Source organism: Nocardia sp. MDA0666 (genome assembly GCF_003023875.1).
GTDB classification, from domain to species: domain Bacteria; phylum Actinomycetota; class Actinomycetes; order Mycobacteriales; family Mycobacteriaceae; genus Nocardia; species Nocardia aobensis.
Genome location: NZ_PYHT01000007.1, coordinates 1 through 115,343 on the forward strand (window position 1 = coordinate 1; position 115,343 = coordinate 115,343).

General features: G+C 68.3%; 108 protein-coding genes and 1 tRNA gene (1 of these 109 running past the window's edge). 44 read left to right on the forward strand and 65 right to left on the reverse strand.

What is annotated here, in order from left to right; genetic code table 11:
- The first annotated feature begins 78 nt into the window (after positions 1–78).
- The 5 genes from C8258_RS12815 (at position 79) to C8258_RS12835 (ending at position 3,166) form a co-directional block, all read left to right on the forward strand.
- A tRNA-Ala gene (locus C8258_RS12815) sits at positions 79–151 on the forward strand.
- 198 nt (positions 152–349) lie between these two features.
- Complete coding sequence (locus C8258_RS32265) at positions 350–907, forward strand: hypothetical protein (protein ID WP_158271253.1); 558 nt, start codon at positions 350–352, stop codon at positions 905–907.
- Between the two features lie 56 nt (positions 908–963).
- On the forward strand, positions 964–1,485 hold the full coding sequence (locus C8258_RS12825) for a hypothetical protein (protein WP_369974750.1): 522 nt from the start codon (positions 964–966) through the stop codon (positions 1,483–1,485).
- The gene (locus C8258_RS12830; protein WP_106955393.1) at positions 1,482–1,934 is read left to right on the forward strand and encodes an RDD family protein; all 453 of its coding nucleotides are present in this window, start codon (positions 1,482–1,484) and stop codon (positions 1,932–1,934) included. Before C8258_RS12825 ends, C8258_RS12830 begins: the two co-directional genes overlap by 4 nt.
- Positions 1,935–2,074: 140 nt before the next feature.
- Positions 2,075–3,166: a hypothetical protein gene (locus tag C8258_RS12835; protein ID WP_146161220.1), complete on the forward strand. Its 1,092-nt coding sequence runs from the start codon at positions 2,075–2,077 to the stop codon at positions 3,164–3,166.
- A gap of 217 nt (positions 3,167–3,383) precedes the next feature.
- On the opposite strand, the gene C8258_RS12840 is transcribed toward C8258_RS12835, so the two are convergent.
- Together C8258_RS12840 and C8258_RS33175 are read right to left on the reverse strand one after the other, a co-directional pair.
- Complete coding sequence (locus C8258_RS12840; protein ID WP_106955395.1) at positions 3,384–3,881, reverse strand: MarR family winged helix-turn-helix transcriptional regulator; 498 nt, start codon at positions 3,879–3,881, stop codon at positions 3,384–3,386.
- A 460-nt stretch (positions 3,882–4,341) separates the two neighbouring features.
- The gene (locus tag C8258_RS33175) at positions 4,342–4,959 is read right to left on the reverse strand and encodes a hypothetical protein (RefSeq protein WP_233225056.1); all 618 of its coding nucleotides are present in this window, start codon (positions 4,957–4,959) and stop codon (positions 4,342–4,344) included.
- 397 nt (positions 4,960–5,356) lie between these two features.
- Between C8258_RS33175 and C8258_RS12850 the strand changes: the two genes are divergently transcribed.
- From C8258_RS12850 to C8258_RS12875, 7 genes are all read left to right on the forward strand, one after another.
- Entirely contained in the window at positions 5,357–6,292 is a 936-nt protein-coding gene (locus C8258_RS12850; protein WP_106955396.1) for an SDR family NAD(P)-dependent oxidoreductase, read from the forward strand.
- Positions 6,293–6,648: 356 nt separating this feature from the next.
- Complete coding sequence (locus tag C8258_RS32270; protein ID WP_146161221.1) at positions 6,649–6,966, forward strand: hypothetical protein; 318 nt, start codon at positions 6,649–6,651, stop codon at positions 6,964–6,966.
- 26 nt (positions 6,967–6,992) lie between these two features.
- The gene (locus C8258_RS12855) at positions 6,993–7,757 is read left to right on the forward strand and encodes an amino acid hydroxylase (protein WP_106955397.1); all 765 of its coding nucleotides are present in this window, start codon (positions 6,993–6,995) and stop codon (positions 7,755–7,757) included.
- Between the two features lie 61 nt (positions 7,758–7,818).
- Positions 7,819–11,766, forward strand: coding sequence for a non-ribosomal peptide synthetase (locus tag C8258_RS12860; protein ID WP_106955398.1), 3,948 nt, complete (start codon positions 7,819–7,821; stop codon positions 11,764–11,766).
- 170 nt (positions 11,767–11,936) lie between these two features.
- Entirely contained in the window at positions 11,937–12,671 is a 735-nt protein-coding gene (locus tag C8258_RS12865; protein ID WP_106955500.1) for an O-methyltransferase, read from the forward strand.
- A gap of 97 nt (positions 12,672–12,768) precedes the next feature.
- Positions 12,769–13,731 carry a hypothetical protein gene (locus C8258_RS12870; RefSeq protein ID WP_106955399.1) on the forward strand — a complete coding sequence of 321 codons (963 nt, stop codon included), beginning with the start codon at positions 12,769–12,771 and terminating at the stop codon, positions 13,729–13,731.
- 237 nt (positions 13,732–13,968) lie between these two features.
- A complete protein-coding gene (locus C8258_RS12875; protein WP_233225057.1) occupies positions 13,969–14,838 on the forward strand; it encodes a hypothetical protein in 870 nt (289 codons plus the stop codon).
- A gap of 190 nt (positions 14,839–15,028) precedes the next feature.
- Here C8258_RS12875 and C8258_RS12880 read toward each other — a convergent pair whose 3' ends face one another.
- From C8258_RS12880 to C8258_RS12890, 3 genes are all read right to left on the reverse strand, one after another.
- Complete coding sequence (locus C8258_RS12880; RefSeq protein ID WP_146161222.1) at positions 15,029–15,568, reverse strand: DUF5994 family protein; 540 nt, start codon at positions 15,566–15,568, stop codon at positions 15,029–15,031.
- A gap of 431 nt (positions 15,569–15,999) precedes the next feature.
- Positions 16,000–16,203 (reverse strand): cold-shock protein, encoded by a 204-nt coding sequence (locus C8258_RS12885; RefSeq protein WP_039780742.1) that lies wholly within the window; start codon positions 16,201–16,203, stop codon positions 16,000–16,002.
- 112 nt (positions 16,204–16,315) lie between these two features.
- Positions 16,316–16,999: a hypothetical protein gene (locus C8258_RS12890; RefSeq protein WP_233225058.1), complete on the reverse strand. Its 684-nt coding sequence runs from the start codon at positions 16,997–16,999 to the stop codon at positions 16,316–16,318.
- Positions 17,000–17,149: 150 nt separating this feature from the next.
- Between C8258_RS12890 and C8258_RS12895 the strand changes: the two genes are divergently transcribed.
- On the forward strand, positions 17,150–18,079 hold the full coding sequence (locus C8258_RS12895; protein WP_199195688.1) for a hypothetical protein: 930 nt from the start codon (positions 17,150–17,152) through the stop codon (positions 18,077–18,079).
- Positions 18,080–18,098: 19 nt separating this feature from the next.
- Here the strand turns inward: C8258_RS12895 and C8258_RS12900 are convergent, their stop codons facing one another.
- From C8258_RS12900 to C8258_RS12920, 5 genes are all read right to left on the reverse strand, one after another.
- Positions 18,099–18,764, reverse strand: a complete 666-nt coding sequence (locus C8258_RS12900; protein ID WP_106955501.1) for a PhoU domain-containing protein — start codon at positions 18,762–18,764, stop codon at positions 18,099–18,101.
- Positions 18,765–18,876: 112 nt separating this feature from the next.
- Positions 18,877–19,560, reverse strand: a complete 684-nt coding sequence (locus tag C8258_RS12905) for a hypothetical protein (RefSeq protein WP_106955403.1) — start codon at positions 19,558–19,560, stop codon at positions 18,877–18,879.
- A 79-nt stretch (positions 19,561–19,639) separates the two neighbouring features.
- Positions 19,640–20,818, reverse strand: coding sequence for an NAD(P)/FAD-dependent oxidoreductase (locus tag C8258_RS12910; protein WP_106955404.1), 1,179 nt, complete (start codon positions 20,816–20,818; stop codon positions 19,640–19,642).
- A 134-nt stretch (positions 20,819–20,952) separates the two neighbouring features.
- Positions 20,953–22,044 (reverse strand): trans-acting enoyl reductase family protein, encoded by a 1,092-nt coding sequence (locus tag C8258_RS12915; RefSeq protein WP_106955502.1) that lies wholly within the window; start codon positions 22,042–22,044, stop codon positions 20,953–20,955.
- A gap of 112 nt (positions 22,045–22,156) precedes the next feature.
- The gene (locus C8258_RS12920) at positions 22,157–22,777 is read right to left on the reverse strand and encodes a PadR family transcriptional regulator (protein WP_199195689.1); all 621 of its coding nucleotides are present in this window, start codon (positions 22,775–22,777) and stop codon (positions 22,157–22,159) included.
- A gap of 124 nt (positions 22,778–22,901) precedes the next feature.
- On the opposite strand from C8258_RS12920, the gene C8258_RS12925 reads away from it, so the two are divergent.
- Positions 22,902–23,366 (forward strand): hypothetical protein, encoded by a 465-nt coding sequence (locus C8258_RS12925; RefSeq protein WP_106955406.1) that lies wholly within the window; start codon positions 22,902–22,904, stop codon positions 23,364–23,366.
- A gap of 43 nt (positions 23,367–23,409) precedes the next feature.
- Here C8258_RS12925 and C8258_RS12930 read toward each other — a convergent pair whose 3' ends face one another.
- The 4 genes from C8258_RS12930 to C8258_RS12945 form a co-directional block, all read right to left on the reverse strand.
- On the reverse strand, positions 23,410–24,189 hold the full coding sequence (locus C8258_RS12930) for an acyl-[acyl-carrier-protein] thioesterase (protein ID WP_106955407.1): 780 nt from the start codon (positions 24,187–24,189) through the stop codon (positions 23,410–23,412).
- 230 nt (positions 24,190–24,419) lie between these two features.
- Positions 24,420–24,776 (reverse strand): carboxymuconolactone decarboxylase family protein, encoded by a 357-nt coding sequence (locus C8258_RS12935; protein WP_063006791.1) that lies wholly within the window; start codon positions 24,774–24,776, stop codon positions 24,420–24,422.
- An 83-nt stretch (positions 24,777–24,859) separates the two neighbouring features.
- Positions 24,860–25,591: a hypothetical protein gene (locus C8258_RS12940; RefSeq protein WP_146161223.1), complete on the reverse strand. Its 732-nt coding sequence runs from the start codon at positions 25,589–25,591 to the stop codon at positions 24,860–24,862.
- 11 nt (positions 25,592–25,602) lie between these two features.
- Positions 25,603–26,919, reverse strand: coding sequence for an MFS transporter (locus tag C8258_RS12945; RefSeq protein WP_106955410.1), 1,317 nt, complete (start codon positions 26,917–26,919; stop codon positions 25,603–25,605).
- A 201-nt stretch (positions 26,920–27,120) separates the two neighbouring features.
- On the opposite strand from C8258_RS12945, the gene C8258_RS12950 reads away from it, so the two are divergent.
- The gene (locus C8258_RS12950) at positions 27,121–28,152 is read left to right on the forward strand and encodes an AraC family transcriptional regulator (RefSeq protein WP_106955411.1); all 1,032 of its coding nucleotides are present in this window, start codon (positions 27,121–27,123) and stop codon (positions 28,150–28,152) included.
- Here the strand turns inward: C8258_RS12950 and C8258_RS12955 are convergent.
- The 7 genes from C8258_RS12955 to C8258_RS12985 are packed head-to-tail and all read right to left on the reverse strand — an operon-like array spanning position 28,146 to position 34,773.
- Positions 28,146–29,744, reverse strand: a complete 1,599-nt coding sequence (locus C8258_RS12955; RefSeq protein ID WP_106955412.1) for a long-chain fatty acid--CoA ligase — start codon at positions 29,742–29,744, stop codon at positions 28,146–28,148. The genes C8258_RS12950 and C8258_RS12955 overlap by 7 nt on opposite strands.
- A 2-nt stretch (positions 29,745–29,746) precedes the next feature.
- A complete protein-coding gene (locus C8258_RS12960; protein ID WP_106955413.1) occupies positions 29,747–30,412 on the reverse strand; it encodes a 3-oxoacid CoA-transferase subunit B in 666 nt (221 codons plus the stop codon).
- Positions 30,409–31,179, reverse strand: coding sequence for a CoA transferase subunit A (locus C8258_RS12965; RefSeq protein WP_106955503.1), 771 nt, complete (start codon positions 31,177–31,179; stop codon positions 30,409–30,411). The genes C8258_RS12960 and C8258_RS12965 overlap by 4 nt, the downstream gene beginning before the upstream one ends.
- Positions 31,179–31,775 (reverse strand): alpha/beta hydrolase, encoded by a 597-nt coding sequence (locus C8258_RS12970; RefSeq protein ID WP_106955414.1) that lies wholly within the window; start codon positions 31,773–31,775, stop codon positions 31,179–31,181. Before C8258_RS12970 ends, C8258_RS12965 begins: the two co-directional genes overlap by 1 nt.
- A gap of 22 nt (positions 31,776–31,797) precedes the next feature.
- Complete coding sequence (locus tag C8258_RS12975; protein WP_036505324.1) at positions 31,798–32,850, reverse strand: 3-keto-5-aminohexanoate cleavage protein; 1,053 nt, start codon at positions 32,848–32,850, stop codon at positions 31,798–31,800.
- Positions 32,851–32,890: 40 nt separating this feature from the next.
- Positions 32,891–33,784, reverse strand: coding sequence for a TauD/TfdA family dioxygenase (locus tag C8258_RS12980; RefSeq protein ID WP_106955415.1), 894 nt, complete (start codon positions 33,782–33,784; stop codon positions 32,891–32,893).
- Positions 33,781–34,773, reverse strand: coding sequence for a quinone oxidoreductase (locus tag C8258_RS12985; RefSeq protein ID WP_106955416.1), 993 nt, complete (start codon positions 34,771–34,773; stop codon positions 33,781–33,783). The genes C8258_RS12980 and C8258_RS12985 overlap by 4 nt, the downstream gene beginning before the upstream one ends.
- 288 nt (positions 34,774–35,061) lie before the next feature.
- Between C8258_RS12985 and C8258_RS12990 the strand changes: the two genes are divergently transcribed.
- The 8 genes from C8258_RS12990 to C8258_RS13025 all read left to right on the forward strand — a co-directional run bounded on the left by C8258_RS12990 (position 35,062) and on the right by C8258_RS13025 (position 40,570).
- The gene (locus tag C8258_RS12990; RefSeq protein WP_106955417.1) at positions 35,062–35,481 is read left to right on the forward strand and encodes a hypothetical protein; all 420 of its coding nucleotides are present in this window, start codon (positions 35,062–35,064) and stop codon (positions 35,479–35,481) included.
- A 54-nt stretch (positions 35,482–35,535) separates the two neighbouring features.
- Entirely contained in the window at positions 35,536–35,883 is a 348-nt protein-coding gene (locus C8258_RS12995) for a DoxX family protein (protein ID WP_106955418.1), read from the forward strand.
- 49 nt (positions 35,884–35,932) lie between these two features.
- The gene (locus C8258_RS13000) at positions 35,933–36,706 is read left to right on the forward strand and encodes an alpha/beta fold hydrolase (protein WP_255420419.1); all 774 of its coding nucleotides are present in this window, start codon (positions 35,933–35,935) and stop codon (positions 36,704–36,706) included.
- Between the two features lie 134 nt (positions 36,707–36,840).
- Positions 36,841–37,542 carry a hypothetical protein gene (locus tag C8258_RS13005; RefSeq protein ID WP_106955420.1) on the forward strand — a complete coding sequence of 234 codons (702 nt, stop codon included), beginning with the start codon at positions 36,841–36,843 and terminating at the stop codon, positions 37,540–37,542.
- Between the two features lie 15 nt (positions 37,543–37,557).
- Positions 37,558–38,292 (forward strand): hypothetical protein, encoded by a 735-nt coding sequence (locus tag C8258_RS13010; RefSeq protein ID WP_106955421.1) that lies wholly within the window; start codon positions 37,558–37,560, stop codon positions 38,290–38,292.
- 61 nt (positions 38,293–38,353) lie between these two features.
- The gene (locus tag C8258_RS13015; RefSeq protein WP_106955422.1) at positions 38,354–39,118 is read left to right on the forward strand and encodes an IclR family transcriptional regulator; all 765 of its coding nucleotides are present in this window, start codon (positions 38,354–38,356) and stop codon (positions 39,116–39,118) included.
- A 103-nt stretch (positions 39,119–39,221) separates the two neighbouring features.
- On the forward strand, positions 39,222–39,836 hold the full coding sequence (locus C8258_RS13020) for a hypothetical protein (protein ID WP_106955423.1): 615 nt from the start codon (positions 39,222–39,224) through the stop codon (positions 39,834–39,836).
- 41 nt (positions 39,837–39,877) lie between these two features.
- The gene (locus C8258_RS13025) at positions 39,878–40,570 is read left to right on the forward strand and encodes a response regulator transcription factor (protein WP_106955424.1); all 693 of its coding nucleotides are present in this window, start codon (positions 39,878–39,880) and stop codon (positions 40,568–40,570) included.
- 1 nt (position 40,571) lies between these two features.
- Here the strand turns inward: C8258_RS13025 and C8258_RS13030 are convergent, their stop codons facing one another.
- Positions 40,572–41,900, reverse strand: coding sequence for a cell wall metabolism sensor histidine kinase WalK (locus C8258_RS13030; RefSeq protein WP_233225060.1), 1,329 nt, complete (start codon positions 41,898–41,900; stop codon positions 40,572–40,574).
- 213 nt (positions 41,901–42,113) lie between these two features.
- Here C8258_RS13030 and C8258_RS13035 point away from each other — a divergent pair, with 213 nt between their 5' ends.
- Complete coding sequence (locus tag C8258_RS13035) at positions 42,114–42,935, forward strand: hypothetical protein (protein WP_233225061.1); 822 nt, start codon at positions 42,114–42,116, stop codon at positions 42,933–42,935.
- Between the two features lie 41 nt (positions 42,936–42,976).
- Positions 42,977–43,843, forward strand: coding sequence for an NAD-dependent protein deacetylase (locus tag C8258_RS13040; RefSeq protein ID WP_106955426.1), 867 nt, complete (start codon positions 42,977–42,979; stop codon positions 43,841–43,843).
- A 48-nt stretch (positions 43,844–43,891) separates the two neighbouring features.
- On the opposite strand, the gene C8258_RS13045 is transcribed toward C8258_RS13040, so the two are convergent.
- From C8258_RS13045 to C8258_RS13065, 5 genes are read right to left on the reverse strand one after another with little or no spacing between them, the layout of a single operon-like run.
- On the reverse strand, positions 43,892–44,467 hold the full coding sequence (locus C8258_RS13045; RefSeq protein WP_051025046.1) for an ATP synthase F0F1 subunit delta: 576 nt from the start codon (positions 44,465–44,467) through the stop codon (positions 43,892–43,894).
- Positions 44,467–44,967, reverse strand: coding sequence for a F0F1 ATP synthase subunit B (locus C8258_RS13050; RefSeq protein WP_106955427.1), 501 nt, complete (start codon positions 44,965–44,967; stop codon positions 44,467–44,469). The genes C8258_RS13045 and C8258_RS13050 overlap by 1 nt, the downstream gene beginning before the upstream one ends.
- 8 nt (positions 44,968–44,975) lie before the next feature.
- On the reverse strand, positions 44,976–45,227 hold the full coding sequence (locus tag C8258_RS13055) for a F0F1 ATP synthase subunit C (RefSeq protein ID WP_025352811.1): 252 nt from the start codon (positions 45,225–45,227) through the stop codon (positions 44,976–44,978).
- A gap of 56 nt (positions 45,228–45,283) precedes the next feature.
- On the reverse strand, positions 45,284–46,045 hold the full coding sequence (atpB, locus tag C8258_RS13060) for a F0F1 ATP synthase subunit A (RefSeq protein WP_174372335.1): 762 nt from the start codon (positions 46,043–46,045) through the stop codon (positions 45,284–45,286).
- Positions 46,042–46,422, reverse strand: a complete 381-nt coding sequence (locus C8258_RS13065; RefSeq protein ID WP_030515130.1) for an ATP synthase subunit I — start codon at positions 46,420–46,422, stop codon at positions 46,042–46,044. The genes atpB and C8258_RS13065 overlap by 4 nt, the downstream gene beginning before the upstream one ends.
- Positions 46,423–47,301: 879 nt before the next feature.
- Here C8258_RS13065 and C8258_RS13070 point away from each other — a divergent pair.
- Entirely contained in the window at positions 47,302–48,405 is a 1,104-nt protein-coding gene (locus C8258_RS13070) for a glycosyltransferase family 4 protein (protein ID WP_233225071.1), read from the forward strand.
- Between the two features lie 81 nt (positions 48,406–48,486).
- On the opposite strand, the gene C8258_RS32875 is transcribed toward C8258_RS13070, so the two are convergent.
- The 3 genes from C8258_RS32875 to C8258_RS13080 all read right to left on the reverse strand — a co-directional run bounded on the left by C8258_RS32875 (position 48,487) and on the right by C8258_RS13080 (position 52,130).
- Positions 48,487–49,038: a MarR family winged helix-turn-helix transcriptional regulator gene (locus tag C8258_RS32875; RefSeq protein WP_199195690.1), complete on the reverse strand. Its 552-nt coding sequence runs from the start codon at positions 49,036–49,038 to the stop codon at positions 48,487–48,489.
- The gene (locus C8258_RS32880) at positions 49,038–50,798 is read right to left on the reverse strand and encodes an FUSC family protein (RefSeq protein ID WP_199195691.1); all 1,761 of its coding nucleotides are present in this window, start codon (positions 50,796–50,798) and stop codon (positions 49,038–49,040) included. The genes C8258_RS32875 and C8258_RS32880 overlap by 1 nt, the downstream gene beginning before the upstream one ends.
- A 294-nt stretch (positions 50,799–51,092) precedes the next feature.
- Entirely contained in the window at positions 51,093–52,130 is a 1,038-nt protein-coding gene (locus C8258_RS13080; protein ID WP_146161224.1) for an AraC family transcriptional regulator, read from the reverse strand.
- A gap of 89 nt (positions 52,131–52,219) precedes the next feature.
- Here C8258_RS13080 and C8258_RS13085 point away from each other — a divergent pair, with 89 nt between their 5' ends.
- Positions 52,220–52,438 carry a hypothetical protein gene (locus tag C8258_RS13085; RefSeq protein ID WP_036505435.1) on the forward strand — a complete coding sequence of 73 codons (219 nt, stop codon included), beginning with the start codon at positions 52,220–52,222 and terminating at the stop codon, positions 52,436–52,438.
- A 20-nt stretch (positions 52,439–52,458) separates the two neighbouring features.
- Here C8258_RS13085 and C8258_RS32595 read toward each other — a convergent pair whose 3' ends face one another.
- The 18 genes from C8258_RS32595 to C8258_RS13170 all read right to left on the reverse strand — a co-directional run bounded on the left by C8258_RS32595 (position 52,459) and on the right by C8258_RS13170 (position 84,888).
- A complete protein-coding gene (locus tag C8258_RS32595) occupies positions 52,459–53,058 on the reverse strand; it encodes a TetR/AcrR family transcriptional regulator (RefSeq protein WP_158271254.1) in 600 nt (199 codons plus the stop codon).
- Positions 53,048–53,479, reverse strand: a complete 432-nt coding sequence (locus C8258_RS32600) for a hypothetical protein (RefSeq protein ID WP_158271255.1) — start codon at positions 53,477–53,479, stop codon at positions 53,048–53,050. The genes C8258_RS32595 and C8258_RS32600 overlap by 11 nt, the downstream gene beginning before the upstream one ends.
- A complete protein-coding gene (locus C8258_RS13095) occupies positions 53,476–53,784 on the reverse strand; it encodes a hypothetical protein (protein WP_106955431.1) in 309 nt (102 codons plus the stop codon). Before C8258_RS13095 ends, C8258_RS32600 begins: the two co-directional genes overlap by 4 nt.
- Before the next feature lie 84 nt (positions 53,785–53,868).
- Positions 53,869–55,200, reverse strand: a complete 1,332-nt coding sequence (gene fabD / locus C8258_RS13100; RefSeq protein WP_106955432.1) for an ACP S-malonyltransferase — start codon at positions 55,198–55,200, stop codon at positions 53,869–53,871.
- 1 nt (position 55,201) lies between these two features.
- Positions 55,202–56,107, reverse strand: coding sequence for a 3-oxoacyl-[acyl-carrier-protein] synthase III C-terminal domain-containing protein (locus tag C8258_RS13105; RefSeq protein ID WP_106955433.1), 906 nt, complete (start codon positions 56,105–56,107; stop codon positions 55,202–55,204).
- Positions 56,104–62,385, reverse strand: a complete 6,282-nt coding sequence (locus tag C8258_RS13110) for a type I polyketide synthase (protein WP_106955434.1) — start codon at positions 62,383–62,385, stop codon at positions 56,104–56,106. Before C8258_RS13110 ends, C8258_RS13105 begins: the two co-directional genes overlap by 4 nt.
- Positions 62,382–65,786, reverse strand: coding sequence for a type I polyketide synthase (locus tag C8258_RS13115; RefSeq protein WP_106955435.1), 3,405 nt, complete (start codon positions 65,784–65,786; stop codon positions 62,382–62,384). The genes C8258_RS13110 and C8258_RS13115 overlap by 4 nt, the downstream gene beginning before the upstream one ends.
- Before the next feature lie 5 nt (positions 65,787–65,791).
- Entirely contained in the window at positions 65,792–73,309 is a 7,518-nt protein-coding gene (locus tag C8258_RS13120; protein WP_106955436.1) for an amino acid adenylation domain-containing protein, read from the reverse strand.
- A 16-nt stretch (positions 73,310–73,325) separates the two neighbouring features.
- The gene (locus tag C8258_RS13125) at positions 73,326–75,122 is read right to left on the reverse strand and encodes a carbamoyltransferase C-terminal domain-containing protein (RefSeq protein WP_106955437.1); all 1,797 of its coding nucleotides are present in this window, start codon (positions 75,120–75,122) and stop codon (positions 73,326–73,328) included.
- A 9-nt stretch (positions 75,123–75,131) separates the two neighbouring features.
- Positions 75,132–75,956: a class I SAM-dependent methyltransferase gene (locus tag C8258_RS13130; protein ID WP_106955438.1), complete on the reverse strand. Its 825-nt coding sequence runs from the start codon at positions 75,954–75,956 to the stop codon at positions 75,132–75,134.
- Between the two features lie 15 nt (positions 75,957–75,971).
- Entirely contained in the window at positions 75,972–77,117 is a 1,146-nt protein-coding gene (locus tag C8258_RS13135) for an acyltransferase (RefSeq protein WP_106955439.1), read from the reverse strand.
- A gap of 2 nt (positions 77,118–77,119) precedes the next feature.
- Positions 77,120–78,778 (reverse strand): AMP-binding protein, encoded by a 1,659-nt coding sequence (locus C8258_RS13140; protein ID WP_106955440.1) that lies wholly within the window; start codon positions 78,776–78,778, stop codon positions 77,120–77,122.
- A complete protein-coding gene (locus C8258_RS13145; RefSeq protein ID WP_030515113.1) occupies positions 78,748–79,005 on the reverse strand; it encodes an acyl carrier protein in 258 nt (85 codons plus the stop codon). Before C8258_RS13145 ends, C8258_RS13140 begins: the two co-directional genes overlap by 31 nt.
- Before the next feature lie 24 nt (positions 79,006–79,029).
- Positions 79,030–79,995, reverse strand: a complete 966-nt coding sequence (locus tag C8258_RS13150; protein WP_106955441.1) for a hypothetical protein — start codon at positions 79,993–79,995, stop codon at positions 79,030–79,032.
- A 498-nt stretch (positions 79,996–80,493) separates the two neighbouring features.
- The gene (gene glpR, locus C8258_RS13155) at positions 80,494–81,723 is read right to left on the reverse strand and encodes a gephyrin-like molybdotransferase receptor GlpR (protein WP_106955442.1); all 1,230 of its coding nucleotides are present in this window, start codon (positions 81,721–81,723) and stop codon (positions 80,494–80,496) included.
- A gap of 229 nt (positions 81,724–81,952) precedes the next feature.
- On the reverse strand, positions 81,953–82,603 hold the full coding sequence (locus C8258_RS13160) for a GNAT family N-acetyltransferase (protein ID WP_036505451.1): 651 nt from the start codon (positions 82,601–82,603) through the stop codon (positions 81,953–81,955).
- Positions 82,604–82,612: 9 nt separating this feature from the next.
- A complete protein-coding gene (gene glp / locus C8258_RS13165; RefSeq protein ID WP_036505452.1) occupies positions 82,613–83,866 on the reverse strand; it encodes a gephyrin-like molybdotransferase Glp in 1,254 nt (417 codons plus the stop codon).
- A gap of 68 nt (positions 83,867–83,934) precedes the next feature.
- Positions 83,935–84,888 (reverse strand): UTP--glucose-1-phosphate uridylyltransferase, encoded by a 954-nt coding sequence (locus tag C8258_RS13170; RefSeq protein ID WP_063006652.1) that lies wholly within the window; start codon positions 84,886–84,888, stop codon positions 83,935–83,937.
- A gap of 224 nt (positions 84,889–85,112) precedes the next feature.
- On the opposite strand from C8258_RS13170, the gene C8258_RS13175 reads away from it, so the two are divergent.
- The 4 genes from C8258_RS13175 to mscL all read left to right on the forward strand — a co-directional run bounded on the left by C8258_RS13175 (position 85,113) and on the right by mscL (position 87,755).
- Positions 85,113–85,808: a 5-formyltetrahydrofolate cyclo-ligase gene (locus C8258_RS13175; protein WP_106955443.1), complete on the forward strand. Its 696-nt coding sequence runs from the start codon at positions 85,113–85,115 to the stop codon at positions 85,806–85,808.
- A gap of 133 nt (positions 85,809–85,941) precedes the next feature.
- Complete coding sequence (locus C8258_RS13180; RefSeq protein ID WP_106955444.1) at positions 85,942–86,262, forward strand: FmdB family zinc ribbon protein; 321 nt, start codon at positions 85,942–85,944, stop codon at positions 86,260–86,262.
- Positions 86,263–86,420: 158 nt separating this feature from the next.
- The gene (gene cpaB / locus C8258_RS13185) at positions 86,421–87,155 is read left to right on the forward strand and encodes a Flp pilus assembly protein CpaB (protein WP_106955445.1); all 735 of its coding nucleotides are present in this window, start codon (positions 86,421–86,423) and stop codon (positions 87,153–87,155) included.
- A 144-nt stretch (positions 87,156–87,299) separates the two neighbouring features.
- Positions 87,300–87,755, forward strand: coding sequence for a large conductance mechanosensitive channel protein MscL (gene mscL, locus C8258_RS13190; RefSeq protein WP_106955446.1), 456 nt, complete (start codon positions 87,300–87,302; stop codon positions 87,753–87,755).
- Positions 87,756–87,787: 32 nt separating this feature from the next.
- Here the strand turns inward: mscL and C8258_RS13195 are convergent, their stop codons facing one another.
- The 6 genes from C8258_RS13195 to C8258_RS13220 form a co-directional block, all read right to left on the reverse strand.
- On the reverse strand, positions 87,788–88,483 hold the full coding sequence (locus C8258_RS13195) for an MspA family porin (RefSeq protein ID WP_106955506.1): 696 nt from the start codon (positions 88,481–88,483) through the stop codon (positions 87,788–87,790).
- A 210-nt stretch (positions 88,484–88,693) separates the two neighbouring features.
- Entirely contained in the window at positions 88,694–88,915 is a 222-nt protein-coding gene (locus C8258_RS13200) for a hypothetical protein (protein ID WP_106955447.1), read from the reverse strand.
- A gap of 7 nt (positions 88,916–88,922) precedes the next feature.
- Complete coding sequence (locus C8258_RS13205; RefSeq protein WP_081879443.1) at positions 88,923–89,417, reverse strand: molybdenum cofactor biosynthesis protein B; 495 nt, start codon at positions 89,415–89,417, stop codon at positions 88,923–88,925.
- Between the two features lie 98 nt (positions 89,418–89,515).
- Entirely contained in the window at positions 89,516–90,796 is a 1,281-nt protein-coding gene (locus C8258_RS13210) for a S1C family serine protease (RefSeq protein ID WP_106955448.1), read from the reverse strand.
- A 650-nt stretch (positions 90,797–91,446) separates the two neighbouring features.
- Positions 91,447–92,844, reverse strand: a complete 1,398-nt coding sequence (locus C8258_RS13215) for a HAMP domain-containing sensor histidine kinase (RefSeq protein ID WP_106955507.1) — start codon at positions 92,842–92,844, stop codon at positions 91,447–91,449.
- Positions 92,845–92,933: 89 nt separating this feature from the next.
- A complete protein-coding gene (locus C8258_RS13220) occupies positions 92,934–93,623 on the reverse strand; it encodes a response regulator transcription factor (RefSeq protein WP_039780838.1) in 690 nt (229 codons plus the stop codon).
- Between the two features lie 368 nt (positions 93,624–93,991).
- On the opposite strand from C8258_RS13220, the gene C8258_RS13225 reads away from it, so the two are divergent.
- The 5 genes from C8258_RS13225 to C8258_RS13245 all read left to right on the forward strand — a co-directional run bounded on the left by C8258_RS13225 (position 93,992) and on the right by C8258_RS13245 (position 99,287).
- On the forward strand, positions 93,992–96,871 hold the full coding sequence (locus C8258_RS13225; RefSeq protein WP_233225062.1) for an ATP-binding protein: 2,880 nt from the start codon (positions 93,992–93,994) through the stop codon (positions 96,869–96,871).
- A complete protein-coding gene (locus C8258_RS13230) occupies positions 96,868–97,278 on the forward strand; it encodes a roadblock/LC7 domain-containing protein (RefSeq protein ID WP_030515097.1) in 411 nt (136 codons plus the stop codon). The genes C8258_RS13225 and C8258_RS13230 overlap by 4 nt, the downstream gene beginning before the upstream one ends.
- An 8-nt stretch (positions 97,279–97,286) precedes the next feature.
- Positions 97,287–97,661, forward strand: coding sequence for a DUF742 domain-containing protein (locus C8258_RS13235; RefSeq protein WP_106955450.1), 375 nt, complete (start codon positions 97,287–97,289; stop codon positions 97,659–97,661).
- A gap of 151 nt (positions 97,662–97,812) precedes the next feature.
- Positions 97,813–98,436: an ATP/GTP-binding protein gene (locus tag C8258_RS13240; RefSeq protein WP_228533681.1), complete on the forward strand. Its 624-nt coding sequence runs from the start codon at positions 97,813–97,815 to the stop codon at positions 98,434–98,436.
- A gap of 23 nt (positions 98,437–98,459) precedes the next feature.
- A complete protein-coding gene (locus tag C8258_RS13245) occupies positions 98,460–99,287 on the forward strand; it encodes an MHYT domain-containing protein (RefSeq protein ID WP_106955451.1) in 828 nt (275 codons plus the stop codon).
- A gap of 85 nt (positions 99,288–99,372) precedes the next feature.
- Here the strand turns inward: C8258_RS13245 and C8258_RS13250 are convergent, their stop codons facing one another.
- Complete coding sequence (locus C8258_RS13250) at positions 99,373–99,882, reverse strand: hypothetical protein (protein WP_233225063.1); 510 nt, start codon at positions 99,880–99,882, stop codon at positions 99,373–99,375.
- A gap of 514 nt (positions 99,883–100,396) precedes the next feature.
- On the opposite strand from C8258_RS13250, the gene C8258_RS13255 reads away from it, so the two are divergent.
- Positions 100,397–100,840 carry a hypothetical protein gene (locus C8258_RS13255; protein WP_146161225.1) on the forward strand — a complete coding sequence of 148 codons (444 nt, stop codon included), beginning with the start codon at positions 100,397–100,399 and terminating at the stop codon, positions 100,838–100,840.
- A 262-nt stretch (positions 100,841–101,102) separates the two neighbouring features.
- Here C8258_RS13255 and rpmF read toward each other — a convergent pair whose 3' ends face one another.
- Genes rpmF through mrf form a run of 3 tightly spaced genes read right to left on the reverse strand, consistent with a single transcriptional unit; the run spans position 101,103 to position 102,793 of the window.
- The gene (gene rpmF, locus C8258_RS13260; protein ID WP_106955453.1) at positions 101,103–101,276 is read right to left on the reverse strand and encodes a 50S ribosomal protein L32; all 174 of its coding nucleotides are present in this window, start codon (positions 101,274–101,276) and stop codon (positions 101,103–101,105) included.
- Position 101,277: 1 nt separating this feature from the next.
- A complete protein-coding gene (locus C8258_RS13265; protein ID WP_036505467.1) occupies positions 101,278–101,556 on the reverse strand; it encodes a type B 50S ribosomal protein L31 in 279 nt (92 codons plus the stop codon).
- Between the two features lie 4 nt (positions 101,557–101,560).
- The gene (gene mrf, locus C8258_RS13270; RefSeq protein ID WP_106955508.1) at positions 101,561–102,793 is read right to left on the reverse strand and encodes a ribosome hibernation factor-recruiting GTPase MRF; all 1,233 of its coding nucleotides are present in this window, start codon (positions 102,791–102,793) and stop codon (positions 101,561–101,563) included.
- Positions 102,794–102,959: 166 nt separating this feature from the next.
- Between mrf and rpmB the strand changes: the two genes are divergently transcribed.
- The 4 genes from rpmB (at position 102,960) to rpsR (ending at position 104,020) form a co-directional block, all read left to right on the forward strand.
- Positions 102,960–103,196 (forward strand): 50S ribosomal protein L28, encoded by a 237-nt coding sequence (gene rpmB / locus C8258_RS13275; protein WP_063006643.1) that lies wholly within the window; start codon positions 102,960–102,962, stop codon positions 103,194–103,196.
- Positions 103,196–103,363 (forward strand): 50S ribosomal protein L33, encoded by a 168-nt coding sequence (rpmG, locus tag C8258_RS13280; RefSeq protein ID WP_036505471.1) that lies wholly within the window; start codon positions 103,196–103,198, stop codon positions 103,361–103,363. The genes rpmB and rpmG overlap by 1 nt, the downstream gene beginning before the upstream one ends.
- Complete coding sequence (rpsN, locus tag C8258_RS13285; protein ID WP_036505472.1) at positions 103,363–103,668, forward strand: 30S ribosomal protein S14; 306 nt, start codon at positions 103,363–103,365, stop codon at positions 103,666–103,668. The genes rpmG and rpsN overlap by 1 nt, the downstream gene beginning before the upstream one ends.
- Before the next feature lie 97 nt (positions 103,669–103,765).
- A complete protein-coding gene (rpsR, locus tag C8258_RS13290) occupies positions 103,766–104,020 on the forward strand; it encodes a 30S ribosomal protein S18 (protein WP_040722001.1) in 255 nt (84 codons plus the stop codon).
- A gap of 57 nt (positions 104,021–104,077) precedes the next feature.
- Here the strand turns inward: rpsR and C8258_RS13295 are convergent, their stop codons facing one another.
- A complete protein-coding gene (locus C8258_RS13295; protein ID WP_106955454.1) occupies positions 104,078–104,659 on the reverse strand; it encodes a LysM peptidoglycan-binding domain-containing protein in 582 nt (193 codons plus the stop codon).
- Between the two features lie 188 nt (positions 104,660–104,847).
- On the opposite strand from C8258_RS13295, the gene C8258_RS13300 reads away from it, so the two are divergent.
- The gene (locus tag C8258_RS13300) at positions 104,848–105,309 is read left to right on the forward strand and encodes a hypothetical protein (protein ID WP_106955455.1); all 462 of its coding nucleotides are present in this window, start codon (positions 104,848–104,850) and stop codon (positions 105,307–105,309) included.
- Between the two features lie 84 nt (positions 105,310–105,393).
- Here the strand turns inward: C8258_RS13300 and purH are convergent, their stop codons facing one another.
- From purH to sucC, 6 genes are all read right to left on the reverse strand, one after another.
- Positions 105,394–107,013, reverse strand: coding sequence for a bifunctional phosphoribosylaminoimidazolecarboxamide formyltransferase/IMP cyclohydrolase (gene purH / locus C8258_RS13305; protein ID WP_106955456.1), 1,620 nt, complete (start codon positions 107,011–107,013; stop codon positions 105,394–105,396).
- Positions 107,006–107,650 (reverse strand): phosphoribosylglycinamide formyltransferase, encoded by a 645-nt coding sequence (gene purN / locus C8258_RS13310; RefSeq protein WP_199195696.1) that lies wholly within the window; start codon positions 107,648–107,650, stop codon positions 107,006–107,008. Before purN ends, purH begins: the two co-directional genes overlap by 8 nt.
- Before the next feature lie 65 nt (positions 107,651–107,715).
- The gene (locus C8258_RS13315; RefSeq protein WP_106955458.1) at positions 107,716–109,422 is read right to left on the reverse strand and encodes a DUF6350 family protein; all 1,707 of its coding nucleotides are present in this window, start codon (positions 109,420–109,422) and stop codon (positions 107,716–107,718) included.
- 154 nt (positions 109,423–109,576) lie between these two features.
- Positions 109,577–110,689 carry a DUF5336 domain-containing protein gene (locus tag C8258_RS13320; RefSeq protein ID WP_106955459.1) on the reverse strand — a complete coding sequence of 371 codons (1,113 nt, stop codon included), beginning with the start codon at positions 110,687–110,689 and terminating at the stop codon, positions 109,577–109,579.
- Positions 110,690–111,106: 417 nt separating this feature from the next.
- Positions 111,107–112,021 carry a succinate--CoA ligase subunit alpha gene (sucD, locus tag C8258_RS13325; protein WP_039780846.1) on the reverse strand — a complete coding sequence of 305 codons (915 nt, stop codon included), beginning with the start codon at positions 112,019–112,021 and terminating at the stop codon, positions 111,107–111,109.
- Positions 112,022–112,034: 13 nt separating this feature from the next.
- A complete protein-coding gene (gene sucC, locus C8258_RS13330; RefSeq protein ID WP_036505484.1) occupies positions 112,035–113,201 on the reverse strand; it encodes an ADP-forming succinate--CoA ligase subunit beta in 1,167 nt (388 codons plus the stop codon).
- Positions 113,202–113,987: 786 nt separating this feature from the next.
- Between sucC and C8258_RS13340 the strand changes: the two genes are divergently transcribed.
- Both C8258_RS13340 and C8258_RS13345 read left to right on the forward strand, forming a co-directional pair.
- Positions 113,988–115,142, forward strand: a complete 1,155-nt coding sequence (locus C8258_RS13340; protein WP_233225065.1) for a M23 family metallopeptidase — start codon at positions 113,988–113,990, stop codon at positions 115,140–115,142.
- A 91-nt stretch (positions 115,143–115,233) separates the two neighbouring features.
- Positions 115,234–115,343, forward strand: partial view of a GNAT family N-acetyltransferase gene (locus C8258_RS13345; protein ID WP_106955460.1) — the 5' portion only. Its footprint extends 406 nt past the window's final position; the window shows 110 of its 516 coding nt (coding positions 1–110); its start codon is at positions 115,234–115,236; its stop codon lies off the right edge, out of view.

A 115,343-nucleotide genomic window follows, 5' to 3' on the forward strand; every position in this document is an offset into this window, starting at 1 on the left:
TGTGTATAAGAGACAGGATTCGGAATCTCCCGCCCCCACCTGCTAAAGTTCTCCTCCGTTGGCCCGGAAACGAGCCACGGGGCTATAGCGCAGTTGGTAGCGCGTCTCGTTCGCATCGAGAAGGTCAGGGGTTCGATTCCCCTTAGCTCCACTTTGATCGCAGGTCAGGGCGGGTTTCCTCCGCCCGAATACCTACCTCGTTGGTCGGATCTTCCAACGAAGTCCCAACTAATTCGCCGTGCGTGGCGCGGCAGAACTGTCCGCTGACGGCTCGGTCCAGCGCATCCGCAGCTGCTCGGTGGGCTCGGCATCGGCCCATGTAGTGGCGTTGGGTCATGGCAGGGTCGACGTGCATCAGAACGTCGGCAGTGGCGTGGGCCGACAGACCGGCGTCGTCGAGGATCGTGCGACCGCGCCGCGGAAACTGTGGGTGGTGAGGCCCTCCGGGATGCCTTTCGACCACGGGGCCGATATTCAGCCACGCCCACATCCTGATCACCGCGGCCATCACGACAGCGATCACCCTCGGCTGGGCGATCTGGCGGCTGGGCCGCACCGTGGCCGGTGGGGTCGGTGGTGTGGTCGCGCTGCACGCGACGGCGCACTTCGGGCCTGCCACGGCCTCGACGTTCCCTTCACCTTCGATACGCCCCACGGCCCGCTCGCCGCGCAGCTCATCGGGCCGGAGATCCCGCCGGACTTCGGCGACCTCTCGGCGGCGATGCGCAACGCATTCATCGCCTTCGCCACGACCGGCGACCCCGGATGGCCGCGTTTCGACACCACCGAACGGATTCGCCGAATCTGGGCGGCCCCGCCGGAGCTGGGCAGCGACACGCTGCCGACGTCCCGCCGGATCTGGGAGCGCGACCGCGTCCCCGGCCGGCCGAGCTCGGACCACGTCTGAAAGCCGAATAACTCGAAAGGCATACCCATCCGGCATTGAGCGAGTTTGATGGTGATGTGGACGGCACCACGATGTCGAGGCCGGTGAACCTGGTGGTCGGCGCCGCCGCGAAGGTCGGCGGAGCTGCCGGGCGCGTGCTGGGGTTCGGATTCGATGTCGCCCAGCACGTGCCGGGCGTCGAGCCGGTGCTCGCGGAGCTCGGACAGCGAGGCGCCGAGACGCTGGAAGCCGTCGATGATCTCACCGAGCGGGTGCTGCAGGCGGTGATCGGCCGGATCGTGCGGACCGCGGTCGGCGCCGTCGACCTCACGGCGATCGTCGTCGACAACGTGGATCTCGACGCGGTGGCCGAACGAATCGATGTCGACAAGATCATCGGGCGGGTCGACCTGGTCGGGCTGGCCGATACCGTGATCGACGGCGTCGATCTCCCCCGGATCATCCGGGAATCCACCGATTCGATGTCCGCGGAGGCGGTTCTCGGCATCCGAAGCCAAGGGATGCATGCGGACGACGCGGTCGCGGGGTTCGTCGGAAAACTGCTCCGGCGAACACCGTCCGAATCGGGCGCGGAGTGAGCGCGCCTGCCCATCGCCCCGCCGGAATCGTGACCCGGTCGATCGCCTCGGGGGTCGATATCGCCGTCGTCCTGGCGATCATGGCCGGGATCTACCTGTGTCTGGCGTTCGCTCGACTGCTGTTCTCGCCGCAGGACTTCGCGTGGCCGGACACCGGCGCGGTCATGTCGACGGGCATATTCATCGTGGTGTCGGTGCTGTACCTCACCGGATGCTGGGCCGTGAGCGGCCGGACCGTCGGCGCCGTAATGATGGGACTGCGGGTGGTGAGCCGCGACGGCGAACTCGTGGGATGGCCGCGGGCCTTGCTGCGGGCGGTGTTCTGCGTGATGTTCGCCGTCGGATTGTTCTGGGCGGCGGTCGATTCGCGCCGGCATTCACTTCAGGACATCGTTCTGCGCACCACAGTCGTCTACGACTGGCAGCCGGAGTCCCATCCGGCGACGTAGATGCGGGCAGTGGACCATTCGTCGACAACCACGGATGCTCGAGTGCGCCAAGCCCCCGCGTGACCGCTTATCCCCCAGCGACTTTCGGTGATGTGGCGGGAGGATGCGCGAGCGACGGAGCCGTCGGGAGCGCCGACTTCGTGTGCGGCGGAGGCGCGGTCGTCTTCGGCGCCATCGTCGTCGTAGATCGCGTCGCCGGGGTTGTCGGTGACCCGGATGTCGTGACCACCTCCGGTGACGGGGATGGCGTGGTATTCGCCGCAACGGTGGTCGTCGTGGTGCGTGGGGATACCGTCGTGGTCTTGGCCGGAGTGCCGGTAGGTGCCGCGGTCGCTGCGTCGGTAGGTGTCGCCGGCGTGATGGTCGGCCGTGCCGTGGTCGGCACTGCGGTGGCGAGCACCGTCGTAGTCGGTGCCGTCGTAGTCGGTGCTGGCGGCGGGGTGGTCGGCCGTGCCGTCGTCGGCGCTGCGGTGGCGGGCACGGTGGTAGTCGGCACCGTCGTCATCGGTGTCGTCGGCGTGGTCGGCGGCAGTGTCGTGGTCGCCATAGTCGGGTCGGCCGTCACCGTGACCGTCGACGTCTCCGCCGGGGTCGTCGGCGCCGTGGATATCGGAGGCGGGACGACCAGGCCCGAGTCCGGCACGCCGGGCATGAGCTGGATCGAAAGGCTCGCCGTGGCAGAGAAACTCGCGCCGAGCGAACCGGCCGTCGAACTCGGAGGCGAGGGATCCGTCGTGGTGGGCGGCGTGGATTCCGTCGCAGTGGCGGGGCCGGAACTCGGGTCGGCGGGATCGGCGGCCGGTGGGGCGGTTCCGGGATCGGCAGCAGCGTCGGTATCGCCCGAAACGTCGACCGGTACGGGGAGCTCGCTCGAGGCGTCGAAAGCCGTACCCCCGTTCGCCGCGGCGGTTTCGCTTCGCGAGGCACCGCCGTCGAGGGTCTGCACGGTGGGGTCACCCGAGTACGCCCGAGAATCGTTCACACGCACCGGCGGACCGGAATCCGCTCGTACCACGAGCGTTATCCCGATTGCCGTGGTTACCAACGCGGCGACCACACCCGCGCGCGAGAGCCGCCGCCGGAACCGATCGGCCGGAGGCTCCGCGGACTGCCGCCCGAACCACCGCGGAATCAGAGTCCGCGGCTCACCTGCTGGGTTTTCGCTGTTGTCGACGGTTCGCATCCCACTATCGCTTTCTTCGTCCGGATGCGCCACCGCCGGAAAACGGTGATCACACCGTCTGCACCACCGCAGAACGCTCCCGAGAAGCGGACATCGAATTGCGGCAGTTCGGCGAACAACTCGAACGGGCATCCATACGTCAATGTCTTGCCGAGAAGAGCAGCGCCCGGACGGCGCGCGACCGGACTTCACTGCAAGGTCTGGGCGCCGAATATCCCAGCGCCTCGAATTTCTGTCGATGTGGACGAGGCTTCGTGGTCGAGGTTTCAGGCCCTGGAGAAGGGATCCACGTCGCGCAGCCGTTGCCGGTGGATTCGTTGCAATTCACCGGCGCGGGTGAGAAAGTCGGCGATTATCTCGAGTTCGGCAGAGTCGTACCAGCTCAACAACATCTTGTAACTCTCGACGATCATGGGTACGACGAGTTGCTGTATGCGATAGGCCGCGAGGTCGGTCGCCATCACGATCACGCGACGACGATCGGTCGGATGCAGGGAACGGGTGATATAGCCCTGCTTCTCCAGCCGGTTCAGCATGATCGTGACGCCGGCCGCGGTGATGCCGAGCCGTTCGGCCAGCATCCCCGGCGTCGTGGATTTCTCGTCGTCGGCCAGGACGATCTCCAGTGCCCGCCGGTCGGTCTCGTTCACGCCCAGCACCCGGATCAATTCGCGGGTCAGATCCTCGACGGTTCCGTGGTAGAACCCCAGGGCCCTTTTGAGTTCGGCCGAGATCCGGGCGGGTTCGATTGGTCTCGGGCACACGAGCTTTCCCCTCGATCACTGTGAAACATGAAACCGCTCAAGAGAAGTCGCCGATCAGGGTGTGTGCACCATCATTTCCCCTGCGTACGGTAGGGATCGCCGCCGGTCGCGTGAAGCGGGCATATGTGCTCCTGTCAATCGATTTGGCCGGCAACCCGAACCGCGGCTGCCGAACATCACGAAAGCTGGCACAGCTCCGGCCGCCGAAGCGACCGCGGCTGTGTCGGACATGCACTGTACGACACACCGACTCATGCGATACGGTGCATCACAAAATTCGGTGCGAGTGGCTGCCCCCGCGCCAAACGTGAAGCGGGGCAATCACTATGAGGAACCGTGGCCACCTGGCCGCCCCGGGTGAGACCTGGACCGGGCTGCTGACACAACCCGGCCCAGGCATGTTCACCACCGGCCGCCGGTGCGGACACCGGCCGTCACGCCGTGGCGTCTGCCCGCGGAATCAGCTGACGGCAGTGGTGGTGAGGGTCGGCGACGGGTTCGGATAACACGAGGTCGCGACATTGCCGACCAGTGCGACATTGGTCGTCATGGTCATACCGGGACTGGTGTAACTGGTTCCCGCGTACTTGCTGGTGATCGGCGTTCCGGGGGTTCCGGCGGTGACATTGATGGTCACCGCCGGCGGCGTGAAACTGGTGCCGCCGGCGATCGGACCCGGCACGGTCAGAACGACATTCCCACCCGACGTGGCGACGGTGCCGGCCACGGTACCCCCGGAGGCGGTAGCGGAGACCAATGTCGAATTCGCGGGAGTCGGAAACGTCATCTTCAGGTTGCTGATGTTGTTCACGGTGAAGCCGGACGCCGAGCTGGGCACCGACGACGAACCCGGCGTGAGGGTGATGGCCACCGCGGAACCCGACGCCGCCGAACCCGGCGCGGTGCCGGTGACCGATGTGGTCATGCTCGAGGTCTGGCCGATCCCGAAAATGGTGCCCTTACAGCTCCAGTTCACGCTGACCGGGGCGGCATTCGCCGGTGCCGCCATACAAAAGACGGTGGCGACCGCCACCGGAGCGAGAACGCCGGCACGAACCAGGGAAGAGATGGATCTCATGACTGACTCCAGAAAATGTAGAGCAACGTTACGACCGAATACCGGACCGCAACACCGAGTTTCTAAAATATAGCCTCTTCTCATCTTTTCATGGCCGAAATCACACAAACGAATCGAGAAGAAAATATCATTATCAGCAATTAATTATTCAGCCTGGAAAGTTAATTACGGCAAGATTCTTTTAATTAGTCACTCATTTCCATGGCACCTTCCGGCCGGGCCATCGATGCGACCGATCCCGCAATTCCCCCGAATACAAGGCTCGACCTGAGAATATATCCACGCGTACCGATGGTCAGCGTTCGGGTGGTTACCGTCCGTGGCATTCACCCCCGCCGGGCCCGCATGCCAGTGGGACGTCAGGGCGGTGCAAGAGCGCCGCGGCAGAGTTGCCGGTATGACATGGCACAGCGGCTGTCGAGCCGAAGGGAAGACGATTCTGGTCACCGGCGCCAGTGCGGGCATCGGATACTTCGTCGCGGAGCAACTCGCGGCCGCGGGCGCGACCGTTGCGCTGGGGTGCCGGGACACCGCCAAGGCCGACCTCGCGATGCGGGCGATCCGAGCACGAGTTCCGGCCGCGCGAACGATGTCGGTGCACGTGGACCTCGCGGATCCGTCCTCGCTGCCGGCGACGGTCGACGCCCTCGGCGTCGAGCGCCTGGACGCGGTCGTGCTCAACGCTGGAATACTTCTCTCAGGCCCCGAGCGTCAGGTGAACGCGCGAGGACACGAATCGATGTTCGCGACGAACCATCTCGGGCATTTCGCGTTGGTCGCACATCTGGCGCCGATGCTGACGGCCGCCTCGCACGGCCGGGTGATCACGGTGGGCAGTTTCGCCGCCCGGTCGGAACGGCTGGATCTCACCGATCTGCAGTCGGAGCGCGATTACCGGCCCAAGCGCACCTACGGACGATCGAAACTGGCGCAGATTCTGTTCGGCTTCGAACTGGATCGCCGACTGCGGGCATCCGGCGCCGACACCGCGAGCATCGTCGCCCACCCCGGTGGCGCCCTGGACTCGCTCACCCCGTCGCGGCCACCGTTGTTGGTCCGCACCCCGGCCCAGCGCCTGCGCGGGCTGCCCGCGGGCGTTGTGCTGCACAGCAAAAACGCGGGGGCCGACAGCATCGTCCGAGCCGCCCTCGACGCCGAGATCGTCGGCGGTGAGCTGTGGGGGCCGAGGGTGCTCGGCCTCCGCGGCCGGCCACACCGCGAAACACCCCACGCGCATATGACCGATCCGGACGTCGCGGCCGAGTTGTGGGCGGCCAGTGCCGAGCTCACGGGCGTGGATCCTCTGAAGTGTCCGGCTACGCCGATCCGGTGACCGCGTGCGGTATTCGCCGACCTCAGCGAGCAGAAACGCGATCGGAAATGTGACGGTAAACCGCGAATTGCTTCACGCCTGTAGTAGCTTGACGATTACCGTTGCTCGTCTGAGAAGAGCGGAGGGGCCGATGCCGAACCTGCCCGCGGGAGGTTTGCGATGGCTCACTACGGCGCGAACCCGCTCGACATGCGGTGCCCGCCGTCGGGCCGGAGTGAGCCGCCAACGATCCGACACCGTACGCGGACAGCCTGCGCGGCACGCAGCTGTATGTGTCGGCAGGGACCGGCGCGGATTGCTTTCGGGCCCAGAGCAACTCACGCACGGCGATATCGGCAAGTCGCCGTGCACGATTCGTGGCCGATGTTCGCGGCCGCGATCGACGCCTGATGATCAGTGAAGGCGCTATGAACAATTCGGCCGAAAGGCGACAGATCGGACAGCGAAAACCATCGTTTTCCGGACAACCCGTTTCACTTTCGCGAGCGCCCTCGGGAAGCACCGAATTGTCACCTGAAATTCCGCCGAATGTATTGCGGGAAGCCGTCTTCTACTTTATCCTCGCCGGCCTTGCCGATTTGTTTGCTGAAAATCGCCGGGGGTACTCGCGCACACAGAACGCACCTATTGTCAGCGCCGATCGATTCCGAGTGGTGATGACCTGCGCAACTTAGGCAACTCGAGGAGAGGATTGATTGCGATGACGGTTGGTCTGGACGTCCGGTCCGAGCGGGAGCGGGTCGCCCGCGCGTGCCGCCCGGGGCAGCCTCTGCCCGAATTCCTGTACAGCAGTGACGAAGACATCTTGTGGTCCCGCGTTTTCGCGACGCTTCGCGCCATGCACGAACAGCTCGCCTGCGCGGACTATCGGTGCGCGGCTCGCCTCGTTCAGCTGCCCGCCGAGCGGGTACCGCAGATGAGCGAGGTGTCGCGTATGCTTCGTTCGCTGACCGGTTTCGCGTTGGCGCCGGCCATCGGAAGCCAACCCGGCCGCCTGTTCTACGGGCCGATGGCCGACGGGATCCTGCACGCCACGCCGGACGTGCGGCCGGTGACCGAGCAATCGTTCTCGCCCGATCCGGACGTCATCCACGAACTGGTCGGACATGCGGTGATACTGGCCGACCCCGAATTTGCGGAGCTGTATCGCTGTTTCGGCCGTGCCGCCAACCGCGCCACCTCCGACGAGGAGCGGGCCGCGATAGCGCGGTTGTTCTGGTTCACCCTGGAGGTCGGCGTGGTCGCCGAGAAAGGTCACCCGCGAGCGTACGGAGCCGCGATCCTGTCCTCGGTGACGGAGATGGAGTCCTTCGTGAACGCGGATCTGCGGGAGTTCCGGGTGGACGACATACTCGCCGCCGATATCGACGACAGCATTTGTCAACCGCTCCTCTTCGTCGCCGATTCGGTCAGCCGGATGATGGCGGAGGTAACGAGCTTCCTCCGGACGAGGATCGGTTCGTGACGACGCCGTATCGCCCACTCCCCCGGACGACATCCTCGCCGGCGATGATGAAGGAATTGCGGTGGTAGACCTTTCGAGTACCACGCGTCGTCACGACGACGCGACTCCGGACGCGGACTTCTTCGACTTGTCGGTGGCGCAGTACGAACTGTGGCTGGCTCAGCAATTACATCCCACGGTTCCGTTCTCCATCTCGCAATACACCGATGTGCAAGGCGATCTCGACCTGGAACTGCTCCAGCGGTGTGCCCGCCGCGCCGCACGCGAATTACAGTCACCGCATGTACGATTCACTATCGTCGATGGCCGGCCCCGCCAATATCTCGACCACGATGTGGACACCGGATTCGACTGCATAGATCTCAGTGATCACCCCGATCCCGAACGCGCCGCACAGGAGTGGATGAGCCGGGATCATCACGCGGGCATCGATCTGACCCGAGACGACGTCACGAAGACGGTGCTGTTCACCCTCGGCCCCGGCCGATATCGCTGCTACGCGCGCAGCCACCACATCGCCGTCGACGGCTTCGGCGCCGCCCAGGTGTTGCAGCGCACAGCCGAATTGCATTCCGCCGCAACCGAAGGACGGCCACCGGCGGCGTGCCGGGCGGTATCGCTGGCCGAGATCGTGGCGGCCGAGCAGCGGTATCGGTCCTCGTCTCGGTTCGCGGCCGACCGCGAGTACTGGGGTCGGCAGCTCGCCGGCCTCGACCATACGACCCGCCTCAGTGAGCGGTACGCCGCACCTTCGGCCCGGCCGCATATCGCGCACGCGACCGTCGACGCGGAGGTCATGGCACGGCTCGGCGACGCAGCCCGCCGGTACGGCACCGGAATGGCCGAGGTGCTGGTCGCGGCGGTGACCGCGTTTCTGGCGCAGATGACGGGCGATACCGATGTGACGGTGTCGCTGCCCGTCGCCGGGCGTACCACCGGAGCGCTGCGGCAGTCGGCGGGAATGGTCTCGAACGTGGTGCCCCTGCGGGTGCGCGGTGTGGCCGAAAGCACGGTCGGTGAGCTGGTTCGCGAGGTGCGCCTGAGCATGATCGGCGCGTTGCGTCATCAGTTGTACCGGCACGAAGACCTGCTCCGCGACCACGGCGTGGGGCAGGCCGGCCGGCACGGCTACGGGCCCCTGGTCAACGTCCTCAGCCTGCCCGAGAGCATCGACTTCGGCGCCGTTCGCGGTCGGACGCAATTGCTTTCGGCCGGACCGGTGGAGGATTTGGCGATCAGTTGCTACCGGTTCGGCACCGAGCCGTTCGTCATCGACTTTCATGCAAACCCGGAGCTGTACCGAGCAGAGGAAGTGGAGGCGTATCGGCAGCAGTTCGTCGACTGCCTGATCCGGTTCCTGCGGGCCGACGGCGCGGACACGGTGTTCACGGCCGTCGCCGGCACGCACACGATCGCCGCCCCGCAGCGGCGACACCACCAGCGATTGCTGCCGGACCTGCTCGCGGGTGGAATCGATGCCGGTGACCGGATCGCGCTGAGCGGGCCTGATCGTTCGGTGACCTATCGCGAACTGGACGAGACGACCGCCCGGTGGGCGCGCGAGCTGATCGCGCACGGCGCCGGGCCGGAAGTCGTTGTCGCGGTGGCATTGTCACGGTCGGTGGAATCGGTCATGGCGTTGTGGGCGGTCGCCCGGGCGGGCGCGGTGTTCTTCCCGGTCAATCCCACCGACCCGCCGGCCCGCGTCTCGAAGCTGATCGCCGATTCCGGTGCGACGGTGGGCATCACCCTCACCAGGTGGCGCACACCGCAGGAGACCACGACGGTCGACTGGTTGATGCTCGACAGCGACGAGTTCACCCGCGCCGCCGCCTCCCGGTCCGCCGAAGCGGTGACCGACGCGGATCGGATACGACCGTTGCGGGCCGCGCACCCGGCCTATCTGATCTACACCTCCGGATCCACCGGCGAGCCCAAGGGGGTGCTGAGTACCCACGAGGGGCTGGCGACCCTGGCCGACGATCTGCGCACCCGCAACGGAATCGGCAGCGATGCCGTTGTGCTGCAAGCACATTCGCCATTCTGCGATGCGTCGATGCTCGAATATCTCTCCGCGTTCGCCCCCGGCGCGAAGCTGGTCGCCCTGGCGCCGGACATTGTTGCGGGACAACGGCTTTCGCAAGTGATGGAGGAGGAGGCCGTCACGCAGCTGATCGTGACGCCGGCCATCCTGGCCACGCTCGACCCGGATCGACTGCCCTCGCTGCGGACCGTCACCGTCGGCGGAGACAAATGTCCGCCCGCACTGGCGCAACGCTGGGCGGGCCGGTTACCGATGTTCAACTCCTACGGGCCCACCGAAGCCACCGTCGTGGTGACCCAGACCGAACCGCTCGCCCCCGGCTCGCCGATCACGATCGGGCGCGGACTGCCGGGCGTGCAGACTCTCGTCCTGGACGCCCGGCTACGGCCGGCTCCCCGTGGCGCCCGCGGCGAACTGTATCTCGCCGGTGACGCGTTGGCGCGGGGATATCTGGGGCGGCCCGGGATCACCGCGCAGAGTTTCGTGGCGAATCCCTACGGGCAGCCGGGAATCCGGATGTATCGCACCGGTGACATGGTCCGCGAGCAACCCGACGGCACGCTGGAGTACCTCGGCCGAGGCGATGTTCAGATCTCGTTGCGCGGACAGCGCATCGAGCCGTCCGAGGTGGAGCGCGCCCTGGCCTCCGACGCGACGGTCGATCAGGCCGTGGTGCGGGTGTGGACGTCCGAGACACTCGGCGATCGGCTGATCGGCTATGTCGTGCCCGCGGCTGCCGGGAAAGATTTCGACCGGGCCGCCGTCTTGGCGCGATTGCGGACCGTGCTGCCGCCCGGCATGGTTCCGGCGATGCTGATTCCGCTGCCCGAGATACCGATCAATCCGAGCAGCGGCAAGACCGATCGATCCGCGTTGCCGGATCCACAGACGCTGCCGCGCCCGGCGTTCCGCGCGCCGGCCTCGGAGATCGAGCGTACGGTGGCGGAGACGATCGCCGAGGTGACCGGGCAGACTCGAATCGGTCTGGACGACAACTTCTTCGAACTCGGCGGCAACTCGTTGCTGGGCGTCGAACTGTGCCGGCAATTGTCGGAGCGGACCGGGACCACGGTGACGATCTCGTCGCTGTTCACCCCGACGGTGCAGACCTTGGCCGCCGCCATCGAAGCCACCGCGGCCGGTGGGAACAGCGAGGCGGCAGTCGGCGGTTCGGCGTTGCAGCCGGTTCTTCCGTTGCGCGGCAGTGGTTCCGGGACGCCGCTGATCTGCCTGCATTCGGCGGTCCCGCTGTCGTGGTGCTATTCGGGCCTGTTGCGCTACATCACCGACCGGCCCGTCTACGGCCTGCAGTCGCCGGCCGTCTCCGGGCAATCGCGGCGGTACCACAGCGTCGACGAGCTCGCGGAGGTGTACCTGCGGGAACTCACGCGCGTGCAGCCGGAAGGGCCGTACCACCTGCTGGGCTGGTCCCTGGGCGGCCAGCTCGCGCACGCGCTCGCCGCCCGGCTGCGCGCCCGGGGGCACGACGTGGGATTGCTCGTCATGCTCGACAGCGTGGCCTTCGGGGAGGGTGCGCCGCAGCCGGAGCCGCCCACCGTCCGTGATCTGGTCACCCATCTGCAGGGCAACGAGTCGGCCACTCCCGATACGCGGCCGCTCACGCTGGACGAAGCGGTGGACGTGCTCGCCGACAGCCCCGGCCCCGGGCGCGGGCTGACCCGCGAGCAGCTCGAACGCCTACACCAGGGCTACGTCGACAGCGTCGCCATGTCCACGAGCTACCGGCCGGCATCCTATGACGGCGATCTGCTGTATTTCACGGCGACCGAGGGCATCACCGGCGAACTGACCGGCGAGATGTGGCGGCCCTGGGTTTCCGGACGGATCGCCGAGCACCGCGTCGACGTCACCCACGCCCAGATGACCAACCCCGAGGCGCTCGCGGTCATCGGGCCGATCCTGGAGGCCGAACTGAATCGGCACGGCGAAGGGAAGAGCATGTGAGCAAGCATTCCGCTGCGATCGTGGCATCCGCGGTATCGGCCGCGTCGTCGATCATGCTGACCGCACGACGGCCGGCGGTATTCGGTCTCCGTCTCCCGCGCGCGGTGTTGGCCGCCGTCGCCGCGATCGCCCTGGCGATCGCCGCCAACGAGAGCGTGGGCAAACCAGTGATGTTCCTGCGCTGGTCGTATGTGCGGTTTCTGTTCGGCCTCCGGCATATGGGCGCCACCTGGCAGGTCGGTGACGGCCGCGAACAGGCGCTGGCCGACTACGTGTGCGCGCATGCGCGACGCAACGACATCGACGACGTGATCCGGGCGATCGACGAGTTCTGCTACACCAAGAGCTACCTGATCAACATCGGTGACGAGAAGGGCCGGATCCTCGACCGGGCCGTCGCCGCCGCGCGGCCGCGCCGCCTGCTGGAACTCGGAACCTATTGCGGCTACAGCGCATTGCGCATGGCGCGGGTCATGCCAGCCGACGCCGTGCTGTACTCGATCGAGTTCAATGCTGCCAATGCCGCCGTGGCCCGGCGGATCTGGGATCACGCGGGCGTCGGTGACCGCATCGTCGTCATCGTCGGCACGTTGGGCGACGACGGAAAGACACTCCGCGCGCTGAGCGAAGACCACGAATTCTCCCCCGGCGCATTGGATTTCGCCTTCCTCGACCACGAGAAGGACGAATATCTTCCCGATCTCCACCGGATCCTGGACCAGGCGTGGCTGCGCCCCGGCGCGGTCGTCGTGGCGGACAACGTGAAATATCCGGGCGCCCCGGAATATCTAGCGTTCATGCGTCGCCACGAGGGCACCCGGTGGACGACCCGCGAGCATCGGACGCACGCCGAATACCAGAAGGTTCTCAAGGACCTCGTACTCGAATCGACCTATCTCGGCTGAGCGGATGTTAATCATCGGTAATGGCGGGTAGCCGAAGATATGGTGCAACGTTGCGCCCCGACCGGATGCTGTCTATACGCCGAAGGACGAGATTCGCATGAGCACTCTTGATACGTCCACCCTGCTGGCCCAGCTGCGAGCACTGCTGACGTTGACCAATACCGAGATACAAGTGGCCGAGACCCGGATCGCGCAGGCGCGGACCGAGGCTGTCCGCAAGGAGCTCTCGGAGAACGCCGACAAGGGCCGCGCCCGCGCCGAGGCCATCGAGGCCGCCATCCGCGATCTGGGCAGTGTGCCCGAGGTGGTCGGCCCGTTCCTCGGCCGTGCGGTCGCCGCCATCAAGGCGATGGCCGAACAGGCCCAGCCGTTCGACGAGGCCCTGCTCGGCGATCTGGCGCTGGAGCACCAGCTGCTCGACCGCTCCCGCTACATCAAGGCCCTCGCGACCGCCGCGGGTCAGCGAGAGATCGTGACGTTGGCCGACCGCTTGATCACCGCGCATTCGGCCACGGTGGAATGGCTGACCACCGTCCTGGCCGAGGATGCCCTCGGGGGGCCGGCCGCGTTGCGCCGCACCGTGCTGCAGGCGGCGACCGGCACCGCGGTGAAACTGTTCAACCTGCCCGTCACCTGGTCGGCTCGCGGCCTGGACCGCGCGTTGGACACCGTCCGCACCACCCCGCCCGCGCTCGGGGAGCTGCTCGCCCGAGGCGCGCACGCGGGTGATGTCGCGGTCAAGACTCTCTCGGCCTCCCGGGACGCCGCACTCGAGACCGCCGAACAGGTCACGCGCCACGAAGGCGCCGGCGCGGCCGCCGACGCCCTGCATTCGATCCGCGCGACCACCGGCGTCCTCGAACCCGGTGAGTTGCCGGTCGGCGACTACGACGAGCTGAACGTGTCCCAGGCCGTCGCCGCGGTGAAGGAGCTCACCGAGCCGGCCGACATCCGCGCGATCGTCGCCTACGAGGAAGCCCACAAGAAGCGCCACGGCGTCGTGTCGGCCGCCCAGACCCGGCTCGCCGCGATCGCCCAGGAAGTGGCCGGCCTCAGCTGACCGGTGATTATTCGACCGGCCGGTCCCCATCCGGGGGCCGGCCGGTCGTCGTCTGAATCAGCCTGACGATCTCGACGGCCTGATCGTCGGCGATGCCTTCGTTCTCGCCTCTACGAGGCGTTCCACCAGCCCTCGAGGGCAGCTTCGCACTTCTCGCCACAGCAGGGTTGCCATATACCCATAGGGGGTATATGTTTTTCGATGTCGGACGAGAACAAGATCGGAAAGGCCGGAGCGATGACCGCGCACACTGACATCAATCACCATGGGGCACAAGGCAATCACGGAACCCACGACCCGCATGCGCATCACGGCGGTCACGAGGGCCACGGTGGACACGAGGGGCACAGCGCGCACGAAAACCATGGCGGGCACGCCGCGCACGGTGGCGGACTGCCGGGCGGGCTCCAGATCACCCAGGACGGGTACACCTTGGCGCTCGCCGAGCCGATCCTCACACCGGGCGAGGTCGATTTCCGGTTCCGGATCCTGGGTCCGGACGGCGCACCGGTAACCGAGTACACCGCGATCCATGATCGGCAGCTGCACCTCATCGTGGTGCAGCGGGAACTGACCGGGTTCTGGCATGTGCATCCGGAACTCACCGCCGACGGCATCTGGACGGTGCGGCTGAACCTGCCGGAAGCGGGCGCGTATCGCGTGTTCACCGACATCGCCCCGCGGGCCCTCGGCAAGACCATCACCCTCGGCGCGGACCTGGCCGTCGCCGGCACGTACGCACCGCGCCCGACACCCGCGGCCGCCCGGACCGCCGACATCGACGGCTACGAGGTGACTCTCGACGGCGATCTGGTGTCCGGCGACGGCCGCCTGCTCACCCTGACCGTGCGGAAGCACGGCGAGCCGGTCACCGACCTACAGCCGTACCTGGCGGCCTACGGACATCTGGTGATCCTGCGGGCGGGCGACCTGGCCTACGTGCATGTCCACCCCAACGGCGAACCCGGCGACGGCGTCATCGCCCCGGGCCCGGACGTCACCTTCCACACCGCCGTCCCCGGCCCTGGAATCTACCGGCTGTTCCTGGATTTCAAGCACGGCGACGTCGTCCGCACCGCCGCGTTCACCCTGCCGACGACACGGTGAGTGCTCTCGCAGGTATCGCGGTGTTATTTCGCGTCTGCGCGGCGGGCGGTTCGGTTTCGTGACTCGGCCGAGGCGTCCGGCGCGGCGGAGAAGGTCGGTCGCAGGTCCCCTCGCGCCACGACGTCGGACGGGCTGTCGGTGACAGCGTCTCGGTGGCTGAAGAGTTGGGGGCCCAAGGGTTGTTTTTCACTCACAGGCAGTGTCTTTCGATAGTTGGATGGATGCGGCCGGCCACTGCCGACTCACAGCCGGTCGCGCCGTTGCGCCACCGGCGAAGGGCGGCGGCCCGCCCGGTGCGGCCGGGCAATTGGGCCAGGAGTTCGTCTACCGTCGATTCGTCGTTCGCACGACACGCGAGAGCCATGACAGCGCAGGCGCGATGGGTATCGGTGCGCGGCGGGATGAGCAGCAGTACTCGACGCCGGTCGCGCGCCCCGAGCACCTCGACGGTGTGGGCTGTGCCGTGCCGGGTCCCGTCGAGACGCACCGCTTCGCCGCCGACGACCGGGTTCCATTCGGCGGCGTTGTACACGACCCGGTGGATCGAGCCGAGCGCGGGCGATACGGCCGCGAGCAGGCCGGGAAGTTCGGTGGCGAGATCCGGGCTACGGGGCCACCAGGCGCCGTCGACATATCCGGTTTTCGTCTCGTAATCCTTGAACTGCACACGTGCGGCGGGCTCGACGACGGGCCGCGCGGGGCCGTGCACAAGGTGGTTCGGTCGGTTCATGCCGACGCTCCTGACTCGGCCGAAGATCGGCCGTGTAAATGACAGTGTCCGGGACCTGCGGAAACAGGTGCCGGGGCCGACATCACCGGTGGACGACACATCCAGATCAGTGTCTGCATCGACTGCGATACGTTCGTATCGACATGATCGAGAACACCGGCGACACAGCCTGTGCAGCTCGCGAAATTTCGTCGCAGCGCACTCGTATCCGGTTGCCTGCGCGGTGTTCGAGGGACTGTCCCGAAACGAAAGAACGTTTGTTCGCGCTGCCATTCCGATGGCAGCCATACGCCAGTGGGACCGGATATCTATTTCGACTGTACGCGACCAGGCCATCCCTGTCCACGTGGCCTCGCGGGGCTGGGGGGAAAAGCCGCAGAAAAAGCACGAAACCCGTGCCGCAGGCACGGGTTTCGCTGGTTTGTCAGCTCCTAGATGGCGCGGACGTTCTGAGCTTGGGGACCCTTCTGGCCCTGGCCTACCTCGAACTCGACACGCTGGCCCTCATCGAGGGACTTGAAGCCGGAACCGGAAATTTCGGAATAGTGGACGAAAACGTCAGGACCGCCCTCATCCTGGGCGATGAATCCGAAGCCCTTTTCGCCGTTGAACCACTTCACACTGCCTTGCGACATTCTTTTGATTTACTTCCTGTTGCGAGCCGGGCGATCACTGCAACAACCCGTGCTCACCATCCAGTCTGGCACACCGTCGCGGTTCGGCACGAACTGCCGGCCGGAAACGCCACTATCTCCCGGTGAACGCCGCGAGGTCGGCGTTCTCGTCGTTCGCATCGCCGTGGGTGAAGGCGGCGATCGCGAAGCCCGGGCCGAAGGACGCCGAGGCGACGTAGGAGCCGTCGTCCGACCACCCCCATTTGGTGCCGACGGTCGCCGGGACGTGCGCGGTCCCCCAGTTCTGCGCGGTACCGTCGGCGGCGATCGGGCTCGCGGTGGCCATCCACCACAGCAGCAGCGAGCCGGGATCGGTGCGCTGCTCGGCGACGAGGAATTCGGCGACGTCCCGGGCGCTGGTGTAGGAGTCGCCCCAGAACGAACCGCGACCGGTGTCGGCCGAACCGAATTCCGCGGCGGCGGCATCGATGGCGTGCGGATACTTGGTATCCAGCTCAGTCGCGGCATCACTGTCGGAGAGCTGGATCGCCCGCTGAGCCGCCTGCCGATCCGAGCGGGATCCGTCGCCGTGGCGCAGTACGTAATCGACCAGATACAGCTTGATGATCGACAGGGCGGGCCGCCTTTCGCCCGAATTCCCTGTGCCGGTATCTGTTCCGGGAATCAGCGAGACCATAGCGAACGATGTGCGCGGGTTCATCGGAATCGGCTCGGACTCCCCGCGGGCCGGACGTGGCGTCGCGGCACCGCCCGCTATCAGTAGAGCGAGCAGGGGCGCCACGAGAGTTGTTCGCACGAGTGAGTCCTCCCTCTTCGGTCCGAGCCACAGTGCTGCGCATCGATTCCACTACAGCCGGCGGTGCGCGGGCGCCACGCCACGCCGGAGGCGAATCGCTCCGGCGCGCCTCCGGTGAATCGTCGCGCGTGAACCGCACAATCGCTGGTCATGGCGATGGGACGCAGATCCGCACTCGCACTGCTGGCCGGTCTGCCCCTGCTGGTCCCGGGAACGGCACGCGCGCAGTCGGCGCTACCGGGAATCGGCGCCGATCCCCAGCGCGCGCCCACCCGCTACACGATGGCGGCCTTTCGAGCCGACAGCGACTCCACCGTGGCCGTGTACGAATCAGTGGACGGGACGCGGTTCACGCCGGTCGCCGAACACGCCTTCACGCCGCGGACCGGGCTGGCTCGCGATCCCAGCGTGATGCTGCACACCGACGGCTGGTACTACCTCACCTACACCGGAGCCCCCGACGCGACCTCGATCGGCCTGGCGCGTAGCCGGGACCGAATCGCCTGGACGGAGATGGCCCCGGCGCCGATGCTGGTACCGGGCCGCCTGGAAGGGACATGGGCCCCGGAGTGGTACGTCGACGCGGCGGGCCGAGTCGCGATCATCGTTTCGCTGACCTGGGGGCACGGTTTCACCCCGCATCTGCTGCTACCGGTCGGCGCGGGGTTGTCCACCTGGGCGCCGCCGATTCCGCTGTTCGGTGTGGGCCCGAGCGGTCCGGGTTCGCTGGGATTCATCGACACACAGCTGGTGCGGTGGAACGGGCGGGTGTACGCCTTCGTGAAGAACGAGGACACCAAACTGGTCGAACTGGCGGTCACGGACAACCCCTTGGGCCCGTATACCTTTGTCGCCAAGGGTGATTGGGCCGGATGGGGCGGTCCGAGGGAGGGTCCGTCGGTGGTGCCGCTCCCCGACGGCGGACATCGCATCTATCTCGACGCCTACACCGAGGGCCGCTATCTCTACAGCGACAGCTACGACGGCTTCCGCACGTGGTCGGCACCCACCGAGCTGCCCAGACTCTCCGGAGTCATCCGGCACGGCACGGTGCTGGCCGAATTCGGTTCCGCCGCATAGGTTTCGGAGGCCGGACGGATCACTCGTCGCCGGGCGCCCAGTTGTCGGCGGTTTCACCGGTGGTGAGGAAGATGGTGCGACGTCCCACTTCCACCGCATTGTCGGCGAAGCGCTCGTAGTACCGTCCCAGCAGCGTGAGGTCGACCGCGGCCGTGATGCCGTGCGCCCATTCGTGGTCCAGCACGGCGGCCAGCAACTGCTCGTGCAGATTGTCCAGTGCGTCGTCCTGGGCGTCGAGACCGGCCGCGTCGTACGGATCGCCGGTCTCGAGCACCGCCGCGGCGCTGGTGGCGATCGCGCAGGCGGTGGAGCCGAGACGTTCGACCAACGGTCGCACCGGTTCGGGAACGACGTGTTCGGGATGGCGCCGGCGTGCGCTCGTGGCGATATGCCCGGCGAGGGCGCCCATGCGCTGCAGATGACCGGTGAGCTGGATGGCGGTCACCACGCGCCGCAACTCGCTGGCGACCGGAGCTTGCAGTGCCAGCAGGCGCAGCGCTTCCTGTTCGGCCTGCTGCGCCATCTCCTCGACCTGGCCGACGATGTCCAGTGCGGCCTCGGCCTGTTCGATATCGGCGTTCACCACCGCGTAGGTGGCCGCCGAAATGACGGTCCGGTCCTGTTCACACATGGCATGCAGCAACTCGGCGAGCTGCCGCAGGTTCGCGTGATAGTCCGACCGCATATCCCGATTCAACCCCAGCGGGACGCACATTGCGAATCCCGCCCCGACCGGATCGATCGCCGCGAAATAGCCGGTAGCCGCCTCCGCACGTTCGATCGGGGCGATCCGTCGCTCACCCGAGCCGATAGTTGTAACTCGCGTAGCGGTGCGAATCGGCGCCCGCTTCCTCCCAGCTGTAGCTGTAGGTGCCCACATGCCCCAGCCGGAACGAGCTGTCGGCCATGATTCGGTAGCCGCTGCGCCGCGCTCGCTCACAGAATGCGTAGTCCTCGCCCAGGTACCAGGTGTGTTCACCGTCGGGCACCAGCATGGGCAGGAAATACGGGACGGTCGGGCGGTCGAACCGCAGGTTGCACACCGGAAGTTGTTCGTGTTCGGCGACGGTCTCGTAGACGTCGCGGTGGGTGAAGAGGAATCCGGTAGCGGCATACTTGATCTCCAGCAGTCCCCCGCCCTCGCCGAAGAGGATGTTCCCGGTGCCGGGCAGCACGTGGCAGGCCAGGCCGCGCACCCCCTTCTTCGCATAGATCCCGCAGACGACCGGCAGATCGTGTTCGCGTAACCGATCCACCGAATCCACCTCGAACGCGATATCGGAATCGATCCACATCAGGCCCTCGAACCCGTCGCGCAACGCGTCGGTGGCCATCTGACTGCGTCCTTGATCGATCGCGGCGAATCCCGTGACGGTCCGGACCTCGTAACCCCGATGCTCCAGCCGGGCCAGATTGCGGGCGAAATCCGGTGCGATCGATCCGTGGGTCGGGACCAGCACAACACAGCGCGAGGGCTCCATGACCGCAGCCTGCCATGCCCGCGAAGGGTCCGCGCGGCGTGGGACGGACCTGATCGCCGGGCCCACGCCGCCGGTATCCCTACGCGGGCAGCGGGTTCTGTCCCAGGAAGCGGTGGCCGTTCGCGGCCCCGGCGCGGACGGCGGTGAATCCGTACTCGATCAGGCGTTGTTCGTAGTCGTGCAGCGCGCTGCGCAGATCACGGCCTGCCACAACGGAATCGATGGTTTCGGACAGGTCGGCCGCGTCCCGTAACGCGGTGCAGGCGCCGGATCCCGCCGCGGGACTCATGGCGTGCACGGCATCACCCAACAGGGTCGTCGGTGTGGTCGGCCATGCCGGGATCGGCACACTCGTGCGCAGCGGGAGTGCGAACATGGTGTCGGGATCGCAGGCGGCGACGATCTCGCGAATCCGTGGATGCCAGGTCCGGACCGCGGCGGCGACGATATCTTTCAGGCGGTCGCCGTCCAGGTCGCCCAGTGCCTGTTCCCTCGTGCCGAACCACTCGGCGCGAGCACCGAACGAGCAGGTCATGTAGTCCGGGACGGACGGCAGTTCCGCAGCCGGAACGAGGCGTGCCGCCGCGGTCGCCGGGTCCTGCGGAAATTCGACCGGTGCGACACCGACGAAACTCCCGTCCGGGCCCGTGAGCATGGTGAAGATGCCGAACATGCTGTCGTCGAACAAGTTCCGAGTCCGCGAGTTCAGCGGTATCGCGCCGTAGAGCTGGCGCACTCCGGTGTCGACGATGCGCGCATGCGGCAGATACTGCTGACGCACAACGGAATTGATCCCGTCGGCGCCGATCAGAACGTCGGCGCCGGCACTGTCACCGTCGGCGAAGTGAACGACGATGCGATCGCCCTCGGTACGGAAACCGCTGACCGCCCTGCCGAATACGACGTGGTCGTCGAGACCGGTGAGCAGGATGCGGCGCAGCGTCAGGCGGTCGACCGCGAAGGCCGGTTCCGCCGAATCCTGGGTGAACCGTTCGTTCAGCGCACTGTCCAGCACGGTGAATCGGGGTTTCGGGGTGCCCGTCGTCGCGTCGAGCAGTGCGCGCAGCGGCGCGGGCAGCACCCGATGGAGCGCACGTCGCGCCGCGGCGTCCAGATGCAGCCGGTAGCCCTGGCGGCGGGCATCCACCGTGGAATCGCGTTCGTACACAACGACATCGATGCCTCGGCGGCGCAAACCCTGCGCCAACGCCAGCCCGCCCAGCCCGGCGCCGGCAATGATGACCTTGAATCTCGACATGACCGAGTCCCTTCGCATGCAACATCATCGGAAGGGACGTACAGGTCACACCTGCGGAAGGTGCGGTGTTCAACGGTTCGCGTCACCGGGACTAACCCATACCCGGCCGGGTCTTCGCACGTCCGGAAGTCAGTTTACGCGGGTTCGGCCGGGCGCAGTCCGGCATCCGCCGCGGCGGCGGTGAGCGAGTCCAGGCCGAAGGCTTCGACCGGGCCGAGGGCTCCGGTGCCGAGGAGCCCACCGGCGAGCGCGGTCTGCGCACCCCAGGCGAGGATCTCGGCGGTGAAGTCGTAGGGGTCGACGCCCGTCAGCGTGGCCGAGGACAGGACGCGGCCGGTGGCGTCGCGGGTTTCGGCGACCGCCCAGGTGCGGGTGCGGGCCCTGGTTGCCGCATCGGGTCCCCCGGTCGAGCCCTTGACCAGGGCGCTCAACGCGTTCTCGGCCAGCCGCTTCACGGGCGCCACCCGGGCGACGGTGTCCGCGACGAGCGAGGTCGCCTGCAGCGCGCGAGCGGCATTGCCGGGCATGCCGAGATAGACGTCGACCTCGCGCAGGTTCGGGTGGGCGCGGTGCAGGACGAGATGTTCCGACCCCGGAATCGAGGCGCCGGTGAGCGCGCGGCCCGCCACATCGAAGGTGTGGGTCCGCGCACCGGTCCGCTCCGGCACGATATCGCCGTCGCGGAGGGCGAAGCCCCGTTCGAACAACATGCCGACCATGGACGCGCGGGTACCGCCGCTGGTGCCGGGGGAGGCGATGAAGTAGCCGATGTCGACGCGGGCGGCGTCCGGCGCGTCGCGCAACGCGAGAGCCGCGGCCACATTGCCTGGGACGTAATCGAATCCGAAGGCCGTCAGCAGACCGGCGCCCGCCCGGCGCGCCTCGGCGTCGCGATCGAACACCTCGCGGATGAACGGACCCTCGCCGGTCGAGTCGAAGTAGTGCGCGCCCGCCTCGAGCGCCGCGCCCAGCGCCGGGCCGCCGTACCGCAGGAAGGGGCCCACGGTCGTCACCAGCACATCGCCCCGCCCCAGCAGGGCGCGCACCGATGCGGGATCGGCCACGTCGGCCACGGCGGTCTCGGCACCGCCGAGGTCGGCCGCGAGTTGCCGCAGCGCGGTGGCGTTACGGGCGGCCAGTACCGGCTCGGCACCACGAGCCAGCAGGGCCCGAGCCGTCAGGCGGCCCGTGTAGCCGGTCGCTCCGAACAGCACGATCTTTGCCATTGCCATCACCTGTGTTTCGTTGGTTGCCGGCGGTGCGCGCCGGTTCTGGTCGACGTCGGCACCGTATCCGACGATAGGGCCGTCGAGCCGCACCTCGCCACGGTGCGCGTACCTAGCCGGCCGCGGGGCCCTGGTCCTGGAACTGTGCCAGCGACTCCCACGACCAGGTGAGCGTGCCGTCGGCGAGGTCGGCGACAACGCCTTCCAGCCACCGTATTTCGGCCTCGGTGACGGCACGCTGATATTCGTCCTCGAGCATGGTGACCCGCGGCAGGCCGAACCGCACGGCTTGGGCGATGCCGGTCTCCAGCTCGGAATTCCCGGCGCGCAACGCTTTCAGCCGGCGATCCAGTTCCACCCGGGCGCCATCCGGACCGAGAAGCATCAGAAATGACAGGGCCGCAGGGAATTCGGGAAATTCGTTGCGGGGCACGGCGAGCATGTCGGTGATCCAGGCTGCGCAGGCATCGCGGCCGGTGTCGGTGATCTCGTAGACCGTACGTTCCGGATACTGCTGGTCGCGACCCGTCGCGCGGACCGCCACCAAACCGGCGTCCTGCAGTCGCGCGATCGTCTTGTACAGCTGGGCGCGCTGCCCCACGTTGACGACCTTGTCCTTCCCCCACTCCTTGATGCGGCGCTGAATGGCGTACGGGTGCATCGGCTCCAGGTGCAGGATGCCGAGCACCGCCATGGCGAGCGGGGATCGCTTGAACCGGTCGGGGGTGGGCATGCGGCTCATCCTACTAGGTGCCGCACAACTAGTCCTTAAATAACTAGTTGCTTCGACACTAGTTTGTGTGCCACTATCGAAGAGCAGGCGAACCCGTCCACTGCGATCCGGAAGGACCAGAACAATGACCGTCACGACCGATACCGTCCGCATTCACGCCGACCACGAGACGACCAAGCGTCTCGGCGATTGGACCCGCGCCACCGACTTCGCGGTGAAGGCCCGCTATGCGAGCGTCGTCATCGACCTGCGCTCGCCGTGGATCGAGGGCGACGACCCGATCGTGGTCCACGCCGACCTCGACCACGCCATGGTCAAAGTCCTCGTTCCCGACGACGCGATCATCGAGCACAGCGACCTGGAGTGGACCGGGCGTGGCCGGGTGAAGGATTTCGCGCGGCCGCAGGACGCCGCCGGCCGGATCGTCCGGCTGACCGGGACCAGCGTCAAGAGCGAGTTCCGCGTTCACCGCGGGGGCATCGCGATCCTCTCGGCACTGTGCAGCCGTGAGTTCTTCGACGACGCCAGGCAGGCCCACCGGCAGGGACGCATCCCGACCCTCGCCGATCCGGCCAACGCGCCGCGGTGATCACAGGTTGCGCCGGGCGGCGGCAAACGCCCGGCGCAGCCTCTCAGCGAGCAGGCAGCGGTTCGATCCGCGCCAATGTACGGGCGCTACCGTCGACTTCGAGCTGCACATGCAGCCCGACCTCGTCCCGCCGGGCGCGGATCAGCACCTCGTCGGCGCCCAGCACCGGCCCTGCGTGTTCGAGAATCACCCGATAGGGCGGCGCAGATGCGTCGCGGAACCGCGCGAGTGCCTCCTCCACGGCCCCCCAGTGCACCGCGTTGTTCACATGTCCGTAGCGGTCCACATCGGTGACCCGCAGCGGGAACGGCCGCACTTCGCCGCCGTCTCCGGACTGTTCGCGCAGGGCGGCGCGCCACCGCAAGCGGTGCTCGTCGGTGGCCGCGCGCATCGGCGCCATGAACCGTTCGGTCATCCGCGCCGGCCGCCCGGCTTCGATATCGACGTGGATGAGGAACATCTCGGTCTCGATCAGACCGCCGTTCTCGCTGCGCACCTGAATGCGCATGTTGCACCACCGATTCGACAGGGCCGACGGCCAGCGCCGCAGATGGACCTGATCCCCGAACTCGATGGGCCGCAGCACGTCGATCACGGTCCGGCGCACGATCCACCCCGGATGCAGATCCCCGTCCTCGACCACCTTCAGATGGTCGTAGCCGATGTCCTGCAGATACCGCGCCACCGCATCGAGCCGCAGCCGCTGATCCCCATCGGTGTCCCCGAGCCGCACCGGCCACTGCTCGTGAAACGCCCGGCTCTCGTCCGGGCACGCCGGCAACGGAAACGCGATCTCGGCCAACCGATCGACAGCGGCACTCATGAACGCTCCTTCTCCCGGGGTCCGCGCCAGCGTAGCGACCCCACACCGGACCACCGGCGTCAACACGGCGAGCGGGACGGACGGGCACACTGGTTCCATGGGTGCCTACGCCGGAGTCGATGCGTGATCGAACTTCCGGAATCACTCATAACCGGCGAGACAGCCGGGCTGGGGCCGTGCACAAGCCGGGTGGGACCGCCTGCACGGCGGCCCCACCTGGTTGATCGACGTTACCGATCGGCTTGCCGTGGCGTCGGCGTGAGCGGAGTGCCGAGTTCCTCGGCGAGGATGGGGATGCCGAGGTTGCAGGCGTGGATGCCGAGGACGCTGACCATCTGGAGGACGGTCACGATCTGTTCGGGTGGTACACCCAGATCCAGTGCGGCGCGGATGTGGCGGCGTACACCGGGGGCGTACATGTGGGTGCAGGCCGCGTCGATGGCGATGCTCAGCAGTTCGACGAATTCCGGCGGGAAGATGTGGCGCGCGATCGGTGTGGCGTTCATGGCCATGAACCGTTCGGTCCATTCGGGGTCCCACTCGTAGAGCTGATCCCAGAGCGGATTCCAGCTTCCGCCGGCCCGCATGGCGTCGACGACCGGCGTGGAAATCGGTGTGGGCGAATCGAACACGATGTCTCCTCAGAGGTGGTCGAAGACCTGGCGGACGACTACTTGGCGGGTGCGGGCTGTGCGGGGTCCTTGCAGTAGGGCAGCTCGGGCGGGCACGGTGCCAGCACGGTCGAGAAGTACTGGATGGCGGAGAAGAGAGTGATCGGGCCACCGGCCAGGATGAGGCCGGCCATCGATCCCACGGCGCCGAGCGTGGCGGCGCCGAGGACACAGCCGGCGACGGTCGCTCCGACGAACGGCGCCAAAAGCATGATCACCGGGCTGGAGATCGCCGCGCCGACGGCGCCGCCGACCAGGCAGCCGATTCCGCCGCCGATGACCGCACCGAGGACCGCGCTGACTCCGGCCGCGATGGCGATGCGCTGACCGAATGCGCCCAGCGCTTGCGAATCGCGCGGCGTGAACGACTCCGCCGCCTGCCGGACGGAGACGACATCGCGTCGTGCCTGGGTGGGCCGCCCGTTACCGCGGTCCGGGGTGAGTGTGGCGGTGGAGCCGTCGACGTGAGCGGTGATCGGATACGCGGTGTCGTCGACGGCGAAGGTCAGCGGTACAGCGGCGACCGGCCGATCGTCACGGGTGGTGAGAATCAGTTGGTCCGCAATCACTTTCAGCTTGCCGTCGGGGGTCGTCACCAGGGCCGAATCCGCCCGGCGCCCGATCTCGTAGTGCACCGCGGTGCGATCGGGCTCCGCGTGCGCGGTACCGGTGGTGACGGCGGCGGCCGTGACCCCGAGAACCGTGATCAGTGCGGGTGTCATGAATTTCATCGGATTCCTCATCATCGGTTGTGAACAGCGGCGAGTGCGCGCAGCCCGGCCGGGTACAGGCAGCGACCGGCCACCAGGGCGGCGATCGCGACCAGATAGGCGAGCGGGGCCAGTCGTAGTGCGGCGGTCAGGCCGTAGCGGTCGGCGAGCACGCCGACGACGAAGGGGCCCAGCGCCATTCCGAGCAGACTGTTGGACAGCGTCAGGGTCCCCATCGCGGAGGCGCGGACCGACGAATGGGTGAGGTTGGCCACCATCGCGGCGGTGGGGCCCGAGGAACCACCCGAGAACCAGGCCCCGACGCCAATCAGAATCAGTTGCGCCGCACCGTGTTCGACGCTGAATCCGAGCGTCAGGCAGATCAGCGAGATCGAGCAGAACGCGATGGCGGCGAGCCATTTGCGTGACAGGTCGCGGCGGCCGATCCGGTCGGTGACGATGCCGCAGCACACCATTCCGGCGCCGACCAGCAGGACGACACCGGCGGCGGCGACGGCCGCGGTATCGGGCGCCAGACCGTAGACCCGATTGAAGAAGCTCGGCGTCCACGCCAGCAGCACCGCGGCGGCGAACAGTTGTACGCCACCACCGATATAAGCGCACAGCACCGCCGGATTGGTGAACAGCGACGACACCGGTGCGCGAAACCCGTTGCGCGTCGCGGGTTCGGCCGATTCCGGGTCGGCGTGCCGAGCCAGTTTCCGCTCGTCGACCAGCGCCGCGAAGAGCGCGGCGAGCAGCAGGCCCACCACCGCCATGGTGACGAACGACCACCGCCACCCGAGGTGTACCGCGATCGCACCGCCGGCCGCGACGCCGAGAACCGAACCGAACGACCCGCCGGCCATGAACGCGCCGCTCAGCGCGGCATGGACTCGCGGCGCGAAGACACCGAGGACCACCGCGATCCCGACGCTGCCGTAGGCCGCTTCACCGACCCCCACCAGGAACCGCGCGCCGAGCATCTGGTGATAGTTCGACGCGAGCGCGCACAGCAGCGTGGCGATACTCCACAGCGTCGCCATCAGCACCAGGCTCTTCACCCGCCCCCACCGATCGGCCAGCAGCGACAGCGGGAACGTCAGCAGCCCCACCATCAGCGCCACCACGCTGTTCAGCGATCCGAGTTGCGAATCGGTCAGACCCCATTCGGTTTTCAGCAGGGGAAAGACCGCGCTGAGGACCTGCCGGGACATGTAGTCGGCGAGCAACAGTCCGAAGGCGAGGGCGAAGACCAGCCAGGAGTATCGCCGCGCCCGGCCGGGCAGACCGGTCGATGCGACCGAATCCCGCGCCGCTGGACGCTCAGGGGTGGTGTTCAACTGCATGGGTGCTCCTACGAACGCGGCGGGCGATGGACCACCCGCCGGAGCTGGGAAGGTGGGCGCCGGACCGCTCGGGCCCGGTGGCCGCTCGGCGAAATCGGGGCGCCCGCCTCGATGTGATGGAGACAACAGTAGGGACGCCGACTCTATCGTGCTTTACTCTCGGGGACACGGATGTGAACAATCTGGGACAGCGAGGCGCTGATGAAACCCTTGGCGCGGTACGCGGCACTGAACGATTACGTGGATTTGGGCAGATCTCTCGGGCTCGATCCGGCCCGTCTGATTCGCGAGGCCGGGCTCGATCCCGCGGGCCTGAGCCTGCAGGACCGCTGGGTGCCCGCCGCGGCCGTCACCGAACTTCTCGAGCGCTCGGCCGCCGAATCCGGACGGCAGGACTTCGGCCTGCTGCTCGCGGAGCGGCGGCGATTGTCCAATCTGGGGCCGCTGAGTCTGGTGATCCGCGAGGAGCCCGATGTGCGCAGCGCCCTCGAACTGATGGTGCGCCATCAGCACACCTACAACGAATCCCTGCACATCCGGCTCACCGAACGCAACGGCATCGCCCACGTCCGTCTGAGTCTGGACATCGGCGAGCACCGCAGTACCCGGCAGGCCACCGAGCTGGCCATGGGCGCGATGCAGGGAATTCTGCGTGCGTTCCTCGGCGCGGCATGGCAACCGGCGGAAACCACCTTTACCCATTCCGCGCCGCGGGATCGCAGCACGCATCTGCGCCTGTTCGGACCCCAGTTGAGATTCGAGCACGAATTCAGCGGAATAACGCTCTACACAAGCGATCTCGATACCCCGAATCCGATGTCGGACCCGCTGTTGCGGCCGTACACGCAACAATTGCTCGGCGCCGTGGACACCGCCCATGGAACGGCCATGCGCGACCGGGTGCAGGAACTCGTCGAAATGCTGCTGCCCACCGGCCGCTGCTCCGCCGACCAGATTGCGCGCAGTCTCGGCGTGGACCGCCGCACCGTCCACCGTCGGCTGGCAGACGAGGGACACACCTACTCGGAGATCGTGAACACCACCCGGCTGGATCTGGCCCGCCGGGTGGTGGGAAATCAGGGGCGTTCACTCACCGAGATCGCGGATATGCTCGGTTTCTCCAGCCCTGCCAGTTTCACGCGCTGGTTCCGCAGCCATCACGGATGCAGCCCGAGCCAATGGCGTCGGGCCGCATCGAAAAACAATGGTGAACGCGGCGATACCGCTCAATGATCCGAACCCGCGGGCACGCCGGTTCGCTCCCGCCGGTCGCCCACGCGCAATTCGCGTTTGAGAATTTTGCCGCTCGCGGTCATGGGCAAGGTGTCGGTGAACTCGATCCGGCGCGGATATTTGTAGGCGGCCAGGCGTTCTCGGCACCAGGCGACAATCTCGTCGGGGTCCGGACGCGCATTCCGTTCGGGGACGACGAACGCCACGATCTCCTCCCCGTACCGGTCGTCGGGAACGCCGATCACCGCGGCGAGCGAGACACCCGGGTGGGTCAGCAGGACTTCTTCGATCTCACGGGGATAGACGTTGAAACCGCCGCGCACGATCATGTCCTTGGCCCGGTCGACGATGTAGTAGAAGCCGTCGCGGTCGCGCCGGGCGAGGTCCCCGGTCCGCAACCAGCCGTCGCGCATCGTCTCCCGATTCGCCTCCGGCCGGCCGAGATAGCCTTTCATCACATTGTGGCCGCGAATCGCGATCTCACCGACGGCATCGTCGTCGGGCAGCGTATTCCAGTCCGAATCGATCAGCCGCGCTTCGATTCCCCAGACCGGTACACCGATGGAACCGGGCCGCGGCTCTCGCTCGGGATCCGCGAAGATCGCCAGCGGGGACGTTTCCGACATGCCGTATCCCTCGAGGATGCGGACACCGAAGCGCTGCGCGAAACGCGAGTGAATCTCGATCGGTAAGGCGGCACCGCCCGATACCGCCCGTCGCAAGGTGGCGGCCAACCTCTCGGTGTCGATGTCGTCGTCGATCGCATGCAGCAGGCTCCAATACATGGTCGGAACACCGGCGAAGAATGTGATGTGCTCGTCGGCCATCAGCCGGAGGGCGGCCGCGGCGTCGAACCGCGGCATCATCACCAATGTCGCGCCGGTGGCCAGGCCGGCGTTCATATCGATGGTCTGTCCGAACGAATGGAACAGCGGCAACGTCACCAGATGGGTGTCGGGCCGGTCCGGTGCGGAGTCGAACAATCGAGTGGCAGTCAGCGCGTTCAGCACCATATTCGCGTGAGTGAGCTCCGCGCCCTTGGGTTTTCCGGTCGTGCCGCTCGTGTAGAGGATGACCGCGGTGTCGTCCGGGCGGCGCACCGCCGTATCGAAGGTCGTGGGTTGCGACGCGAGCGCCCGGTCCAATGTTTCGATACCCGGATACCTGGAGGCCGCCGCGGAATCGGTGGTGATGACGAACATTTCGCGGCAACCGGAAACTCGTGCGAAGGCGTCCACACCGAATTCGCCGGTCGGCAGGTCCGCGGTTCCCTCGAAACAGATATAGACGGCGGCGCCGGAATCCTTCAGATGATAGGCGATCTCGGCCGGCCTGAGCAGGATGTTGAGCGGCACGACCACCGCGCCCGCCTTCAGTATCCCGAAGTAGACCGCGGCGAAATCGGGGAGATTCGGGCAGGTGAGGGCGACCGCGTCGCCCGGTTGCACACCCCATTCGACCAGCAGGTTGGCCACCTGCGCCGCGCGGGCGTTCAGATCGGCGTAGGTCGTGCGCAGCGCACCGAGCCGCACCGCATCGGTATCCGGGCGGCGGCGCGCGGAATCCTCCAGCAGCATCGCGAGATTGAGCACGGTCAGTGTCCTCCGATGTCGATGCGGACGGGCGCGCCGGTCGCGGCGACGACGTCGTCCTCGGTCACGCCCGGTGCGCATTCGCGCAGCACCGGACCGGATGCGGTGATGTCGAGAACGGCAAGGTCGGTGATGACGCGATGGACCACACCCACACCGGTCAGCGGTAATGTGCAGCGGCTCACCAGTTTCGGAGCGCCGGATTTGTCGGTGTGCTCCATCAGCACGATCACGCGGCGGGCGCCGTGTACCAGGTCCATCGCTCCGCCCATGCCCTTGACCAGGTGACCCGGCACCATCCAATTGGCGAGGTCACCGGTCGCCGACACCTGCATACCGCCGAGGATCGCGGTATCGATGTGGCCACCCCGGATCATCGCGAAACTGGTGGCGGAATCGAAGAAGGACGCACCGGGAAGCACCGTGACGGTCTCCTTGCCGGCATTGATCAGATTCGCGTCGACCTCGGACTCGCCCGGATAGGGCCCGGTGCCGAGGATGCCGTTCTCCGAGTGCAGGGTGACCCGGATATCGGCGGGCAGGTGGTCGGGAATCAGCGTGGGCAGGCCGATGCCGAGATTGACGTATTCACCCGAGCGCAGTTCTCGCGCCGCCCGCGCCGCCATCGCGGAGCGATCCCATCCGGAACGGGCGATGACGCCGCTCATTTCTTCTCCTCGCCGCGCACGGTCCGCTTCTCGATGAGACCCCGCGCCGGGCCGGTCGCCACGATGCGGTCGACGAAGATTCCGGGCAGGTGGACGCGGTCGGGATCGAGATCGCCTGCGGGCACGAGTGTTTCGACCTCGGCGATACAGATCCGGCCCGCCGCCGCGACCAGTGGATTGAAGTTGCGCGCCGATTTGTCGAAGACCAGATTGCCGGCGGTGTCACCGATGAGCGCGTGCACCAGGGCGAAGTCGGTGGTGATCGCCTCCTCCAGCACATAGCGTTTCGGCCCGGCGGGACCGGCGAAGGTGGCCACCGGTTTCGGCGGCGACGCGACCGCAACGCTGCCGTTCGGCCCGAAGCGCCACGGCATTCCGCCGTCGGCGATCAGCGTGCCGACCCCGGCCGGTGTGTAGAAGGCGGCGATACCGGCTCCGCCGGCCCGCAGCCGTTCGGCGAGGGTGCCCTGCGGAGTGAGCTCGACTTCGAGTTCGCCCGACAGATACTGCCGGGCGAACTCCGCGTTCTCACCGACATAGGAGGCGGTGACGCGTCGTACTCGCTTGTCCGCCAATAGGATTCCCGTGCCGTGCGTCGCCGTGCCGCAGTTGTTGGAGACGAGGGCGAGTTCATCCGCTCCCGCGGCGGCGAGCGCCTCGATCAGCGTGTCCGGGATACCGCACACGCCGAATCCACCCACCGCCACCGACGATCCGGACGAGATATCGGCGACCGCGGCGGCCGCCGACGTCATCACCTCGGTCATCACACCTCCCGCCCGACAGCGGACGGACGGCCCAGATCGACGGTTTCCCGCAGCAGTTCCCGGGCGCGGTCCCACCGGCCGAATCCCGAGGCGGGGTTGAGATGCCCGACATCACCCAGGTCGACCAGCCGGCTGCCCCACGCCTCCGCCATACCGGCGACCCGCCGGAAGGATGCCAGCGGATCGGTGGTGCTGGCCGCGACGATGCTCGGGAACGGGAGGCGTCGACGCGGAATCGGCAGCCAGCCGTGTCGATTCAGCTCGTCCGAAGTCGGATAGCCAGGGGGAAACGGCTTTTCGACATCGGCGGGCGTCGCGAGCAGCGCACTGTGGATGTCGCGGCCGGCCCGTTGCGCCCAGTGCACGGTGATCATGACACCCGCGCTGTGCGCCACGAGGACGACCGGGCCGTCCACCTCGGCCAGCACCCGGTCCAACGCCGCCACTCGGGCCGGCAGACCGAGTTTGTTGTGCTCGAGCGGCGGTACCGTGCGCACCCGGTCCAGATCCTCGGCCAACCTGGTCTGCCAGTGATCGGGTACGTGATCGCGCAGGCCGGGCACGATCACCACGGTCGGTTCGATGGCGCATTGCACTGTGCGGCAATCCCTTCTGTGCTCAGGCGTGGTGAGTGAATCCGACCTGACCGGGCTTCCGGTTCGGCGCGAACCCGATCTTCGCCAGCGTCTCGTCGGCGTCGGCGTAGGTGGTGCCGATCTTGTAGATATCGCGCGCCTCCTTGCCGGTGGCGACCTCGCGGCCCAGCTCGCCGGCGATGCGGACCAGCTGCTGGATCTGCTCGACCGAGGTCGCCTTGCGGCCCTTGCGCCCCCAGATGGTGTCCTCGTTACCGCAGCGGGTGTGCAAACCCAGGGCGATCGCCATCGCATTGACCGGCAACACCGAGCGCATCAGCGTCTCGAGGGTCAGGCACGCCCCGTCAGGGACGCGCTGGATGAAATTCATGATGTTGTACGGATTCGGTCCGTCGAAGCCGCCACCGATGCCCACCCACGTCAGATTCAGCGGACCGGTGTACACGCCGCGACGGATCAGCCGCTCGACCGTCTCGAGCTGTGGAATGCTCGACAGCTGGAAATGCGGCTGGATCCCCGCGGCCTGCAGGCGACGCAGATGTTCGGCGACCCACGCCGGTCCGGCCGGGACGGTCATCTCGCGGTAGGCCTCGGCCAGTTCCGGCCGCTGCATCGAGGTGCCGGCGATATCGTCGGCGGTCATCAACTCCATGATGTTCATCTGGCTGGTGTTGATCGCGATCGTCACCTGATCCGGTGCGGGATCGAGTTCGGCCAGCATGTGACGGGTGTCGTCGGACAACCACTTCGCCTCGGCGCCTTCGCCTTCGGGCGCGAACGAGATCGATCCGCCCACCTGCAGGATCATCTCCGGAACGGCTTCGCGCAGCCCGGCGAGCAATTCGTTGAACTTCGACAGGCGCTTGGAGCCCTTGCCGTCGAGCTCACGCACGTGGATGTGCAGTACGGTGGCGCCGGCCTCGTAGCAGTCGACCGCCTGCTGAATATGTTCCTCCATGGTCAGCGGCAGATCTTCGCGGAAATCGTCGGGCTCCCATTCCGGCCCGTACGGCGCGCTGGTGATGACCAGCTTGTCCTGGCTCTCCGGGAACAAGGCGTCGTCGTGAAAGAACATGGCTGTACTCCGATCGAAACAAATTGTGGTGAAACGACTTTCAGAACGGCTTGTCGCCGATGACGCCCGCGCGTTCCATCTTGCGAACGTCGGGAAAGTAGTCCTGCACGGCATAGTGCTGGGTGCAGCGGTTGTCCCAGATGGCGAAGCTGTTCTCGGACCACCGCCAGCGGACCTGATATTCGGGGACACTCGCCTGCCGGACCAGATAGTTCAGCAGTTCCGAGGCACCGGGCGCGTAGTCGATGCCGAAGCGCACATTCTCCGGCGTGTGGTAATTGACGAAATGTGTGGTGAAGGCGTTGACGAACAACACCTTTTCGCCGGTTTCCGGATGTGTGCGCACCACCGGGTGCTCCGCGTCCGGGAACTGCTCGTGCAACCGCAGGCGTTCGGCGTCCGGACGCATCGCGCCGAAGCTGGCCTCGATGGAATGGCGCGCCCGCAAACCCGCGATCCGCGAGCGCACCGACTCGGGCAGCCGGCGATACGCCTCGGCCATATTCACCCAGATGGTGTCGCCGCCGACCGCCGGCGTCTCGACGCAGCGGAGCACACACCCCATCGGCGGGGCCTCACGCCAGGTCGCATCGCAATGGAAGGCGTTCTCGTAGTGTTCCGGCGCGCTGTCGAGATCCTTGTAGATGCGAACCAGCCCGGGATGTTCGGGGTCACTGCCCAGTACGGGATGGTCCTCCAGCGGCCCGAAACGTTGTGCGAGAGCGACATGTTCGGCGCGGCTGATGTTCTGATTCCGGAAGAACAGCACCTTGTGTTCGAGGAGCAGGTCCTTCAGTGCGGCGAACAGCGTGTCGTCGCGTGCCACCTCGGCCAGGTCCAGATCGAACAACTCCGCGCCGATGGTGCAGGTGAGCGGTCGCACGCCGAACGGCGCCGAGCGCGCCGAATGACGCACGGGGGCAATGCTTGTCATGACTGTCCTTCCCGGCCCACGGTGAAGACCGACGATCCGATGCTCGTGCCCTGCTCCAGATCGCGGTGTGCGGCCACCGCGTCCGCGAGCTCGTAGCGTTGATTGATGTCGATGCGAATGCGGCCCGCGGCGACGTGGGCGAACAACTCACCGGCCAGTTCGGCGCGCTCGGCCGGGTCGGCGATGTAGTCGGCCAGTGCCGGCCGGGTGACGAACAGCGAACCCTTGACGGCCAGTGTCATGGCGTCGATCGGCGGCACCGGGCCCGACGCCGTGCCGAAGCACACCAGCAGCCCGCGTCGCGCCAGCGAATCCAGCGAGGATTCGAAGGTCGTCTTGCCGATGCTGTCGTAGACCACGCGGACACCGGCGCCGTCGGTGAGTTCGCGCACGCGCTCCGCGACGTCCTCCCGGGTGTACACGATGACGTGATCGCAACCGTGGGCCCGCGCGATCTCGCCCTTCCGTTCGGAGGAGACGGTGCCGATCACGGTGACGCCCAGCAGTTTCGCCCATTGCGTGAAGATCAGCCCGACCCCGCCCGCGGCGGCGTGCACCAGCACCGTATCGCCGGGGCGCAGCGGGTGGATCCGGCGCAGCAGATACGCCGCGGTCAGGCCGCGCATGGTCATCGCGGCCGCGGTATCGAAGCCGATCCCGTCCGGAAGTGCGATCAGATGTTCGGCCGGCATCACGCGCTCCGTGCTGTAGGCGCCGAGCGGACTGCCCGTGTAGGTCACCCGGTCGCCCGGGGCGAAGCCGGTGACACCGGGCCCCACGGCCTCGATCACGCCCGCGCCCTCGACGCCCATTCCCGCGGGCAGGGGCGCCGGGTACAGCCCCGTACGGAAATAGGTGTCGGCGAAGTTCAGGCCCACCGCTCGGTGGCTGATCCGCACCTCGTCCGGACCCGGTTCGCCGACTTCCACGTGCTCCCAGCGCAGCACCTCCGGCGCACCGGTCTCGTAATAGCGAAAGGCTTGTGGCACAGCACATCTCCTCTTTCTGCGGGGCCGGAGCATCGGCCCCGCACCGGGTGATGCACTCAACGGTAGGCACAGAATGGCTCAATTGCTTATCTGCACGGGACTTGAAACTTGATATTTCGGGACATTGCCTAACCGATGCGCCGGCCGATCACCCAGCCGGACGCGGCGCCACCGCATCGCTGGTTTCGTTTGCGGGAGCGGGGAATCCTCCCCTCAGAGCGACCCGGATGCCGAGGCGACTCTCGACATCCGGCCGATTTCGATGGATCGACCGATGGGAGCCGGACCATGAACGTTCGACGCGCCGCGGCCGGAGCCGCACTGGCCGCCGCCACCCTTTCCGCGGTGCCGGCCGCCGCCTCCGCCGACAACCCGGAAGACCCCGCCAACGGGATCATTCCGGCCGGGATCTACCACATCACGCAACACCCCGACAATACGATCGGCTCGCCCGTGCACAACTGCGACCTGCAGGTATTTATCGACAGCACGGCCGTGACCCTGGTGTGCGGGAACTCCTCGAAGACCGGCCGGCAGAACGCGGCCGGCCCCGATGAGACCTATGTGACGTTCGAGGGCGTGCCGGTCGGATTGGATCTGCGGGATATCGACGCGCGACAGGGGTATTGGGAAGGCACCCTGAACGCCGCCGGAACCTCGATCGACGCCCCGTATCCGATCGCGGGAATCACCCTCCAGCGACGCTGACCGGGCCTTCGCGCCGGCATGTCACACTCTTGGCCACGGCGTCGTCATACCGGCATGAACATCGCGTATTACATCGTCGGCACGGCAGCGGCACTGTGGATCGGATTCTCCGGCTATTCACTGTTCAACAAGAGCGAATTCGTCGTGGCACCGCTGAATCAGTACGGGGTGCCGCGAAGCTGGTGGAACCGGCTCGCCCTCGCCAAATCCGCCGGGGCGCTGGGGCTCGTGGTGGGCTTCTTCGTCCCGGCGATCGGGGTGGCGGCGGCCGTAGGCTTGATTCTATATTTCCTCGGCGCGATGGCGACCACCGTGCGCGCCCATTCCTACGGGACCACGATCTTCCCGGCTCTGTATCTGATTCCGGCCGCGGCGACGCTGGCATTGCAATTGACCCGCTGAGCAGCGGGATCTTCGCAACCACGCGGGCCACGGCGATCCGATCGTATTCATCCACAACGCGGGCGCCCAGCGGCGGATCTGGGACGACCAGGTGGCGTCGCTGCGGGGCCGGTACGAGGTATTCGCACTGGATCTGCCCGGATACGGGGAATCGGAACAGCCGCAGGGATATCGGCTCGCCGACTATGTGGCGATGCTTCGGGCCTTCCTCGACGAGCACCGGCTGCACCGGGTGGTGCTGGTCGGAAATTGCCTGGGCAGCGCGACGTCGCTGAGTTTCGCGATCGGCGATCCGGCACGGGTGCGCGGACTGGTACTGATCAATCCGCTCACCTGGAATACCGTGCGGCACGGAGATCAGGCGCCGCTGATGTGGTTCAACCGGTTCGCACCGCTCGCGCCGTTGGCCCGGCGGCTCGCGCTGCCGCAGGCACTCGTCGCACTGATCGTCGCCCATCAGCTGAGACCGCGCGGGCGCGACCGGGGATTACAGAAAGACCCACGCCTGCAGGCGCATTGGGCCGATCGCGGCCGACTGCTCGCCCTCGACCGGCTGGTGCAGGACTTCCCCGCCTTCGCCGCGCTCGACGAATTCACTCCGGGCCCCGAGTTCCCGCCGATATGTACCGTCTGGGGTCGGCGCAATCGGATCCTGTCGGCGACCGCCGGCGCGCGGCTCGACGAAACATTGTGTTCCCGTGAACGTTTCGTACTCAGCGACTGCGGACATCTGGCGATGGTCGAGGATCCGGAGACGGTGAACTCGGCGATCACCACCTTCCTGACCGGACTCCCGGCCACGAAGGAACATCTGTCTCGCTGAGCGAGACGCCTTCGGACGCTTCCGAATCCGCCGCGCTACGGTCCGGCTTCCCGCACGTCGCGTGTGACACACCGCACCCGAACCGGGGGCCGGGCGTCACGAGCGCCCGGTGGATCGAGACGAGGGGGCGCCCCATGAAGATTCGGATCTCGACGATCGCGGCAGTCTGCGCCGCAACACTGGCCGCGGCGGGGACGGCAGCGGCCGATCCGGCCCCGGCGGTCGTCACCTACCACGCCGAAGCAACCGACAGCGGTTCGGTGACAGTCGAATTGACGCACGGCACCTTCGCCGTCGACCCTGGCGTCACCGCAGTCGCCATCCGGGACGAGGCGGGACGCGTGCTCGATGCCCTGCCGCTGGCGTACGCGATCGGCGACCAGCGCATGCCGATCCGCGAGCAGATCGGCGGGGATGCGACGACTCTCACGCTGACACCGGACACCGCGGGCCTGCGCCGCGCTGCCCTGACCCCGGTCGCCTCCCCGCTGGAGAACCAGCTCGCGATGAACGACCTGGTCAATGCGGTCAGTATCGGCACGTCCGTCGGCGCGCTGATCGGCACGGCGGTGGGCGCGGTCCTCGGCGTCGGGCTCGGAATCGCGCTCGCGGGCGCCTCGTGTGCGGTACTGAGCGTCGCCTGTGTGGTCGCCGTGCTGCCGATCGTCAGCCTCGCGGGGGCCGCGGGCGGTGTCGCGGGCCTGGTCCTGGGCGGCGGTCCCACCACCGCCGTGGGGCTCTACCGCTATGTCACGACGCTGCTGGCACCGCCCGGAACCAGCGAATACGCCCCTGATCTTCGTGGCCGGCCCGGCGTGCCGGACACCGGTCGCTGAGGGCGGAGGGCGAAGATGTCCCACCGTACGATCGCCGCGCTCACCGCGGCCACCGCGGCCCTGACCGCAGCCGTCACCGTCGCCACCTCGTCCGCCGAGCCGCCCGCACCGAGTATCGAAACCGTCTCGGGTGCAGTCCTTCTCAGCGGTTTCGACTCCGGGGCATTCAGCGCTGGCGCCGACGGTTCCGTCCGCGTGACCGTGGGCGGCACTCCCGTCGCGACGCTGCCCGCGAGCTTCACCATGGACGGCGTCGCCCACCCCATCGACATCCGCATCGGCGACGGCGGGCGAACCCTCATGATGAGACCGGATATCGCGAAGCGCCCCGCGGCTTCCGCGATGGAGAACCAGTTGGCGCTCAACGATTTCGCGACCATCATGTCGCGCGGCCCGGTGATCGGGACGGTCGTCGGCACCGTGCTGGGCGCCCTCGTCGGCGCCGCGGTCGGAGCGAGCACCTGCCTGGTGGTGGGTCCCGGCTGTCTGGCGACGATTCCGGCGGCCGTCCTGGCATTCGCCGGCGCGGGCGGTGTCGCGGGCACGGTGCTGGTCGGCGGCGGTGCGCTCGCGGCCGGATTGTGGAACTACCTCACGGTGCTGCAGGCGCCACCGGGCCAGAGCTCCTACGCCGGGCAGGGCGGAATGCTCGACCCGAACGGCACCGGCGCGCCGGACGCACAGCTGCAACTACCCAGCGGATCCGCGAACGGCCTCGGCGCCGGATCGGCGTCCGGATCCGGCGGTTGAGCGGCGTACCGAATGGATAACTTGGCCGTCGCGCACGGCGGGCGACTCCTACCATCGGTACATGTCCGAGGTAGCCGCAGCTCAGCTGCCTCTGACCATGCTCGAGCGCGCCACCCTGGTGATGGACCTGTTCCAGGCGCCGGATCGGCATCTGACGCTCGGCCAGATCGCCGTCCGCACCCGGCTGCCGCGCGCCACCGTGCATCGAATCGTGCGGCAGCTCATCGCACTGGAGTGGCTCACCCACGGCACGGACGGTTACGCGCTGGGCCGGCGCGTCCGCACGTGGAACGCCGATACCGCGCGACTGTCCCGGTTACGTGCCTGCGCGGCGCCGATACTGCACGAATTGCTGCTGGCCACGGCGGCCGTGGTCCATCTCGGGGCGTTGGACGGCGGAGAGGTGCTCTACCTGGACAAACTCGGCGGCCGCGCGGCGACCGCGGTGCCCACCCGAGTCGGGACCCGGGTGGCGGCCCATCGCAGCACCCTCGGCCGGGTCGCGCTGGCGCAACTGCCGCCGGAGGACGTCGAAGCGCGGGTGACCGATGTCGAGCCCGGATTCGATCTCGCGGCCCTGCATCGCCGTCTACATCGAATAAGCTGTCGCGCAACCGATTACGACGACGACGAATTCGGATCGGGGTTGGCTGCGGTTGCCGTGGCCGTCGACGCGTCGGCGGCGGTGGGTGTCGTCTGTGATCGTCCGGCGGCGCTGCGGCGGATCGCACCGCGGGTGCGGGCAGCGGCCGCCGAGATCCGCGGCGGGCTGACGCCGCGGTCGCGGCAGGTGAGCGATCACCATCGCCCGCGACCTTCACGGTGACGGAGTTGTCTCGATTTGCGCCGACACGCCTCACCGCCGCTAACACCCACCGGCCGGGCGCGGATCACACGATGACGGCACCGATCGCAGCAGGAGACCGCCCATGCGTTCCCACACCCGACTCCCTCGTATTTCCGGCCACCGGCAGATCCGGGCCACGGAGATACTCCGCGTCGTCACCGTCACGACCGGGGTCGCGGTCGCCGCCACCCTCGTCGCCTGCTCGACCGACTCACCGGCTTCGGAAGGACCGAATACCGTCGGATATCGGTCGATGACGCAAGCGCCCGCCGCGAACACCTCCGGCGAAACCGACGACGGCTCCGGAGGTTTCGAGCGGACACCGTCCGGACCCGCCGAAATACCCTCCGCACCGACGTCCGACCTTCCCATCGTCTCTCCGTCCAGCGCGGCCGCCGGCGACCGTCCACCCGCCGGCACCGCCTTCCCCGGCGAAGGCATCAGCGGCGATGCGGCCGAACAGTTGCAGCAGTCGGCCGACGCCGGTCACCAGCCGTGGCGGCTGGACGAGGATGCCGTCGCGCGCGCCTTCGTCTCCGGGCGCTTCGGCTGGTCGCGGCCGGCTGTCACCCACGACGGCGGCTACCTCGCGGTCGCGACCGGGCCGAACGGACAGCGCGTCTCCCTGCAGTTGTCCCAGCCCGCCCGCAAGAACAACGGCGGCGTGTGGGTCGTCGAATCGGGCATCTGGTTGTAGTGCCCGCGCGAGAGGCGATACGCGTCGGGCATGCTGGGGAGATGCGTGTGCTGGTGGTGGAGGACGAGCCCCGGCTCGCCGCGACCCTGCGGCGCGGCCTGGAACTGGAGGGTTTCGTCGTCCAGCAGGCTCATACCGGGACCGACGGCCTGTGGTGGGCGACCGAGGACGACTTCGACGTCATCGTGCTCGACATCATGCTGCCCGAAGTGAGCGGCTACGAGGTGCTGCGCCGGCTGCGGGAACGCGACATCTCCACCCCGGTACTGATGCTCACCGCCAAGGACGGCGACTACGACCAGGTCGACGCGCTGGATCTGGGCGCCGACGACTATCTCACCAAGCCGTTCTCCTTCGTCGTGCTCACCGCGCGTCTGCGCGCCCTGCTGCGCCGCCGCGCACCACAGCAGCCCGACATTCTGGCCGCCGGTGACCTGCGACTGGACCCGCGGCGGCGCTCGGCCTCCCGCGCCGGTGCCGAATTGGCCCTGACGCCCAGGGAATTCGGGCTGCTCGAATATCTGTTGCGGCACAAGGGCAGCGCCCTCACCAAAACCGAGATCCTGCGCAACGTCTGGGATGCGCACTACGACGGCCCGGAGAATGTCGTCGAGGTCTATATCGGCTATCTGCGCAAGAAGATCGATACGCCGTTCGGCAGCAACAGCATCGAAACCCTGCGCGGAGTCGGCTACCGGCTGATCGACTCGGAGGTCGCGGCCGCACCGGACTGAGTCATCGGTCCGGCGGTCCCGCCAGCGGCAGGTCGACAATGAATCGCGCCCCGCCCCAAGGGGATTCGGCCACGCGCACCGCGCCCCCGTGGGCCGCCACGATCTCCGCGACGATCGCCAGCCCCAGACCCGAACCTCCGGTCGTCCGGGACCGATCGGCCTCGAGTCGCAGGAAACGATCGAATACCCGCATGCGGTCCGCCGCGGGAATGCCCGGTCCGTCGTCGTCCACGACGATGCGGGCGGCGGACGCTCCCGGCTCGGAATTCTCCGCGACCGCGATCAGGATCCACGAACGCGCATGGGCGAGCGCGTTGTCGACGATATTGCGCAGCGCCCGCGCCAACCGCTCCGGATCACCGACGATGCGGGTCGGGCGGATGTCCGTCTCGACCGTCCTCTCCCCGCGCAGGCGAGCGGCGGCGGCCGCGGACTGGGCGATATCGTCGAGATCGACGTCACCTGTGCGTAATTCGAGTCCCTGCTCGTCGGCCGCGGCCAGGGTCAGCAGATCGTCGATCAGCTGCCGCATGCGCTCGGCTTCCGGGAGCAGGGTGCCGTCGATCAGTTCCGCGTCCACGATTTCGGGGCGGTCACGCGCCAATTCCAGTGCGGCCGTGACCGTGGCGAGCGGACTGCGCAATTCGTGGGAGGCGTCGCCGACGAAGCGGCGCTGGGCCCGGTGCCCGGACTCGACGCGCGCGAGCATATCGTTCATCGTCTCGGCCAGCCGGGCGATCTCGTCGCGCGGCGCCGGCACCGGCACCCGCTCGGACAGTTCGGTGGCGCCGATGCGAGCCACACGCTCGCGGATCGCCTCCACCGATCGCAGCGACCGGCCGACCAGCAGATACGTTGCCGCGGCGGCGGCCAGCACCACGATCGGCGCCCCCACCGCCAGCAATGCACCGACCCGGGCGACCGCCCGCTCGACCGATTCGGTGTCGACCGCGACCAGCACCTGATACCGGCCCGACGGTGTCTCGGCGACACGGCTCGCGACCCGCAGGTCCTCGTCGTATCCGGATGAGGCCGACAGCCCGGCGGCACGTCGCGCTCCCGCCGGTGGCGTGGCGAGTATTCCGTGCGGATCGTCGAATCCCCAGATCACCGATCCGTCGGGGGCGACGACCTGGGCCGCCGCGATGCGCCCGTCCTCCGCACGCGTGAGCTCGCGCACCCGAGCCGGGTCGTGTTCGAGCGTTTCCGCGATCTCGGCGGCGCGGGCCTGTGCGGCACCGTCGAGTTCGTCGATCAGCGAACGGTGCAACAACCAGACCATCGCGCCCGCGGCGACGAGCAACACGACACCGACCGCCAGGGCCGACACGAGGGCAGACCGGATCCGCACCCCCCACCGCGACGGATGTGTCCAACGCCGGAACCGATGCACCCACTCATCATCGACCACGACGACCCATCATCGACCACGACGGCGGCGAGCCCGTCACGATCTCAGCGTCGTCTCAGCGACGGGCGGGCAGAATGCCGCCGTCCCTGTGTCGAGACGGTCGCCGGCTCGCGGCCCGGAAAGGACTACCACGTGACCAACCCGGCACCGGCCCGGACCGGATATAAACTCCCCCAGGTCACGGCATTGTTCTGGGTTCTGAAGATCGCCGCGACCACCCTGGGCGAGACCGGCGGCGATCTGCTGGCGCAGACCCTGAAGCTGGGCTACGCGACGGCATCGCTGCTGTTTCTCGCCATCTTCGTGGTCAGCCTCGTCGCGCAGTTGCGCGCCCGTCGCTTCCATCCCGCCCTGTATTGGACGGTGATCGCCGCGACCAGCACGGCCGGCACCACCATGTCCGATCTGATCAACCGCGGCCCGGGCTCGGACACCTCGACCGACGGCGGACTCGGCTACGGCGCGGGTGCGGCGTTGCTGATCAGCGGCCTGGCGATCGTCTTCGTGATCTGGCGGTTCAGCGGGCAGACCTACGACGTCTCGAATATCCGGACGCTGCGCGGCGAGATGCTGTACTGGGCGGCGATCCTGCTGTCGAACACCCTCGGCACCTCGCTCGGCGACTACCTGTCCGACAACTCCGGCCTCGGTTACGGCGGTGGTGCGGCACTGATCGGCACGATCATGGTGGTCATCCTGCTGGCGCACTACTTCACGCCGATCTCGGGTGTCGTCCTGTTCTGGATGGCCTTCATCCTCACCCGGCCGCTCGGCGCCACCGCGGGTGATCTGCTGTCCAAATCGCACAGCAGCGGCGGACTGGGGTTCGGCACCTACGGCACCTCGGCGGTCCTGCTGGCCATTCTGGTCGCCGGCATCGCCTACAGCCACGCGAAGGCCGCCCGGACCGCACCGGAGCAGGCCGACGACGATCTGGTCCGGGTCATCGAATAAGCCCTGGGAGAACATCGCGTCCGGGCTCGTAACCTGGATTCATGCCCGAGCTCGCGACCCTGCCGACGACAACCGGCCTCGATCGTGCGGTGCAGGTGCTGACGGGTCGGCGGATCGTGGTCCTGACCGGGGCCGGCATGTCCACCGACAGCGGTATCCCCGATTATCGCGGACCGGATTCGCCGCCCCGCAATCCGATGACCTATCAGCAGTTCGTCGGTGATCCGGTGTTCCGGCAGCGCTACTGGGCGCGCAATCACGTCGGCTGGCGGCGGATGGACGCCGCGCGGCCCAATCTCGGCCATCGCGCGCTGGCCCGGCTCGAACGTGCGGGCGTGGTCGGCGGGCTGATCACGCAGAACGTGGACCTGCTGCACACCAAGGCCGGGCATCGCGCCGTCATCGATCTGCACGGCACCTATGCGCGGGTGCGCTGCCTGTCGTGCCACGGCCTGATCTCGCGTATGACGCTCGCCGACCGGCTGGAGGCGGCCAATCCCGGCTTCGCCGAACTGGCGACGGCGACGGGTATCGAGGTGGCGCCGGACGCCGATGCCGTGGTCCGCGAGACCGACAGTTTCCGCATGGTCGACTGTGACCACTGTGGCGGGATGTTGAAGCCCGATATCGTGTACTTCGGCGAGAACGTCCCGAAAGACCGTGTGGCCGAGGCATTCTCGATGGTCGACGCGGCCGATGCGATGGTGGTCGCGGGTTCCTCGCTGACGGTGATGTCGGGGCTGCGATTCGTCCGCCGCGCGGCGAGAGACGGTAAGCCGGTCGTGATCGTGAACCGCGGCGCCACGCGAGGTGACGAATCGGCCACCGTCCGTATCGATTCCGGCTGCTCGCCCACCCTCGCGGCGCTCGCCGACGCGCTGATCCCGCCCGCCGGCGTCTCCGTATGAAACGGGTAGCCGGTGGACCGTGGTCCACCGGCTACCCGCACACGATGTTCAGTTCCAGCCCGGTTGGGCCTGCCGTTTGACCGACGACGAGTTCGCCAGGATCTCCAGGTCCTCGAGGAACCGTTCGATACTGTCCGACTTCGCCTCGGGGGTGGCCACCTGGTCGCGCACCTTCTCCTCGGTGATCGCCAGCATCGCGGCCGCCAGATCCGTTTCCAGATCGCGCACCATCTGGCGACGCAGCTGGGCGACCTGATCGCGGCCCTGCCGTCGCACCCGTTCGACCTCCGCCGCGGCCGCTTCTCGCATCTGCGCCACGATGTACTCGGCGTCGGCGCGCGCGTCGGCGCGAATCTGCTCGAGTTCGGTGTGCGCTTCGGTGAGGGCGTTCGCGTAGGAGCGCTTGGCCTCCTCCAACTGCTGTGCGGCGTGATCGCTTTCGGTGAGCTGCTTGGCGATCGCGTCCTGGCTCTTGGCCATCAACCTCTTCACCGGCGGGACGACCCATTTCCAGATGATGTAGATGATGACGGCGAACCCGAACAGCTGACTGAAGAAAACCGGCCAGTCGAAGGTGATCTGGTATCCGCCTGCGGCAAGCACACCGCCGCTGGTGTCAATCATTACGAATCCCTGCCCCTCCTACGCCCGGCGGTGCCGGCGTGGCGACTGTCACCGATCACCTGATCGGCGAGCGATTGGGCCAGCGGCTCGACCTCGAGTCGCAGCTCGGACTTGACGCGGTCGGCCTCGGCGCGCAGATGGGCAGCGGATTCGGCGACGATGCCGTCGACCTCCTGCTGTGCCTGCGTCCGCAGGTCGTCCATGATCGCCCGGCCCTGGGCCCGTGCCTCGTTGCGGATGTCGGCCGCCTCGGTACGGGCCTGTTCCAGCGCCGTCTGATATTTCGCCTGGGCGTCGGCGAAGACCTGTTTCGCCTCTTTGGCGTTGGCGGCGGTCGCCTCCACCCGCTCCTCGCGTTCGGTCAGCACCTTGCGGATCGGCGGAACGACGAAGAACCAGATGACTCCGAGCACGATCAGGAAAATGATCAGCTCGACGAAGAAGGTGCCGTTGGGGATGAGGAAGTTCCCCTCGGCCACCACATCGGTTCGCGCGGACATCTCGCCGATTACTTACCGGGAGTTGCGAATACGAACAGCGCCATGAACGCGAGGTTGATGAAGTAAGCGGCCTCGACCAGACCGACGGTCAGGAAGAAGTTACCGCGCAACCGGCCCTCGGCCTCGGGCTGCCGGGTGACGCCGTTGATCAGTGCCGAACCGGCCAGACCGTCACCGATACCCGCGCCGATGGCGCCACCGGCCATGATGAGGCCACCGCCGATGAGGGCACCCTGGACGATTGCTGGATCTGCTGCCATTTTCTCTTCCTGTTCTCCAACGTTGACCGATCGGTGGGGCCGATCGGGACTGCCGTTCAGTGGTTTTCGTGCTCCAGCGTCATGGATTGGCTGAAGTAGAGGACGGTCAAAAGCGCGAAGATGAACGCCTGAATGGCGCCGACGAACAAGTCGAACAACTTCCAAATGGCGTTGGGGCCCCACGCGATCCAGTACGGGAACAGTGCGATCACCGCGACCATGACGCCGCCGGCGAACATATTTCCGAACAATCGCAGCGACAGCGACAACGGCTTGGCGATCTCTTCGATGATGTTGATCAACACCATCGGCCCCCACCCCGTGTGGCCCTTCAGCAACTGTTTCACGTGCGTCACCGGACCGCGGCGTCTGACACCCGCGGCGTGGTAGAAGACGAAGACGAACAATGCCAGGGCGTAGACGAAATTGACATCGGAGGCCGGCGGGAAGATGAATTCGCCGCGGCCGTACTGCATCGGCAGCACCGATATCCAGTTCGACAGCAGGATGAAGGTGAAAAGCGTTACCGCCAACGGCAATACGAAGGGCGCGATACGCATGCCGATCGCGGACTCCACCTGCCCGCGCATCTGCACGGTGACGGTTTCGAAGAACAACTGGACGCCGTTCGGTACGCCCGAGGTGATCTTCATGCGAAGGAAGAGAGCCAAGGCGATGACGATCACCGCGGCGACCGCCGTCGAGAGGATGGTGTCGACGTTGAACGTCAATCCCCAGAGTTCGGTGGTGGCGTGGTGACCTACTTCGATCTTCGGCTCTTCATCGGCCAGGATCATCGTCGCGATAGTGCTGCTCATGACTGCTGACGGAGCCCTCTCCACTCGGGCACGACGGTATGCAAGACGAGGATCACCTGGAACAACGCGAGTCCGAAGAAGATGCCCACACCGTTCGGGCGCGTCAGGAACGCCACGATGATCGCCAGCACGGTGACGATGATCAGCCGCGCGGCCGTCGACAAAGCCAGCGCCTGCTTATTAGGCGATTCCGAGCGGGTGATGCCGGTGACCGATCGCAATGTCAATTGCGCGTTCAGCCATCCCAGCCCCAGCCCGATACAGATGAAAACACCCAACATCAACCGATCCAGCGGACCGGTCACCACCAAAGCCAGCACACCGAATGCGGCTACCATGTAGCTCGCACGGCGCAGCCGGAGTTTGTCGATACTCACTGCGACACCACCATCGCCGCCATCCCACCTCGTAGTAGGTCGTGATCGAGGTCAGCTTACACAGACCAACCTTCTTGCGTAGCAACATTTTTGATCTTCATATACTTGATCTTGAATTTTGCGCCGGACACTCCGGGCGAATAGGCTCAGTCATCGACCGGCTATCGTCTTCTACGCCGCACGACCTGCAAATGAGAGCGTTTTCCGGAACATTCGGACGCCGCTCGCAGCGGCGCGGCAATGGTAAATCAACGGTCAATACTCTGCCGTGAAACGGTAAAATCATCGGCGCGTCGCAATTGCAATTTGTCTATATTGCCCGAATTGTCGAGATTTCGATTCGTCGATCCATCTATGCCTTATATATGTGCGCCCCGGGCGTCCGAGGGCGGTGCGGCCGAGGCCCGCCGCTGACCCCGGACACCCCGGCAGGGGCGGCGACACGGTCCGCCGCGATGTCCTACCGCTCGGCAATCCGACCCGTCGGCCCAGGTCGGGTCGCACAAATTTCGCGTTCTACCAGGCATTCCCGGACAATTTACTGCCGAGGGGTTACCGTGACGTCTGCTGGGTACATCACCCACCGGGTCGCTCCGGCCCGCCCGATGAGGGAAACCGAAGTCCCGAGAGACGCCTGGTGGTTTCTGGTCTCTCGCCATGCTTGGTCGCAGCTTCACACGTTGAGGAGGCAGTACCATGAGCAGTAACCCGTCAGGCTCGGATTCCTCGGGTCCGTCCGGCTCCAGTCCCGTCGAGTACGACGACTCCCTGCACTACCCGGAATCGGCGTACTCGGCCTCGTTGGAGGACGCTTCACTGGCGGACTCGGAATCCTTGATCTACCGGCTCCACGAATCCGGCGCGCCCTTGCACATCGTGATGGTCGCACCGCCGTACTTCGAAGTGCCGCCTGCCGGTTACGGCGGCGTCGAAGCCGTGGTGGCTCAACTGGCGGACGCACTGGTAGCACGTGGGCACAAGGTGACCCTGCTGGGCGCCGGCCGCTCCGGGACTACCGCCCGGTTCATCCGGGTATGGGACGACATCCTCGCCGATCGCCTCGGCGATCCGTTCCCGGAGGTGCTCAACGCGCTCAAGGTTCGTCGCATCATCACCGAACTGGCGCAGACCGAACGGATCGATGTCGTCCACGACCACACCTTCGCGGGGCCGCTGAACGCTCCGATGTACACCGCCCTCGGCATTCCGACCGTGGTCACGGTGCACGGTCCGGTCGACGGGGAAGCACAGGAGTACTACACCTCGCTGACCGATACCGCGCAGTTCGTCGCGATCAGCGATCGGCAGCGCTCACTCGCGGAGAATCTCAACTGGGTCGGCCGCGTCTACAACACGGTCCGCCCGGCCGAATGGCCGTTCCAGACCCGCAAACAGGACTTCGGCCTGTTCCTGGGGCGCTACGCCCCGTACAAGGGTCCCGATCTGGCCCTGCACGCCGCGCACGAGGCGGGGATCCCGCTGGTGCTGGCGGCGAAGATGAACGAGCCCCCGGAGAAGGCCTACTTCGAGAACGCGGTGCGGCCGCTGCTGCGCGACACCGATTTCGTCTTCGGCGAGGCCGATCAGATCGCGAAACGGCTGCTGCTCGCCTCGGCGCGCTGCCTGCTGTTCCCGATCCGCTGGGAGGAGCCGTTCGGCATCGTGATGATCGAGGCGATGGCCTGCGGCACCCCGGTGGTGGCTCTGCGTGGCGGCGCGGTCGAAGAAGTCGTCGACCACGGGGTCACGGGCATCATCTGCGACGATCCCGCCGAACTGCCCGCGGCCATCGCCGCGGCCGACGAGATCGACCCGGCCGCCTGCCGGCGTCGGGTGGTGGAGAAGTTCTCCGTCGACCAGTTGGGCGCCGGATACGAATCCGCCTATTACGCGGCGATCGACAAACTCGCCGGTGTCCCGGTACCCGTCGCATCCGACGGCGTTCCCATGATTCGCCCGCTCTCGGCCGTCGGAAACGGCTGATTCGCAGGCGAATCCACCCGCATCCGGTCCGCGTCTCGCACGACCGGATGCGGGCGTTTTCGGGCCGAGCAGCCGCGGGCATCAGCGGGGCAAGCCGCCGAAGCGCCCTTCCCATCGCACCAGCACATCGGCCAGGATGCGGGCGAGTTCGCGCTGGTCGTCTTCCGGTAGTCCGGACAGCAATCCCGCCTCGTAGGCCAGCTGTCGCGGCATCAGCCGATCGATCAGCGCACGGCCGTCCGCGCTCAGCGCGATATGGGAGACCCGCCGGTCTCTGGTATCGGCCCGCCGGCCGACGAGCCCGCGCTCTTCCAGCCCCCGCAGCCGTTTGGTGACAGCCGCGGGCGAGGCGAACGTTTCGCGTGCCAGCCGGCCCGGCGTGAGTTCACCGCCGACGCGCCGCAGCGCCAGCAGAATGTCGAATTCCGGTCGGGCCAGGTCCTCGTCGCCGAGCGGTGCGTCGGCGACCTGTTGCAGCAGCGCCGCACAGCGAGTGATGCGGCCGATCACCGCGATCGGACTCAGATCGAGCTCGGGCGCGGCCTGCGCCCACTGCCGCATCACCTCGGCGACGGCATCGTCTGCGGTGCCGGCGACGGCGCCGCGCGTTCCGGCCGGAGTCCGCGCGGTCATCACGACACCGCCGCGAGGGTCCGGACCGGCAACCGATCCAGCAGCTGATGGCCGGTGCGTTCCGCGGCGACGATGCGTTCGTCGGGAAGCGGCGCGCTCCACCACTCCCCCGCGGCGGTGTCGGCGCAGGTGCGCACCTCGATCAGGGCGGCCGCGAGCCGAGCCCGGTCGGCGGGACCGCCGGTACCGGAGTCCACCGCCCGGCGGGCGCGGTCGATCGCGGCATCGAGTTCGCCCAGCGCCGCCGCCACCCGGTCGGTGACCCGGCGATTGGGTACGGCGAAACAGATCAGGACGGCGATCACCGCACCCACGCAGGTGTCGAGCCAGCGATCGAGTCCGAGTTCGGAGGCCGGCCGCGGAGTGGCGAACTCCACCATCGCGAGAGCCATCGGTGTGATGAACACCGAAGCGACCCAATAGTTCCGGGAGATGGTGGCCTCGACGATCACCTGACAGACCAGAGCCATCACCACCAGTGCGACGGCGCTGTGCGCCCACGGCGCCACCGCCGTGAACAGCGCGACACCCACCAGATTGCCCAGCACGCGTTGCACAGTACGCTGCCACGACTGCGCGGTGTTGGCGACGATCAGAACGGCGGCGGTCATCACCGCCCAGTACGGGCGATTCACGCCCAGCGCCAACGAGATCCAGCCCGCGGCCGCGGAACCGAGGGTGACGCGGGTGGCGAGCGGCAGTCCGGCGGCGCCGGGCAGGAAGGCACGGCCCACGCGCCGCAACGCCGCACCGCGGACGCCACCGGTTCGGCCGAGGCCCATACCGCGAATCTCTGACTCTTCGGCTGCGGCGCAATGGATCCGGGGGATGTCGCGGCCGCGGCGCAGGGTGCGGGCGTACTGCTCGAGGGTGCCGGCGTCGATTCGGGTTCGCTCCGGGGTTGCGGTGAAATCTGTTTCCGCCCCGGCACTTCCGGCATCGGAGGGATACCGGGCCAACTCGGAATCGGCGGGCCGGGTGGTGGCGGCGAGGGTTTCGGCGCGGGCCAGCAGACCGGCCAGCGCGGTGCGTTGTGCCGCGGTGCGGGCGGTAGCGGGCACCCGGACCAGCGCGGTCCATCCGGCCTGCACGGCGACCGCGGCGTCGTGCCGGGCACGCGGCACTCCGGCATCGTCGAGCGGCACCCGCAGCAGCCGAGCGGTCGACTCGAGGGCGCGCGCCACGGCGAGGCGCTGCGGCCCGTGCGGGCGGATCAGCGCCGGGGCCATACACACACACCACGCCAGGAGGCCGCCAAGAAGGATCAGGGCGAGGTGGCCGGGGAGTTGCTCAGTGCGCTGCGGGATGAAGGCCGCGCTGGAGACCACGAAGGTGAAGATGATGTTGCCGGGCGGGCTCATCCGGGAGGCATCGCAGACCAGCTTGTACAGCCCGGCGAGCACCGCGATCACCAGGACCCGCACCGCCGCGGATTCGATCAGCGCCGAAGCGGTCAACGCGACCGCGGTGCCGGCGAACATTGCGAGCACCACCCAGGCCAGCGTGCGGCCGCGGGCGGCATACGGCAGGCCGTGCCCGTACAGGGCGCACAGGCCGCCCGCGCTGGTGTAGAAGGCCAGCTGCACCTGCCCGGTGGCCAGCAGCACGACCTCCGGCCCGCCGATGGCGATCACCGCGCACAACGCCGCCTGATACCAGGTGTCGGCGACCGGTCGCATCCGGAACACGCCTCGCAGCGACAGCATCCGCAGGGTGGTACGGAAACCGGCAGCTGGGGAGGAGGGGGCACGATGCGACACCCAAGAAGATTAACAGGTATTTTACTAGGAAACTATATGACAGGCAGCACTCACGCCGCGGAAGGTGGGGCGACGGACCGGACAGCAGACGACCCGAGCGCGCCGCCGGGTCGAGCGTGGACGTCGGCGGCCGGGCAGCGCAATTCTTCGGCATTCGGTCGCCATATTGCGAATGCAGAATGTGGGCGGCGAAAAATGCGGCAGCGAGTTAACCGGGACACGGTGCCACACATTGTTTCGGGCACCGAAAATCACGGACTCCCGAAATCCGAATACGGGTCAGGACACGATTCGCTATCGATTTCGAGTCAGCGACCGGCGGTATGCCCGCGGCGACATCCCCATCCACCGCGTGAAGGCATGAGTGAAATTGGCCGTTTCCGCATATCCGAGCCGGCGGGCCACATCCTCGACCGTCGACCCGGCGCGCAGCAGTTCCGCCGCGGTGCTCTCCCGCACGGTGTTGAGCAGGCCACGGAAGCTGGCGCCCTCGGCGGCGAGCTGCCGGCGCAGCGTACGGACGTTGATGTGCAGTTCAGCGGCTACTTCGGCCATCGACGGCACCGAACCCGGTTCGCGCAGCAGACGCTCACGGACCAACGTCGACAACTTCCAGCCGCCGTCCAGCAGCACCTGCAGCGCCTCGCGGCACTGCCGTTCGATCAGGTTCGCGGTATGCGAATCGGCATGTGGCATGCGCAGATCCAGGAACGAGCGCGGCAGTACCAGCGCGGTCCGCGGACAGTCGCTGAGGATGTTGTCGACCGAGGTGAACTCGGCCAGTGCGGCGGCCCGATCGGCACCCAGCTCCAGTTCCAGGCGTATGGCGGGGATGGTCACATCGAGCGCCCGCTCAGCGACGAAGATCAGCGCCACCTCGCGTTCGACGAAGTATCCGCGCAGGTCCGCCGGTATTCCCGAGCCGTCGGCCACCAGTGCGACCTCGTCACCGTCGGACTCCTCCAGGTGATAGCGCGCCGAGACCGAGACCAGATCCTGATAGCGGACCGCGATGTTGAGCACATCGCGCATGGTCGCGCTGGCCAGGGCCGCGAGGCCGACCAGACCGGCCTTACCGAGGGAGGCCTGCGCGGCGGTCTGCACGCCGAGACCGGGCCGGTCGCCGAGCGCGCGAATCAGATTGCGCGCGACAGCGAATTCTTGATCCGGCCAAATTCGCACCTGTTCATCGGCCAGATCCGCGGGTTCGATTCCGGTGCCCGCCAATAACTGCGGTTCGTCCAATCCATGCGCGAGCCCGACACTGACCATCATTCGCACACTGACGCTGCCGTGCGGCAACACATCGGACGGCGTACCGATCCCAACCACAGTCCGAAATTACCAATATTCGGTCCGCTCGGCACATTCCGGCCCCCGAAAGTGGGGGCATAACCTCGACAGACCGACATCGGCACGGGATGGCCGATGGGCAGGCAGGGATCGAGGAGGGCGACTACACCGTGGATATGTTCAGCACCTGTTGGATGGAACCGCTCGACCTCACCCCGCAGAAGGCGCATCAGATCATGCAGATGCACCGGGGCTGCCGGACCGACGAGTGCCCGCGGCGGCGCGCCGCGCTGCGAGTGCTGGTCGAGGAAGGCCGGCTGATTCCGGATTCCTCACGGGTGCACTGACAACGCACGAGCGGTGGTCGCTAGCCCGCCCAGCGACCGGTCCAGCCACGCGCGATCCGGCGCGCCCGGGCAGGCGGCATGCGATCCGGTTCGGTGAGGACCGCGAGCGTCAGCCCGTCGAGCAGCGCCAGCAGTTCCGCTGCGGCATTACCGGATTCGGCGGCCCGCTCCGGATTCACGGCGACCAGCGCCCGGGCGATCAGATCCTCCGTGCGCTGCCACTGGGCACGATGCAGCGCCGCGATCTCGGGGTCGTGGGCGGCGCGGGCGACCAGCGCGAACCACACCCGGGCGAGGCGATCCTCGCTGTCGGGAGCGATGAGCAGGTCGACCAGGCGGGACAAACGCTGCGCCGGCGGGAGTTGCGCCACCGCCGCCGCATCGAAACGGTGGGCCGCCTCGTCCCGCACGTACTCCCAAACCCGCTGCAGGAGTTCGTTTTTCGTCGAGAAGTAGTACTGCACCGTACCGATCGACACCTCGGCGCGCGCGGCCAGCGTGCGGATGCTGACGCCCTCGATACCGTCCTCGGCGATGACATCGGCCAGCCGGTCGAGCAGGTGGCCACGGCGGTCCGTCGCGGTTGCGTCCGCCGCTGTCCCGGTCCGCTCAACGCCCACCGCGTCGACTCCTCTCCCGCTGATCGCGAGCCCGATAGTAGTGCCACGCCTGTGCCCCCACTCGACGCGCCAGCGCCACGGGTTCCCGGCGGCCGTCGCCTCGGGAGGTCCGCTCCACGACGGCCGCGAAGAACAGCAGCAGCACCCCGGCACCGCCCAGACCGAAGTAGACGGTGTCGCCGAGCAGGGTGACGAGCATGCGGGCCGATTCGTGGTCCGGCCCCGGCAAGGCGGGCAGGACCGCTTCGAGTTGCACCAGGCGTACGCCCTCGGCAACCAGCCACAGCACCGCCGCCGCGGCCAGCGACCACCCGGCGATGCGATAGCTGCGCGCCAATCGCGTCGCGGCCACCAGCGAGGCCCCCGCCAGTACCACCACCGCCAGTTCACCGGCGCCGAACACCACTTGCGCGCCGCTCATCGCACCTGCTCCGGCCGCGCCGGACGGCGCAGGATGGCGACCAGCAGCAGCGCCCAGGCCAGCACCAGCAGGAGATTGCGGACGCCGGCGCCGAACTCCATGCGATGCGTCATGCCCTCGGCGCCACCGGATCCGAACCACATCGCCCGGCTCGTGACCAGCCCGGCCACCGAACCGATCATTGCCACCACGGCGGCGAGTACCGCACTGCCGAAGGCGCGTCCGAGCCGCCGGCGGTAGTACAGCACGAGCGCCGCTCCCAGCAGCGGCGCGCACAGGCCGAGCAGTTCCACGAGACGAAACATCGGGGCCCACCCCTTTCATACGTTCGTATGAGCTCTACCATACGAACGTATGAGGCTTCGGTCAATACGACCGTATGAGACCGATCAGGGCGCGGCGAAGCTCCACTCGTCGCCATCGGGCCAGATGACGCGGGAGCCGTCGCGGCGGCGCATGGTCCCGGACGGGTCGACGATCCAGTCCGCCGGGTCGAAGCCGTCACCGCCGGTGGCCGGGTGCTCGACGGCAGTGTGGTCGCGGCGCACATAGGCCCCGTCCTCGCGCGGCGTCCAGACGGCCGGATCGTAGGTGCGCAGCGTGTTGTCCGCCGTGATCACCGCCATCGGGCCGTAGCGACGCAGACGCGAGCCGTCGGAACGGGTCGTCCAGGCCGCGCCGGTCATCGTCTCGGCTTCGTCGGTACCGGCCCAGACGATCTCGGAGGTACCGGGTGCGTACAGGTCGCCGCGGTCACCGTGCTGCCAGTACCCGGGCTCGTGCCGCAGCCACGGCCGGTCACCGACGAGAGCGACGACGGCGTCGAGATCCTGCGGCTCACCGAAATGCGCTGTGCCGATGCCCTTTTCCGATCGGCGCAGCATGGATGTAAGACGTGCGCCGGGCCCGGCTTCGATCACGTATCGAACACCGCGGGCCGCCAGTCCGGCCATCACCACATCCCAGCGCACCGGTGCGCAGATCTGCGCGGACAGCGAGTCGACCGAGTCGGCGTCAGTTCGCCACCGCCCGGATGTGCTTTCCACCACCGGAATTCGGGGCGGCGTGAATTCGGCGCGGGCGAGTTCGGATCGGAACGCGGCGGCGGCCGGTGCCATGAGTGCGCAGTGGAACGGCGCGCTGACGTCGAGCGCACGGGTGATCGCCCCGCGTTCCTCGGCGAGTTGCCGGGCCCTGCCGACGGCGCCGGTGTGTCCGGAGATCACCACCTGACTCGCGCCGTTGTAGTTGGCGACCGCGACGACCTCGGATTGCGCCGCGGCGGTGCAGATCCGGTCGACCTCGTCGGCGGCGAGACCCATCACCGCCACCATCGCGCCCGCCCTCGGCGGCACCGCTTCCTGCATCAGGGCGCCCCGGCGACGCACCAGGCGTACCGCGGTCTCGACGTCGAGGGCGCCGGCGCAGACGTGAGCGGTGATCTCACCGAGGCTGTGTCCGGCCACGACCGTCGGATGAATGCCGGTCTCCGACACCAGCACTCGATAGGCCGCCACACTGGTGGCCAGGATCGCGGGCTGGGCGTATTCGGTCCGCGCCAGCTCCGCCGGGTCGCCGGCGAAGCACAGCTCGCTCAGGCCGAAGTCGATCGCCGCGTCGGCACGGTCGAATATCTCGCGCGCGACCGGGTAGGTGTCGGCCAGCGCCTTGCCCATGCCGGGGAATTGCGCGCCCTGACCGGGGAATACGAATGCGAGCATGTCAGGCGATCCTCAACAGTGCGACGCCCCAGGTGCCGAACCCGTGGCTGATGGTCATGACGATCTCCCCCGGCGCGACGCCGTCCTCCAGATACGTCTGCAGATTGATCAGGTTGTCGGCCGAATGCACATGCGCGTAGTCGGCGATGTTGTCGAGGTAGCACAGGTCGTGGTCGAGTCCGGCCGAATCGGCCATGAATCGCACGGCCTCCTCGTTGACGTTGTTGGCGATGATGCGCCGCACGTCGCCGCGGTCCAGGCCGGCGCGGTCGAGCATATCGGCGACGGCGCGGGACAGGCCCCGCTTGGTCAGCCCGGCCAGGGCCGGCATCTTCGCTACCCGGATCAGCTGGTTGGTGCCCTGGTTCGAGCCGAGCACCTCGATCCGCGACGGTTCGGCGGAGGTGATCAGACAGGCGGCGGCGCCGTCGCTCAGTACCGAGAGCGCGTCGCGCAGAATGCGGGCGTGCGGGTCCGGGCAGGCGTCGGAGGTCACCACCAGGACGTTGCGGGCCGATCCGGCGGCTACCAGGCTGTGCGCGATGCGCAGGGCACTGCCGAAATTCGCACATTCGGCCAGCGTGACACCGATCGGAGTGGCGCGGGTGAGGCCGAAACGCTCACAGAAGCGCAGGAAGTCACCACCGGCCAGGGCGCCGGTTTCGGGGCTCGACGACGCGTAGACCAGCAGGTCGATCTCGGCGGCATTTACCGGGATCCGGTCGAGGGTGCTCGCGACCACTTCCGCCGCCAGTTGCAGAGGCGTCTGTTCGGTGCGGCAGTAGTGGTACAGGCCGAGGCCGTGCATATCGCGCAGCATGGCCGGGTCGTCCCGCAGCGGTTCGAGGCCGGCGATCGGCTCGCGGGCGCCGACCGCGTAGGAGATCCCGTGCAGATAGACGCTCATCGGGACTCCTCCTCGCGTAGGCGGACGGACAGATAGCGGTGCATCGCCCGTACGGTCGGATGTTCCCAGTGCACCGCGCCGGGCAGGTCGATGCCCAGGGCGGCCGACAGTCCGTTCTTGAACTCGAGCAGCGCCAACGAACTCATGCCGAGCTCCAGAAACGGTGTGGCCGGGTCGATTTCGTCGGTGTCGATGCGCAGAACCGCCGCCGTCCTGCTCAGCAGCAGCTCCCACAGCGCGGCCTCGCGCTCCTCGGCCGGGAGGCGGCGCAACTCGTCCGCCAAGGCCGAGGTGGCGCCGGAACCCATGGCACGCAACGGTTCGTACAGCGGAACGGCACGCGCGAAGGGGTGCGCGCCGAGCCAGGCGTCGGCATCGAGACCGATGATCGCGGCGCGCAGGCGGCCGTCGTCGAGCAGCGTCTCCAGCAGTGTGTACCCCGCCGCCGGTGTCAGCGAGCGGATTCCGCGGCCGGCCAGAAACTCCTCCGTCGCGGTGCTACGCGCGGCGAGTCCCGTATCGCGGAACGGGCCCCACGCCACCGCGGTGGCCGCCAGCCCCTGGGCGCGCCGGTAATGGGCCAGGCCGTCGAGAAACGCGTTGGCGGCGGCATAGTTCAATTGACCGCCCGAGGGCAGCACCGTCGCGGTGGAGGAGTACATCACGAAGTACTCGACGGGATCACCCGCCACCGCGCGGTGAACATTCCACGCTCCCAACGCCTTCGGGCGCAGCACCGGATCGAACTGGGCCCAGCTCTGATTGGTCAGTACGCCGTCACGCAGAACGGCCGCGAGATGGAACACACCGCGCACGGGACCCACCCGGGAGCGCAGCCGCGCGACGGCGGCGCCGACCTCGGCCGCATCGGCGACGTCGGCGCGCTCCACCCGGACCCGTTCTCCCGCGGCATTGAGTTCGTCGATGATCGCGCGTTCCTCGGCATTCGGGTCGCGGCGGGCCAGCAGCCCGATCTGCGCGCCGCCGCGTTCGACCAGGGTGCGGGCCAGGTCGAGACCGAGCCCGCCCAGGCCGCCGGTGATCAGGATGCAGCCGGGTTCGGCCAGTCCCTGGGCGGCGCCGCGCACGATGTCGGTGGTGGCCGCGTCGTCGGTCACCAGCACCAGTTTCCCGGTGTGCGCGCCGGTGCTCATGAGACGAAAGACCTCGGGCGCCGCGGCGATCGGATAGGTCTGCGCCGGAAGCGGTGTCAGTTCGCCGGAGACGACGCGGTCGAGGGTGTGGTGCAGCAGTTCGGCGAAGACGGCGGGACGTTCGCGATGCAGTCCGGCCATATCGACGGCGGCGTAGGTGATGCGGCGTTTGAAATGTTGCAGCGGGAGCCGCCCCGAGCCGTAGATATCGCGTTTGCCGAGCTCGAGGAAAATTCCGTCGGCGGCGACCGTGCGCAGACTCGCCTCGGCGGCCGCGCCGGTGAGGGAGTTGAGCACGATGTCCACGCCCGCACCGGCGGTGACATCGAGGACCTGCTGCTCGAATTCGATACTGCGCGAATCGAAGACGTGCTCGATGCCCAGCTCACGCAGGTAGCGGCGCTTGTCCTCGGTACCCGCGGTGGCGATGATCTCCAGCCCGTGTCGCCGCGCCACCGCGATGGCCGCCGAACCCGTTCCCCCCGTACCCGAGTGGATCAGGATGCGCATGCCCGGGCGCACCCGGGCGAGATGTTCGAGCGCGTAGCACGCGGTGGTGTAGGCGGTGGGCAGCGCCGCGGCGTCGGTGAGCGGGAACGTCTCCGGCAGCCGATGGACCAGCGCCGAGTCGGCGACGGCATGGGTGGCCAGGCTGTTCAGTGCCACCGCCACCACTCGGTCGCCCAGGCGCACCGTATCGACCTCGGCGCCCACGGCGACGACGGTGCCGGCGCATTCCGATCCGAGTGGCACCTCGTCGAGATCGGAGAAGAAGCCCATGGCCCACATGACGTCGGCGAAGTTGAGACCGGCCGCGGCCACGGCGATGACGACCTCGCGCGGGCCCGGTCGTGGCAGGCCGCGTCCGCGCAGCGTCAGCGTCTGCAATCGGCCCGGCTCGTCGATATCCACCCCGAACCCGCGGGTTCCGGCGGCGACGACGGGCGGATCCGGATTCAGCCGGACCCGGTCGAGGCGCGCGACCCAGCGCATTCCGGCGCGCAGCGCGATATGTCGCTCACTGCCGTCGGCGAGTTCCGCGACCAGGTCGGCCGCGTCGTCGCCGTCCACGCCCGCATCGGCGGCGAGGTCGATGAGCGTGGTTCGCAATTCGGGGTGTTCGGCGGCCAAGGCCGTGCCGAAACCCCACAGACTGGCCTGCCACGGGTCGACGCATTCTCGCGCCACCGCCTGTCCGCCACGCGTGACCACCCACAGGCGTGGCGCGGAGGGCATCCGCACGAGGGTGCGCGCGAGGCCGAGCAGGGCGGCGAGATCGGCGAAAGCCGTTGCGCCGTCCTCGGTTCCGGCGAGGTAGAGGATGTGGTCCGCGTGTTCGGCGAAGGTCGCGGCCTCCGATTCGCTCTCCTCGGCGCTCGGCGCGACGGCTGCGGTGGCGGTCTCGGCGCCCGCTGCGACGAGCGCTCGGATCAGCGTCGCGGATCCCAGCGGTGCGTCGTCGTCCGCGTCGCCGCCGACGACCCCCCAGCGCCCCGAGAGCCGGCCGGTGGTGCGCGGGCGCTGCTGCCAATCGACCGCGAGGACGGCGGCCTCGGCGGTATCCGCGCCGTCGACGCGGGTCGCGGTCAACTCGCGCACCGTGGCGACGAGGGAACCGTCGTCGGCGTAGATGTCGAGATCGGCGGTCTGCAGGCGTCCCGCACGGGAGTAGCGGCGCACATGGGCGTGGACCTGCGGCGGAATGTGATCGGCGACGGACAGGGCGCCGATCGCGGACGGCAGGAACAGTTCGTCCCCGGCCAGGGCGCCGACCACCTGGAAACATCCGTCCAGCACCGCGGCCGCCGTCACCCCCTGCTCGGGATCACGCGCGCCGGTGACCGCGCTCACCCGGCCGAGCGCCTCGCCGTCGCCGACCGACAATTCCGTCACGGTGCGGAACGCGGGCCCGTAGCGGGTGCCGTTGCGGGTGTAGGCCGCGTAGAGATCCTGCGGGTCGACCGCGGTGCGGCAGCGCCGCTGTGCCGCGCTCAGGCCCGGCGCCTCGGGAAGGTGCTCGCCCGCGACGATCCGTCCGCGAGCGTGCTCGGTCCACACCGTGGCCGCGGCGCTCGACTCGCCCGAACGGGCGCTGATCCGGAACTCGTTGTCGCGCAGCACCACCTGCACCCGGCGGCCGGACTCGGGCAGGGTGAGCACCCGTTCGAACCGGATATCGGCGAAATGGCATCCCGATCCGAAACCGTGCTGCAGACGCGCCGCGGCGGCGAGATTGACCAGCCAGGCACCGGCGGCGACCGGGGTGTCGCCCACAGCGTGGTCGAGCAGCCAGGGCGAGCGGGCGGGATCGACCACCCGCTGCAAAAGGCGTTCGCCGCTGACGGACGATTCGACCACCGCCTGGCCGCCGTGCTGTTCGGCGGCCACGTCCCAATCGGAGCGCGCCCAGAACCGCTTGTGCTGCCACGGATACGACGGCAGGTCGACGATCCGGCCGCGCACCCCGGCAGCCGCCCAGTCCACGGGGAGTCCGTGCACGTACAACCGGGCGATCAGCTCCAGGATGTCGCGGCGCGCGTACCCGTTGCGTTTCAGTGAACCGGCCACCGCGCCCCGGTCGTTCGAGGCGTCGATGCGGGCACGGATACCGTCGACCAGAACAGGATTCGGCCCGATCTCGACGAAGGTCGCGGGGCCCTCCGCGAGCACCCGCTCGACCGTCTCGTCGAGCCGGACCGTGCTGCGCAGATTGCGGGCCCAGTAGTCGGCGGTCAGCGCACCGGTGGGGACGTAATCGGCCTCGACGGTGGACAGGAATGCGGCCCGGCCACCCGGGATCGCGGTGATGCCGGCGATCCGCTCGGCGAAGGCGTCCAGGTGCGGATCCAGCTGGCGACTGTGCGCGGCCGACTCGATCTTCACCCGGCGCGGGTCGTAACCCGCTGCGGCGAGCGCCTTTTCGAGCCGATCCAGATCGGCGACCGTGCCGGAGACGACGACCTGCGCGGGACCGTTCACCGCGGCGAGGTCGAATTCGCCTTCGATCCGTTCCAGCCATCCGTCGAGCTCGCCGACGCTCATCGGCACCGACAGCATGCCGCCGGTTCCCTCGATCGCGCGCAGCACCCGGTTGCGGTGGACGATGACCTCGGCCGCGTCCGAGAGGCTCAGTGCCCCCGCGACACGTGCGGCCGCGATCTCACCGACACTGTGGCCGATGACGGCATCGGGGCGGAATCCGTTCGCCGCCAGCAACTCCGCCAATCCGATCTGCACGGCGAAGGACATGGGCTGGGCGAGATCGATACGGCCGCCGTCGGATTCTCCGGCGGCCAGCAGTTCCGCGATATCGATGCCCAGATGGGGCTCGAACGCGGCCGCGCATCGCCGCACCGACTCCGCGAAGACCGGATGATCGGCCATCAGCTGGGCGCCCATCCCGGGCCAGTGCCCACCGAATCCGGCGAAGACGAAGACCAGCGCGCCCGGTTCGCCGCGGCGGCCGCGGATCACGCCCGCGCGGTCACGGTCCTCGGCGATGGCGGTAAGGCCGCGTTGCAGCGCGGCGGCGGTTTCGCCGATCACCACGGCACGATGGTCGAGGGCGGCGCGGCGGGACGCGGTGAAGCACAGGTCGCGCGCCGGCGTACCGGCTCCCAATTCGTCGCGCAGGCGAAGTGCCGTCTCTCGCAGTGCCTGCCCGGTGGCCGCCGACAGCGGCAGGACCAGCAGTTCCCGCGCCGGTTCGGCGGCTTCCTCGGGTACCGGTCCGGTTCCGGGGGCCGCGGTGATGATCGTATGCGCGTTGGTCCCGCTGAATCCGAACGCGCTGACCCCCGCGTACACCGGTTCGGCGCCGGGGATCTCCTGCGCCTCGGCGGGGATCACGATCGGCGTGGCATCCCAGTCGATCAGCGGATTCGGCGCATCGAAATGCACTGTGGGCGGGACGATCCGGTCGCGGACGACCGTGATGGCCTTGAGCAGTCCGGCGATTCCGGCGGCCGGTTCCAGATGCCCCAGGTTGCCCTTGACCGATCCGACGAGCAGCGGACGGTCGCGTCCGGCGCCGAAAACCGCAGAGAGCGCGCGTAATTCGATCGGATCGCCGAGCGGGGTGCCGGTGCCGTGTGCCTCGATGTAGTCGATACGGCCCGCCTCCACCTTGGCCTCGCGCAGCGCATCCCGCAGCACCTGTTCCTGGGCGCGGCCGTTGGGGGCGGTGAGGCCGTTGCTGCGACCGTCCTGATCGACGGCGGTAGCCACGATCGAGGCGAGCACGCGGTCGCCGGCGGCGTGGGCGGCGGATTCGCGCTTCAGCACGACGACGCCGCAGCCCTCGCCGCGTACCAGTCCGTCGGCGGCCGCGGAGAAGGGTGCGCAGCGATTGCTCGGCGAGGGCGCCCGCAGTTTCGACATCGAGATCATCGACTGCGGGGAGACGATCAGATTGACTCCGGCCACCAGGGCCAGATCGCACTCGCCCGACCGCAGGCTCTGCACCGCCAGATGCAGCGCGACCAGCGCGGACGAGCATGCGGTGTCGACGACCAGGGCGGGGCCCTGCAGTCCGAGGTGATAGGCGATCCGCCCGGCCGCCACCGACGGCGCCAGACCGGTCGCGGAGTAGATGTCGATCGCCGCCGGGTCGGTGGCCGCGGCACCGTAATCGTTGGGGCACATGCCGACGAAGACGCCGGTTCGGCTCTCGCGCAGGGTTTCCGGTGCGACAGCGGCGTGTTCGAGCGCCTCCCAGGTGACCTCGAGCAGCAGCCGCTGCTGCGGGTCCATGGCCTCGGCCTCGCGCGGTGAGATACCGAAGAAGGCGGCATCGAAATCGCCGATATCGGTGAGGGCGCCCATCTTCGCGATGAAGGATCGGCCGGGTGCGTCGGCATCGGCGTCGTAGTAGTGCTCGACGTCCCAGCGGTCCGGCGGAATGTCGACCACACCGTCGCCGCCCGCGCGCAGGAATTCGGCGAATCCCTCCAGCGAATCGACCCCGCCGGGCAGGCGGCAGCCCGCACCGATCACGGCGACCGGCTCACTGCGCTGGGCCAACGCCCCACGGGCGGTACGCAACGCGGCGATGGCGCCGCGTAAGGCCTCGCTGCTGTCGCCGCCCTCGGGCAGCGCACTCGGATTCGTCGCGGTCGGGGTCAACGCAGCACCTCTTCCAGGGCGGCCACTTCCGCGCGAGCCAGCGCGATGAGATCGGATTCGCTCAGCCCGTCGAGCGGAGTGCGGGTCGTGCTGACCGGGATGTCGAACGGCGCGGGGTGCGGGTCCGCCGCGGCGTCGTGGTGCTCCGGGCCCGGCTCGATCGTCGTCGGTGCCGCCGCCGCGGTCGCCGGTTCCGCAACCGGTTCGGGCGGAATCGTCGGCGCGACGGTCAATCGAGCGGTGAGTTCGGTGATTTGCGCCGTCGCCGTGGGGAATTCGAAGGCGAACGCCGCCTCGATCGGCAGCGCGAGGGCACGGCCCAGGACGGTGCGCAGTTCTATCGCCATCAACGAGTCGAAACCGAGTTCCTGCAGCGGGGTGTGCAGATCGACGGGATCGGACTCCGGCATCTGGAACACCTGCCGGATACTCGCCACGACGACCGCGCTCACCCGGCGGCGCAGGAGAAACAGGTCCGCGTCCGACCGCGCGGGTTCGACGGCCGCGATCGCCGGGGCGTCCGGCACGGTCGCACCGGCTCCGGTGCGCGCGGGTGATTCGGTGACGGTGGAATCGGTGGCAGCTCCCCGGACTTCGCCCGATGCGGACGTGGCCGGATGCGCCGCGTCGGCCGCGTCGTGTGTGGCCGTCCGGGCGGCGTCGCGGGCGTCCACGCCGAGCGCTTCGGCATGCGCAGGGAGCGCCGTCGCGGTTTGTGCACTCGGTTCACCGTGGGTCGAGCCGGGTGCTTCCACCCAGAACCGGCGGCGTTGGAATGGATAGGTGGGCAGCGTGATCCGGGGGTAGTGGGTGCCGTGCAGGTCACGCAGGTCGTCGACGGCGCCGGCCGCGAACAGTCCGGCCGTGCACCGGGTCAGCTCGCCGCGGGTGGTACCCGTGGTGAGCCGGCGGTGCTCGGATTCGGACAGGCGGTTGCCGCCGAGGTCGGTCAGCGTCGCCCCCGCGACTTCGGCGACGACGGTGCAGTCGAGTTCCCGCAGGGTGTCGAAGGCTCGGTCCAGGTGTGCGGGCCACAGCGGGCGGGCCGACCAGTAGGCGGGATCGGCTGCTTCGCGGCCGAGGCGCATCCCGGTGTGCGCGGAGACGACGGTGAGTTCAGGCTCGCCCGGCTGCCCCAGGTCGGGCACGGCCGTTCCCAGGTGGTCGCGCAGTTCGGCGTTGGTCGTGGCGGCGATACCGGCGGCGCGCAGGCGGTGCAGCAGCGGCTCGCGGCCGCCGGGACCGGCCTCCAGCAGGTAGCGGTTGCCGGTGTGACCGCACAGGCGCGCACCGGTTTCGCGCAGCACCGCGTCGAGCAGCTCACCGTCGTCGGTGCGTGCCACCGCACGCTCGCCGAACAGGGCCGCGGTCGACACCGAAGCGCGCAGTGCCACAGCGGGTTCCAGAATTCCGGCGATCGCGCCGACGACGTACTCCCCCACCCCGACGCCCAGGACGGCGGCCGGGCGCAGTCCGAATGCCAGCAGTTGACGAGTGATGGCGTAGCGGTGGACGAAGGCCAGCGCATCCGCCAGGCCGGGTACTCGCTGCGCCTGATGGGGTGCGAGCCCCGCGAACAAGGCGGTGCGGAAACTCTCCCGGGACGAGGTCGCGTCCAGGCATTCGTCGACTGCGGCGCGGAAAACGCCGGAGCCGGTGTAGTTCTCGCGATCGAGCGGCTCCACACCGGGTTCGCGATGGCCGATCAGCAGGGCGGTGCGCACGGCGCGACCGCGCGGCACATGGCCGGTCACGACCGCCGGCTGCCACTGCCCGGCGGAATGGGCGTCCAAGGCGGCCGCCATCGCGGTCGTACTCCCGGCCACGACGGCGAGCCGGTATTCGAACGTATTCCGGCCGAGATTGGCTGTCGCACAGACGGATTCGAGCTGCGCGGGCTCGGCCGTGCGCAGCGCCAGCGCGAAACGCCGCGACTGCGCCCGCAACGCTTCGTCGGTCCGCGCGGACAGCGTCAGCAGACCCGAGGGCACGGCGGTGCCGGATGCAACGGCCACCGGCGGCTGTTCGACCACCACGTGCGCATTGGTCCCGCTGAACCCGAACGAACTGACACCCGCGATCCGCGATCCCGCCGGCCACGGTGTGGTCTCGGTGACCACCCGCGCCGAGCCGGACGCCCAATCGATGCGCGGATTCGGCTCCCGCACATGCAGGGTCGGCGGCAGCACACCGCGTTGTACGGCCAGGGCCGCTTTGATCAGGCCGGCGATCCCCGCAGCCGTCTCGGCGTGCCCGAAATTCGATTTGATCGACCCGACCCACAGCGGCGCTCGGGCGGCGCCGAAGACCGAATTCAGCGCGCCGATTTCGATCGGATCGCCCAGGGCGGTGCCCGTGCCGTGCGCCTCGATGTAGTTCACCTGCGCCGGTTCGACATTCGCTGTCCGCAGCGCGGCCCGCACCACCGCCTCCTGGGCACGGGCGCTCGGCACGGTGAGCCCGCCGGTCCGGCCGTCGTGGTTGACCGCGGAGCCACGGATCACCGCGTAGATCCGGTCGCCGTCGCGCTGGGCCTGCGACAACCGCTTGAGCACCACCAGACCGGCCCCCTCGGCGCGGCCGTACCCGTCGGCGGAGGCATCGAAGGCCTTGCAGCGGCCGTCCGGCGACAGCGCGCGTATGCGGCAGCAGAACATCGTCGAAAACGGCGAGAGGATCAGATTCACGCCACCGGCCAGCGCGGTCGAACAGTCGCCGTTGCGCAGGCTCTGCACCGCCTGATGCACCGCCACCAGCGACGACGAGCACGCGGTGTCGACCAGCGACACCGGTCCGTGCAGATCGAGGGTGTACGCCACCCGGCCCACCGCGATACTCGGCGTATTGCCCAGTCCCGCATAGGCGTTCATGGCCTCGGGGACATCGGCGACGGCGACGCGGTCGTAGTCGCGCCAGCTCAATCCGACGAACAGCCCGGTATCGGATCCGCGCAGCCGCTGGGGCGCGATACCCGCGTTCTCCACCGCCTCCCACGCGATCTCCAGCAGGAGCCGCTGCTGCGGATCCATCGCGTGCGCTTCCCGCGGCGAGATGCCGAAGAAGTCGGCGTCGAACATGTCCGCGGCGTCGAGGAATCCGCCGCGGGTGGTGTAGATGGTGCCGGGCTTGTCCGGGTCCGGATCGTAGAACCGCTGCACATCCCATCGATCGCCGGGCTGTTCGCCGGTGGCGTCGACACCGCCGGCGACGATGTCCCACAGGCTGTCCGGATCGGTGATGCCGCCGGGGAACCGGCAGCCGATGCCGACGATCGCGATCGGTTCCGCCGGGCGGGGTTCGGCCAGCCGCTCGCGGGCCGCGCGCAGGGCCGCGGCGATGCGCTGTTCGCGGTCGGGTGTCGCACCGCCGGTGCCGGCGGCTTCGGAAGGTGCTGCGGACATATCCCTCACCACTGTGCGTCGCTGTGTAATGCCGCCTCCAGCAGAGCCAGCTCGGCGGCGATCGGATCCTCCGGCGGGGGTGCCGCGGGCGGGGCCGACGGAGCTGGTGACGACTCGGCCGAAGCCGGACCGGCCGGACCCGAGAAAGGCGGAGCTGTCCCGACCAGGGTCGGTTCACTCGAAGCCGTCGCGTCCGAATACGCCTCGGCCGGCGCGTCCGACGTGCCCGCTTCCCCGGAACCGATTGCGGCCGAGAGATATTCGGCCGCTTTATCAACGGTCGGATAGTCGAATCCGAAGGTCGCGGGCAACGCGAGCCCGAAACCGTCCTGCAGGCGCGAGCGCAGTTCGACGACCGCGAGGGAGTCCATGCCGAGCTGGGTGAACCCCTCCTCCGGGTCGATCAGATGCCCGTCGTCGAGTCCCAGCACCGCCTTCACCTGGGTGGCCGTCAGATCACGGACGAGGGCCGGCCGGTCGGTCCGGGCAGTGGCCAGGACCCGTTCCCGCAGCGAGGCGGCCGGTCCGGCAGCGGCGGGAGTGGCGGCGATACTTCCGTACCACGGGTCACCGCCCGCGGACGCGGCCAGTTTCGGCCAGTCCAGATCCGCGGCGACGACGGTCGGTCCGGCTGCCACCAGATTGCCGGCGAGCAACCGCAGCCCCTGTTCCGGCGAGAGTGGGCGATAACCGCGCAGCCGGGCCCGCTCGCGCTCCTCGGCGTCGAGACGGGCCGCCATCCCGATCTCCCCCCACGGACCCCACGCGATGCTGGTGGCGGGAATGCCCTGGGCCCGCAGCGCGGACGCGTACCCGTCCAGATAGGCATTGGCCGCGGCGTAGTTGGCTTGACCGCCCGCACCCACGGTCGCCGTCAGCGACGAGAAGCACACCACGAAATCGGTTTCCGCGCCGATGATGTCGCGCAGCGAACGAATCCCGCCGACCTTGGGCGCGAGGACCTTTTCGAACCGGCCGGCGTCCAGCCCGGCGATCGTCGCATCGTCCAGCACACCGGCCGCGTGCACGATCCCGCCGAGCGGATGCGGCGCGGCGGCGACCACGCCGGCGAGCGATTCGGCGCCGATGTCGGCGGTGTGCACGGTGACCGGGCAACCACCGTCGCGGATCTCGTCCAGCAGCTGCGCGGTCTCCGGATCGGGGGCGGTGCGGCCGACGAGTACGAGGTGGCCCGCGCCCTGTTCGGCCAGCAGCTGCGCCACGCGCGGGCCGATGCCCCGGAGACCGCCCGTGACGAGATAGCTGCGATCGGGCCGGATACGCACATCCGTCCCCGGATGTGCACGGCGAAGCCGCGCGACGTAGCGATCCCGCCCGCGATGCGCGATCCGCATCTCCGGCGACCACCGGTGGATCTCTTCTGCCAGACGCGCCAGCGACGAATCCGCGTCGTCGTCCAGATCGACTGTGCTGCATCGTAATTCCGGATACTCGCGACGCACGACCGTGGCGATACCCCACAGCATGGTCGCGGCCGGATCGGTGACGTCGGCGTCGCCGGTCACCGGCTGAGCGCCACGAGTCGGCCACCACACGCGGACGCGTTCGGACGCCAGCGCCGGTAGCGGGCGCACGGCCGCGGCACACCGCTGGGCGGCCTCGCCGACGAAGTGCGCGCTCTCGCCGTCCGTCGCGGAAAGGCCGCGGAGGTCGACGAAGCCGCGACGATCCGCAGCGGCGAATTCCCCCGGCCACGAGACTGTTTCGGCATCGGTGACCGCGTGGCGGGTGATGCCCGATCCCGGCGGTACCTCCGCGCCGATCAGCACGGTCACCGCCGGAATCGCCCGCTCGCGCAGCACCCGCGCGAACCGGCTCAACCGGTCGGGCTCGTCGTCGACCACGAGCAGCGACACCGGCTCGGCGCCCGCCCCGGCCGCCACGGTGCGCTGCCAATGCTGTTCGTGGGTGATATCGGCCGTCTTGTGAACGAGCGCCCGCTCCACCTGCGCGCGGCTGATGCGCCGCGATTCGAATCCGTCCACGGCGACCACCAATTCGCCGGTGACGTCGTACATCCGGATATGCGCGGTGAACGCCTCGTCGCCCGCGCCGTGCCCGCCCGCCAATCGGGCGTGGATCCACAACGGACCCTCGGTGCGGCGACCGGAGAAGTAGTAGCGGTCGATACTGAACGGAACGTAGATGTTCTCCTGTGCCCGCAGCAGCGCGTTGTCGTATTTCCAGCAGCTGTTGAGCACCTGGAACGCGGCTTCGACCAGCCCCGCGTGCAGCGGTTCCGGTCCGATCTCCACCCCCTCGGGGCGGGTGGTCAGGCACAGTGCCTCGTTGTCGCCGCGCCAGATGGTCTCGATCCAGTGGAAGGAGTTCCCGGTGTCGAGCCCCGGCACCCAGACGTCCCGATAGAACTCGAGTCCGGACAGCTCCTGTGGACAGCGGGCGAGAACATCGCCGCGATCGGCGTCACCGAAGGTCGAATCCGATTCGGCGGGAGCGCTGTCCAGTGCGGTGCGAAACAGGGCCGGCCAGGCCGCGCCCGCACCGGATTCCTCCTCCGCCACGAGGGTCACGTCCCAGCCCGAAGCGTTCGGGCGCAGCACCAACTGTGCGCGGCGGCTCCCGCTGTCGGACACGGCGAACGGATTGAGGAACAACGTGTCCCGCAGCGCGTACGGCCCGTCGATGTGGTGGGCCGCCGCGGCCAGCACCATCGCGATATGCGAGGCGCCGGGCACGACCGCGGTGCCGAACAGCCGATGATCGGTCACATACGACGGGGAGTCGCAGGCGAAACTTCGCTCGTAGCGGATCTCCTCCGAAAGCGGCAGATCCACCGGACGGCCGGGCAACCCGGCGTCCTCGGCGGCGCCGACGGTACGGCGAAGCGCACGTTCCGGTTCGACCCAGAAGCGGCTGCGCTGGAAGGCGTAGGTGGGCAGCGGGATTCGGCGCCCAAGGGCGAACGGGCCCCACGGCGTCGGGCAGATGTCCATACCGCCCGCATAGAGTTTCGCCGCAGCGATCAGCAGCGTCCGCTGGAAATCGTGCGGCCCGTCGGCCGCGAGCACGGTGTGCACCCCGTGCCGATCGGCGGCCAGCCGCAGCCGGGCGCGTTCATCGCTGCGCCGGCCCAGTACCAGCATCCGATCGCAACCCGCGGCCGTCACACACGACTCGACGTCCGATGCTTGCGAGACGAGCCACAGTTCGCGGCGATCACCACCCGTCGTCAGCGGTGTCGCGGCGGCGGCGTCTCCCATCGCGGTCGCCAGATCCACGACACCGGATATCACCGACGCCACGTATTCGCCTGTGCCGTAACCGATCACCGCATCCCACTGCAGACCACACGCCCGCCACACCTGCACCAGGACATACAGCCGGGCCAAATCCGCTTGTACTCCGGTGGGTTCGGCCCCGCCGAGCGCGGCGGTCACCTCCGCCCGCGCCGTCCGCACCACCGAATCGTCGGCGTACAGGTCGAGGAATGTGTCGACGCCGGCTTCGGGAGCGTCGCCCAGGACCAGGCACAGCCGCCGGTCCGCAGGCTGTTCCGCCTCGGTGAACAATGCCGCCGCGGGTTCCCCACGCAGGTACGCTGCCAGCGCCGCCCGCAACTCCGGCAGCGAGGAGATCACCGCGGCCACTCGACGCTGGTGCTGCTCGCGACCGAAACCTGTTGTGTAGCAGATATCTTCGACGTCCGTATCGTCGGTCAGCCGATCGAGGTAGCGTTGCGCCAGGTCGCGCAGGGCCGCATCGGAACGCGCCGACAACCGGAACAGCCCGGTCCAGCCCGCGGGTAAGTCGGTGGCGGCGCGCGGCGGCGCGGCCTCGAGCACCGCGTGCGCGTTGGTGCCGCCGATGCCGAACGCCGACACGGTGGCGATCCGCGGCCGATCCGACGGCCACGCCCGCGACCGCGGCGAAACCTGGAACGGCGTCTCGGACCACGGGATCCGGCTACTGGGCCGCTCCAGATTCGCCAGTCCCGGCAGAACCGCGTGATCCAATGCCAGCACGGCCTTGACGAATCCCGCGACTCCGGCCGCGGTATCGAGATGGCCGATATTGGCCTTCACCGACCCGACGTCGCATCGATCCTCGCGCGGGCCCCCGAAAGCTTCGGTGAGCGCGGCGATCTCCATCGGATCGCCCATCGGGGTGGCCGTTCCGTGCGCCTCGACGTATCCGATCTCCGCGGGCGCGACCCCGGCCACTCGGTGGGCCCGGCGGATGACCTCGACCTGCCCGTCGACACTCGGCGCGGTGAAGCCGACCTTCGCCGCGCCGTCGTTGTTGATCGCGGTGCCGCGCACCACGGCGAAGATCCGGTCACCGTCGCGCACCGCGTCGTCGAGCCGTTTGAGGACGACCACGCCCGCACCGTTGCCGAAGATGGTGCCGCCGGCCTGTTCGTCGAATGCGCGGCAGTGCCCGTCGGGCGAGGCGACCATCCCCTCCTGATGCAGGTACCCGACCCGATCCGGCACGCGCACGGCGACGCCACCGGCCACCGCGATCTCGCATTCGCCGCGGCCGATGGATTGGCAGGCCAGATGGACCGCGACCAGCGAGGTCGAACACGCGCTCTGCACGGTGACGGCAGGTCCGTGCAGGTCGAGGCGGTAGGCGATCGAGGTGGGCAGGAAGTCCGGTTCGTTGCCCACCTTGATCTGGTAATGCTGAGTGGAGGGCAGTTGGGTGAAGTCGTCGGCGAAATAGCGATGGAAGTAGCTGCTGGGCAGTCCGCCCACGAACACCCCGGTGCGCGGCCGCTGCGGCGCACCGCCGTAACCCGCGTGTTCGAGCGCCTCGACCGCGCATTCCAGCAGCAGCCGGTGCTGCGGATCGGTGACCTGCGCCTCGCGGGCGGTGAAACCGAAGTAGTCGGCGTCGAATCCGGCGATATCGTCCAGGACCGCCGCGGTACGCACGTAATTCGGCGCGGCGATGCGCTCGGCCGATTCGCCCGCGGCCCGGAGTTGCTCGTCGTCGAGCTCGGTCATCGTCGTGCGCGCCCCCGCGATGACATCCCAGAATTCGTCGAGATCGGCCGCGCCCGGCACGCGCACGGCCATCCCGATCACCGCGAACGGGCCGCTGTGGTCGGCGGCCTCGTCGGCCACGTCTCGGGCGGCCACCGAGCCGGCGAGGGCCGCGGCCAGCGCGGCCACGGTCGGATAGCGGAACAGGTCCGTGCGCGCGATCGAGATGCCGAGCGCCTCTTCCAAGGCCAGATGCACCCGGGCGACGAGCAGTGAATTGCCGCCGAGATCGAAGAAATTCGCGGTGGCGGGGACCGAGTCGCATTCGAGCACGCGCGCCCACACCGCCGCTATCGCGTCGGAGAGTTCGTCCGGCGACGCCGTGGTGGTGCCGCGGACCGTCGTGACGGGTGCGGGCAAACTCCTGCGATCGATCTTCCCGGCTGCGTTGCGCGGAAACTCTTCGAGCACAACGATTCTCGCTGGCACCATATAGGCCGGCAGCAGCGCACGGGCATGCTCACGCAACACATCGGCGTCGACCTCCGCGTCGTCCGCGGAGCTCACGTAGCCGACCAGTTCGCTGCGCTGCGGATCATCACCGAAGACCGTGACCACGGCCTCGTGCACCCCGTCCGCGGTGCGCAACACCGCCTCGACTTCACCCGCCTCGATGCGCAGGCCACGCAATTTCAGCTGATGGTCGGCCCGGCCGAGGTATTCCAACCGTCCGTCCGGTAGCCGCCGCACCCGATCGCCGGTGGCGTACAGCCGTTCTCCGGTCCGCCGGTCGGCCACGAAGCGGCCGATCTCGTCGGCGGGATCGACATAGCCACGCGCCAGGCAGACTCCGGCCAGATGCAGCTGACCCGGAACTCCCACGGGTACAAGCTGTCCCGCTGCGTCGAGGATGAGGGCGCGCACATTCTCGATCGGCCGGCCGAGGGTGACCGCCGATCCCGGAAGTACCTGTTCCCAGGTGACGTCGACGGCCGCTTCGGTCGGCCCGTAATAGTTGCAGAGCGCGGTATCCGGCAGCAGCCGATGGAATTCGGCGGCCACATCCGCGGGCAGCGCCTCACCGCTGGTGGTCACATAGCGCAGCGAGGTGCACGCCTCGACTCCCGGCTCGGCCAGCCACGTGCGCAACATCGAGGGCACGAAGTGAGCGACGGTGATCTTCTGCGCGCGAACGGTTTCCAGCAGGTAGCGCGAATCCCGATGTCCCTCCGCATCGCACAGTACCGACTGCGCGCCGTGCACCAGCGGATAGAACAGATCCCATACCGAGACGTCGAAGGTCAGCGGCGTCTTCTGCAGCACCCGATCCGATTCGTCGACGCGAATCGCGGCGTGCAGCAGGCGATTACAGATCGCCGCGTGTTCTATCAGCACACCTTTGGGCCGGCCGGTCGAGCCGGAGGTGTAGATGACGTAGGCCAGATCCGTCGGCGCTCCGACGCGCGCGGGTGCGGGCTCGACCTGTTCCAGGCCGTCCCATACCGCATCCAGATCGATCGCCGTGACGCCCTCGACCGATAAGCGTCCGGCGATGTCGGCGTCGTCGCACAGCACCACCGACGCACCGGAATCCGCGAGGATCGTCGCCAGCCGCGCATCCGGATCCGCGGGATCCAGCGGCAGATAGGCCGCACCGGCCTTCATCACGCCCAGCGCCAGCACCGGTACCCGGGGCGAGCGCCGCAGGCACAGCGCGACGATCTGCCGGGGCCGCACACCCACGGCGCTCAGATATCCGGCGGCCCTCGCGGCGCGGTCGTCGAGTTCGCCGTAACTCAGCGTGCCCGCCTCGGAAATCACGGCGGGACTGTGCGGCCGGCGCGCCGCTCGTTCGGCGATCAGTGCGTGCAGAGTGGTCGCGGGGCGGGCCACCAGCGGCCCGGTCGACCATTCGTCGAGGGCCGCCCGGTCGTCGTCCGACAGCATCGGCAATGCCGCGAGCGCGGTATCCGGATGTGCGGTGAACGCGTCGATCAGCAGCGCCCACTGCGCGAGGAGCCGGCGCACCGTCTGCGGCTCGAACAGCTCGGCATCGTATTCGCAGCGCAGTTCACCGGCGCCGCGATCGTCGACGAAGACCAGATCGCAGCCGACGACGGCCTCGAGCGCATCCTCCACCGTGTCCGGATCGTGGTCGCCGGTGAGCTCGCAGTAGGCGATCTGGAACAGCGGATGCCGATCGAAGATCGGTGTGGGGCAGAGTTTCCCGATCAACTCGTCGATGTCGAAGCCGGCGCGCGCGGCCACCAGCCGCGACCGGGCGTCGTCGACCTCGGCGGCCAGCGCTTCCGCCGTGCGATCCGATTCGACGGCGATCCGCAGCGGAATCGGTGAATCATCCTCTGGCGCAATCACACCGAGTGTGACCTCGGTGTGTTCGGAATACCTGTGGATCAGGGCGACCAGCGCCGCCACCGCCGGACCCGGCGCGCCGGGACGATACTCCTCCCGGGCACGCAGATATCGCTGCACCGGTGCGCGGCGGAAATCGGTGGCGATGGCGAGGATGCCGGGAAGAAAGTCGGCTTGCACAGTAACTCGATCCCACTTATCCGGCGCGAACCGGCTCTACCAGGTAATTGCCGATGGCCAGCACGTCCAGTCCGGCGGTGACGAAGGTGTCCAGGCCCTCGGCCGGCGTGCACACGATCGGCTGGCCCTTGACGTTGAACGAGGTGTTCAGCAGGATCGGCGTACCGGTCTCCTGCCGGAAGGCGTCGATCACCGTCCAGAACCGTTCGTTGCGCTCCCGCGACACCGTCTGCACCCGGGCCGATCCGTCGACATGGGTGACCGCCGGCAGCCCCTCGCGGAATTCCGGCCGCACCGAGGTGATGAACAACATCCAGGCGTAGGTGTCGACCTCGGTGTCCTTGATGTCGAAATACGTGGTCGCGTATTCGTCGAGGACCGCGGGAGCGAAGGGCCGGAAGCCCTCCCGCTTCTTCACCTTCGCGTTGATGATGTCGCGCATCCGCGGATGGCGCGGGTCACCGAGAATGCTGCGATTGCCCAGGGCGCGCGGGCCGTACTCCAGGCGCCCCTGGAACAGCGCCCCGATCTGCCCGGCGGCCAACCGGCGGCCCAGTTCCCCGGCCAGCGCCGCGAAGTCGTCGAATCGTGTTGCGGTGCAATCGGTCCGGCCCGCCAGTGCCGCCGCGATCTCGTCGTCGGAGTATTCCGGGCCGTTCAGCGGGGTCTCGATGCCCGCGATGGGGGCGGCCGGCTCACGCTGATGGTGGACGTACAGCGCGGCGCCCAGCGCGGTGCCGTCGTCGCCGGCCGCGGACTGGATGAACATGCGCTTGAACTGGCGGCTGCGCAGAATCACGCCGTTCGCTGTGCAGTTGAGCGCGACCCCGCCGGCCATGCAGAGATTCTTCGCACCGGTCTGTTTGCGGAAGTGGCGCAGCGTATGCAGCAGCGTCGCCTCGAGCGCCGCCTGCAGGGCGGCCGCGATATCGCGGTGGTGGTCGGTCAGTTCGTCCTCGGGGCCGCGGGCCGGCCCGAAGATCTCCTCGACGGCTTTCAGTGTGCCGCGGTAGGTTTCCCGGTCCAGATCGGTTTCGTTGCGGTACAGGATGGGAATCGTGAAAGTACCGTCCGGCCGCAGATGAATGAGATCCATCATCGCCGCGAAGTGTTTGCGGTGGTCACCGTAGGGCGCCAGCCCCATGATCTTGTATTCGTCGAGGCCGAACGCGAAGCCCAGATAGTAGGTGAAGACGCCGTAGAGAATTCCCAGGGAATTCAGCTCCGAGACCGTCGCGATCGGTTCGATGCCCGCATCCGTTCCGAGCGCGACGGTCGCGCTGTGCTGCTCTCCCATGCCGTCGGCCACCAGGATCAGCGCCGAATCGAATCCGCTCGGATAGAACGTGCTGGCCGCGTGGGCCAGGTGATGCGGTACCTGCACCAGCCGGTCGTCCCAGTCACCGCCGAAGGTTTCCGCGAGCGTGTCCAGCAGCACCTGGCGGGCGAAGACCTCGCGGAAGCGCGCGCGCCCGAGTTCACTGTGGTCGAATTCGGCGCGCAGCGGCTCGTAGGAGAAGCCGTGCGCCAGGACGTCGAGCGCATCGACCGAGATCCCGGCCCGCTCGCAGCCGAAACGGATGGCGTGTTCGGGAAAGGCGCCGGTCGCCTTCTCGCCGGTGAAACGCTCCTCGGCGACCGCGCTGACCAGCTCGCCCGCGTGCAACAGCGCCGCCGCGGAATCGAAGCCTTGGGTGATGCGATAGTCCCGCCAGTCCAGTCCCGGGAAGCGGGCCTGTTTGAACGGCACACTGTTGTGCAGGCCGCTGATCCCCATGATCGACTTCGGTTGCGCGGCTGGTGTTCTCACCATGGCGAAGGCTCACAATCTTCGTGCCCGCGGACGTTTGCGGGCGAAATACTGGCTGGTCGCATACAGTTCGACGGCGATGTCGGTATCCGGGACGACGCGCTGCAGGAAGGCGCGATGGGCATCGATGGCCGCCGGGTCGGCGCCGGCGTGTTCCAGGTAGGCGGGCACGCACTGTTCGAAACCCAAGGCGTGCAACATCTTCGCCTCCGGCATCGCCGATACCGGCTGGAAGCGGTCACGGCGCGCGATGATGAAGCCGGCCTCGGTGAGCAGCTGCGGAGTGCGGTCGTAGATGTCGTGCGCGGCGCCGCGCGCCCGGCCGAGGGCGAACCACCACTGCCGCCACAGATCCGCGGCGGGATCGTCGGCGGGGACGAATCGCAGTGCCCCCACGTCGGACATCTCGAGCAGCAGCGCACCGTCGTCGGCGAGCATGCGCTCCATCGCGGAGAGCGCGGCGGCGGCATCGGCCACGTGCATCAGCAGGAAGCGGCTGTACACCCAGTCGATCGAACCGGGTTCCAGCGGTGCGTCCTCGATGCGCGCGTGCACGTAACGCACCTGCGGCAGATCCCCGACCAGCCGGCGGGCGATCTCGAGCTGTTCGGCGGAGGCGTCGACGGCGTAGACGATGCCGTCCGGCCCGACCCGTTCGGCCAGCCAGGCCGTCATCGCGCCGTGCCCGCAGCCGATATCGGCCACCGTCGCACCGGCACAGACTCCCACCGACTCGAGGAAGGCCCGGGAACTCGGGTTGTAATGCTGATCCAGCAGGGCCAGGCGCGCCGCGTCGCGATCGCCGACGGCCATGCTGTAGGTCATCGCTGCAGCCATATCGGATTCGTCTCTCTACGAACGCGCGGCCGGTTCGTGCTCGAGCGTGGAGGCCCATTGCAGGCTGTGCGCCCGCTCCGGATCGGGCAGCAGATAGGCCCCGTCCTGGCGCGGCCGGCGGCCCGGTGTCACCAGACCGACCGGCGGCCCGGCGCCGAAATCCAGCCAGGAGGCGGGGATCCGGGACAGATTGCTGACCAGGAAGCCCGACTGCGGCGGATATCCCCATACCCGGTCGAGTCCCGCGATGCCGTGCACCTGCAGGAACGCCTCGAGTTCGGCGATCGCGTCGTCGATGCGCTCGGGCGCGGAAGCGACCGCGTCCCGCACCCAGCCGGCGATCTCCGGAACCGAGGCGTTGCGCACCCGCTCGGTGTCGACATCGACCAGTACCTGCACGAAGGCGTTACCGAAATACGTGGGGCCCAGCTCGCGGACGAAGCGACGGATGTCGACCGGGCAGGCCAGGGTCACCCGCTCGGTGTCCTTGGTCGCCGCGTAGTCGCGAAACAGGCCCGCCGCCACCAGATCCGCGGTCGACAGCCCCGAGACCTCCGCCTGCGCCTCACATTCGGTGAGATCGAGCCGGCCGGTGTGGACGTCGAGTTCGGGCAGTTCCAGATCCGGCTCGACGGTGACGAAACCCGCCCGGCGCAACGCATCCGGATCGACGCTGTCGCGTTCGCGGGCCTGCGGCCGCGTCAGCACCTCGCGGTCGCAGCGCGGCGACAGGAAGCGAGCACCGCGTGCCCGAGCCGCCCATGCGGCCAGGAAGAAGAACATGCCGTAGCCGTCGGCCAGGCCGTGCGACATCGACAGCCCGACGGCCGTGCGATCGCCGCGGGTCACCACCCGGCCGCGTGCGAGCACATGGCCCACCCCGATCTCGACCGGGTCGAGGCATTCGCTCAGCGGCACGGTGGATTCAGCGACCGTGGCCCGGATCGCGGGGCGCGGGTCGTCCACGTCGAGCGCCAGGGTGCGCTCGTCGAGCTGCACCAGTGCCGCATCCACACCGACGAATTCCCGGGCGGTCTCGACATAGGCCGCGACGATCCGATCGGCGTCGAGCACCTCGCCGAACTCCACCACGAACTGCAGCGGACCGGCCATATTCGCCGTCCACATGTGGTCGACGGTCGACAGCGGTACCGGCGCCATCGTCAACTCCTCTCCAGGGCGTCGAATTCGCCCTGCAGCAACTGGTTCCACATCACCCTCCGCCGCGGCTTACCGCTGGTGGTGCGCGCGATGAGTCCCCGGTCGCCGATGAACAAACGCAGCGACGTCTCCGCCCCGAGCTGCCCGGCCAAAACCTGCCGCAGCCGCACGGCCTCCACCGGCTTGTCCTCGACCAGCACCGCGACGCGTGCGGAGCCGAAGGCGTTGCCGGCCAGGGCGACCACACGATTGGCGGGCACACCGAACGCTTCCACCACGGCCGCCTCGATGTCCTCGGCATAGACCGTGCGCCCGCGCACCTTCACCGCGTCGCCGACCCGGCCGATCGGATACAGTTGCCCACCCACCAGCAGGCCCGCGTCACCGGTCGCCAGAGCGCCGTCCTCGGCACGCGACAGGTCGCGAGTGCCCTCGGCCGTCTGGTACTCCCGAGCGACGCTCGGACCACCGACGATCAATTCGCCCGGCGCTCCGGCGTATTCGTCGGTCGACGCGGTCCGCACCGTCACCCCGTCCAGCGGTGCGCCGCAACCGACCAGCCAGCGCCGGCCGTCCTCGAGCGGGGCGGTCATCAGGTCGAACGGACCGTCCACGGCGCCGGTGTCGGGTGTCACCGCGGCGGCTTGCACCGGCTCCGAGGGCCGCAGACCGGATACCGCGAGCGTGCCCTCGGCGAGCCCGTAGGCGGGACACGGTGTGCGCGAATCGAATCCATAGGGCGCCAGCCGCTCGGCGAAGCCGCGCAGAATCGCCGGATCGATCCGTTCGGCGCCCACGATCATCACCCGCCAGGGATCGAAATCCATTCCGGCCAAAGCTTCGTCGGTCATCTTTCGCAGCAGATACGCCAGCGCGAAGTTCGGCGTCGCCGTGATCGTCGCACCGTCGCGGCCGAAACAGGACAGCCACGACAGCGGATCTCGAATGAAATCGATCGGCGTCATGGCCTGAATGTCCAGATTCAGAATGGTCGGCGTGATGATGCAGCCGATCAGCCCCATATCGTGATACGGCGGCAGCCAGGTGGCGATCCGGTCCGTCGGCCGAAACTCCAGCCACCGGTCGATCGCGGCGCAATTGGCCTCCAGATTCGCCACCGATACCCGCACCGCTTTGGGCGAACCGCTACTGCCGGAGGTGAATTGGAGCAGCGCGATCCGGTCGGGCTCGCAGCCCGGCAGTTCCGTCACGGCGGGAGTCTCATTCGACGTCCCGACAATTGTGACCCCGCCCAGGGATTCGAGCACCGGATGAACCACGGCCGCGAGTTCCTCGGCCACGATGATCGCCGACGGTGCGGCCGCGGCCAGCAATGCCGACAGTTGCTGCTGATACGCCGACTCGTTCTGCAGCGGTAGCGGCGGCGCCAGCGGATTCGGTGTCGCCCCCGCGGCCAGCACGCCGAAGAAATTCGTCATGAACCGTTCCGGAGCCGATTCCACGATGGAAACCACCGCACCCGGACGCACCCCGGCGTCGATACAGGCCGCGGCCACCCGCCGCACCTGCTCACTCAGCCGGGGGTAGCCGACGCGCCGCCATTCGCCCTCGTCGGCGATGGTCCAGCCCCGGTCCTCGCCCTCGTAGGCCAGCCAGTCGAGCAGGCCCGTCACGGCTGTTTCGCCCGCAGCGCGTCGCACACCATCTGCTCGATATCGCCGACGGTCACCACATTCGTCGCACCGGAGTCACCGCCGGCGTCGATTCCGAAACGCACCTGCAGGCCGAGCGCGAGTTCGATCAGGGCCAGCGAGTCGTAACCCAGCTGTTCGGCCAGCACATCATCGGAAGCCAATTCCGCCGAAGGCTGGGGGGCGTGCCGACGGACCAGTTCCCGTACCTGGTCGCGCACTTCATTTTCGTCCACGAAATGCTCCCGAATTGTTTGTGTTCACCGCACGAGGTACGTGATCGGATGTGGTTCGCCGTGTAGTTCGGCATATTCTCCGGCGGCCGCCGCGCAGGATTCCCGCCAGTTTTCCTCGAGTTCCGAAATTATGTCGCGCGGTATTCCGATGGACGTCATTCTCCGGCCGAGAGAACTTTCCGCGAATGCCCATTGTTCGTGAAGTATCTCGGCGCGTTTCTGCAAAACCGGAACCAATCGCGGAAACGGATCCCGGGTTTCCGGATCGACCAGAGTCCGGGCCGCCGCCGGAAGATGTCCGCGAATCATCTCCACAATATGTTCGCGATATCCGCCGCGGACTCCGTTGCGCAATGCCAGCACACCGAAGGAAATATGCCGCGATTCGTCACGAGCGACATTCGTGATGCCGGTCCGCAGGATGTCGAAGCGCGGCAGCGCCCGCACGGTGCCCAGGACGGTGTGCAGACCGGTCATCGCCACCGCACCCTCGACCAGCAGGTGGTAGACCACCACCCCCTCGTACCAGGCGGCGATGTCGGCCGGGTCCTCCCGCACCCGCTCGACCGCGTCCACGAGCGCCTTCTCGAACAGGTCACCCACCCGATCGACGCCGCTGACCTGCGACAACTCCTCGTTGCCGAGGGTTTCGGAGAGGAAGGACAGGTAGCGCCGGAAGAAGACTGTGTGGCGCGCCTCGTCGGCCAGCTGCGTGGCCAGATACATCTTGTAGTCGACCTCGGGCGCGGCGTAGGCCAGCGGCGCCAAGGTCTCGGTGACGGTCGTCTCGCCGATCAGGAAGCGGGCGAGGGTGACCAGCAGCGGCAACCGCGCGAAGGCCGGCAGCTGGGTCCACCCCTCGGCATCGCGCTCGTATTCCAGGCTCTGCGCCTGCCATTGCTGCATTTCCCAGCGGCGATAGAGATCGAGCGCGGTGACCCGTTCGGCAAGATCGATCTCGATCTCGTCGATGACCGTTGAATTGTTCATCGCGATTTCTCGATCTGTTACGACGGCAGGCCGGTGAAAATCGATAGCAGAGTGCTTTCATACACGTCGATCAACCCTTCCAACCGCCCAGCTACCCCACGCGCAGCGTCCTCACCTGCTGCGGCGTGTCAATACCCGTGACCACGCATCCGTACCGGAAGGATTAAATCCTTCGATCTTGTGGACAGCGATTCTGCACGGTGCCCGAGCTTACTCCCGAAATAGCCCGCGAGCCACTCGTAACGGGCAGATCACAACGGCAAAATGTTACCTATGAATTTGCCGCCTTCTCGGCACTCCCGGTGAGTGGACACGGGCGTTTCACATTCCGGCTGACAGCTCACCACACCCCACCCCCCAGGTGGGATGCGGGAAGTTAGCCACCGATGCCGATTCGCCCGCTCACAGCGGCGAAAAATCGCCCCATCACGCCGAAACGGCCGCCGCTCCCAGCCCCTGGCTACGATGCGGCGGCCGTCGTCGACCGGCTGTCGGCTCCTATTCGCCTGCGGCGCGGCGGATTTCGCCACCTGCCGCCCGGTTCCGGGTGGCCCGGGCAGCGGCGGCGTCGAAGTGCTCCAGATGGTCGAACAGTGGGTCCTCGTCGTCGACGTCGAGCACCACCGCGCGGCGGCGCAGGGCACGAGCGGCGTCGCGATCCATACCCGGGCGCCGCTCGGCCCGGACCTGGTCCTGCGCAACGGGTTCGGCGTTGCCGGCCGGGCGCTGCCGCGCCCCGGGCAGCCGCGCCGCGCGTCGCCGGCGGATGTCCTCCTCGAAGCGCACCTGCCGCCGCAGATACGCCAGATAGGCCCCGAACGCCACCACCGAGAGCGCACACCCCCACCACAGGGTCGCGCTCACGACGATCGCGAAGGCGCCGAAAAGCAGTGTGCTCAGGATCAATCCGAGTGCAGTGCGCTGCCGGAAGCGATACCGGGCCGCGCGCGCGATCGCGTCGGCCTCCGGATCGAACCCGCCGCGGCCACGCCGGGACGGGACGAAATCGCGTGCGGTCGATCCGGGTTCGTCGCCGGCGCGGTCGTCGAGGTCGTCGGAGTCGTCGAGGTCGTCATCGAGATCGTCGTCGGGATCCACGTCGCCGCGCCGGGCCGGAACCGCCGCGCTGGGCGCGGGTGGGATACGGGCCATGCTCGTCTGCGGGCGATCCTCGGTCCCGGCCGGTACGTCGTCGGCCTCCTCACGATCCTCGACATCGTCGGGATCACCGGTGTGGGCGTCTTCAGCGAGGTCGCGGTCGCCCTCGCCTTCGGCTGTGCCGTCGACGTCGGCGCGTGCGTCGCCGCCCGGCTCGGCATCGACGGCGTCCACGGGGGTTTCGGGGGCGTGCTCTTCGCCCGCGTCGGCGCGACCGGGCGGATCACCGGCACTCCGGCGGGCCCGCGTCACCTCCGATTCGGCGCGCTCGGGTGCGTTCCGGTCGTCCTCGATGACGGGCTCATCGGCCGATGTCGTCATCCGGTCCTCCGCATCATCGCCGTGGGAAAGCCTTTTCTGCCGAGGGGCCGGCACCCAGTCCGGATCGGTCTCATGTCCGGTGGCCGGCCCTTTCTTCGCACGTCGTCTGGTACCGCCTCGATGCAGCACCCGGGTTGCCAGGGCCACGTCCGTAGTGCGGCGGATCCGCGGATGCCGATCCGCGAGCATCGGGAACAGCACGAAGACCCAGAGCACGACCAGCGCGATCCACAAGATCGAATTCGGCATCGCGCTCCCACCTCCGTCCCCGCCTGACCACTGTCCCTTCTCGACCACTGGGCAGGTTCTCGCCACCTGTTCCGTCCTGGCACCGGACGCACCACCGACGTCCGTAGGTTAATCCGGCGTCACAGGAATATCCCGCAGGCGCGCCGCCCACACCCGTCCCACCCGTCACAAGCCGGTCATCACCCGGTCCGGGTGCGTCGGCGCGGGACACGCCGCGTGACGGGGCCACTCACGGCGGCGTGGCACGACCGGAGCGGATGAGGCGATCGACGACCGTGCCGGATACCTCCTCGGCGGTCATCGCGACCAGCAGATGGTCCCGCCACGCGCCGTCGACGTCCAGATAGCGCCGCAATGTGCCCTCCTCGCGGAAGCCCACATTGCGCAGGACCGCCTGGCTGGGCAGATTCTCCGGGCGCACCGTCGCCTCCACCCGGTGCAGGCCCACGGGCCCGAAACAGTGGTCCAGGCCCATCGCCAGCGCGGCGGTGGCCACCCCTTGGCCGCCGACGTCCTTGGCGACCCAGTAGCCGATCCACGCCGAACGCAGCGCCCCACGCACGATGTTGCCGATGGTCAGCTGGCCGCCGAAGGATCCGTCGACCTCGATCACCAACGGCACCATCGCACCCCGCCGCGCCTCGGCCTTCAGACTCGACCACAGCGCGGGCCAGTTGGAGGCGTGATTGCGCGCCTCCCAGCTACCCCGGCCGGTCGGCTCCCACGGCTCCAGATGTTCGCGGTCGCGCAAGCGGATGCGCGACCAGGCGGCCGCGTCGCGCAGCCGGATCGGGCGCAGGGTCACCCGCCCGCCCGCGACACGAACCGGACCGAGATGGGCGGGCCAGCCGGGATGCTGGGCGGCCCGGAATACGTTCATGTCCACAGATCACCCGCGCTGTGCGAGAAATGCGACCTGGACCTCGTCACCGGTGCGAATATCGGTGACCTCCGGGTCGATGACGATCAGGCTGTTGGCCTCGGCCAGGGTCGAGAGCAGATGCGACGAGCCGTTGACCCCCAGCGGCTGAACCAGGTACTCGCCGGTCTGCTCGTCGCGCATCAACTGGGCGCGCAGGTAGCCGCGGCGGCCCTCCATCGAGGTGATCGGCATGATCGTGCGGGCCCGCACCACGCGGCGCATCGGATGCCGGCGACCCAGCGCGATCCGGATCAGCGGCCGCACCATGATCTCGAAAACCACGAGTGCGCCAACGGGATTCGACGGCAGGAGGAACGTCGGGACCTCGTCGCGGCCGAGCCGGCCGAAACCCTGCACGGAACCGGGATGCATGGCGACCCGATCGATGGTCAGCTCGCCCAGCCCCTCCAGGGCCTCGCGGATCTGATCGGAGGCCCAGCCGCCGACCGCGCCCGCGATCACGACCACCTCCGAACGCACCAGCTGTCCCTCGACCACATCGCGCAGGCGCTTGGGATCGGCACTGACGATGCCGACCCGATTCACATCGGCGCCGGCGTCGCGGGCGGCGGCGGCCAGGGCGTAGGAGTTCACGTCGTAGACCTGTCCCGGACCGGGCGTGCGGTCGATGTCGACCAGTTCGCCACCGATCGAGATGACCGACAGCCGCGGCCGCGGATGCACCAGCACCTTGTCCCGCCCGACCGCCGCCAGCAGGCCGACCTGCGCCGCGCCGATGATGGTGCCCGCCCGGACCGCGATATCGCCGGGCTGCACATCGTCACCGATGCGCCGCACGTAATCGCCGGACCGGACCGGCTCGTAGATCTTGATCCGGGCCCGGCCGCCGTCGGTGAAATCCAGCGGCAACACCGCATCCGCCAGCGTGGGCAGCGGCGCACCGGTATCGATCCGCACCGATTGCCGCGGCTGCAACCGGATCGGCTGGCGCGAACCGGCGGCGACCTCGCCGACCACCGGCAGCGTCAGATCGATCGGATCGCCGTCCTCGGTGCGGATGTCGGCGCCCGCGCCCTGCACATCCACACTGCGCACGGCATATCCGTCGATGGCGGCCTGATCGAATCCGGGCAGCGGACGCTCGGTGACCACATCCTCGGCGCACAGCAGACCCTGGGCCTCGGAAATCGCGACCCGGACCGGCCGCGGGGCGACGGCCGCCGCGGTCACCTTGATCTGCTGGTCCTCAACCGAGCGCATGCCGCCCTTCCCCTTTACTCCGACTGATCACCCGGTCCCGCGGTGACGAGACCCGGCCGACCCCGCCGTCACGACGAGATCAGCTGCGGGTTCCAATCCGGAGCAAGCCGACGCTGCAACCACTCGCGCAAGGCGGGGCCGTATTCGTCTCGCTCCAAAGCGAAATCGACCGCAGCACGAAGATAACCGCCAGGGTTGCCGAGGTCGTGGCGCGACCCACGGTGGACGACGACATGAACCGGATGTCCCTCCGCGATCAGCAGCGATACGGCGTCGGTGAGCTGGAGTTCACCGCCCGCACCCGGCTCGATGCGGCGCAGCGCGTCGAAGATCGCGCGATCGAGCAGATACCGGCCCGCGGCGGTGAAGGTCGACGGCGCCTCCTCGAGCGCCGGCTTCTCCACCATGCCGACCACGCGCAGCACGTCGGGGTTCGTGCTGTCGGTCACCGGCTCCACGTCGAAGACGCCGTAGGCGCCGACCTCCTGCTTCGGGACGTCGATCGCGCAGAGCACCGTGCCGCCGCGTTTGCGCCGGACGCGGCTCATCACGTCGAGGACGCCGCAGGGCAGCACCAGGTCGTCGGGCAGCAGTACCGCGATGGCGTCCTCGTCGGGATCGAGCGCCTGCTCGGCCTGGGCGACGGCGTGGCCCAGTCCGAGCGGCTCGTCCTGTACGACCGAGGTCACATCGAGCAGGCCGGGAGCCTTGCGCACCTTTTCCAGCAGCTGGAATTTCCCGCGTTCGGCGAGCGTGCTCTCCAGCACCAGATCCTCGACGAAGTGGGCGACGACCCCGTCCTTTCCGGGCGAGGTCACGATGACCAGCCGCTGGGCGCCCGAGCCGGCGGCCTCGGCGGCCACCAATTCGATACCGGGTGTGTCCACCACCGGCAGCAGCTCTTTCGGCACGGTCTTGGTCGCGGGCAGGAACCGTGTCCCGAGTCCGGCCGCGGGAACCACCGCGGTGCGGAAGCAGGAACTCACGGCCTGCGTCGCGTCCGATCCGGCGTCAGCTGTCATAAGTGCACACCCTATCCATCGCTCTTGTCGTCGGACCGGCTCAACACCGGCCCGGCATCTGGGAAGCCTAGGCGGCCGCGGCGGCGCCGTCGCACCGAAACGGTGCGGCAGCAACCCTCACCAGCGAGTTCGCGGTACCGCGTCGGGTCAGCGATTCCCCGCCGAGGGCACCTGGAAACACGGGAGCGGGCAAACTCACCGTTCGCCCACCTAGGGTGAGCCCTGTGGAGATCGCCGGTCAGCGGGACAAGGGGCGGTGGCGAGCGGAATTGCTGGCCGCCCGGGCGGCGGTGCCGCCGGAGACCAGGGCCGCGGAGGCCGAGGCGCTGAGCCGGTCCGTGGCGCGGGTACTGGACATCGACCAGCCGCGTACCGATGGGCCGCACAGCGACGATCGCCGCCCGGCGGGAGGATCCGGCACGGAGGCTCCCGGCTCGCGGTGGGTGGCGGGGTATATCCCGGTCGCGGGTGAGCCCGGTTCGGTCGCGATGCTCGACGCACTGCGGGTCGCTGGGGCTCGAGTGATGGTCCCCGTGACGGGACCGCCCGGTCCGCTGGGGTGGGCAGAATACACGGGAATCGAGGGGCTGCGGCGCGCCCGCTACGGACTGCTCGAGCCCGACGGGCCGCCGTTGGGCGTGGCGGCGATCGAATGGCCGGAGGTGATCGTGATCCCGGCACTCGCGGTCGATCGGCGCGGTGTGCGGCTGGGGCGAGGCGCCGGGTATTACGACCGGACGCTGCCCGCGGCGCGACCGGACGCACATCTGGTGGCGGTCGTTCGAGACCCGGAGCTGTTGGATGCGCTGCCGGAGGAACCCCATGATCGCCGGATGGGGTGGGCATTGCTGCCGGAGGCCGGGCTGTGCAGGCTCGATGCCGGCGATCGCGAGATCGGCGGTCGATACTCGAGCGTATGAAGCGGGCGCCGGGCGCCCGGACTCGGTGGCGCCGGTGCGACCTCACGCGCACCATGGGAATCAAGACCGGATTGGCACTGTTGGCACTGTCGGCTGTAGAGTGCTAAAAGACGAAAACCGTGGAGGTTCGCAGGTGCCTACTTACTCGTATCAGTGCACGCAGTGTGGCGACAAGTTCGACATCGTGCAGTCGTTCTCCGATGACGCCCTGACCACCTGCGAGAAGTGCAACGGCAAGCTGCGCAAGCTGTTCAACTCGGTCGGCATCGTCTTCAAGGGCAGCGGCTTCTACCGCACCGACAGCCGCAGCGGCTCGTCGTCGGCCAGTGAGCCCGCCGCGAAGTCGAGCGAATCCAAGTCGAGCGATTCGGCCGGCTCCAGCAGTTCGTCCAGCTCGTCGAGCAGCTCGGGTTCGTCGTCGACCTCCTCGTCGACCAGCACCGCCGTCGCCTGACCCATCGCCGCACCGGGCGGCCACGCACCGCCCGGCCGGTTATGCACCTCCGGCCGTGCCGTCCTCAGTTGTCCACAGCCTTTCCGTTATCCACAGAAAAGTTCTGACCTGCTCTTTTCCTGGATGACCGACCTGTCGTGGGCCCTACGGTGGCCGGTATGCGGACCTTGCGATTCGATCGGCTACGCACCGGCGATACCGATCTCGGCCATGCTCGTGGCACCGAATTCCTGTCCCGGATACGGCCACCCTGGCTCGACCTGACCCTGCTCCGCCGGCTGTCCGCCGTCGGACTGGCCGCCGCGGCAGCCGTCGTCGCCCTGCGCGGCGGTCCCGCCGGGCATCGCGCACCGGTGGTGGTCGCGGCACGGGACGTGCAACCCGGACAGGTGCTGGCTCCCGCGGATCTGCGGTACGCGGACCTGCCACCGGACGCGGTACCGGAAGGCGCCGTCACCGATCCCGCGACACTGCTCGGCGCGACCTCGACCGGCGCTGTGCACGCCGGGGAGATACTCACCGATCTCCGGATCGTCGGCCCACGCCTGGCAGCCGCGGCGGCCGGCACGCCGAATGCCCGAATCGTGCCGATGCGTCTGGCGGACAACGCGATTGCCGATATTCTGCGACCCGGCGACCGGGTGGACGTGGTCGCCGCGGAGGACACCGGCGCGCACGGCGATCCGGAGGCGACTGCGCCACGGGAGCGTTCACCGTCCGCACATACCCTCGCCACCGATGCCGCGGTCGTCCTCATTTCCGGTGCCGCCGACACCGGTTCCCGGACCCGCGCGTCCCCCGAACGAATCGTGCTGCTGGCACTCGATCCGGGGCATGCGACCACCGTCGCGGCCGCCTCGTTGCACACTGCCCTGACCGTGGTGTTTCACTGATGTTCGCTGTGTTCGCCAAGCATTTGCCACAACTGTCCGTTAGCATCCCGAGTACCTCATTCGATAGCGGAAAGCAATCGCATCGGATGCCACGACCAGACCGAACGGCGAGGCGCGGGCACGCCGGATGAGACAGGAGCCGCAATGCTGAAAGGTTTCAGGGATTTCCTGCTCCGCGGGAACGTGATCGATCTGGCGGTCGCGGTCGTCATCGGTACCGCGTTCACCGCGGTCGTCACCGCCATCGTGACCGGAATCGTCAATCCCCTCTTGGATGTGTTCGGCGGCGCGAACGAACACGGCTGGGGCTTCTATCTGGATTCCAGTAAACCGTCCACATTCATCGCACTCGGCCCCATCGTCACCGCCGTGGTCAACTTCATTCTCATCGCGGCGATCCTGTACTTCATTCTGGTGCTGCCGGCGGGCCGGCTGATGAAGCGCTACGGCACCGAGAAGGAAGCCGTGATGACCGAGGTCGCACTGCTCACCGAGATCCGCGATCTGCTCTCGGAGGGCAGTCAGAGCGCCGGCGGCCGGCACGAGTTCGCCGACGTCGATTCCCTACGCCGACAGGGTGATACGCAGCGGAGTCGGTGACGGCACCGGCCCTGCCGCATATCCGGAACGGCTCAGCCCAGGCTGAACGCCTTACCCCACAGCGTCACCCAGGAGATGACGTTGTCGGTCTCGACCTCGACGCTGACGAATGCGCGCGCCTGCGCGTAACCGCCACATCCGGTCAGGCCGATGGTCTCGTCGGACCAGGCCACCGAACCGCCGGCACCCTGGAACTTGTTGCGGGTCTTGTGCACGTCCTGTCCGAAGTCGTCCTTCTCCTCGGTGTCGAGGACATAGAACGACTTCGCCTGGCCCGGAACGAGAGTCAGGTTGCCGCCGATATTTCCGCCGGCATCCGGCTTGGCGTTCTCGCCGTCGCTCCAGTCCATGCTCGCGCTGGGACCGCCGTCGACGCCGCCGCCGGAGATGTCGACCTGGCAGCCCACGGTGTATCCGGGGTAGATGCTGCCTCCCACGACGGTGGTGTCGCCGGACAGTTCGACATGGGCGTTGCCGGAGACCCACGCATTGCGGTGCACCGGCGTCGCGTCGAGCGACGGATCGATATTCGCGGATTCGCCGTCCAGCCAGACGTGCACCACGGTGCCGTCGGACAGCGTCTTGGACAGATCGCCGCCGGGCAGCGCGACGAAGGTGTCGGCGTTGGCGGCGCCGGTGGAGAACAGGCCGAGCGCCACGGCCGCGGCGGCGCCGAGGCCCGAGACGCGCACACCCCACCGCCGACCGTTCGCACGGTTCGTATTCATATGTCCCCTCATCAGGTTCTTGCGGGCGGCCTCGAACTCCACCGGGCGGCGCGACCCGCACGCCTATCCGGAGCCTTCGAGAACCGCAGGTGAAGCAGCCCGAACGGGACAATAAACGGCACGCCTCACCGCCGCCAACATCGGACGGCGAAATGCCTCATGATCTGGGACACAGCCGATAACCGCATGTATCGGCATCAACGTCACGAGTTATCCGTGATGAGGGGGCACCTGCGCGCGCAGCCAATCGTCCGAGGAGCTGGGGAGCTCACCGTCGGGTGCGCGCTCGTCGCTGCTGGTGCGCGGCAGCGTCTCGCCGAAGACCCGCGCCAGGCGCGCGGCCTCCGCGGCCGACCGGGCGCGGCCCTTCGCCGGGCGATCCGCGGAGTGCGAATCGCCCGGACGCTGCGCCCTTGCCGGCCGATCGGTCATACCGTGATTATTCCGCCAAGCCGGACAGTTCGTCGACGACCCGGCTCACCAGCGGGCCGAGCGTCGCCATACCGTCGCGCACGGCATCGCGGGTGCCGGGCAGATTGACCACGAGGGTGCTGCCCGAGACTCCGGCCAGACCACGCGAGAGACCGGCGTCGAGGGAACCGGCCGCGAGTCCGGAGGCGCGCAGCGCCTCGCTGATGCCGGGCAATTCGCGATCGAGCACCTCGAGGGTCGCCTCCGGGGTGACATCGCGCGGCGACATACCGGTGCCGCCCACGGAGATCACCAGGTCGACCCCGCCGATCACGGCGGTGTTGAGGGCGTTGCGAATCTCGATCTCGTCGCCGGCCACCGACACCGTGGCGTCGACGAGGAAGCCGAATTCGGTGAGCAGTTCGGTCACCAGTGGCCCCAGCGAGTCCACCCCGCCATGCGCGGTTCGATCGTCCACGACCACAACAAGTGCCCGGCCCGCAACGGGAGCATCGATTTCCATGTTGCTCACCGTAGCGTCCGTGGGCGACAACCACTCCGGTCCCCCGGGCTCGTCGGCGTCGGGTGTCGGGAGCACTGTCAAAGGACGCGGTTCACGGATCATCGGCCACCCTCCGCCGGTGCGGCGCCGAGGGTCACCTCGACGGTTTTCGGATTCTGTCCTTGTGGATCGGTGTAGGTGACCTTCACCTTGTCACCAGGTTGGTGCGACCGCACGGCGGCGATCAGCGAATTGCCCGAGTCGATGACCTGATCGTCGACCCGGGTGACGATCGCACCCGACGGAATGCCCGCCTTGGCGGCCGGACCGTCCGGTGTCACGTCCAGGACCCGGGCGCCGTTGACGTCGTCCTGCGCGCGCACCGAGATCCCGATCTGAGCATAGGTGGCGTGGCCGGACTTGGTCAGCTCATCGGCGACGCGACGGGCCTGATCGACCGGAATCGCGAAGCCCAGGCCGATCGAACCGCTCTGCGAACCGGGCATCTCCGAGGCGCCGAGGGTGGCGATCGCGGTGTTGATGCCGATCAGCTTGCCGTTCGTATCGACCAGCGCGCCACCGGAATTGCCGGGGTTGATCGCGGCATCGGTCTGGATCGCGGAGATGACCGTGCCCTGCGAGCCTGCCTCACCACTGGTCGACACCGGGCGGCTGAGCGCCGACACGATGCCGGTGGTGACGGTTCCGGCCAGGCCCAGCGGCGAGCCGACCGCCACCACGGGCTGGCCGACCATCAGGTTGCGCGAGGTGCCGAGTTCGATCGGCGTCAGGTTGGTCTTGCCGGCCGCTTTGATGACGGCCAGATCCGACACCGGATCGACGCCGACGACCGAGGCGTTGGCGGTCGTGCCGTCCTGGAACGCGACCACCATCTTGGCGTTGGGGCCGGCACCGCTGGCCACGTGGTTGTTGGTCAGGATCAGCCCGTCCGAGGACAGCACCACACCCGAGCCCTCACCCTCCGCCTTGGCGCCCGCGACGCGGATCATCACGACGCTGGGCAGGACCTTCTGCGCGACCGCGGGCACCGATCCGGGTGGTGCGCTCGCCGAGGCGGGATCGACCGGCGCGGGCGCGTTCAGGGCGTTGTTGGCCGGAGCGTTGTTGTCGTCCGAGCGCGTGGCGAGGGTGCCGACCGCACCGCCGATACCACCCGCGACGAGCGCCAGCACGACGGCGCCGGCGAGCAGCCCCGCGCGGCCGCGGCGGCGCGGAGTCCCGGCGTAAGCGCCGGTGGAATCGGCACCCGGACCGGCGGGATACGGTTCACCGGCGCGGTGCTCGCCGGTGGCGTAGGGCGTGCCGGAGGGGTACGAGCCCGGCTGCTGATAGCCCTGGCCCGAGGTGTGGCCCGCGGCGTACGGGTTGTACGGCGGCATCGGCGCGGTGTGACCGGCCGCGAACCCCGGGTGTTGTCCCGGTCCGTACCCTTGCCCCGGTCGGTCGGGCCCGCCCTGTCCGGGATTCGTGAACTGCTCGGTCCGATGCTCGCCGGACGCTTGCTCGCCGGGCTGTCCCTGCGGGCCCCTGCTCGAACCGGCCGGTCCCGATCCCGGCGACTGCGCACCCGTGTCGGCCCCACCGGCCTGCGACGACGGCCCTGCCCATTGCGACGGTTGCCCCCACCCGCGCGAGGCGTTCCCGGCATCCCCCGACTGCGAAGCGGTCCCACCGGCCCCCGACTGCGCAGCCGTCTCGCCGGCCCCCGACTGCGAAGCGGTCTCATCAGCCCCCGACTGCGAAGCGGTTCCGGAACCTGTCGACGGCGGAGTCGGCTCGGCCCCGCCCGACTGGGGAGTCGAACCGGTCGGCTCGTCGCGCCTGTCCCTCGAATCCTCGGTCATATTTCTCGTTTCTCCTCGAGTCTGTCGCCCAGCCTGGTGACAGCGACTGAGAGCGGACTGAGACCGTGCTTTCAGTTCTCCGTGACTCCGTGCCGTATCCGGGTTTCCGCGGGATCGGGACGCCGCACGGGTCACAGTTTATGGGGCGCCCCTGCGCGCGCCCGGCGATTCCGGATCGCCGGTGATCACGCCCGGCGCTCTCCGGCGACCGGCGGTTCGCCGGGAAGGACGATGCGCACCAGTGTGCCGCCGCGCTCGGAGGTGTCCACGGTGATCGTGCCGCCGTGTTTGGACACCACCTGTTTCACGATCGCCAGACCGAGCCCGGAGCCGGGCATCGATCGCGACGCCGTGGTGCGGTAGAAGCGTTCGAAGACCAGCTCCCGTTCCTCCGGCGGAATACCCGGCCCGGCATCGTCGATGGCGATTTCCATGAGCCCGGGCCCGGTTTCGCGCATGGTCAGAATGACCTGCGCCTCCGGCGGACTCCACTTCGCGGCATTGTCGAGCACGTTCAGGATGGCTCGCTCCAGTCCGGCGTCGTGGCCGTAGACGAACCACGGCCGCAGCTGCGCCGAGAATTGGACGTCCACGCGCCGCCGCCGCGCCCGTTCCAGTGCGCGCTCGGCGACCTCGCCGAGATCGACACGCTCGTAGACGGTTTCGGGCGCGTCCTCGCGGGCCAGGTCCACGAGGTCTCCCACCAGCGTGGACAGCTCCTCGATCTGGGCGATCACATCCGCGCGCAGCCCGGCCATGTCCTCCTCGGGAATCGGCGGCGCGTCCGGTCGCGAGGAGGCGATGAGCAGTTCCATATTGGTGCGCAGCGAGGTCAGCGGGGTGCGCAGTTCGTGTCCGGCGTCGGCCACCAGTCGCCGCTGCCGATCGCGAGATTCGGCCAGCGCCCGCAACATCAGATTGAAACTCTCGGTGAGCCGCGCCAATTCGTCGTCACCGGTGACCGGAATCGGCGCCAGATCGTCGGTGCGCGCGACGCGTTCGGTGGCCGCGGTCAATCGCGCGATGGGCCGCAGCCCCGTTCGGCCGACCGTGGCACCGGCGGCTCCGGCGACCAGCACGCCGCAGCCGCCGATCGTGAACAGCAGCCACGCGAGCCGGTCGAGCACTTCACGGGTGGGTTCCAGTGATCGCGAGATAACCAGCGTGGCACCGGATTTCGTGCGCCGGGCGAGGACGCGCTGATTGTTCGCCGTCCGCAGCGAGACATCCGCCTTATCGTGCGCCACCGCCATCTCGGCCGGGCCGATCGGCGGATCCATCGGCTGCGGCGGGGCATAGGGCACATCGACGTCGGGATAGATCAGCGCGATGCCGATATCGTTGGAGTACAGGCTGCTGAACATGATGATCGCCTGAAATCCCTGCAGGTCGATGTTGTTCTTGACCATCACCTCCGAGCGGCTGCGCAACTGACTGTCCACATCGGCGTACAGGGCGCGGGCGACCAGTGCGTAGGCGGCGATCGAGGTTACCGCGACGGCGATGGCCACCACCGAGGCGGCCAGCAGCGTCACCCGCCAGCGCAGCGACACCGATCGGGTCAGCGGCATCGGCGGGCGCATTTCGTGCGGATCGGGACGCGGCCCCAGCCGGGCCACGCGATCGGGACGGCCACCGTGCCCCGGATGAGCTCTTGCCACGACGACCCGGCCTACGGAGGAGTCTCGCGCAGCACGTAACCCACCCCGCGCACGGTGTGGATCAATCGTGGCTCCCCCTCGGCCTCGGTTTTGCGGCGCAGATAGCCGATATAGACCTCGAGCGCATTACCGGAGGTCGGAAAGTCGTAGCCCCAGACCTCTTCCAGAATGCGGCTGCGCGTCAACACCCGGCGCGGATTCGCCATCAGCATTTCCAGCAGCGAGAATTCGGTGCGGGTCAGGCTGATGGCGCGCTCGCCGCGCGATACCTCGCGCGTCACCGGATCCAGGGACAGATCCGCGAAACGCATCGTCTCCGAGGAATCGGTGGCCGGGTCGGCGGTGGTGCGGCGCAACAGCGCGCGCAAACGCGCCAGCAATTCCTCGAGCGCGAACGGCTTGGGCAGATAGTCGTCGGCGCCGGCGTCGAGCCCGGCCACTCGCTCCGACACCGAATCCCGGGCGGTGAGTACGAGAATCGGCAGATCATCACCGGTGCTGCGCAGGCGGCGGCATACCTCCAGGCCGTCCAGCCGCGGCATCATCACATCGAGCACCAATGCATCGGGCCGGGACGCGCTGACCTTCTCCAAGGCGTCGACGCCGTCGACCGCCAGCTCGACGGAATACCCATTGAAGGTGAGCGACCGGCGCAGCGACTCGCGCACCGCGCGATCATCGTCGACTACCAGAATGCGCATGGCCTCCAGTTTGACCGGATCGACTGAGAGCCGACTGAGAACCGACCATTCGACACGCCGCACATCCACAACAGGTGACCTGCGGAATCATCGAAAATAGTTCCGAGAAGTATGTGTTGCACACGAAAGTTGTTGCGCCGAGCCGATTTAGACCGTTGTCGCTGGACCCCTCCAAATTGCCGCGAACGTGTTCTCGCGGTATGTTGCCTGCGGTAAAAGTAAACCTCTAGTTGGTTCTCAACCCGTTGGACCCGAACGGCCAGACGCGGGCGGCGGCCGGAACCCGGGGCACGTGCGCGAGCGGAGGCGACGGAAGCGGGATGGGCACTGCACCGCGGCCATGGCAGAGGAGTCTGTCCAACCTGTCCGTGACCAGCAAGGTCGGCATCGTGCTACTGCTGCCGGTCGTGCTGGCATCGGCATTCGCCGTTCTTCGAATCAAGGACGAACTCGGCACCGTCTCACAGCTGAACACGGCCAGTGAGCAGGCGCGGATCATTCGGCCGACCCTCGACTTCGGCTCGGCGGCCAACAATCTCGCCGTCACCCTCGGCAACGGCGAACACGTTCCGCAGTCGGCGCTGGACCAGGCCGCGGCCCGGTTCGACCAGGCCGCGGCGGATCTGCAGACGGCGCTGCAGAATTCGGCGGCCGACAAGCGGGTCGCCACCGAACTCACCGAGGCGCTGGCGGCCGGGCGCACCCTGCGCAACAGCCTGCACGGCGGTGCGCCGCAAGAGGTGGTCAAACAGGCGAGTGAGGTGAACGGCCACGTCAGCAACGCCGTCTCGTCGCTGGCGACGCCGAAGGAGACCACCCTCGAGCGCTATTACGTGCAGATGGGTGTCATCGCGATCGCCCGCCAGATGTTCACCCAGCAGCAGCTGGCGCTGGAGAGCGGCGAGATCGGCAACAACCCGGCCGTGCTGGCCCAGGTCCTGACGGCCACCGGCGCCGAGCTGACCATGATCAACCAGTACGCGGTCGTGCAGCCGGAATCGGCGCTGAAGCCGGATGTGCTGCTGGGCGCGCTGCAGACGCGTATCGCGGCGATGAGCCAGAACGCGGTCGAGCCGATCAACGTGCCCGGCGTCGTGCAGTCGCTGCAGACCAGCACCGACACCTACAACGAGGCCACCAACCATCTGGTCGACCTGATCGACTCCGGACTGTCGGACCGCTCGGTCGACGCGCGCGGCACGGTCCTGCGCGATGTGGCGCTGGTGGTCGTGACCCTGCTGGCCGGTCTGGCCCTCGCGCTGGCGGTCGCCCGCTCACTGGTCGTCCCGATTCGCCGCCTGCGCCGCGATTCGCTGCAGGTCGCGCACACCGATCTGCCCGCCGAACTCGCGGTCGTGCGCGGCGGCGGCGCGACCCCGGAGATCGTCCCGGTCGACGTGCAGACCACCGAGGAGATCGGCCAGCTGGCCCGAGCGGTCGACGACATGCACCGCCAGGCGTTGTTCCTCGCCGCCGAACAGGCCCGCCTGCGCCTGCAGATCAGCAATATGTTCGAAACGCTCTCGCGGCGCAGCCAATCACTGGTCGAACAGCAGCTGTCGCTGATCGAGGATCTGGAACGCGACGAGGACGACTCCAATCGGCTGCAGAGCCTGTTCCGCCTCGACCACCTCGCCACCCGCATGCGCCGCAACGGCGACAACCTGCTGGTGCTCGCCGGCACCGCGCTGCGCCGCGGACATCTGCCGCCGGTGCCGCTGTCGGACATGCTGTGGAGCGCGGTCTCCCAGGTCGAGGATTATCAGCGCGTCGAAATCGGTTCGGTGCCCGACGGTATCGTCGCCGGTGAGCCCGCCGTCGACATCGAACACCTGCTGGCCGAGCTGATCGACAACTCGCTGCGCTACTCGCCGCCGAATACGCCGGTGGCGGTCTCGGTGTCGCGCGCGGTGGACGGCGGATATCTGATCGAGATCACCGACCGCGGTCTCGGCATGTCCGCCGACGATATGCGCGCGATCAACGAGCGCCTGGCCTCCGGTGGTGAGGTCACCATCGAAACCGCTCGCCGCATGGGTCTTTTCGTGGTCGGCCGCCTGGCGGCACGGCACACCATCACGGTCAGCCTGCGCCGCACCTCCACCATGGCACAGCAGCCGGGCATCACGGCCAGTGTGCATCTACCGGGGGCGCTGGTCTCGCCCACCGAGGCCGTCGTCCCGCCGGCCATCTCGACCTTCACCACACCGGCCGCGGACTTCCCCTCCCCGGTCACCGAATTCCCCGCTCCCGGCCGCACACTCACCGCGGTACCCAATCCGCCGGAGCGGTTCGGGGAGACTTCGGAGCCGGCCCGATTCACCAGCGCCGGACTGCCGCAGCGCCGCCCGGCCGGCCAGTCGGATTCCGAATCCGCGGCCCCGGTCACCCGGCTCACCCCGCTGCCGGACGTCGCCGAGAACGACAACCGCGCGCCGGAACCGCTCGACGACGGCGTGCTGCGCGGTGCCGACGCCGGACGCGAGAACGCCTTCCACGACGAACACGCCGAAGAGAATCACCGCGCCGAACGCGACGAGGCCGAGGAGGCCGAAAACGCCGGTCGCGACGAGAATTTCGCCCCGGCGTCCGATCCGTGGAACCCGGTGACCGACCGCGATCTGGAACAGATCGTGCCGCCCCGTCGTCCCGCCCCGGCCGACCCGCGACCGCAACCCCAGCCGCAGCCCATCGATATCTGGGCCGAAACGGCGATCATGGCCCCGGCACAGCGCACCCCGGACCGCGAACCGGCTCCGCTGTCCCGCCACGGCGCGACTCTCGCGCCGCCCCGGCCCGATGCCTATCAGCACGATGCTCCTCAGCAGGATGCTCAGGCGCCGGCCAAACCGGAATCCCCCACGCCGATCTATCAGCGCATGGTGTCCGAATGGCTGGTCGAACCGTCCTCGAACGCGCCGACCGGCGCCTGGTCGTCTCCCGCCGACGAGGGCTGGGCGGCGGCCGCGGACGCCAGCGCCCCGACCGCGACCACCCGTACCACGGGTGGCCTGCCCATCCGCCGGCCCGGTGCGCAGCTGGTGCCCGGCGGAGTGACGCAGGACGATGCCGTCGAGGCCCGGGATCCGGAGGAAATCCGCAACAACTTGTCCAGGCATTTGAGCGGCGTCCGCAGCGGACGCGTCAGCGTCCGAGACAACACGGCCCAGTACGACCCTGCCGATGCGGCCGGATACGACCAGGCCGGGCGGAACAACGCTCAGCAGAACGACGGAGGCTTTGCATGACCGACACTGCGCAGAACAGTACGGACGAGAATTTGAACTGGCTCGTCACCCGCTTCACCAGAGAGGTGCCTGGAGTCTCGCACGCGGTGCTCGTCTCGGCCGACGGCCTGCTCCAGGCGACCAGTCCGCACCTCCCGTCCGATCGGGCCGAACAGCTCTCCGCGGTGACCGCCGGTCTGGCGAGTCTGTCGGCGGGGGCGGCGCAATTGTTCAACGGCGGCAAGGTGATGCAGTCGATCGTCGACATGCAGCGCGGCTACCTGCTGGTGATGAGCGTCGGCAACGGCTCGCACCTGGCGGTACTGGCCAACAAGCAGCACGACATCGGCCGCATCGGTTACGAGATGGCCCTGCTCGTCGATCGAGTCGGATCGGTCGTGCAAGCCACGGCCCGTTCGGCGGTCTGACGATTGCGATGTCCAGTTCGTTCGGAGCCGGGCCCGGCCGGCCAACCACTCGCGTCCGTCCTTATGCGCTGACCGCTGGGCGCACCGAACCCGCGGTCGAACTGCCTCTCGAGGCGGTCGTGGAAACACTGCCCTACGCCAATCAATTCGATTGGCCCGCAGGCGATATTCGAACAGATATTCTGCGTCTGGGCGCGGGGCGGCTCTCGGTCGCCGAAATCGCCGCCCATCTGCAACGTCCCCTGGGCATGATCCGGGTGGTGATCGGCGACCTGGTGGTGGCCGGCACACTGCGGGTGCACACCACGCTCAGCGAGGACGCCACATTCGACGAGCGGCGATCCCTGATGGAGAGGACCCTGCGTGGACTCCGTGCCCTTTGACACCGCGGCACCGCCCCTGCACACCGGGGCACCCTCGACGGCCGAGCGGTATCCGCCCGCGCCGCAGCCCGATTCCGCGCAGATCGGACCGCTCGGACCCAATTCCCCGGGCTCGCACCCGCAACCGCCGCTTCCATACCAGAATCCCCCCATGCACTTTCAGAACTCGACGGCTCCGATGCCGCCCCACCCGGAGCTCGACAGCCGCACCGCCTCGACCAAGATCGTGGTCGCGGGCGGGTTCGGCGCCGGGAAGACCACCTTCGTCGGTGCGGTCTCGGAGATCGTGCCGCTGCGCACCGAGGCCATGGTGACCGGCGTATCCGACGGCATCGACGACCTGTCCGCCACCCCGGGCAAGGAAACCACCACGGTGGCCATGGATTTCGGCCGCATCATCCTGCCCGGCAACCTGACGCTGTACCTGTTCGGCACGCCCGGGCAGCGCCGGTTCTGGTTCATGTGGGACGACCTGATCCGCGGCGCGATCGGCGCCGTCGTGCTGGTCGACACACGCCGGATCGAGGACAGCTTCGCCGCGGTCGACTTCTTCGAGGCGCGCGGGCTGCCATTCCTGGTGGCGGTCAACAGGTTTCCGAGCGCACCGCGTTTCCCGGTCGCCGAACTGCGGGAGGCGCTGTCGATCCGCGAGGGCGTGCCGGTGGTCGATATCGACGCCCGGGACGCCGGGGAGGTCAGACGGGCACTCGCCGCGGTCACCGAATACGCGATTGCGCGGTTGACCGCCACCCACGCGACGGTGGGACAGAGCTGAGCGGTGCGAGCTGAGGGGAAGCGATGAACTACTTCACCATGGGGTACTGGGTGCTGGGCCTGGCACTCGGGGTTTCCGCGGCCGGCGCGGTCGTCGGACTGGCCTGTGTTCGCCAGTCGACGCTCTCGGTCACCGCGCGGTTCCGGATGGTGTGGCTCACCGCGGCGGCAGTGTCCATCGGCGGGGTCGGCACCTGGCTGGCGGTGTACGTCACCATGCTCGGCGTCGGGGTGTCGGCCGGTGAGATCCGCTACGACATCGCCCGGATGGTCGTGGCGACGGCCGTCGCGGTGGCGGGGGTCCTGGCCGGTCTGGTGATCACCGGCAAGGTGAGCACGCTGGTGCGGGTGATCAGCGGCGGCGTGGTGATGGGCCTCGGCATCGGGATCATGCACCTGCTCGCCATGGGCGCGATCCGAGTGCAGGGATCGGTCGACGTGAACATCTGGATGTCGCTGAGCGCGGGGGCGCTGGCCGTCGCGGCCTCGATCGGTGTGCTGTGGGCCACCACCCGTTTCCACGCGATGCTGCCCCTGGCCGGGGCGGCCGCACTGTATGCGCTGGCGGTCACCGCGATCCACTACCTCGGCCAGGCCGGGGTGCACGTCCATCTCGACACCGCGGTCGGCCAGCCCGACGGCGACGATCTGTTCACCCTCTTCGTGCCGGTGTTCGTGATGGGGACGCTGTCGTTGGCGGTCCCGATCACCGCGGTGCTGGTCGCCCCCGACCGCACCGGAACCACCCGCTCGCGGCAGTTGGCACAGGCGGCGAATTCCCCTGCCGGACAGACCGCTTCGCCGGCCGGCAAGGCGCGACCGGCGGTTCGGGCACCGCAGCCGGTGAGCTGAACGAATTCGCGGCGGCCGGGCCGCGCACAGACGAGAATCGGGGCGGGCCGTACGGCCCGCCCCGATCGCGTTGCGCTACAGGTGATTACCCTTCGGCGGGCGCGTTGATCCGGTTGAAGTACTCGATCGCGACGAGCACGCCGGAGATGCCGCCGACGCCGACCAGACCGGCCGCGGCACCCAGCGGGGCGCCCAGGGCGGCACCGGTCAGGCAGCCGCCGATCCAGCCCGGGACGACCAGGAACGGGGTGCCGAGGACGGCACCGAGCGCACAGCCGCCGGCCAGGCCGATCGCGGTGCCGACGAGGGTGCCGATGCTGGTGGCGATACCGAGCTCGTTGATCGCACTCTGGTTGGCCGCGTCGAGATCCGAACGGCTGGCCACATCGTGCAGCATCGGCGCCGGGTGGGCGGCGGCGCGGTCGGTGCTCGGCACCAGGGTGGCCTGGTTACCGTCGATCTGCGCGGCGATCGGGAACTCCAGACCGTCGTGCTGATAGCTCAGCGGAAATCCGGCTACCACCGTGCCCTGGTTGTCGCGGACCTGGAACTCGTTGCCTTCGGTCGTCAGCGACCCCGCGTCCGTCTTCACCACGACGGATTTGTCGACAACGTTTGCCGTGTAATGAATATCGGGGTTGGCGGCCGGAGCCGGAGCTGCGAATGCGGTGCCGGTGGAGATCCCAAGAGCAGCGATGACCAGAGCCGATGTTGCGGCGAACTTCCTGAGCTTCATTCCCTCATACACTTTCTTCAGCAGTTTGCGGCGCCGATACCCTGGCGCCTGAGCTCGAAATCGAAACCCTTAGACAGGCTGTCCTGCACCCATTACGAACACGTAACAAAGGCCGTTAATAAGCCGCCAAGAAGATGCCAGGAATGTTAAGAACCTGAAAATTCGGACATTTTCCGGTCGATGGGCACGGTTCGGCAAATGCGCAGCCGCCCGCACACCGACGTCTCGAACCCCCGATATACGGCACCCGCCGGCCGACCGGCAGCTGTACGGGAACCGCTCCGCCGGGCGTCACCGCACCGATCTCGGCGCACACGGGAGGAGCACGGCGAATTACAGTGTGGAGCAGGCATTTCGGCCCGCGGCGGGAGCGATGAGGAAGGTACCGGATGTGACTCCGGAGCAGGAAGCGATATTGCGCGATGTACAGGTGCAGCTGCGCGGTCCCGGCTTGGCGGGCTGGCCACAGCTGGGCGACGACGACGGCACGGACGGCGGCGCCATATCGGAACGGACGGTCGTCGAGGCGCTGGGCGCCGCCCTGCGGCAGATCGCCGAGCTGCGCACCGAGATCGCCGATCTGGAGACGACCGTGCTGGAACTGACTCGGCAGGCGCCGCCGGCGACCGAACTGCCGTGGCCGCTGTCGCTGGTGGCCGCCCTGCTGGAGAACCCGGCGGCGGTGATCGGCGAGCAGATCGCGCGCTGGGAGTCGTTGCTCGAGGCGTTGCGGCCGAAGCCGGATGATGCGCCGCAGCCCGGACAGCGAGCGCTGGAAGCGCCGTCACCTCCGCGCGATATGAGTGAGCGGCCCTGAAAGTGGCGATGAGCGGGCTCTCCTGTTGCCAGGAGAACCCGCCCTCAGCCACGAGGGTACCGGGGCCGCCTCAGGAAAACAGCGTTTCCGCTGGACTTTTTCCGGCGCCAAAAACCAACCAGCAGTTGGCAATTCACATCACAGCTACCGCCTCGCAAGCGCGATGACACCGATATCCCTGCTGGCTCCGATTTATTCGATAACCAATTGGTCGCTCGATTCAGGCAAACGCCACATATTTTCGGTGCCCGAAACCCGTGTCCTACAGCCGGGTCGGGTCGATAAGGCCACGTCGGACGGCGGTGACCAGTCGGCGCGGGATCTTGTAGACGACGCCCCCGACGCTTACCGGCACCAGGTCGGGGGGAATCGCCTTCCAGTTCGAACGTCGGCTGTGGGTGTTGGCGCGCGACAGTCGTCGCTTCGGCACCGCCATCTCAGTTCTCCCCTCGCGAAGAACCGGGACCCGGTGTGCGCCTGCCGTATTTGCGTTCGAATTTCTCCACCCGGCCCTGGGTGTCGAGGACGCGGTGCGCCCCGGTCCAGAACGGGTGGGAGTCCGCGGTGACGTCGACGGTGATCAGCGGATAGCTGTTGCCGTCGGACCATTCGACGGTGCGGGTGCTCGTCGCCGTCGATCGGGTGAGAAAGCGTTTCCCCGTGCTCACATCCTCGAAGACCACCGGGTGGTACTCCGGATGGATCCCTGATTTCATCGCCCTACCTTTCGTTCGGCCGGGATTCGACGCCGCGGCCGCCTGCGTTGTCGGATTCGGTTGTGTCGCAGGGGTCCTCGTGGAACTCGCCGAACGGATCGTCCCAGTGCGCGACCAGATCCGGCGCGTTGCGCAGCAGGATCATCTCGGCCTCGTCGAGCAGCGCCCAGTGCAGCGCGGTGCGGATGTCGTCCGGATTCGCGCCGCAGGTGAGGACCACCAGCGAGATGTCGCGGTCACCGAAATCCTCGTCCCAGCGCAGCGCCGCCAGCGCCCGCCGATCGGGGTCGACCGATTCCCGTTCCGTGGGACTCATGGCCGCCAGCCAAGTTCCGGCGTCGCCGACCCGCACTCCGCCGCCGGCGGATTCCAGCCACACCACGCGCTCGGGCTGAGTCGCCAGCCAGATGCGTCCGCGCGCGGTGACCACGCCGTCGAACAGCACATCCATCGCCTCGTGCAGGCGGGTCGGATGGAACGGGCGATCGGTGGCGAATTCGATCAACGCCACACCGTTCTCCTCCGTCAGCGGTGGCCGGCCGCGCAACAACGGTGCGTGCGCGTCGAAGATGCGGCCGCGCCGGGAATCGGACGGAATGCGGTCGAGCAGCATCTCGATGCGCCCCGCGGCGATATCCCGCCCGTCCCCGACCCAGATCGACGGAGCCCGGGGCACCAGCCGATCCACGACCGCCCGCAGGACGTCGCGCTCACCCGCGCCCACCTGGTCCGTACCGAAAAACACTAGCGCGTCGGCGAATTCGACCTGTCCGACGGCGAGCTGCGCCACCGTCCGGTCGTCGTCACCGGGGCCGCCGGCCCGCTCGTCGATCGTCTCGTCGCTCAGCGCGTCCGGCAGCCAGCTGCGGGCGTCGAGCCCGGTCACGACCGCCTCGATACGCACATCACGGGCGGCGGGACCGTCGACGCGACCTACCAGGTCGACCACGGGCACGTTGTCGATCGCATGACACACGGCTTCCGCCTCGAAGGCCGGGTCGAGCACGATCACGATGCGGTGCACCGAATCTCGTGCCGCCAACCGGCACAGCAGCGGGAGCAGATCGGCGCGCAGCGTGCAGGAGACGCAGCCGTGCGCGAGTTCGTGCACGCTCGCCGTCTCCCGGCCGTCGAGGTGCACCCGGCGGCGCACCACTCCCTCGGGCAGTGAGCTCAGATCGTGTCGCACGACGACGGTGCCGGGCGCCGCGCCCAGCAGTCGCGCGAGGTGATCCATACCGTCCGCGACCGGCCCCTGGAAGCCCGCCAGCAGCACGACGGGCGTGCGGCGGTCGGGATGTGACAGCACCGGAACCCCTTTCGATAATGATTTTCATTTGCTCCAACCACACGGTACAGTCTGCGGCGACCGTTGTCGAAAATGATTTTCAGAAAGGAGCCCCATGTCGGCCCACTGCCAGGTCACCGGTCGCAAGCCGGGCTTCGGTAAGTCCGTCTCGCACTCCCACGTCCGGACCAACCGGCGCTGGGACCCGAACATCCAGCGCAAGACCTACTTCCTGCCCAGCGAGGGCCGTCGCATCACGCTGCGCGTCTCGGCCAAGGGCATCAAGACCATCGACCGCGACGGGATCGAAGCGGTCGTGGCCCGCATCCGCGCGCGTGGGGAGAAGGTTTGATGGCGCGCAGCAACGAGATTCGCCCCATCGTGAAACTGCGGTCGACGGCCGGCACCGGCTACACCTACGTGACCCGCAAGAACCGCCGCAACGACCCCGACCGCATGGTGCTGCGTAAATACGATCCGCTGCTGCGCCGGCACGTCGACTTCCGCGAGGAGCGGTGATGGCGAAGAAGTCCAAGATCGCACGCGACGAGCAACGCCGCGCCGTCGTGGCCCGCTACGCCGAACGCCGGGCCGAGCTCAAAGAGTTGATCCGTGATCCGGCCACCGCCGACGATCGCCGGGCGGCAGCACAGCTCGCGCTGCAGCGACTGCCGCGTGACGCCAGTCCGGTACGATTGCGCAATCGGGACGCCACCGATGGCCGCCCCCGCGGTCATCTCCGCAAGTTCGGACTATCCCGGGTACGTGTGCGCGAGCTGGCCCACCGGGGGGAGCTGCCCGGTGTACACAAATCGAGTTGGTAGACCATCGCAGATCTCGTCGGAAGGAACCGGCAGGAGCGGTCGGGGCGCCCGCGCGACAGCGTAGGACCAGAGCTCACGCCGAGAAAGGATGGCCCACATGGCAGTCAAGCGAGCACCGTCGAAGCGCATCCGCGCCGAACAGGCCCGGCGGCCCAAGAAGAATCCGCTGATCGCGGCCGGCGTCGAAACCGTCGACTACAAGGATGTGAACCTGCTGCGCACGTTCATCTCCGACCGCGGCAAGATCCGCAGCCGCCGCGTCACCGGGCTCACCCCGCAGCAGCAGCGGCAGGTGGCGGTCGCGGTGAAGAACGCCCGCGAGATGGCGCTGCTGCCGTTCACCAGTAGGTAGCGAACGAACAACGAACGCCCCCGATGCCGCGGCATCGGGGGCGTTCGCCGTTTCCGGTCACGGAATGGTCAGCAGCTGACCCTCGTTGATGACATCCGGGTTCTCGATGCCGCTCGCCCCGGCGATTTCCAGGTAGCGGTTGCCGTCGCCGTAGAACCGTTCCGCGATGGCCCACAGCGTGTCACCGGACTCCACGGTGTAAGTGCGGGGTTCCGGCGCCGGCGGCGGAGGCACCTGCTCGGCCGCGGGTGCGGCGACCGGCTCGGCCGCGGGTGCGGCGACCGGCTCCTCGACCACGATCGGGTTGTCGGTATTGGTGCCCGACGCCCACAGCGAGGCACCGTCCCGACCGTACAGGACGAGGTTGCGGTCCGGTTGCACGATCAGATGATCGGCGGCCTGCCCGTTGGTGTCGGTGGCCCACACGGGCCCGCTGCCGGAGTACAGCACGAAGTTGCCGTCCTCCTGCAGGACGGCGCGCTCGACGCCACGCTCATGCGTCATGGTCGCCCACACCACGGTGCCGTCGGGCTCGGAAAGCACCAAGTTGCCGTCGTTTTGGAGAGTCAGCGTGTACGCGCCGCCCTGAAGGGCCTGACCCAGGCCCAGTTCCTCGCCTACCTGCAACGTGTCGCCCACGCGGTGGATCCTTTCGAGAAGAGGTCGTGTCGATCGGTGATTCGATGGCGCAGAACCGCATTCGCTCATCGTTTGCGAACCCTACTTGCCCCGCCGCGGATTTCGCAGCCGTTACGCGCCGACGTTCGCAGAATGTTCACTGGGACGTGCATCACAGCCGCCGCACCCCCGCAGATAGGGTGAGCCCCATGGACTCCATCCCCGGACGACGCCGCATCACAGCGGCGGCAATCGCGCTACTCGCACTACCGGCCCTGCTGGTCACCGCATGCGGGAACTCCGACAACGGTGGGGCACAAGCGAATACGACCACGGCCGCGGTCAGCACGCCGACCGAGCAGAACCCGCCGCAACCCGGCCGGATGTTCACCGCCAACTCGACGATCACCAATCCGCATCCGCTGCCGTTCGACAGCTGGAGCCGGGTGGCCCCGGACCGGATCGCGGTGAACTTCCAGATCGGCTCGCCGGAGTGCTACGGCGTGGACGCGTCCACCACCGAAACCGACACCACCGTCACGGTCGCCCTGAAGGCCGGCACGCTGCCCGAGGCGGCCGGGCGCATGTGCACCATGATCGCTGTCTTCGGCACCCTGGAGATCCCGCTGAAGAAGCCGCTCGACGACCGGAAAGTGTTGAGCGCGAACTGATTCGCCGGGCCCGCGACCGGCCCGTAGAACGACGTCGCCGCCCGCTGGAGGCACCAGCGGGCGGCGACGTTCGTGGTTACTCGATCAGTGCGCGAAGTGGCGCGCCCCGGTGAGATACATCGTGACCCCGGCCTCCCGGCAGGCGTCGATGGTCAGCTGGTCGCGCACCGAACCGCCCGGCTGCACAATGGCTTTCACGCCCGCGGCGATCAGCTGCTGCGGACCGTCGGGGAACGGGAAGTAGGCGTCGGAGGCGGCCACCGAACCCTTGGCGCGGTCACCGGCGCGCAGCACCGCCAGATGTACGGCGTCGACGCGGTTGACCTGTCCCATGCCGACACCGACCGAGGCGCCGTCGTGGGCCAGCAGAATCGCATTCGATTTCACGGCACGGCATGCGCGCCAGGCGAATTCGAGATCGGCGAGGGTTTCGGCATCGGCCGGCTCGCCGGTCGCGAGCGTCCAGTGGGCGGGGTCGTCACCGTCCGCGTCGACGATATCGGTCTGCTGCAGCAGCGCCCCGCCGCTGATCGGCCGCAGTTCGACGCCACCGCGCCGGGGTTCGTCGGCGATCAGGATGCGCACGTTCTTCTTGCGCTGCAGCACCTCCACCGCGCCGTCGGCATAGCCGGGGGCCACGATGACCTCGGTGAAGATCTCGGCCACCTGTTCGGCCATCTCGACGGTGACCTCGCGGTTGGCCGCGATCACGCCACCGAACGCGCTCACCGGATCACAGGCGTGCGCCTTGCGGTGCGCCTCGGCGATATCGGCGCCGACCGCGATGCCGCACGGATTGGCGTGCTTCACGATGGCCACCGCGGGTTCGGCGTGGTCCCACGCGGCCCGCCAGGCGGCATCGGCATCGGTGTAGTTGTTGTACGACATCTCCTTGCCGTGCACCTGCTTCGCCTGCGCCAGCCCGGCCGGGCCGGAGTCGTTGCGATACAGCGCGGCGGCCTGATGCGGATTCTCGCCGTAGCGCAGCACCGCGTCGCGGGTCCACACACCGCCCATCCACGACGGGAACTGCCCGCCCGCAGCCGAATCCGTGGCGTCCTCGGCGGTCAGCACGTTGGTCATCCAGCTCGCGACCGCGACGTCGTAGCTCGCGGTGTGCTGGAAAGCCTTGGCGGCCAGTGTGGTTCGCTCGGTGAGGGTGAAACCGCCACCTCGCACCGCGGCCAGCACGTCGTCGTAGTCACCGGTGTCGACCACGACCGCGACCGAGGGATGGTTCTTCGCCGCGGCGCGCACCATCGACGGGCCGCCGATATCGATCTGCTCGACGCATTCGTCGGGGGTGGCGCCGCTGGCGACGGTCTGCGTGAACGGATACAGGTTCACCACCACCAGCTGGAATGCCTCGACGCCCAGCTCCACCAGCTGATCGAGGTGCTCCTGCTTGCGGGTGTCGGCGAGGATGCCGGCGTGCACGCGGGGGTGCAGCGTCTTCACCCGGCCGTCGAGGGTTTCCGGGAAACCGGTGAGGTCTTCGACCTTCGTCACCGGAATTCCGGCGTCGGCGATGCGGGCGGCGGTCGAACCGGTCGACACCAGCTCGACACCGGCGTCGTTCAGTCCGGTGGCCAGCTCGATGAGCCCGGTTTTGTCATAGACGCTCACCAACGCCCTGCGGATCGCCCTGCGTGCACCCGTGTCTTCGGGTCGTTCGCTGCGCTCACTCACCGGGGCCTCACTCATCTGGGATTACTGCCTTTCGTCCGTCGCAGACAATGCCTCGCGTGGCGACGGCGGCGACGGTGTCCGCCAGCAGCCGACGCTCCACAACTTTGATGCGCTCGTGCAAGCTCGCCTCGTCGTCACCGGGCAGCACCGCGACCGGCTCCTGCGCGAGGATCGGTCCGGTGTCGACACCCGCGTCGACCAGATGCACAGTGGAACCCGTCACCCGCACGCCGTAGGCCAGCGCGTCGCGCACCCCGTGCGCGCCCGGGAACGCCGGCAGCAGCGCGGGATGGGTGTTGATGATCCGGCCCTCGAATCGCTCCAGGAATTTCGGGCCGAACAGGCGCATGAATCCGGCCGACACCACCAGGTCGGGCGCGTAGGCAGCGACCGCGTCGGTGAGCGCGATATCCCAGGCGGACCGATCGGGATGGTCGGCGGGAGCAACCCGGAAATCCGGAATGCCGGCCCGGACCGCATGCTCGGTCGCCGCACACGTCCGGTCCACGCCCACGGCCGCGATCCGCGCCGGATAGTCCGGGCGCTGGGTGGCCGCGATCAGCGATTGCAGCAGCGATCCCGTGCCCGAGGCGAGAACGACGAGGGTCGCAGGCGCGGTCGGAGGGACCAGCTGGGCGGGCGGGGTGGTCAGCGCTCTACTCCCTGTGCGTCGGGGCTGCCGGAGGGCGGCGAACCCGAGGTCCGCCGGGTTAGAGCCTAACGACCGCCCCTGCCGGGGCTCTCCGGCAGGTCACCCTCTACCACTTCGGCGTCGACGATGTCGGAGTTTCCGGCGTCGAATTCGGCGTCCGGATCGGCGTGTGCGGGCACGAGGTCGTCGTCGAGCAGTTCGCCGTCGACCTCCACGACCTCGGTGGAGCCGGTGCGGCGGTAGGCCGGCCGTGGATAGTCGTCCTCGACGGCGACCTCGTCCTCGAATTCGTATTCGACGTAGCGCGGGTCGTCGTACAGCTGGTCGATATAGGCCGGTTCGGCGCGATCGTCGTAGTAGTCGTCGCGATCGGCGGCGGGGTCGGGGTCGTAGCCGTGATCCCGGTACTCGTCCCGGTCGTCATCGTCGTACTCGTCGTGCGAGTAGTCGGTGGGAAGGTACCGGCCGCGCCGCCCGCCGAGATCCACCTCCACCACAGCGGGCGGAATTCCGAGAAACCTTCGCCCACACAGCAATCCGAGGTATCCGGCGACGGTCAGCCAGGCGAAGGTGAGCCCCGCGGTGACCAGCACGCCCGGTCCGATCTCCCCGAACGATCCGACCGTGCCGCCGGCGAACAGGCCCAGCAGCAACAGTGCGAGCGCGGCGAGCGCCGCCGAGAACACCGTCGCCCACGGGCTGCGCACCTCGTCGGCGGACTCGCGCGCGCAGTCCAGGCCGCCCCGCACGCCGACAGCCGCCGGCACCAGCAGCAACACCGGCCACCAGCCCGCCGCAGGTCCGCTCGGCACCGCCGCGAGCACCGGCAGCGCGGGCACCGGCGCGCCGGCGACCGAGAAGACGCTCAGCGCCCCGCCGCCGATGTGCACCTCCGCGCCGATCAGCACGCTGGTCGCCGCGATCACGACATTCGGCAGATAGGCCAGCGACAGCACGGTCAAACCGACGAAACCCGCGATATTGCCCGCGGCCGCGTAGGTGTCACCGATCACCGACCAGTGCAGCACGAACGACACCAGCGTGAGGATCGCCCCGCCGAGCAGCAGGCGCCACAGCGCCCGCACCGCCGCCCGCGCCCCGGCGAAAACCCAGTCCGGCAGCGAGGAGGCGATCCGATCGCGCAGCGCATTGGGCCGGGTGGCGATCCCGGTGACCGCCGCGAGCAGGTGCAAACCCCCCACCCAGCAGAAGGCGGTGAGCGTATCGGGCGACTGCAGCGGCACCGCTGTCGCGGCATCCTCGGCCACCGCCAGGCAGACGGCGGTGACCAGCAGCGGGCCCGCGAGCGCGGCGCCGACGATCCAGCCCAGATCGGCCCGTGAGGAGCGCGGCGAGACGGCATGCGCGCAGTCGCGCATGGTCAGCCACAACACGCCCGCGGTCGGCAGCAGCGGCAGCAGCCCGAGCGAAGTCTTGCCGACCACGACCGGCACCTGATGCACGGCCAGCCAGCCGGCCGCGATCGCGCCGGACGCGCCGGTCATACCGCTGCCCGCGGCCAACAGCGTGATCAGCACGAGCGCCACGATGGCGACCACGGTGAAACTCGACGCCCGAGCGGCGATGACGAGCAGCACCTTGGCCCGCTCGGGACTCAGGGAGAGGAATACCGGATCCTCGGGTCCGCCGGCGCCCGGGCCGCGGTGGCCGCTGCGCTGCCGGGACGCATCCGCGTTCGGACGAGCCTGCGCCGGTCTCGTGCCGGCCCGCTGTTCGCGAAGGTCGGCCCATCGGACCAGTGCGGACTTCATAGAACTACCTCGCGGGATCCTGGTTGACTCGTCCGGTTGACTCGCCGAAGCACGACACGACCACCGACATGACAGGGTCTCAGCTGGAAACGGATCGGCGAGTCAGGCGCGCCGTGAAAAGCGCCTGACTCGCCGATCGTCGCGTCGAGCGGATCTACTTCTGGTCGTCCTCGGGACGGAAGGCCTTGGTGGCGTCGGCGGCCGGGTTACCGGTCTGCTCGCCACCGAACGGCTGCGCGCCGGGCTGGCCGGGCTGCCCCTGCTGGCCCTGCTGACCGAAGTTCAGCGAACCGTACTGCTGACCGGACTGGCCGGGCTGCTGGCCCGCGGCGCCGAAGTGCTGGGTCGCGGCCTCGTCACCACCGGTCTGCGGGCGCTGACCGTAGGGCGACTGCGCACCCTGCGCGCCGTAACCCTGCTGCGCCTGCTGACCCTGCTGGCCGTAGGGCTGCTGCCCGTACGCGGAGGGCTGCTGACCGTACTGGCCCTGGCCGTACTGCTGACCGTACTGGCCGTAGGCGGCCTGCTGCTGTCCCTGCTGCTGGGCCTGACCCTGCGCCTGGCCGTACTGCTGGCCGTACTGGCCGTAGGCGGCCTGCTGACCGGCCTGGGCCTGACCGTAGGACTGCTGCTGACCCGGCTGGCTCTGGCCGTAGGAGGACTGCCCGTAGGCGCTCGCACCGCCGGCACCCGGGGCGGCGGCCGCCGCGGGCTTCGGCTCGGGCGCGGAGAGGATTCCGCTCTCGAACAGCAGCGCGACCACGGCCGCGGCGAGCTGCACCAGCGCCAGGAAGACCAGGACCCAGGCAGTGCCCGCGGTCTTGTACAGCGTCGGCGTCACGAACGCCTGGAACAGGACACCGAGGAAGCCGGCCGCCGAAGCCGCCGCGACCACCGCGTTCCTGGCCTCCTGCTTGGGCAGCAGCGCGATACCGGCCACCAGACCCGCGAACAGCAGGAGCAGCAGCGGCGCCGTGCCGCCTTCCTGGAACAGGCTCATGCCCTTGTCGGGCTCCTTGGAGCTGTTCATCGCGCCCTCGTCGAAGGTCGAGAAATCGAGGAAGCCCAGGAAGAAGTTGATCACGCCCAGCGCGGCGATTCCAACGGTCAGGTAGAAAGTCAGCCCCTTGGCGCTCAACGCCGAAAGCCCCGAACCGCCGCCGGTACTACCTGTCGGCTGCTGGCCGAAGCTGGGCGCGGACGAGGGTGTGGGCGAGGGCGTCTGATTGGGCGCGTTGTACCCGGATCCCCCGGTCGGGTAGGACATGTGGTCGTCTCCTATCGAGTCCTTCATCGGCTTTCAGGCTGAATGCCCTTGACGCTACTGCACTCGAGCGCACCGGTCACGGCCACGACGCCACTGGCGGCAAGCTCGAGAATTCACTATGAACCGCATACCCGGATCGTTCGTGTTGTCACCGAAGACGATCGGAGGTATCGGATGGACGTTTCGGAAATGTTCTGCACGGTGGTGCGGGCGCTGGGCCTGTGCCACCTGTTCCCGGCACCCTGAACGACGGTTGTCCCCTGCCCGCGACAACCGCTGCCGACCCTGCCCACAGCAGCGAGCTGCTCCTGCCCAGCAGCACGTCGTTCACCTTGCCGAGTGAAAAACGAAGGCCGCCTTGCCGTTACGACAAGGCGGCCTTCGCGCTGTGTCCCGCTGCCGCGAGGCAGCGAACGATCAAGCGGTGATCGAAGCCTTCTCCAGGATCTCGCGCGCCAGGGCCGCGGTCTCGGACGGGGTCTTGCCGACCTTCACGCCCGCGGCCTCGAGGGCCTCCTTCTTCGCGGCGGCGGTGCCCGAGGAGCCGGAGACGATGGCGCCGGCGTGGCCCATGGTCTTGCCCTCCGGCGCGGTGAAGCCCGCGACGTAGCCGACGACCGGCTTGGTGACGTTGGCCTTGATGTAGGCGGCCGCCCGCTCCTCGGCGTCGCCGCCGATCTCGCCGATCATGACGATGAGCTTGGTCTCCGGGTCCTTCTCGAACGCCTCGATGGCGTCGATGTGGGTGGTGCCGATGACCGGGTCGCCACCGATGCCGATGGAGGTCGAGAAGCCGAAGTCACGCAGCTCGTACATCATCTGGTAGGTCAGGGTGCCCGACTTCGACACCAGGCCGATCGGGCCCTTGCCGGTGATGTTGGCCGGGGTGATGCCCACCAGCGACTCACCCGGGGTGATGATGCCGGGGCAGTTGGGGCCGATGATCCGGGTCTTGTTGCCCTTCTCCACGTTGTAGGCCCACGCGTAGGCGGTGTCCTGCACCGGGATGCCCTCGGTGATGACCACGAGCAGCGGGATCTCCGCGTCGATGGCCTCGATGATGGCGTCCTTGGCGAACTTCGGCGGCACGAAGGCGATCGACACGTCGGCGCCGGTCTCCTTGATGGCCTCGGCGACGGTGCCGAAAACCGGCAGCTCGACGTCCGAGCCGTCCTTGGCGGTGTGCGAGACGGTGGTGCCGGCCTTGCGGGCGTTGACGCCACCGACGACCTGGGTGCCCGCCTTCAGCATCAGCGCGGTGTGCTTGGTGCCCTCACCGCCGGTGATGCCCTGGACGATGACCTTGGAGTCCTTGTTCAGGAAGATAGACATGTTCTTCTTGTCCTTACTTGGCCGCAGCCAGTTCGGCGGCCTTGTCGGCGCCTTCGTCCATGGTCTGGGCGAGGGTGACCAGCGGGTGGTTGGCATCGACGAGGATCTGGCGACCCTCCTCGACCTTGTTGCCGTCGAGGCGGACGACCAGCGGCTTGTTCGCCTCCGACCCCAGGATCTCCAGGGCCTTGACGATGCCGTTGGCCACCGCGTCACACGCGGTGATGCCGCCGAACACGTTCACGAACACGCTCTTGACCTGCGCGTCGTTGAGGATCACGTCGAGACCGTTGGCCATCACCTCGGCCGAGGCGCCACCACCGATGTCGAGGAAGTTGGCCGGCTTCACGCCGTTGTGCTTCTCACCCGCGTAGGCGACGACGTCCAGGGTCGACATGACCAGGCCGGCGCCGTTGCCGATGATGCCGACCTCACCGTCGAGCTTGACGTAGTTGAGGTCGTTCTCCTTGGCCTTGAGCTCCAGCGGATCGGTGGCGTCACGATCGGCGAACTCGGCGTGGTCGGGGTGGCGGAAGTCGGCGTTCTCGTCCAGGGTGACCTTGCCGTCCAGGGCCAGGATCTCGTTCTCCGGCGTGCGGACCAGCGGGTTCACCTCGACCAGCGTCGCGTCTTCGGCGACGAAGACCTCCCACAGCTTCTGAATGGTCACCGCGGCGGCGTCCAGCACGTCGGCGGGCAGGTGGCCCTGCTCGGCGATCGAACGCGCGAAGGCCAGGTCCACACCCTTGACGGCGTCGACCGGCACCTTGGCCAGGCGGTCGGGCTTGGTGGCGGCGACCTCTTCGATCTCCATACCGCCCTCGACCGAGCACATGGCCAGGTAGGTGCGGTTGGCGCGATCGAGCAGGAAGGAGATGTAGTACTCCTCCGCGATGTCCTTGGCCTCGGCGACCAGGATCTTCTTGGTGACGTGGCCCTTGATGTCCAGGCCCAGGATGTTGTTCGCGTGGGTGAAGGCGTCGTCCGGGGTGGCGGCGTACTTCACGCCACCGGCCTTACCGCGGCCACCGACCTTGACCTGCGACTTGATCATCACAGGCTTGCCGATTTCGGTCGCGATGGCACGGGCGTCCTCGGCCGAGTCCGTGACGCGGCCCTCCGACGAAGGCACTCCGTGCTTCACGAAGAGTTCCTTCGCCTGATATTCGAAGAGATCCATGTACTCACCGTCTCGTCTGCGTTGTTGTGACAACGACTTTGTTGGCGGCCCGTCGTCGGAAGCGGGTCGAGTCGGACTCTAATCAGTTCGATGTCGCCGAAATCAGCCGCATACAGCCTAAGTGGCGCAGGTCACGAGCGGGCATCCGCCTGTGCAAAACCGCTGGCCAAGGCTACTGGCGAGTAGCTTGCCGACACGCCGCCAGGTAGGGCGGACGATGATCCGAATTGCCACATTGGCTACTACGTAGTGTAGTTGCCTGTTCTCACTCGCGTGCCCAGTGGAACGTGAGATATTCCGCGCTCCAGACGTGATCAATGTCACAAGTACCCCCTTATCGACCGGAGCGCTTGCCCACCTGCAATCGTTTCGTTACCGTCGATGCGGTCGATGTCACAGCCAGATCACAGGCGTGACGGGAATACTCGTCACTCGGTCATCAGGGCCAGCTGGTAGAACACATCGACAGACCCACCCGGATGAGGCCGCGTACACCGCACCGATCAGGAGGACGGCAGGCTTGTTGCAGCACAGTGCTCCGCAGGTAGCAAGCCGTTCTACCGGCGCACCGCGTCCCGCGTCTTCCGGATCCCCCGCGTTACCCGGTCTCGGAGTCCGCCGATGAGCCACGGTCGCCTACAACCTGGGCATCGGCCACAGTCCGCCCGCCGTTACCGCGGCGACGGAGAATCCCTCGACCAACATCCGTACTTCGGTGGTAACCAATCTTTCGGCGGTTACACCGGTTCCCGTTCCGAAGAGCCCGCGGCTCCGCCCGTGCGCAGTATGCCGGGACGTGCCGACAGCTGGATGTCCGCCGGTGCCGGTGCGGCGGGCGCGACCGTCGTCGGCCTCACCGCGACCACCGGGAGTTCCACCGAGAACGCCTGGGGGGCAACCGGTTCGGAGGATTCCGGACAGTGGCAGCCCTGGGGAGCCCAGGCGCAGCCCGACGGTGACTGGACCGCCGATCCGCAGTGGCCACGAACCGACGAATGGGCCGCCGCCGACCCCGGTTTCGACGACGGCCGCGGTGTGCACTACCCCGAGGGCCCCGCCGACTACGACGCCGCCCACTACGACGCCGCCGACGAATACGACGAACCCGCCGGCAACGAACCGTTCAACCTGGCCCGGCTGCGCAGCTCCTGGAAGCGTGACAGCGCCGACGCCGATGAGGCCGACGCCGACGCGGAAGGCCCCCGGCGCTTCAGCGGTGCGCACCGCGTGCCGACCCCGCCCGCCGCGCTCAAGGGCCGCGCCGCCGTGGTGGCGGTCGCCGCCGGCGCGGTGGTCGCCGCCGGACAGGCCGGAATGGAGTCCGGCAGTCAGCACCACACTGCGACCGCCGACTACGACGCCGCCGGTCAGGTCCACGAAATCGCGGCCCAGGCGGTCAGCACCCAGGCGGGTAATCCGCAGTCGCCGCAGGTTCTCAATGTCGCGCCCGTCGCGGATCTCAGTCAGTTCCAGGACATCCTGCAGCACGGTCAGGAATTCGCCGCCGGACTCGCGGCCCAGGAATCGGCGAAACTGCGCCCCCTGTTCTCCAAATTCGCCAATGGCACCTTCACCTCGGGCTTCGGTAGCCGCTGGGGTGTGCAGCACCTGGGTGTCGACATCGCGGCCCCGATCGGCACCCCGATCTACGCGGTCGAGGACGGCGACGTGATCAGCGCCGGCCCGGCCTCCGGTTTCGGCATGTGGGTCCGCCTGCGGCACGCCGACGGCACCATCACGGTCTACGGCCACGTCGACACCGCCACCGTCTCGGAAGGCCAGCACGTACTGGCCGGCGACCAGATCGCCACCGTCGGCAACCGTGGCTTCTCCACCGGTCCGCACTGCCATTTCGAGGTGTGGCTCAACGGCCAGGACAAGATCGACCCCCTCCCCTGGCTCGCCTCCCGCGGCATCTCCCTCGGCCCCGAGCGCGACTGACGCGTTCCGCCGGGTGTCACCCGCTCTGCGGCCGGGCGGCTGCATGAGAAAGCCGTTGCCGGTCGATGGGCGCAGCGGTCAATCTTGCGTCATGATCGAAATTCGTGTGGTCGGCGCGGACGACTGGCGGTTGTGGCGGCGAGCTCGACTAGCGGCGCTGGCCGGGGCGCCGGAGGCATTCCGGACTCGGCTGGCGGACTG

Coding starts and splice junctions, on each gene's coding strand:
- C8258_RS33175 (WP_233225056.1), bottom strand. CDS start 4,959: ATGAGATCCATCTCTTCCCTGGTTCGTGCCGGCGTTCTCGCTCCGGTG.
- C8258_RS12850 (WP_106955396.1), top strand. CDS start 5,357: ATGACATGGCACAGCGGCTGTCGAGCCGAAGGGAAGACGATTCTGGTC.
- C8258_RS12855 (WP_106955397.1), top strand. CDS start 6,993: ATGACGGTTGGTCTGGACGTCCGGTCCGAGCGGGAGCGGGTCGCCCGC.
- C8258_RS12865 (WP_106955500.1), top strand. CDS start 11,937: ATGTTCCTGCGCTGGTCGTATGTGCGGTTTCTGTTCGGCCTCCGGCAT.
- C8258_RS12870 (WP_106955399.1), top strand. CDS start 12,769: ATGAGCACTCTTGATACGTCCACCCTGCTGGCCCAGCTGCGAGCACTG.
- C8258_RS12875 (WP_233225057.1), top strand. CDS start 13,969: ATGACCGCGCACACTGACATCAATCACCATGGGGCACAAGGCAATCAC.
- C8258_RS12880 (WP_146161222.1), bottom strand. CDS start 15,568: ATGAACCGACCGAACCACCTTGTGCACGGCCCCGCGCGGCCCGTCGTC.
- C8258_RS12885 (WP_039780742.1), bottom strand. CDS start 16,203: ATGTCGCAAGGCAGTGTGAAGTGGTTCAACGGCGAAAAGGGCTTCGGA.
- C8258_RS12895 (WP_199195688.1), top strand. CDS start 17,150: ATGGCGATGGGACGCAGATCCGCACTCGCACTGCTGGCCGGTCTGCCC.
- C8258_RS12900 (WP_106955501.1), bottom strand. CDS start 18,764: ATGCGGTCGGACTATCACGCGAACCTGCGGCAGCTCGCCGAGTTGCTG.
- C8258_RS12905 (WP_106955403.1), bottom strand. CDS start 19,560: ATGGAGCCCTCGCGCTGTGTTGTGCTGGTCCCGACCCACGGATCGATC.
- C8258_RS12910 (WP_106955404.1), bottom strand. CDS start 20,818: ATGTCGAGATTCAAGGTCATCATTGCCGGCGCCGGGCTGGGCGGGCTG.
- C8258_RS12915 (WP_106955502.1), bottom strand. CDS start 22,044: ATGGCAAAGATCGTGCTGTTCGGAGCGACCGGCTACACGGGCCGCCTG.
- C8258_RS12920 (WP_199195689.1), bottom strand. CDS start 22,777: ATGCCCACCCCCGACCGGTTCAAGCGATCCCCGCTCGCCATGGCGGTG.
- C8258_RS12925 (WP_106955406.1), top strand. CDS start 22,902: ATGACCGTCACGACCGATACCGTCCGCATTCACGCCGACCACGAGACG.
- C8258_RS12930 (WP_106955407.1), bottom strand. CDS start 24,189: ATGAGTGCCGCTGTCGATCGGTTGGCCGAGATCGCGTTTCCGTTGCCG.
- C8258_RS12935 (WP_063006791.1), bottom strand. CDS start 24,776: ATGCGGGCCGGCGGAAGCTGGAATCCGCTCTGGGATCAGCTCTACGAG.
- C8258_RS12940 (WP_146161223.1), bottom strand. CDS start 25,591: ATGAAATTCATGACACCCGCACTGATCACGGTTCTCGGGGTCACGGCC.
- C8258_RS12945 (WP_106955410.1), bottom strand. CDS start 26,919: ATGCAGTTGAACACCACCCCTGAGCGTCCAGCGGCGCGGGATTCGGTC.
- C8258_RS12950 (WP_106955411.1), top strand. CDS start 27,121: ATGAAACCCTTGGCGCGGTACGCGGCACTGAACGATTACGTGGATTTG.
- C8258_RS12960 (WP_106955413.1), bottom strand. CDS start 30,412: ATGAGCGGCGTCATCGCCCGTTCCGGATGGGATCGCTCCGCGATGGCG.
- C8258_RS12965 (WP_106955503.1), bottom strand. CDS start 31,179: ATGACCGAGGTGATGACGTCGGCGGCCGCCGCGGTCGCCGATATCTCG.
- C8258_RS12975 (WP_036505324.1), bottom strand. CDS start 32,850: ATGTTCTTTCACGACGACGCCTTGTTCCCGGAGAGCCAGGACAAGCTG.
- C8258_RS12980 (WP_106955415.1), bottom strand. CDS start 33,784: ATGACAAGCATTGCCCCCGTGCGTCATTCGGCGCGCTCGGCGCCGTTC.
- C8258_RS12990 (WP_106955417.1), top strand. CDS start 35,062: ATGAACGTTCGACGCGCCGCGGCCGGAGCCGCACTGGCCGCCGCCACC.
- C8258_RS12995 (WP_106955418.1), top strand. CDS start 35,536: ATGAACATCGCGTATTACATCGTCGGCACGGCAGCGGCACTGTGGATC.
- C8258_RS13005 (WP_106955420.1), top strand. CDS start 36,841: ATGAAGATTCGGATCTCGACGATCGCGGCAGTCTGCGCCGCAACACTG.
- C8258_RS13010 (WP_106955421.1), top strand. CDS start 37,558: ATGTCCCACCGTACGATCGCCGCGCTCACCGCGGCCACCGCGGCCCTG.
- C8258_RS13015 (WP_106955422.1), top strand. CDS start 38,354: ATGTCCGAGGTAGCCGCAGCTCAGCTGCCTCTGACCATGCTCGAGCGC.
- C8258_RS13020 (WP_106955423.1), top strand. CDS start 39,222: ATGCGTTCCCACACCCGACTCCCTCGTATTTCCGGCCACCGGCAGATC.
- C8258_RS13025 (WP_106955424.1), top strand. CDS start 39,878: ATGCGTGTGCTGGTGGTGGAGGACGAGCCCCGGCTCGCCGCGACCCTG.
- C8258_RS13040 (WP_106955426.1), top strand. CDS start 42,977: ATGCCCGAGCTCGCGACCCTGCCGACGACAACCGGCCTCGATCGTGCG.
- C8258_RS13045 (WP_051025046.1), bottom strand. CDS start 44,467: ATGATTGACACCAGCGGCGGTGTGCTTGCCGCAGGCGGATACCAGATC.
- C8258_RS13050 (WP_106955427.1), bottom strand. CDS start 44,967: ATGTCCGCGCGAACCGATGTGGTGGCCGAGGGGAACTTCCTCATCCCC.
- C8258_RS13055 (WP_025352811.1), bottom strand. CDS start 45,227: ATGGCAGCAGATCCAGCAATCGTCCAGGGTGCCCTCATCGGCGGTGGC.
- atpB (WP_174372335.1), bottom strand. CDS start 46,045: ATGAGCAGCACTATCGCGACGATGATCCTGGCCGATGAAGAGCCGAAG.
- C8258_RS13070 (WP_233225071.1), top strand. CDS start 47,302: ATGGTCGCACCGCCGTACTTCGAAGTGCCGCCTGCCGGTTACGGCGGC.
- C8258_RS32875 (WP_199195690.1), bottom strand. CDS start 49,038: ATGACCGCGCGGACTCCGGCCGGAACGCGCGGCGCCGTCGCCGGCACC.
- C8258_RS13085 (WP_036505435.1), top strand. CDS start 52,220: ATGGCCGATGGGCAGGCAGGGATCGAGGAGGGCGACTACACCGTGGAT.
- C8258_RS32600 (WP_158271255.1), bottom strand. CDS start 53,479: ATGAGCGGCGCGCAAGTGGTGTTCGGCGCCGGTGAACTGGCGGTGGTG.
- C8258_RS13095 (WP_106955431.1), bottom strand. CDS start 53,784: ATGTTTCGTCTCGTGGAACTGCTCGGCCTGTGCGCGCCGCTGCTGGGA.
- fabD (WP_106955432.1), bottom strand. CDS start 55,200: ATGCTCGCATTCGTATTCCCCGGTCAGGGCGCGCAATTCCCCGGCATG.
- C8258_RS13105 (WP_106955433.1), bottom strand. CDS start 56,107: ATGAGCGTCTATCTGCACGGGATCTCCTACGCGGTCGGCGCCCGCGAG.
- C8258_RS13115 (WP_106955435.1), bottom strand. CDS start 65,786: ATGTCCGCAGCACCTTCCGAAGCCGCCGGCACCGGCGGTGCGACACCC.
- C8258_RS13125 (WP_106955437.1), bottom strand. CDS start 75,122: ATGGTGAGAACACCAGCCGCGCAACCGAAGTCGATCATGGGGATCAGC.
- C8258_RS13130 (WP_106955438.1), bottom strand. CDS start 75,956: ATGGCTGCAGCGATGACCTACAGCATGGCCGTCGGCGATCGCGACGCG.
- C8258_RS13135 (WP_106955439.1), bottom strand. CDS start 77,117: ATGGCGCCGGTACCGCTGTCGACCGTCGACCACATGTGGACGGCGAAT.
- C8258_RS13150 (WP_106955441.1), bottom strand. CDS start 79,995: ATGAACAATTCAACGGTCATCGACGAGATCGAGATCGATCTTGCCGAA.
- glpR (WP_106955442.1), bottom strand. CDS start 81,723: ATGCCGAATTCGATCTTGTGGATCGCGCTGGTCGTGCTCTGGGTCTTC.
- C8258_RS13160 (WP_036505451.1), bottom strand. CDS start 82,603: ATGAACGTATTCCGGGCCGCCCAGCATCCCGGCTGGCCCGCCCATCTC.
- glp (WP_036505452.1), bottom strand. CDS start 83,866: ATGCGCTCGGTTGAGGACCAGCAGATCAAGGTGACCGCGGCGGCCGTC.
- C8258_RS13170 (WP_063006652.1), bottom strand. CDS start 84,888: ATGACAGCTGACGCCGGATCGGACGCGACGCAGGCCGTGAGTTCCTGC.
- cpaB (WP_106955445.1), top strand. CDS start 86,421: ATGCGGACCTTGCGATTCGATCGGCTACGCACCGGCGATACCGATCTC.
- mscL (WP_106955446.1), top strand. CDS start 87,300: ATGCTGAAAGGTTTCAGGGATTTCCTGCTCCGCGGGAACGTGATCGAT.
- C8258_RS13195 (WP_106955506.1), bottom strand. CDS start 88,483: ATGAATACGAACCGTGCGAACGGTCGGCGGTGGGGTGTGCGCGTCTCG.
- C8258_RS13200 (WP_106955447.1), bottom strand. CDS start 88,915: ATGACCGATCGGCCGGCAAGGGCGCAGCGTCCGGGCGATTCGCACTCC.
- C8258_RS13205 (WP_081879443.1), bottom strand. CDS start 89,417: ATGGAAATCGATGCTCCCGTTGCGGGCCGGGCACTTGTTGTGGTCGTG.
- C8258_RS13210 (WP_106955448.1), bottom strand. CDS start 90,796: ATGCCGCCGTACAACCCGTACGCCGCGGGCCACACCTCGGGCCAGGGC.
- C8258_RS13215 (WP_106955507.1), bottom strand. CDS start 92,844: ATGCGCCCGCCGATGCCGCTGACCCGATCGGTGTCGCTGCGCTGGCGG.
- C8258_RS13220 (WP_039780838.1), bottom strand. CDS start 93,623: ATGCGCATTCTGGTAGTCGACGATGATCGCGCGGTGCGCGAGTCGCTG.
- C8258_RS13230 (WP_030515097.1), top strand. CDS start 96,868: ATGACCGACACTGCGCAGAACAGTACGGACGAGAATTTGAACTGGCTC.
- C8258_RS13235 (WP_106955450.1), top strand. CDS start 97,287: ATGTCCAGTTCGTTCGGAGCCGGGCCCGGCCGGCCAACCACTCGCGTC.
- C8258_RS13240 (WP_228533681.1), top strand. CDS start 97,813: ATGCACTTTCAGAACTCGACGGCTCCGATGCCGCCCCACCCGGAGCTC.
- C8258_RS13245 (WP_106955451.1), top strand. CDS start 98,460: ATGAACTACTTCACCATGGGGTACTGGGTGCTGGGCCTGGCACTCGGG.
- C8258_RS13255 (WP_146161225.1), top strand. CDS start 100,397: ATGAGGAAGGTACCGGATGTGACTCCGGAGCAGGAAGCGATATTGCGC.
- rpmF (WP_106955453.1), bottom strand. CDS start 101,276: ATGGCGGTGCCGAAGCGACGACTGTCGCGCGCCAACACCCACAGCCGA.
- C8258_RS13265 (WP_036505467.1), bottom strand. CDS start 101,556: ATGAAATCAGGGATCCATCCGGAGTACCACCCGGTGGTCTTCGAGGAT.
- mrf (WP_106955508.1), bottom strand. CDS start 102,793: ATGGATCACCTCGCGCGACTGCTGGGCGCGGCGCCCGGCACCGTCGTC.
- rpmB (WP_063006643.1), top strand. CDS start 102,960: ATGTCGGCCCACTGCCAGGTCACCGGTCGCAAGCCGGGCTTCGGTAAG.
- rpmG (WP_036505471.1), top strand. CDS start 103,196: ATGGCGCGCAGCAACGAGATTCGCCCCATCGTGAAACTGCGGTCGACG.
- rpsN (WP_036505472.1), top strand. CDS start 103,363: ATGGCGAAGAAGTCCAAGATCGCACGCGACGAGCAACGCCGCGCCGTC.
- rpsR (WP_040722001.1), top strand. CDS start 103,766: ATGGCAGTCAAGCGAGCACCGTCGAAGCGCATCCGCGCCGAACAGGCC.
- C8258_RS13300 (WP_106955455.1), top strand. CDS start 104,848: ATGGACTCCATCCCCGGACGACGCCGCATCACAGCGGCGGCAATCGCG.
- purH (WP_106955456.1), bottom strand. CDS start 107,013: ATGAGTGAGGCCCCGGTGAGTGAGCGCAGCGAACGACCCGAAGACACG.
- C8258_RS13315 (WP_106955458.1), bottom strand. CDS start 109,422: ATGAAGTCCGCACTGGTCCGATGGGCCGACCTTCGCGAACAGCGGGCC.
- C8258_RS13320 (WP_106955459.1), bottom strand. CDS start 110,689: ATGTCCTACCCGACCGGGGGATCCGGGTACAACGCGCCCAATCAGACG.
- sucD (WP_039780846.1), bottom strand. CDS start 112,021: ATGTCTATCTTCCTGAACAAGGACTCCAAGGTCATCGTCCAGGGCATC.
- sucC (WP_036505484.1), bottom strand. CDS start 113,201: ATGGATCTCTTCGAATATCAGGCGAAGGAACTCTTCGTGAAGCACGGA.
- C8258_RS13340 (WP_233225065.1), top strand. CDS start 113,988: ATGCCGGGACGTGCCGACAGCTGGATGTCCGCCGGTGCCGGTGCGGCG.